This window comes from Billgrantia saliphila, assembly GCF_002930105.1.
In the GTDB taxonomy this organism is placed as follows: domain Bacteria; phylum Pseudomonadota; class Gammaproteobacteria; order Pseudomonadales; family Halomonadaceae; genus Halomonas; species Halomonas saliphila.
The window spans coordinates 55,757-145,838 of sequence record NZ_PJRN01000010.1 but is presented as its reverse complement, the minus strand read 5'-3'; the positions used below and the strand labels follow the sequence as shown (position 1 = coordinate 145,838).

The 90,082-nt window shown below is 61.7% G+C and carries 95 protein-coding genes and 1 pseudogene (1 of these 96 only partly in view); 42 read left to right on the top strand and 54 right to left on the bottom strand.

What is annotated here, in order from left to right:
- Positions 1-145 precede the first annotated feature (145 nt).
- Positions 146-1,708 (bottom strand): sigma-54-dependent transcriptional regulator, encoded by a 1,563-nt coding sequence (locus CYJ07_RS12990; RefSeq protein WP_104204128.1) that lies wholly within the window; start codon positions 1,706-1,708, stop codon positions 146-148.
- Positions 1,709-2,033: 325 nt separating this feature from the next.
- On the opposite strand from CYJ07_RS12990, the gene phhA reads away from it, so the two are divergent.
- The 3 genes from phhA to CYJ07_RS12975 all read left to right on the top strand — a co-directional run bounded on the left by phhA (position 2,034) and on the right by CYJ07_RS12975 (position 3,738).
- A complete protein-coding gene (gene phhA / locus CYJ07_RS12985) occupies positions 2,034-2,864 on the top strand; it encodes a phenylalanine 4-monooxygenase (protein WP_104204127.1) in 831 nt (276 codons plus the stop codon).
- Positions 2,865-2,910: 46 nt separating this feature from the next.
- Complete coding sequence (locus CYJ07_RS12980) at positions 2,911-3,258, top strand: 4a-hydroxytetrahydrobiopterin dehydratase (RefSeq protein WP_104204126.1); 348 nt, start codon at positions 2,911-2,913, stop codon at positions 3,256-3,258.
- A gap of 213 nt (positions 3,259-3,471) precedes the next feature.
- Positions 3,472-3,738, top strand: coding sequence for a ComEA family DNA-binding protein (locus CYJ07_RS12975; protein WP_104204125.1), 267 nt, complete (start codon positions 3,472-3,474; stop codon positions 3,736-3,738).
- An 80-nt stretch (positions 3,739-3,818) separates the two neighbouring features.
- Here CYJ07_RS12975 and CYJ07_RS12970 read toward each other — a convergent pair whose 3' ends face one another.
- Entirely contained in the window at positions 3,819-4,580 is a 762-nt protein-coding gene (locus CYJ07_RS12970; protein WP_104204124.1) for an SDR family oxidoreductase, read from the bottom strand.
- A 228-nt stretch (positions 4,581-4,808) separates the two neighbouring features.
- On the opposite strand from CYJ07_RS12970, the gene CYJ07_RS12965 reads away from it, so the two are divergent.
- The 4 genes from CYJ07_RS12965 to CYJ07_RS12950 all read left to right on the top strand — a co-directional run bounded on the left by CYJ07_RS12965 (position 4,809) and on the right by CYJ07_RS12950 (position 8,447).
- A complete protein-coding gene (locus tag CYJ07_RS12965) occupies positions 4,809-5,327 on the top strand; it encodes an FxsA family protein (RefSeq protein ID WP_104204138.1) in 519 nt (172 codons plus the stop codon).
- Between the two features lie 225 nt (positions 5,328-5,552).
- Positions 5,553-5,846, top strand: a complete 294-nt coding sequence (locus tag CYJ07_RS12960) for a co-chaperone GroES (protein WP_104204123.1) — start codon at positions 5,553-5,555, stop codon at positions 5,844-5,846.
- Positions 5,847-5,906: 60 nt separating this feature from the next.
- Positions 5,907-7,541 (top strand): chaperonin GroEL, encoded by a 1,635-nt coding sequence (gene groL / locus CYJ07_RS12955; protein WP_104204122.1) that lies wholly within the window; start codon positions 5,907-5,909, stop codon positions 7,539-7,541.
- Positions 7,542-7,712: 171 nt separating this feature from the next.
- The gene (locus tag CYJ07_RS12950; protein ID WP_104204137.1) at positions 7,713-8,447 is read left to right on the top strand and encodes an RNA methyltransferase; all 735 of its coding nucleotides are present in this window, start codon (positions 7,713-7,715) and stop codon (positions 8,445-8,447) included.
- A gap of 246 nt (positions 8,448-8,693) precedes the next feature.
- Here the strand turns inward: CYJ07_RS12950 and CYJ07_RS12945 are convergent, their stop codons facing one another.
- The 12 genes from CYJ07_RS12945 to CYJ07_RS12890 all read right to left on the bottom strand — a co-directional run bounded on the left by CYJ07_RS12945 (position 8,694) and on the right by CYJ07_RS12890 (position 19,031).
- Positions 8,694-9,731, bottom strand: a complete 1,038-nt coding sequence (locus CYJ07_RS12945; RefSeq protein ID WP_104204121.1) for an Lnb N-terminal periplasmic domain-containing protein — start codon at positions 9,729-9,731, stop codon at positions 8,694-8,696.
- Positions 9,732-9,833: 102 nt separating this feature from the next.
- Positions 9,834-10,802, bottom strand: coding sequence for a branched-chain amino acid transaminase (locus tag CYJ07_RS12940; protein ID WP_104204120.1), 969 nt, complete (start codon positions 10,800-10,802; stop codon positions 9,834-9,836).
- A gap of 25 nt (positions 10,803-10,827) precedes the next feature.
- Complete coding sequence (locus CYJ07_RS12935; RefSeq protein ID WP_104204119.1) at positions 10,828-11,943, bottom strand: class II histone deacetylase; 1,116 nt, start codon at positions 11,941-11,943, stop codon at positions 10,828-10,830.
- Positions 11,940-12,881 carry a bifunctional Delta(1)-pyrroline-2-carboxylate/Delta(1)-piperideine-2-carboxylate reductase gene (gene lhpI, locus CYJ07_RS12930; protein ID WP_104204118.1) on the bottom strand — a complete coding sequence of 314 codons (942 nt, stop codon included), beginning with the start codon at positions 12,879-12,881 and terminating at the stop codon, positions 11,940-11,942. Before lhpI ends, CYJ07_RS12935 begins: the two co-directional genes overlap by 4 nt.
- 1 nt (position 12,882) lies before the next feature.
- Positions 12,883-13,239, bottom strand: a complete 357-nt coding sequence (locus CYJ07_RS12925; RefSeq protein WP_104204117.1) for a RidA family protein — start codon at positions 13,237-13,239, stop codon at positions 12,883-12,885.
- Between the two features lie 108 nt (positions 13,240-13,347).
- A complete protein-coding gene (locus tag CYJ07_RS12920; protein ID WP_104204116.1) occupies positions 13,348-14,382 on the bottom strand; it encodes a histone deacetylase family protein in 1,035 nt (344 codons plus the stop codon).
- 28 nt (positions 14,383-14,410) lie between these two features.
- Complete coding sequence (locus CYJ07_RS12915; RefSeq protein ID WP_104204115.1) at positions 14,411-15,688, bottom strand: TRAP transporter large permease; 1,278 nt, start codon at positions 15,686-15,688, stop codon at positions 14,411-14,413.
- Positions 15,685-16,245: a TRAP transporter small permease gene (locus CYJ07_RS12910; protein ID WP_104204114.1), complete on the bottom strand. Its 561-nt coding sequence runs from the start codon at positions 16,243-16,245 to the stop codon at positions 15,685-15,687. Before CYJ07_RS12910 ends, CYJ07_RS12915 begins: the two co-directional genes overlap by 4 nt.
- Positions 16,246-16,322: 77 nt before the next feature.
- Positions 16,323-17,396 carry a TRAP transporter substrate-binding protein DctP gene (gene dctP, locus CYJ07_RS12905; RefSeq protein WP_104204113.1) on the bottom strand — a complete coding sequence of 358 codons (1,074 nt, stop codon included), beginning with the start codon at positions 17,394-17,396 and terminating at the stop codon, positions 16,323-16,325.
- A gap of 101 nt (positions 17,397-17,497) precedes the next feature.
- Positions 17,498-18,277 (bottom strand): AraC family transcriptional regulator, encoded by a 780-nt coding sequence (locus CYJ07_RS12900; protein ID WP_104204112.1) that lies wholly within the window; start codon positions 18,275-18,277, stop codon positions 17,498-17,500.
- A gap of 113 nt (positions 18,278-18,390) precedes the next feature.
- Positions 18,391-18,696: a YajG family lipoprotein gene (locus CYJ07_RS12895; RefSeq protein ID WP_104204111.1), complete on the bottom strand. Its 306-nt coding sequence runs from the start codon at positions 18,694-18,696 to the stop codon at positions 18,391-18,393.
- Between the two features lie 146 nt (positions 18,697-18,842).
- Positions 18,843-19,031 (bottom strand): hypothetical protein, encoded by a 189-nt coding sequence (locus CYJ07_RS12890; protein ID WP_104204110.1) that lies wholly within the window; start codon positions 19,029-19,031, stop codon positions 18,843-18,845.
- A gap of 162 nt (positions 19,032-19,193) precedes the next feature.
- Here CYJ07_RS12890 and CYJ07_RS12885 point away from each other — a divergent pair, with 162 nt between their 5' ends.
- Together CYJ07_RS12885 and CYJ07_RS20755 are read left to right on the top strand one after the other, a co-directional pair.
- Positions 19,194-20,402: an MFS transporter gene (locus CYJ07_RS12885; RefSeq protein ID WP_104204109.1), complete on the top strand. Its 1,209-nt coding sequence runs from the start codon at positions 19,194-19,196 to the stop codon at positions 20,400-20,402.
- Positions 20,399-20,524: a hypothetical protein gene (locus CYJ07_RS20755; protein ID WP_269320546.1), complete on the top strand. Its 126-nt coding sequence runs from the start codon at positions 20,399-20,401 to the stop codon at positions 20,522-20,524. Before CYJ07_RS12885 ends, CYJ07_RS20755 begins: the two co-directional genes overlap by 4 nt.
- 100 nt (positions 20,525-20,624) lie before the next feature.
- On the opposite strand, the gene CYJ07_RS20330 is transcribed toward CYJ07_RS20755, so the two are convergent.
- Entirely contained in the window at positions 20,625-20,801 is a 177-nt protein-coding gene (locus tag CYJ07_RS20330) for a hypothetical protein (protein WP_156085505.1), read from the bottom strand.
- 198 nt (positions 20,802-20,999) lie between these two features.
- Here CYJ07_RS20330 and CYJ07_RS12880 point away from each other — a divergent pair, with 198 nt between their 5' ends.
- Positions 21,000-22,085 carry a patatin-like phospholipase family protein gene (locus CYJ07_RS12880; RefSeq protein ID WP_104204108.1) on the top strand — a complete coding sequence of 362 codons (1,086 nt, stop codon included), beginning with the start codon at positions 21,000-21,002 and terminating at the stop codon, positions 22,083-22,085.
- Between the two features lie 37 nt (positions 22,086-22,122).
- On the opposite strand, the gene corA is transcribed toward CYJ07_RS12880, so the two are convergent.
- The gene (gene corA / locus CYJ07_RS12875) at positions 22,123-23,208 is read right to left on the bottom strand and encodes a magnesium/cobalt transporter CorA (RefSeq protein ID WP_104204107.1); all 1,086 of its coding nucleotides are present in this window, start codon (positions 23,206-23,208) and stop codon (positions 22,123-22,125) included.
- A gap of 181 nt (positions 23,209-23,389) precedes the next feature.
- Here corA and CYJ07_RS12870 point away from each other — a divergent pair, with 181 nt between their 5' ends.
- Positions 23,390-24,868 carry a sodium/glutamate symporter gene (locus tag CYJ07_RS12870; RefSeq protein ID WP_104204106.1) on the top strand — a complete coding sequence of 493 codons (1,479 nt, stop codon included), beginning with the start codon at positions 23,390-23,392 and terminating at the stop codon, positions 24,866-24,868.
- Between the two features lie 49 nt (positions 24,869-24,917).
- On the opposite strand, the gene CYJ07_RS12865 is transcribed toward CYJ07_RS12870, so the two are convergent.
- From CYJ07_RS12865 to CYJ07_RS12855, 3 genes are read right to left on the bottom strand one after another with little or no spacing between them, the layout of a single operon-like run.
- A complete protein-coding gene (locus CYJ07_RS12865) occupies positions 24,918-25,262 on the bottom strand; it encodes a TfoX/Sxy family protein (protein ID WP_104204105.1) in 345 nt (114 codons plus the stop codon).
- A 7-nt stretch (positions 25,263-25,269) separates the two neighbouring features.
- Positions 25,270-25,986 carry a lipoate--protein ligase family protein gene (locus CYJ07_RS12860; RefSeq protein WP_104204104.1) on the bottom strand — a complete coding sequence of 239 codons (717 nt, stop codon included), beginning with the start codon at positions 25,984-25,986 and terminating at the stop codon, positions 25,270-25,272.
- Positions 25,987-26,011: 25 nt separating this feature from the next.
- Positions 26,012-26,209, bottom strand: coding sequence for a hypothetical protein (locus tag CYJ07_RS12855; RefSeq protein WP_422666963.1), 198 nt, complete (start codon positions 26,207-26,209; stop codon positions 26,012-26,014).
- A gap of 453 nt (positions 26,210-26,662) precedes the next feature.
- Between CYJ07_RS12855 and CYJ07_RS12850 the strand changes: the two genes are divergently transcribed.
- Genes CYJ07_RS12850 through CYJ07_RS12825 form a run of 6 tightly spaced genes read left to right on the top strand, consistent with a single transcriptional unit; the run spans position 26,663 to position 32,426 of the window.
- A complete protein-coding gene (locus tag CYJ07_RS12850) occupies positions 26,663-29,455 on the top strand; it encodes a monovalent cation/H+ antiporter subunit A (protein WP_104204103.1) in 2,793 nt (930 codons plus the stop codon).
- The gene (locus CYJ07_RS12845) at positions 29,455-29,793 is read left to right on the top strand and encodes a Na+/H+ antiporter subunit C (protein ID WP_104204102.1); all 339 of its coding nucleotides are present in this window, start codon (positions 29,455-29,457) and stop codon (positions 29,791-29,793) included. The genes CYJ07_RS12850 and CYJ07_RS12845 overlap by 1 nt, the downstream gene beginning before the upstream one ends.
- A complete protein-coding gene (locus CYJ07_RS12840; RefSeq protein ID WP_104204101.1) occupies positions 29,790-31,313 on the top strand; it encodes a monovalent cation/H+ antiporter subunit D in 1,524 nt (507 codons plus the stop codon). Before CYJ07_RS12845 ends, CYJ07_RS12840 begins: the two co-directional genes overlap by 4 nt.
- Positions 31,310-31,819, top strand: coding sequence for a Na+/H+ antiporter subunit E (locus CYJ07_RS12835; protein ID WP_104204100.1), 510 nt, complete (start codon positions 31,310-31,312; stop codon positions 31,817-31,819). Before CYJ07_RS12840 ends, CYJ07_RS12835 begins: the two co-directional genes overlap by 4 nt.
- A complete protein-coding gene (locus CYJ07_RS12830) occupies positions 31,816-32,085 on the top strand; it encodes a K+/H+ antiporter subunit F (protein WP_104204099.1) in 270 nt (89 codons plus the stop codon). The genes CYJ07_RS12835 and CYJ07_RS12830 overlap by 4 nt, the downstream gene beginning before the upstream one ends.
- Positions 32,082-32,426: a Na+/H+ antiporter subunit G gene (locus tag CYJ07_RS12825; protein ID WP_231489631.1), complete on the top strand. Its 345-nt coding sequence runs from the start codon at positions 32,082-32,084 to the stop codon at positions 32,424-32,426. The genes CYJ07_RS12830 and CYJ07_RS12825 overlap by 4 nt, the downstream gene beginning before the upstream one ends.
- An 18-nt stretch (positions 32,427-32,444) precedes the next feature.
- Here the strand turns inward: CYJ07_RS12825 and CYJ07_RS12820 are convergent, their stop codons facing one another.
- A complete protein-coding gene (locus CYJ07_RS12820; RefSeq protein ID WP_104204098.1) occupies positions 32,445-33,407 on the bottom strand; it encodes a LysR family transcriptional regulator in 963 nt (320 codons plus the stop codon).
- A 132-nt stretch (positions 33,408-33,539) separates the two neighbouring features.
- Between CYJ07_RS12820 and CYJ07_RS12815 the strand changes: the two genes are divergently transcribed.
- From CYJ07_RS12815 to CYJ07_RS12790, 6 genes are all read left to right on the top strand, one after another.
- Positions 33,540-34,481, top strand: a complete 942-nt coding sequence (locus CYJ07_RS12815) for a sodium-dependent bicarbonate transport family permease (RefSeq protein WP_104204097.1) — start codon at positions 33,540-33,542, stop codon at positions 34,479-34,481.
- A gap of 318 nt (positions 34,482-34,799) precedes the next feature.
- Positions 34,800-35,969: an isovaleryl-CoA dehydrogenase gene (locus tag CYJ07_RS12810; protein ID WP_104204096.1), complete on the top strand. Its 1,170-nt coding sequence runs from the start codon at positions 34,800-34,802 to the stop codon at positions 35,967-35,969.
- A 97-nt stretch (positions 35,970-36,066) separates the two neighbouring features.
- Positions 36,067-37,674, top strand: coding sequence for a carboxyl transferase domain-containing protein (locus tag CYJ07_RS12805; RefSeq protein WP_104204095.1), 1,608 nt, complete (start codon positions 36,067-36,069; stop codon positions 37,672-37,674).
- Positions 37,675-37,855: 181 nt separating this feature from the next.
- The gene (locus CYJ07_RS12800; RefSeq protein ID WP_104204094.1) at positions 37,856-38,686 is read left to right on the top strand and encodes an enoyl-CoA hydratase-related protein; all 831 of its coding nucleotides are present in this window, start codon (positions 37,856-37,858) and stop codon (positions 38,684-38,686) included.
- Positions 38,683-40,743 carry an acetyl/propionyl/methylcrotonyl-CoA carboxylase subunit alpha gene (locus CYJ07_RS12795; RefSeq protein WP_104204093.1) on the top strand — a complete coding sequence of 687 codons (2,061 nt, stop codon included), beginning with the start codon at positions 38,683-38,685 and terminating at the stop codon, positions 40,741-40,743. Before CYJ07_RS12800 ends, CYJ07_RS12795 begins: the two co-directional genes overlap by 4 nt.
- 276 nt (positions 40,744-41,019) lie before the next feature.
- Positions 41,020-41,919: a hydroxymethylglutaryl-CoA lyase gene (locus CYJ07_RS12790; RefSeq protein WP_104204092.1), complete on the top strand. Its 900-nt coding sequence runs from the start codon at positions 41,020-41,022 to the stop codon at positions 41,917-41,919.
- A gap of 123 nt (positions 41,920-42,042) precedes the next feature.
- Here the strand turns inward: CYJ07_RS12790 and CYJ07_RS12785 are convergent, their stop codons facing one another.
- A complete protein-coding gene (locus CYJ07_RS12785; RefSeq protein WP_104204091.1) occupies positions 42,043-42,960 on the bottom strand; it encodes a LysR family transcriptional regulator in 918 nt (305 codons plus the stop codon).
- Between the two features lie 97 nt (positions 42,961-43,057).
- Between CYJ07_RS12785 and CYJ07_RS12780 the strand changes: the two genes are divergently transcribed.
- The 3 genes from CYJ07_RS12780 (at position 43,058) to CYJ07_RS12770 (ending at position 45,272) form a co-directional block, all read left to right on the top strand.
- Positions 43,058-43,504, top strand: coding sequence for an ester cyclase (locus CYJ07_RS12780; RefSeq protein WP_104204090.1), 447 nt, complete (start codon positions 43,058-43,060; stop codon positions 43,502-43,504).
- Positions 43,505-43,529: 25 nt separating this feature from the next.
- Entirely contained in the window at positions 43,530-44,450 is a 921-nt protein-coding gene (locus CYJ07_RS12775; RefSeq protein WP_104204089.1) for an NADP-dependent oxidoreductase, read from the top strand.
- Between the two features lie 81 nt (positions 44,451-44,531).
- Positions 44,532-45,272: an SDR family oxidoreductase gene (locus CYJ07_RS12770; protein WP_104204088.1), complete on the top strand. Its 741-nt coding sequence runs from the start codon at positions 44,532-44,534 to the stop codon at positions 45,270-45,272.
- Positions 45,273-45,365: 93 nt separating this feature from the next.
- Here the strand turns inward: CYJ07_RS12770 and CYJ07_RS12765 are convergent, their stop codons facing one another.
- The 7 genes from CYJ07_RS12765 to CYJ07_RS12735 form a co-directional block, all read right to left on the bottom strand.
- A complete protein-coding gene (locus tag CYJ07_RS12765) occupies positions 45,366-45,716 on the bottom strand; it encodes a helix-turn-helix transcriptional regulator (RefSeq protein ID WP_197038360.1) in 351 nt (116 codons plus the stop codon).
- Positions 45,717-45,825: 109 nt separating this feature from the next.
- The gene (locus tag CYJ07_RS12760; RefSeq protein ID WP_104204087.1) at positions 45,826-47,838 is read right to left on the bottom strand and encodes an ATP-binding protein; all 2,013 of its coding nucleotides are present in this window, start codon (positions 47,836-47,838) and stop codon (positions 45,826-45,828) included.
- Between the two features lie 591 nt (positions 47,839-48,429).
- A complete protein-coding gene (locus tag CYJ07_RS20325; RefSeq protein ID WP_156085504.1) occupies positions 48,430-49,593 on the bottom strand; it encodes a hypothetical protein in 1,164 nt (387 codons plus the stop codon).
- A 97-nt stretch (positions 49,594-49,690) separates the two neighbouring features.
- On the bottom strand, positions 49,691-50,455 hold the full coding sequence (locus CYJ07_RS12750) for a TIR domain-containing protein (RefSeq protein ID WP_104204085.1): 765 nt from the start codon (positions 50,453-50,455) through the stop codon (positions 49,691-49,693).
- Positions 50,456-50,714: 259 nt separating this feature from the next.
- Complete coding sequence (locus tag CYJ07_RS12745; RefSeq protein ID WP_104204084.1) at positions 50,715-51,329, bottom strand: DUF1294 domain-containing protein; 615 nt, start codon at positions 51,327-51,329, stop codon at positions 50,715-50,717.
- A 557-nt stretch (positions 51,330-51,886) separates the two neighbouring features.
- Positions 51,887-54,088, bottom strand: coding sequence for a catalase/peroxidase HPI (katG, locus tag CYJ07_RS12740; protein ID WP_104204083.1), 2,202 nt, complete (start codon positions 54,086-54,088; stop codon positions 51,887-51,889).
- Between the two features lie 333 nt (positions 54,089-54,421).
- Positions 54,422-55,318 (bottom strand): LysR family transcriptional regulator, encoded by an 897-nt coding sequence (locus CYJ07_RS12735; protein WP_104204082.1) that lies wholly within the window; start codon positions 55,316-55,318, stop codon positions 54,422-54,424.
- Positions 55,319-55,452: 134 nt separating this feature from the next.
- On the opposite strand from CYJ07_RS12735, the gene CYJ07_RS12730 reads away from it, so the two are divergent.
- Both CYJ07_RS12730 and CYJ07_RS20905 read left to right on the top strand, forming a co-directional pair.
- Positions 55,453-56,343, top strand: a complete 891-nt coding sequence (locus tag CYJ07_RS12730) for an SDR family oxidoreductase (protein WP_104204081.1) — start codon at positions 55,453-55,455, stop codon at positions 56,341-56,343.
- 69 nt (positions 56,344-56,412) lie between these two features.
- Positions 56,413-56,679 (top strand): DUF2798 domain-containing protein, encoded by a 267-nt coding sequence (locus tag CYJ07_RS20905; RefSeq protein ID WP_104204080.1) that lies wholly within the window; start codon positions 56,413-56,415, stop codon positions 56,677-56,679.
- A gap of 86 nt (positions 56,680-56,765) precedes the next feature.
- Here the strand turns inward: CYJ07_RS20905 and sigZ are convergent, their stop codons facing one another.
- The 6 genes and pseudogenes from sigZ to CYJ07_RS12700 all read right to left on the bottom strand — a co-directional run bounded on the left by sigZ (position 56,766) and on the right by CYJ07_RS12700 (position 60,342).
- Positions 56,766-57,335, bottom strand: a complete 570-nt coding sequence (gene sigZ, locus CYJ07_RS12720) for an RNA polymerase sigma factor SigZ (protein ID WP_197038358.1) — start codon at positions 57,333-57,335, stop codon at positions 56,766-56,768.
- 495 nt (positions 57,336-57,830) lie between these two features.
- A complete protein-coding gene (locus tag CYJ07_RS12715) occupies positions 57,831-58,544 on the bottom strand; it encodes a class I SAM-dependent methyltransferase (protein WP_104204078.1) in 714 nt (237 codons plus the stop codon).
- A gap of 45 nt (positions 58,545-58,589) precedes the next feature.
- Positions 58,590-59,003, bottom strand: coding sequence for an ester cyclase (locus CYJ07_RS12710; RefSeq protein ID WP_104204134.1), 414 nt, complete (start codon positions 59,001-59,003; stop codon positions 58,590-58,592).
- Between the two features lie 39 nt (positions 59,004-59,042).
- A complete protein-coding gene (locus CYJ07_RS20470; RefSeq protein WP_197038357.1) occupies positions 59,043-59,321 on the bottom strand; it encodes a hypothetical protein in 279 nt (92 codons plus the stop codon).
- Between the two features lie 129 nt (positions 59,322-59,450).
- A pseudogene (locus tag CYJ07_RS20950) lies at positions 59,451-59,549 on the bottom strand (GFA family protein); the annotation flags it as partial.
- Between the two features lie 130 nt (positions 59,550-59,679).
- Entirely contained in the window at positions 59,680-60,342 is a 663-nt protein-coding gene (locus CYJ07_RS12700; protein WP_104204076.1) for a TetR/AcrR family transcriptional regulator, read from the bottom strand.
- A gap of 88 nt (positions 60,343-60,430) precedes the next feature.
- Between CYJ07_RS12700 and fabF the strand changes: the two genes are divergently transcribed.
- Positions 60,431-61,696, top strand: coding sequence for a beta-ketoacyl-ACP synthase II (gene fabF, locus CYJ07_RS12695; RefSeq protein WP_104204075.1), 1,266 nt, complete (start codon positions 60,431-60,433; stop codon positions 61,694-61,696).
- A gap of 134 nt (positions 61,697-61,830) precedes the next feature.
- Here the strand turns inward: fabF and CYJ07_RS12690 are convergent, their stop codons facing one another.
- The 5 genes from CYJ07_RS12690 to CYJ07_RS12670 form a co-directional block, all read right to left on the bottom strand.
- Positions 61,831-62,250 (bottom strand): GNAT family acetyltransferase, encoded by a 420-nt coding sequence (locus CYJ07_RS12690; RefSeq protein ID WP_104204074.1) that lies wholly within the window; start codon positions 62,248-62,250, stop codon positions 61,831-61,833.
- A gap of 32 nt (positions 62,251-62,282) precedes the next feature.
- Positions 62,283-62,816 (bottom strand): AAA family ATPase, encoded by a 534-nt coding sequence (locus tag CYJ07_RS12685; protein ID WP_104204073.1) that lies wholly within the window; start codon positions 62,814-62,816, stop codon positions 62,283-62,285.
- A 1-nt stretch (position 62,817) separates the two neighbouring features.
- Positions 62,818-62,943 (bottom strand): hypothetical protein, encoded by a 126-nt coding sequence (locus tag CYJ07_RS20750; RefSeq protein ID WP_269320545.1) that lies wholly within the window; start codon positions 62,941-62,943, stop codon positions 62,818-62,820.
- Between the two features lie 121 nt (positions 62,944-63,064).
- Positions 63,065-63,634, bottom strand: coding sequence for a GNAT family N-acetyltransferase (locus tag CYJ07_RS20320; protein ID WP_156085503.1), 570 nt, complete (start codon positions 63,632-63,634; stop codon positions 63,065-63,067).
- 134 nt (positions 63,635-63,768) lie between these two features.
- Positions 63,769-64,419, bottom strand: coding sequence for a dihydrofolate reductase family protein (locus CYJ07_RS12670; protein WP_104204071.1), 651 nt, complete (start codon positions 64,417-64,419; stop codon positions 63,769-63,771).
- 343 nt (positions 64,420-64,762) lie between these two features.
- On the opposite strand from CYJ07_RS12670, the gene CYJ07_RS12665 reads away from it, so the two are divergent.
- The gene (locus CYJ07_RS12665; RefSeq protein ID WP_104204070.1) at positions 64,763-66,094 is read left to right on the top strand and encodes a sulfite oxidase; all 1,332 of its coding nucleotides are present in this window, start codon (positions 64,763-64,765) and stop codon (positions 66,092-66,094) included.
- 9 nt (positions 66,095-66,103) lie between these two features.
- Positions 66,104-66,484, top strand: a complete 381-nt coding sequence (locus CYJ07_RS12660; protein WP_104204069.1) for a hypothetical protein — start codon at positions 66,104-66,106, stop codon at positions 66,482-66,484.
- 107 nt (positions 66,485-66,591) lie between these two features.
- Here CYJ07_RS12660 and CYJ07_RS12655 read toward each other — a convergent pair whose 3' ends face one another.
- The 3 genes from CYJ07_RS12655 to CYJ07_RS12645 all read right to left on the bottom strand — a co-directional run bounded on the left by CYJ07_RS12655 (position 66,592) and on the right by CYJ07_RS12645 (position 70,810).
- Complete coding sequence (locus tag CYJ07_RS12655) at positions 66,592-67,068, bottom strand: LabA-like NYN domain-containing protein (protein WP_104204068.1); 477 nt, start codon at positions 67,066-67,068, stop codon at positions 66,592-66,594.
- Positions 67,069-67,187: 119 nt separating this feature from the next.
- Positions 67,188-69,380 (bottom strand): OsmC domain/YcaO domain-containing protein, encoded by a 2,193-nt coding sequence (locus tag CYJ07_RS12650; RefSeq protein WP_104204067.1) that lies wholly within the window; start codon positions 69,378-69,380, stop codon positions 67,188-67,190.
- Positions 69,381-69,886: 506 nt separating this feature from the next.
- The gene (locus CYJ07_RS12645; protein ID WP_197038356.1) at positions 69,887-70,810 is read right to left on the bottom strand and encodes an alpha/beta fold hydrolase; all 924 of its coding nucleotides are present in this window, start codon (positions 70,808-70,810) and stop codon (positions 69,887-69,889) included.
- Between the two features lie 112 nt (positions 70,811-70,922).
- Here CYJ07_RS12645 and CYJ07_RS12640 point away from each other — a divergent pair, with 112 nt between their 5' ends.
- Positions 70,923-71,879: a LysR family transcriptional regulator gene (locus CYJ07_RS12640; RefSeq protein ID WP_104204066.1), complete on the top strand. Its 957-nt coding sequence runs from the start codon at positions 70,923-70,925 to the stop codon at positions 71,877-71,879.
- Here CYJ07_RS12640 and CYJ07_RS12635 read toward each other — a convergent pair.
- The 4 genes from CYJ07_RS12635 to CYJ07_RS12620 form a co-directional block, all read right to left on the bottom strand.
- Positions 71,837-72,583, bottom strand: coding sequence for an SDR family oxidoreductase (locus CYJ07_RS12635; RefSeq protein WP_104204065.1), 747 nt, complete (start codon positions 72,581-72,583; stop codon positions 71,837-71,839). The genes CYJ07_RS12640 and CYJ07_RS12635 overlap by 43 nt on opposite strands.
- Positions 72,584-72,632: 49 nt before the next feature.
- Complete coding sequence (locus tag CYJ07_RS12630) at positions 72,633-73,016, bottom strand: nuclear transport factor 2 family protein (protein WP_104204064.1); 384 nt, start codon at positions 73,014-73,016, stop codon at positions 72,633-72,635.
- A gap of 40 nt (positions 73,017-73,056) precedes the next feature.
- Entirely contained in the window at positions 73,057-73,425 is a 369-nt protein-coding gene (locus CYJ07_RS12625) for a glyoxalase superfamily protein (protein WP_104204063.1), read from the bottom strand.
- 86 nt (positions 73,426-73,511) lie between these two features.
- Positions 73,512-73,853: a YbjQ family protein gene (locus CYJ07_RS12620; protein ID WP_104204062.1), complete on the bottom strand. Its 342-nt coding sequence runs from the start codon at positions 73,851-73,853 to the stop codon at positions 73,512-73,514.
- Between the two features lie 232 nt (positions 73,854-74,085).
- On the opposite strand from CYJ07_RS12620, the gene CYJ07_RS12615 reads away from it, so the two are divergent.
- Positions 74,086-74,490, top strand: coding sequence for a DCC1-like thiol-disulfide oxidoreductase family protein (locus CYJ07_RS12615; protein ID WP_104204061.1), 405 nt, complete (start codon positions 74,086-74,088; stop codon positions 74,488-74,490).
- 6 nt (positions 74,491-74,496) lie between these two features.
- On the opposite strand, the gene CYJ07_RS12610 is transcribed toward CYJ07_RS12615, so the two are convergent.
- Positions 74,497-74,706, bottom strand: a complete 210-nt coding sequence (locus CYJ07_RS12610) for a glycine zipper domain-containing protein (protein ID WP_197038355.1) — start codon at positions 74,704-74,706, stop codon at positions 74,497-74,499.
- A 164-nt stretch (positions 74,707-74,870) separates the two neighbouring features.
- Here CYJ07_RS12610 and CYJ07_RS12605 point away from each other — a divergent pair, with 164 nt between their 5' ends.
- The 4 genes from CYJ07_RS12605 (at position 74,871) to CYJ07_RS12590 (ending at position 77,922) form a co-directional block, all read left to right on the top strand.
- Positions 74,871-75,557: a type 1 glutamine amidotransferase domain-containing protein gene (locus tag CYJ07_RS12605; RefSeq protein WP_104204059.1), complete on the top strand. Its 687-nt coding sequence runs from the start codon at positions 74,871-74,873 to the stop codon at positions 75,555-75,557.
- Positions 75,558-75,706: 149 nt separating this feature from the next.
- Positions 75,707-76,300, top strand: a complete 594-nt coding sequence (locus CYJ07_RS12600; RefSeq protein WP_104204058.1) for a LysE family translocator — start codon at positions 75,707-75,709, stop codon at positions 76,298-76,300.
- Positions 76,301-76,399: 99 nt separating this feature from the next.
- Positions 76,400-77,395, top strand: coding sequence for a DUF2795 domain-containing protein (locus CYJ07_RS20635; RefSeq protein ID WP_231489630.1), 996 nt, complete (start codon positions 76,400-76,402; stop codon positions 77,393-77,395).
- On the top strand, positions 77,395-77,922 hold the full coding sequence (locus CYJ07_RS12590; RefSeq protein WP_104204057.1) for a DUF2795 domain-containing protein: 528 nt from the start codon (positions 77,395-77,397) through the stop codon (positions 77,920-77,922). The genes CYJ07_RS20635 and CYJ07_RS12590 overlap by 1 nt, the downstream gene beginning before the upstream one ends.
- 39 nt (positions 77,923-77,961) lie before the next feature.
- On the opposite strand, the gene CYJ07_RS12585 is transcribed toward CYJ07_RS12590, so the two are convergent.
- Positions 77,962-78,795, bottom strand: a complete 834-nt coding sequence (locus CYJ07_RS12585) for an AraC family transcriptional regulator (RefSeq protein ID WP_104204056.1) — start codon at positions 78,793-78,795, stop codon at positions 77,962-77,964.
- 280 nt (positions 78,796-79,075) lie between these two features.
- On the opposite strand from CYJ07_RS12585, the gene CYJ07_RS12580 reads away from it, so the two are divergent.
- On the top strand, positions 79,076-80,605 hold the full coding sequence (locus CYJ07_RS12580) for a sensor domain-containing diguanylate cyclase (protein ID WP_104204055.1): 1,530 nt from the start codon (positions 79,076-79,078) through the stop codon (positions 80,603-80,605).
- A 50-nt stretch (positions 80,606-80,655) separates the two neighbouring features.
- Here CYJ07_RS12580 and CYJ07_RS12575 read toward each other — a convergent pair whose 3' ends face one another.
- The 3 genes from CYJ07_RS12575 to CYJ07_RS12565 all read right to left on the bottom strand — a co-directional run bounded on the left by CYJ07_RS12575 (position 80,656) and on the right by CYJ07_RS12565 (position 82,447).
- Positions 80,656-80,949, bottom strand: coding sequence for a DUF6968 family protein (locus tag CYJ07_RS12575; protein ID WP_104204054.1), 294 nt, complete (start codon positions 80,947-80,949; stop codon positions 80,656-80,658).
- Between the two features lie 66 nt (positions 80,950-81,015).
- Entirely contained in the window at positions 81,016-81,702 is a 687-nt protein-coding gene (locus tag CYJ07_RS12570) for a TVP38/TMEM64 family protein (RefSeq protein WP_156085502.1), read from the bottom strand.
- Positions 81,703-81,709: 7 nt separating this feature from the next.
- On the bottom strand, positions 81,710-82,447 hold the full coding sequence (locus CYJ07_RS12565; protein ID WP_197038354.1) for an SDR family oxidoreductase: 738 nt from the start codon (positions 82,445-82,447) through the stop codon (positions 81,710-81,712).
- Positions 82,448-82,637: 190 nt separating this feature from the next.
- Between CYJ07_RS12565 and CYJ07_RS12560 the strand changes: the two genes are divergently transcribed.
- Positions 82,638-83,225: a Crp/Fnr family transcriptional regulator gene (locus tag CYJ07_RS12560; protein ID WP_104204052.1), complete on the top strand. Its 588-nt coding sequence runs from the start codon at positions 82,638-82,640 to the stop codon at positions 83,223-83,225.
- 18 nt (positions 83,226-83,243) lie between these two features.
- On the opposite strand, the gene CYJ07_RS12555 is transcribed toward CYJ07_RS12560, so the two are convergent.
- From CYJ07_RS12555 to CYJ07_RS12545, 3 genes are all read right to left on the bottom strand, one after another.
- The gene (locus CYJ07_RS12555) at positions 83,244-84,593 is read right to left on the bottom strand and encodes a cytochrome P450 (protein ID WP_104204051.1); all 1,350 of its coding nucleotides are present in this window, start codon (positions 84,591-84,593) and stop codon (positions 83,244-83,246) included.
- A gap of 314 nt (positions 84,594-84,907) precedes the next feature.
- Positions 84,908-86,629 (bottom strand): methyl-accepting chemotaxis protein, encoded by a 1,722-nt coding sequence (locus tag CYJ07_RS12550; RefSeq protein WP_104204050.1) that lies wholly within the window; start codon positions 86,627-86,629, stop codon positions 84,908-84,910.
- A 253-nt stretch (positions 86,630-86,882) separates the two neighbouring features.
- Entirely contained in the window at positions 86,883-88,127 is a 1,245-nt protein-coding gene (locus CYJ07_RS12545) for a methionine gamma-lyase (RefSeq protein ID WP_104204049.1), read from the bottom strand.
- Between the two features lie 126 nt (positions 88,128-88,253).
- Between CYJ07_RS12545 and CYJ07_RS12540 the strand changes: the two genes are divergently transcribed.
- From CYJ07_RS12540 to CYJ07_RS12530, 3 genes are all read left to right on the top strand, one after another.
- A complete protein-coding gene (locus CYJ07_RS12540) occupies positions 88,254-88,709 on the top strand; it encodes an Lrp/AsnC family transcriptional regulator (RefSeq protein ID WP_104204048.1) in 456 nt (151 codons plus the stop codon).
- 66 nt (positions 88,710-88,775) lie between these two features.
- Positions 88,776-89,681, top strand: a complete 906-nt coding sequence (locus tag CYJ07_RS12535; protein WP_104204047.1) for a cation diffusion facilitator family transporter — start codon at positions 88,776-88,778, stop codon at positions 89,679-89,681.
- 122 nt (positions 89,682-89,803) lie between these two features.
- On the top strand, positions 89,804-90,082 hold the 5' end (the start) of the coding sequence (locus CYJ07_RS12530; protein WP_104204046.1) for an exopolysaccharide biosynthesis protein. It continues 345 nt past the right edge of the window; the window shows 279 of its 624 coding nt (coding positions 1-279); the start codon lies at positions 89,804-89,806; its stop codon lies off the right edge, out of view.

Here is a 90,082-nt window from a genome sequence, read left to right as displayed (position 1 = left end):
TCGCGCGTTTTCTGTGCGGACTGACCGGCCCGCTGCTGACTCGCCTTAAGGCACGTCGCCTGAACGGGTTCGCCGCCCTCGAGACCTACCCCTACGCCGAGGTCCGGGCGCTCGCCGCGCGTGCGCGGCCGGCCGATGGCCCAAGCTAGGCGTCTCCCGAACCGATACCGTGCTGGCGCAGCTTGTTGGCGATGGTGGTATGCGACACGCCGAGACGCTTGGCCAGCTGCCGGCTGGAGGGATGCTGGGGATAGAGCGCGGCGAGCACGCGACGCTCCACCTCGCCGAGGATCTCGGTCAAGCTGCCGCCCATGTCGATGCCCGACAGCCCCGGCGCCTCGCCGACGTTGGGCAGGCGCAGATGGGACGGCTCGATGGTCTCGCCCTCGCATAGCGAAACCGCCTGGAACAAAACGTTCTCGAGCTGGCGCACGTTGCCCGGCCAATGATAGGCGGAGAGCCGCGCCAGCGCCGCCGGCGAGAGCCCGGGCATACGACAGCCGATCTGGCGCGCCGCGCGATCGATGAAGTGCAGCGCCATGGCCTCGATTCCGTCGAGGCAGTCGCGCAACGGCGGCACGGTCAGCGACAGCACGTTGAGCCGGTGATAGAGGTCGTGGCGGAACTGGCCCTCGGCGCACAGCCGTGGCAGATCCTGCTGGGTAGCGCAGATGACCCGCACGTCGAGGTAGGTCTCCTCGTCGCTGCCCACCCGGCGAAAGCCGCCGTCCTGCAGGAAGCGCAGCAGCTTGACCTGCAGCCTTGGGCTCATCTCGCCCACTTCGTCGAGAAAGATGGTGCCGCCGGCCGTCAACTCGAGCAGCCCCAGCTTGCCCTCGGGTCGGGCTCCCTCGAACGCGCCCGGCGCGTAGCCGAACAGCTCCGTCTCGGCCATCGACTCAGGCAGTCCCGCGCAGTTGAGCGCCATGAACGGCGCCTGGCCGCGGGCGCTGGCAAGGTGACAGGCACGGGCCAGTAGCTCCTTGCCGGTGCCGGTCTCGCCCTGGATCAGCAAGGGCGCATCGAGCGGCGCCATGCGCCTGGCCTCGTGAATCAGCGCGGCGAGCCGGGGGCTTGCCTGGAACAGCGCATCGAAGCCGCGCAGCTCCTGGCGCTGTACCTGGTAGATCCGCTCGCCCAGCCGATCGGCGCTGTGCAGGGTCACCACCGCCCCGGCCAGCGATGCCACATCGTCGGCGTGCTCGCGATGCAACGGCGCGATATCGGCGAGGAAGGTGGCATCGCGCAGCTTGATGCGCAAACCGTTGACCCGGGCGTTGTTGCGTCGAATCAGCGCCGGCAGGTCGAGATCGGGCAGGTAGCGGTCGAGGGAGAGACCCGGCACCTCGTCGATACGAACCCCCAGCAGCTGCCCGGCGGCGCGGTTGGCGGCCACGATGTGGCCCTCCATATCGATCGACATCACCGGATCGGAAAGCGACGACAGTAGCGCGTCGAGCTCGAGGTGGCGCCGCTCGCTGGGCATCAGGCTGACGCGACGCACCCCGAACACCCCGGGCACCGCTTCCAAAACCGGCTTGAGCGTGGCCAGCTGGGCGTTCAGCAAGTTGGGCACGTGCAGATAGATGGCATTGCCGTGCTCGCCGCCCACCTCGCCGCGGGCCACGTTGAGGCCGTAATCGACGAAGTGCGACACGATATCGCGCAGGATGCCGATACGGTTCTGACAGTGAAACCTCAATCTCATGTGGGCGCCTCGGAGCGGGAAGGCATGATGGGCAGCGGAGCGGTGCGTATGAGGCTCGTCAAGATAACGCAAAAAGTTCGTCAAGCCGTCGTGACCCACCTGTAAAGATAACGTGACAGTCGAGGCAGAACAAACCCCGCAGCACGCATTCTTCATTCACGCTCCTTCCCCTGCGTTCCAATCGTAAGCTTTTCTTTACGCCACAGCTGTCCGCAGGGTCTCGCACGCACGTTTCATCCCACCCCTACGCGCCCCCGGCTCCCTACACTCCGGAATAAAGGCTCCCCCTACGCACAAGACAAACACAACGACTACCGGAGACCCTATGACATCATCCAACCCGTACCTCAGCGACGTGGCCAGCAAGACCGGCTATCGCGCTCGTCTCCCTGACGAGAACGGAGTCATCGACTGGCCTGAGCAGGACAATGCCACCTGGCAGACCCTGATGCGGCGCCAGCTCGGCATGATCGAGGGGCGTGTTTGCAATGAATACCTCGACGGCCTGGAGCGACTGGCGCTGCCTGAGGACCGCATCCCTCAACTTGCCGATATCGACCGCGTGCTGCAGGCCACCACTGGTTGGCAAACCGCTCAGGTGCCGGCACTGATTCCCTTCGATACCTTTTTTGAGCTGCTGGCCAATCGACGCTTCCCGGTGGCCACCTTCATCCGTACCCCGGAGGAACTCGACTACCTGAAGGAGCCGGATATCTTCCACGAGATCTTCGGCCACTGCCCTATGCTCACCAACCCGGCCTTCGCCGAGTTCACCGCCACCTACGGGCGGCTGGGCCTGGCCGCCGAACCCAAGGAGCGGATCTACCTGGCGCGTCTCTACTGGATGACGGTGGAGTTCGGCCTCGTCGATACCCCAGCGGGGCGGAGAATCTACGGCGGCGGCATCATCTCGTCGCCCAAGGAAACCCTGCACGCCCTGTCGGACACGCCCGAGCATCTGCCGTTCGACCCCATCGAAGCGCTGCGCACACCGTATCGCATCGATATCCTGCAGCCGCTCTACTACGTACTGGACGATCTCTCGACACTGCACGACCTTTCACAGCAGGACATCATGGGCATGGTGCAGCGCGCCCGGGAGCTGGGCCTGCACGAGCCACGCTTCGAACCGGCGCCCAAGGCCGCCAAGGCGTGACTTCTTTCGAACGCCACACAACCACAACCCCAGACGAGGAGACACCATGAGCGAACTTTCCGAACAGCAGTGCGAAGCGTGCAGCTGGGATGCGCCCCATGTCAGCGAGGACGAGATGGCGACGCTCAAGCGCGACATTCCCGAGTGGAGCGTGGTCGAGCGCGATGGCATCAAGCAGCTCGAGCGTGTATTCAAGTTCCGTAACTTCCGGCAGGCGCTGGCTTTCACCAACCGGGTCGGCGAAATCGCCGAGGAAGCGGGACACCATCCCGCGTTGCTGACGGAATGGGGCAAGGTGACCGTGACCTGGTGGTCGCATGAAATGAAGGGGCTGCACAAGAACGACTTCATCCTCGCCGCCCGCACCGACAAGGTCGCTGCCGAGCAGGGCTAGCCTCCTGCTTCGACCCCCTGCGATTCGCCCGGCACCACACGTGCCGGGCGATCTGTTTTACAAAGTGATGAGGCGATGACAGCTTCATTACATCGGCAATCGCTTACAAAGCAAAAGGCAATATGACTCTCACTTTCCCACCCTGGCTCGATTAGGTTGGTACGCGACGTCAAACGGCGTCGCTAACCATCACCTGAAACAAGGAGAAAGGAGATGAAGGGAGTCTTTCAGGCCGCCTTGCTGTCTCTCGCCCTCAGCTTCACTTCACTGGCCATGGCCCAGGAAGTCGCACCGATCAACGTGAACACCGCCGATGCGGAGCTGCTCGCGGAATTGCCGGGCGTCGGCCCCAGCCGCGCCCAGGCGATCATCGAGGAGCGCGAAGCCAACGGCAACTTCGCGAGTGCCGAGGACCTGACCCGGGTCAGCGGCATCGGCCCGGCCACTGTCGAAGCCTTCCGCGATCAGGTGGCCTTCTGACCAGGCGGAACCGGCAACGCATGAGGCCGGCATATCGCCGGCCTCGTCGTTCCAAGCAAGTCGTCACTAACCCGCCGTGATCACAGGCGCAGGCCGCCGTCGCACTCGATCACGCGACCGGTGAAGTAATCGTTCTCGAAGATGAACGCCACGCTCTGGGCAATGTGGTCGGGATCGCCCAATCGCCTCAGCGGCACGCCGGCCGTGAGCTTGTCGAGCATGTCCTCGCGCATCGAGGCGGTCATATCGGTCTCGATGAAGCCCGGCGCCACCGCTCCCACGCGAATCCCGTAGCGTGCTAGCTCCCTGGCCCAGGTGGTCGTCAGCGACACGACAGCGGCCTTGGCCGCCGCATAGTTGCTCTGCCCCATGTTGCCGGCCCGAGAGATGCTCGAGATATTGACGATCACTCCATCGTGGCCCGCCTCGACCATCTGGGAAGCCGCCTCGCGCCCGCACAGGAACACGCCGGTGAGGTTGACGTCGATGACAGACTGCCACTGCTCCAGCGACATGGTCTTTTCCACCTTGCCGTCCTTCGCCTTCACCAGCAGCGCATCGCGCAGAATACCGGCGTTGTTGACCAGGCCGCCGACCGGGCCGAGCGAAGCGGCAATGTCGCCGAAGGCGCACTTGACCGATGCCTCGTCAGCCACGTTGACCCGAAAAGCCCCCGCTTCGACGCCTTCCTGATGCAGGATGGACACCGCCTTGTCCAACGCATCGTCATCTCTATCCATGAGTGCCAGCCTCGCACCCTGACGTCCCAGCCGACGGGCCATGGCGAAGCCCAGACCGCGAGCTCCCCCGGTAATCGCAATCACGCTCTTGTCCAGTTTCATTCGCCGTCCCCTGTGATTCGTCGACACCACACCCGCACGGAGTGGCCCGTTGGGCAAAAGCCGCCCTCTCGTACCTTCTCATCGGCACGGCACTCGGGTTTCTTGAGTACCGCACTCGCTTATTTTGCTTTGCAGCATAAGCTAGGCTGTCTCGAATCGCCACGCTCCGTGCTTGAACTCGACGTATTCGCCCCCATCTCATGACGAATTGCCATGTCCGGAGTCGCCATGCCCTTTCTCTTCCTCTTTTCTCTTTTCACATTGCTCGATTTTGTCGTGCTGTTCGCGGTTGGCAGCCGCATCGGCCTGCTCGTGACTCTTCTGCTGGTCTTGGCCACGGGCTTCATCGGGCTTTACTTGATTCGCCAGGAAGGCACGGCCACCCTGGCCCGCGCCCGGATGCGCCTGGCTCAGGGCGAGCTGCCCTCCGATGAACTGCTGACCGGCGCCGCCCTGATTTTCGGCGGCGCCCTGCTACTCGCCCCCGGCTTTCTCTCCGATGCCCTGGGCTTGCTGTGCGTCGTCCCCAGCGCCAGGCGTCTGCTCGCCAGGGGGCTGGCGCTGCTCAACCTGCGCCTGAGCGGCACGACGAGCCGTCCACCCGGACAGCATGGCGCCGACGATTGGAGCGAAGCCGGCAAGGGAGACCGGGCCCCACGCGACGAAGTCCACGACTCGCCTCGCGATGGGGCGGAGGGCGAGCCTCTCGAGGGCGATTTCATCAGCCGCGACGAGCCGCGACGCTAGGCGTAGCCCATCGCGACTCATCGCGTGAAAATTTTTTACTGTTGGCCCTTGAAAGGGATTTGCTCGGCCCCATTTCTCGGTCAGCACAAGGCTACGGTGCCGAGTGGAACTCGGCATCTTCAACAAGGAAGGCGTCCTCGCCCTCCACTTTCCGGTTCGGCCGGAAGGAAATGATGAACCGCCATGAATGTCATGGCACCACTGACCATCAGGAGAACGTGAGCAATGAACATCCGTCCCTTGCACGATCGCGTCGTCGTCCGTCGCGTAGAAGAAGAGCAGAAAACCGCTGGCGGCATCGTGCTTCCGGGCAATGCCCAGGAAAAGCCGACTCGTGGCGAAGTGCTCGCCGTCGGTAACGGCCGGATTCTCGACAACGGTGACGTTCGTCCGCTGGACGTCAAGGTCGGCGACACCGTGATTTTCAAGGAAGGCTTTGGCGTCGAGAAGCAGAAAATCGATGGCGAGGAAGTCCTGATCATGAGCGAGTCCGATATTCTCGCCGTGGTCGAAGGCTGAGCCGACGAACCCTACTCCGTTCCCATAAGACGTTCACGAACTCACAGGAAGTAACGAAAAATGGCAGCGAAACAAGTCAAGTTCTCCGATGACGCCCGTAAGCGCATGGCCCGTGGCGTAGACGTTCTGGCCAACGCCGTGAAGGCCACCCTGGGTCCGAAGGGCCGCAACGTGGTACTGGAGAAATCCTTCGGCGCCCCCACCGTCACCAAGGACGGCGTCTCCGTCGCCAAGGAAATCGAACTGAAGGACAAGTTCGAGAACATGGGCGCCCAGATGGTCAAGGAAGTCGCGTCCAAGACTTCCGACGTCGCCGGTGACGGTACCACCACCGCCACCGTGCTGGCCCAGTCCATCGTCACCGAGGGCATGAAGGGCGTGACCGCGGGCATGAACCCCATGGACCTCAAGCGCGGCATCGACCAAGCCGTCATCGCCGCGGTCAAGGAAATCGAAGCGCTGGCCGTGCCCTGCACCGATTCCAAGGCCATCGCCCAGGTCGGCACCATCTCCGCCAACGGCGACAAGCGCATCGGTGAGATCATCGCCGAAGCCATGCAGAAGGTCGGCAAGGAAGGCGTCATCACCGTCGACGAAGGCCGCGGCTTCGAGGACGAGCTTGAAGTCGTCGAAGGCATGCAGTTCGATCGCGGCTACCTGTCGCCCTACTTCGTGACCAACCAGGACACCATGGCGGTCGAGCTGGAAGACCCCTACCTGCTGCTGGTCGACAAGAAGATCTCCAACATCCGCGAACTCCTGCCGGTGCTGGAAGCCGTCGCCAAGTCAGGCAAGCCGCTGGCGATCATCGCCGAGGACATCGAAGGCGAAGCGCTGGCCACTCTGGTGGTCAACAACATGCGCGGCATCGTCAAGGTCGCGGCCGCCAAGGCACCCGGCTTCGGCGACCGTCGCAAGGCCATGCTGCAGGATATCGCCATCCTGACCAACGGCACCGTGATCTCCGAAGAAGTGGGTCTGACCCTGGAGCAGGCCAACCTGGATCACCTGGGCAGCGCCAAGCGCATCACCATGTCCAAGGAGAACACCACCATCATCGACGGCGCCGGTAACGAGGGCGACATCGAAGCCCGCGTCAACCAGATCCGCGCTCAGATCGAAGAAACTTCTTCCGACTACGATCGCGAGAAGCTGCAGGAGCGCGTCGCCAAGCTGGCCGGCGGTGTTGCCGTCATCCGCGTCGGTGCCGCCACCGAAGTGGAAATGAAGGAGAAGAAGGCTCGCGTCGAGGACGCCCTGCACTCCACCCGAGCCGCCGTCGAGGAAGGCGTGGTACCTGGCGGTGGTACCGCTCTGGTGCGCGTGCTGACCAAGATCAAGGACCTCAAGGGCGAGAACGAGGATCAGACCCACGGTATCGCCATCGCCCTGCGCGCCATGGAGTCGCCGCTGCGTCAGATCGTCACCAACGCCGGACAGGAAGCTTCCGTGATCCTCAACGAGGTGAAGGCTGGCGAAGGCAACTTCGGCTACAACGCCCAAACCGGCGAGTTCGGCGACCTGTTCGAAATGGGTGTGCTGGACCCGGCCAAGGTGACCCGTTCTGCCCTGCAGTCCGCCGGTTCCGTGGCTGGCCTGATGATCACCACCGAGTGCATGATCGCCGACGACCCGGAAGAGAAGGACGCAGGTCCTGACATGGGCGGCATGGGTGGCATGGGCGGCATGATGTAATCGCCCCCTAGCCAACCCAGGCGTCCGCCTGATCCAACCCCCGCCGGGACACCGGCGGGGGTTTTGTTTGGCTGGCAGCTTCGGCAGGAGGAAGAATTCAAGGCCGTGTAGAATGTGTTCTTCATGGCGCGAAGCGCCAATCTTCCTTCTTTACTCTTCCGTCTTGCTTACATGCTCACCAATATCCGCATCGTCCTCGTCCAGACCTACCATCCCGGCAACATCGGCGCCTCGGCCCGTGCCATGAAGACCATGGGCCTGACCGACCTAGTGCTGGTCAATCCGCGCTGTTTTCCCGATAGCGAGGCCTCGCGCCTGGCCGCCGGCGCCGAAGACGTCGTCGACGGTGCCCGTGTCGTCAAAACGCTGCAGGACGCGGTGTCCGACTGCGTACAGGTGGTGGGTGCCAGCGCCCGACTGCGCAGCCTGCCCCTGCCCCACTTCGACGAGCCCGAGGCGATGGCCCGCGAGCTGGTGGCCAACGCCGCGGACAACCCGGTGGCGCTGGTGTTCGGCCGCGAGCGCTTCGGTCTGACCAACGACGAGATCCGTTGCTGCAGTCACCAGGTCAGCATTCCCGCCAATCCCGACTACGGCATTCTCAACCTCTCCCAGGCGGTGCAGGTGCTGGCCTACGAGACCTTCAAGGCATGGCGTCAGCGCCCCGAAAGCGACTATCGCCCTGCCCGCCCCGCCGCCGATCGCCAGCCAACCCGCGAACAACTCGACCACTTCCACGCCCACTTGAGTCGGGTGATGCAGGCCAGCGGCTTCCTCACCCAGCCCCACGCTCGCACCGAGGCACAACTGCAGGCACTGTTCAGCCGCGCCCAGCCCAGCCGCAAGGAGCTGTCACTGCTGCGCGGCCTGCTCAGCTCGTTGGAAGAATCTCGCGATGGGAACTAGGCTGCGTTATACCCTTGTCACATGGCGTTCATCCAGTCGTTACGGTGCCGTCATCGACGCCATGTGATAAAGGGACTGGTCCCATGAGGGGGCCCGACAAGGGACACTGTCTTCAGTGCGACACGGACGCGAGCAGGCCAGGAAGCCTGAACAGGGAGAGTTGGCATAGAGACCATGCCCAGGGAGACATGCGCCACGGGACCCGCGCCCGTGGCGCTCTTTCGTTTTCAGCTCAGCAGCACTGCGTCAGGGAAATTCCCGCCCCGCCGGTCGACTCGACCGGTCACCGTCCCCCAACCCTTCCCAGCCCGGCACCCCCTGACGGATCCGCCTGGAAAAGTCCGGTGCATCGTTAGCCTGGCGAGCCCGCTCATCAATGCGGCCGCGCGCCTCCAGCTCGGCCAATGAGTGCCCGGGCCAGAGCCCGCCCACCTCGAACGCATAGGCCGGCAGTCGGCCGGTGACCAGCAGGCGATAGTCGAGGGGCAGCCCCTTCACAATGCTGCGTGTCATGGCGTAGACCAGCGTGGTGCAATTGGCCGTGATGGTGTTGTAGAAGCGTGGCGTATGGGCAAGCGCGTTGGCCTCGTCGACATAGGCGAGCAGCAACGAACGCATCGCGCTGCGCGCCATGGGGATGCGAAACAGCGAGACGCGCTCGCCGCGCACGTTGCTGCGCAGGCGGATCGCATCGCGTTCGTCGGCGGCGACGATGGCCAGTTCGTACTGGCGGAAGAAGCCTCCCACCTCGGAGAAGCGCTCGCCCGCGAGGCGCCGGACCTCCACCGAGAAAACCACGAACTCCTCCCCTTCGAAACCGAAGGAGACCATTACGTGTGCCACCCCCGGGCGCCCCCAGCTCGACACGACCATATCGACGGAGTCCAGCCGGTCGAGATCGTAGTCCCGCGTCTCCCAGCGCACCGTCGCCTCATCGCGGGTTCGCCAGTCGAAATCGCGTACGTGATGCAGCGTCAATCGATTACCCTCGATCTCACCGGTGGCGAGATGCACCACGTCCTCGGCCCACGGCCGATCATGGGTGGGGCGCAGCCGAAACCACCAAAACAACATGGCCGCCAGCAGGGCTAACTGGCCGACCAGGGCCATGCGGTAGCCCTGCAGTCCCAACAGCAGCAGCGCCAGGGTCATCAGCAGCCACAGGCCCACCGACAGCCGGCGCCAGCGGGTAGACCAGGGCAGCCGGAACCATAGCGCCGCCGCTCCCCAAAGCATGATCAATGTCAGTAGCGCGAGCGCGAACCCGGTGAATAGTTGAGGCATCTCGTTCCAAGCGATCGAAAGGCATGCAAAAAGTTGCGGCCCATATTATCAGTCTCTATGACCTGCTGCCTTTCGATAAAGGAATGATATCGCTTCGCTGTGTCAGGCTGAGGTCAGCCAATTACGGAAAGCTTGCAAATCCTCTCCCAGCTCACCGCGGGTGACGCGCCGATAGAGTCGCTGCAAGGTCGCGGTGACCGAATCCCCGGCGATCGGCGCATCGGGCTTGGGAGCGCCCGCCCGGGCCCCGATGTGGCGGCCGTCGAGTTCACGCAGCGGCAGGATCTCGGCGGCGGTTCCGGTGACAAAGGCCTCATCGGCGATATAGAGCTCGTCGCGGGTGATGCGACGCTCGCGCACCTCCAGCCCAAGCGCGTCGCGAGCCAGGCGGATCACGCTGTCGCGCGTGATGCCCTGCAGACAGGAGGTAACTTCCGGCGTGTGCAGCACCCCATCGCGCAGCAGGAAGACGTTGGCTGCGGAGGCTTCGGCCACGTAGCCCTCGGGATCGAGCATGATCGCCTCGTCGAAGCCCGCCTTGACCGCCGTGTTGAGTGCCAGCATGGAATTGACGTAGTGACCGTTGGTCTTGGCCCGACACAGGCTGATATTGACATGGTGGCGCGCCCAGGAGGAGGTCAGCGCCCGCAGGCCGATAGAGGCGGCCTCTGGCGAGATGTAGTCACCCAGGTCCCATGCAGCGATCAGCGTGTGAACGGTCAGCCCCTTGGCGCGCAGCCCCAGCCCCTCGGCGCCGAAGAACACGGTCGGCTTGAGGTAGGCGTTTCCCAGCCCGTTGCGGGTAAGACACTGTCGCTGCGCCTCGATCAAGGTCGCCTCGTCGAAGGGCATCGCCATGTCCAGAGCGTGGGTGCTGTCGAGCAACCGCCGGGTGTGCTCGGCGACGCGAAACAGGTAGGTACCGTCGGCGCCGGCATAGGCCCGAACGCCTTCGAAGCAGCCCATGCCATAGTGCAGCGTATGCGACAGCACGTGGACCCGGGCATCGCGCCATGGCAGCCATTCGCCATCGAGCCATAGCCAGCCATCGCGGTCATAGAGCGGAGTCATCGTCGTCCTCGTCGGTCAGGTCGCATCACAGAGGCGCCACGCGCAGCCAGCCTTGTCGCCAGCTGTCGATAAGCGCCCGCTGGTGCGGTTGCAGCGATTGGTAGGCCCAGGCGGCGATCTCGTCGTTCTGGGGATCGGGCACCGAAATCCGGCTTCCGGCCAGCGTCTGGATCACCGCATGGCCGCACAGCGGTACGTAGCCCTCGGAATAGCCGCCCTCGTGGATCATCACCAGCTTGCCGTCGCTGATGCGCTCGGCCAGCGCCTTGAGCTGGTGGGTCATGGCGGCGAAGGCCGCACTGTTGAGCATCATCTTGCCCAGCGGATCCTTGGCGCAGGCATCGAAGCCGCAGGCCACCACGATCATGTCCGGGGCGAAGCCGCCGATGGCGGGGACCACCAGTTCCTGCATCGCATAGCGGTAGGCGCCAATGCCGCAACCCGGCGGCATTGGCAAATTGAGGTTGGCGCCGAGTCCATCACCTTCGCCCAGTTCCTCGAAGAAGCCGGTTTCCAGCGGGTAGTTGCCGGCTTGATGGATCGAGACGGTCAGCACGTCGGGATCGTCGTAGAAGGCGGCCTGCTGACCGTTGCCGTGGTGGACGTCCCAGTCGAGAATAGCCACGCGCCGGACCAGCCCCTTGGCCCGGGCGCGCATGATCGCCACCGGGATATTGCCCAGCAGGCAGAAGCCGCGTCCCAGGTCGGCTTCGGCATGGTGCCCCGGTGGTCGGCACAGGGCATAGGCGTTGGCCAACTCACCGCTGGCCACCGCCTGCACCGCAGCGATCGCCAGGCCCGCCGACTGTCGGGCCGCGGCCAGGCTGCCCGGCCGGTAGGGCGCACAGTCGCCGGCGTCGCCACCCTGGCCCCGGTCGCCCTCTTCGAGCTCATCGAGGTAGCGGCCCGTATGGAAGCGCGCCAGGTCCTCGCGGCTGGCCGGGGGTGCCTTGCGCACGTCGAGCTCATCGATCAGCCCCGACACCTCCAGCAGGTTCTTCAAGCGCCGCTTGCTCTCGGGGCTCTCCGAAGCCGGCTGGGGCTGCAGGAACTCACCGTGCGAAGAGAACACGCCGATGGCCCCGGGATCATGCCAGAAACAGCGCTCGTGCCAGAAGAAACCGGTCTTGCCTTCGATCATGGCCGCGACTCCAACTGCTCCCACACCTCGATGGCCGCCGCCAGGTCTTCCAACGAGGCACCCACCGACTTGAATACCGTGATGGCTTCGTCGGAAGAGCGACCGGGTTTCTCGCCGCGCACCAGCTCGGCCAGATCGGCGCGGATATCGTCAAAGTTGAAGGTGCCCTCGTCGATGGCCCGCAGCAGGTCACCCGCCTCGCCCCGGGCACCGGCGTAGGTGTCGACGAAGACCTCACCTCGATCCAAGCACTCGGCGTCGCTCTCGCGCATGTTCGGGCGAAAAGCGCCGATGAGGTCGAGATGCGCGCCCGGAGCAAGCCACTCACCACGAATCAGCGGCTCGGTGGAGAGCGTCACGCAGCTGATCACGTCGGCAGCGCGTACCGCAGACTCGAGATCCTCCACCGCCTCGCAGTCGAAGCGATCGGCGTAATGATCCGCCAGCCGCCTCGCCTTCTCGGGGTTGCGGCCCCAGATTTTCACGTGCCGGATCGGACGCACCGCGGCATGCGCCTCGATCACCATCGGCGCCAGCTTGCCGGTGCCCACCACCAGCAGCGTCTCGGCGTCGGGACGCGCCAGCTCACGCGCGGCGAGCGCCGAGGCCGCGGCCGTGCGCCGCCGGGTCAGCTCGCTGCCGTCGAGGCAGGCCAGCGGCCGGCCGTGAGCACCCTCGCTGAGCAGATAGACCCCGGCGATAGCCGGCAGGCCGTGCTCGCTATTTTGGGGAAAGACGTTGACCATCTTCACGCCGATATAGCCGGCCCGCTCCCAGGCCGGCATCAATAGCATGGTGGCCTCGCCGTCGGGACGATGCATGGCATGATGATGGCGCGGCGGCGCTTCCACGCCTTCGCGAAACGTCGACGCCAGGCGGTCGACGAGGGACTGCCAGGGCAGCGCTGCCGCGACTTCATCGGCGGTGATGATACGCATGTCACGCCTCCGGCTGGGCCGCGACCACCATGATCTCGACCTTCCACTCGGGCTTGGCCAGCTTGGCCTCGGTGGCGGCTCGCACCGGCGGCCGCCCCGGTACCACCCAGGCGTCCCAGGCCTCGTTCATCTGGCCGAACTCGGCCATGTCGGTGATCCAGATCTGCGCCGACAGCAAGTTCTCCTTGGAGGTGCCGGCCTGCGCCAGCAACTCGTCGATGCGTGCCAGCACCTGCTCGGTCTGGCCGCGCATGTCGGCGGACGGATCGCTGGGTACCTGGCCGGCCAGGTAGACCGTGCCGTTGTGGATGGTGACCTGGCTCATGCGGGCGTTGCTGTCCTGATAGCGAATCGTCATGTCTCGTTCTCCCTTCGGTGTCGTGAAGTACGGGTGCCGCGTCGCCGGGTGGCGCTGCGTCGCGGCGCAGTTTCAGCGGTCGAGTGAGTCTTAGTGGTCGAGTGAGCCTCAGCGATCGAGGTAGCCGCCCATGAAGGCCGCCAGATTATTGCCCAGGTGCTCGGTGGGATAACCTCCCTCCTGCACCAGTACCGTGGGCAGGCCAAGCCGCGCCAGGCGTCGGCCCACCGCGATGAAATCCTCGGTCTCCAGGGTCATTCCCGCCAGCGGATCGTCGCGATGGGCGTCCAGCCCCAGCGCGACCACCACCGCCTCGGGGCGAAAGTCCGTCATGCGTGCAATCAGAGTCTCCAGCGCTTCGAGGAAGGCGGCGCCGTCGCTGCCCAACGGCAGCGGCAGGTTGACGTTGCACCCCAGGCCCTCGCCCATACCCTCCTCGTTCGCCCCGCCCCAGAAGAAGGGATAGAACTCGGCCGGGTCCACGTGCAACGACCCCGTCCAGACATCGCCACGGTAGTAGAAGATATCCTGGGTGCCGTTGCCGTGGTGCAGGTCCACGTCAAGGATCGCCACGCGCGAGAACTGCTCGCGCAGCACCGTGGCGGCCAGCGCCGAGTTGTTGAGGAAGCAGAACCCCCCTGCCCGATCCGGCCCCGCGTGGTGGCCCGGCGGGCGGCACAGGGCATAGGTGGTGCCGTGCCCACCGAGCAGCGCCTCGGCCGCCGCCTGAGCCGTGGCCGCACTGGCCAGAATGCCGCGGAAGCTGTCGGCGCCGATGGGACATGCCATGTCGTGCAGGTGCCAGCCGGCCTGCCCCACCGGATGACGCGGGTAATGGTGGCCGCCGCCGCACGGGTGAATGTTGGGCATCACCAGCTCGGACGCCCCAGGCAGCTCGTGCCAACGTGCGTGGATGGTCTCGAGAAAGTCCAGGTAGCGCGGCGTGTGGATCCTGGTCAGGCGGTCGCGCAGGCGCTGGCTGTCGACCTCCTCCGGCTCGCTCAGCCTCAGCCCGGCATTGGCAAGCCCCTGGCTCAGCAGCTCGGCCCGCACCGGGCCTTCGGGAGACGAGGTGAGCTGACCACGTACCAGGAAAGAGCCGGGCGCGTGATACTCCTGGTCGGGATGGTAGAAAAGCTTCATCGTTACGGATCCTTTCGTTCCTTGAACCTCAGTCGAGCAGTGAGGGAATCCAGGTGGAGAGCGCCGGGAAAGCCGCCAGCAGCACAATGACCACCAGGAACGCGACGTAGAACGGCAGCGAAGCGACGATCGCCCGCTCGTAGGGCACGTTGGCGATGCGTGCCGCCGTCATCAGGGTCATGCCCACCGGCGGTGTCACATTCGAGATATTGAGCACCACGATCATCAGAATGGCAAAGTGCAGCGGATCGAAGCCGAGCTGAATCATCGCCGGGACCAGCACCGGTGCCACCACCACCAGCGCCGGCAGCACGTCCATCACGGTGCCGATCAGGATCAGCAGCACGCAGACCAGCATCAGTTGCAGGAAGGCAGAATCGCTGAAGGTGGTGATCAGGCCCGCCGCATCGCGGGCGATCCCCGAGCGCGTCACGAACCAGCCGAGCACCGCCGACGTGGCGAGCAGGAAGAACACCACGCCCGAGAAGCGCACCGTCACCACCAGCGAGTTCCAGATCTTGCGCCAGCTGAGGTTACGGTACAGCAGTACCCCGATCAGGATGGCGTAGACGGCGGCGAAACCGGACGCCTCGGTGATGGTGGTCAACCCCGAGAGAATGCCCCCCAGAATGATCAGCGGCACGAACATCGCCGGTAGCGCCGCCAGGAACGATAGCACCGCCACCTTGAAGGGCGTCGGGGCCTGCTTGGGATACCCCCGCTTCCAGGCCAGAAAGAAGCTGACGCCGAGCAGCGCCAGCGCCATCAGCAGACCGGGAATGATGCCGCCGGCGAACAGGTCGATTACCGAGATGTCGCGCAGCAGCGTGGCGTAGACCACCATCACCACGCTGGGCGGAATGATGGGCCCAATGATCGACGAGCAGGCGGTAATCGCCGCCGCGTATTCCGCGTCGTAGCCCTGGCGCTTCATCTCGGGAATCATGATCTTGCCGATCGCCACGGTATCGGTGATTGCCGCCCCGGTCAGGCCGGCAAAGAACACCGACACCGAGACGTTGACGTGGGAGAGCGCTCCGCGCACGCGCCCGAACAAGGCATTGTTGAAGGCGATCAGCTTGTGGGTCAGCCCGCCCTGGTTCATCAACTCGGCGGTGAAGATGAAGTAAGGCACGGCGATGAGCAGAAACCCCGAAACGCCGGAGAACATGCGATCGGCGATGATCCCGAGCATGCGCTCCCCACCCATGGCGTAGCCGCCGGCCAGGCCGGAAAGCGCCATCACCACCGCCACCGGCGCACCGATCAGCAGCAGGACGACGAAGGTCGCGATCGCCGGTGTCATGCGCGCTTCTCCGTGTCGATGGTTTCGCTGTCGACTGTCTCGATCAGCTCGTCGATGGCCGTCTCGTCGTCGATGAAGTGCTCGAGCAGGGCGAAGCCCTGCACCAGGTGAAGCAGAATGATGATGCCGCTGATGGGCACCACGATGGTGGTGAACTTGCCCGGGATCTGAATTCGATCCGAGACCATGTAGACCTGGGAGGTACCGTGGAAGTAGTCCCAGCCGTACCAGAGCAGCAGCGCACCGAACAGGCCGATCACCGCCAGGCACAGGCCGGCGGCAAGCTGCAGCAGTGCGCGCGGCAGGCTACGCACCAGCAGCGTCATTGCCACGTGCTCGCCGTAGCGCAGCGAGATGGTCATGGAGAGAAAACCGATCCAGGGCAGGAAAAGCCTTGCCAGCGAGTAGGTCCAGCTCAGCGAACTGCCGGTGGCCAGCTTGTAGATGAATGCCGTGAAGGAGATGCCCAACATGACCAGCACGCAAGCCACGCAGACCACGATCGCCACCTGATTGACCGTATCGCTCAACCGGCGCAGGGATAGAAGGAGTTGCATCGAATGACCTCGCAGGAACCCTCGCCCGGCCGCGCCGGACGAGGGTTGACGTTATTGGCGCGATCGACGCCGGTGCGTCAGCGGGCGTAGGCGGCCACGTCCGACTCGACGACCTCCTCGCCCACGCGAGCGACCTCCTCGAGGAACGCATCCACCCGCTCGGCCTCGATGCCGAAGTCCCCGACGATCCACTCCTTCCACGCCGGGCGCGCGATCTCGGCCATCCGCTCACGCTCCTCCGAGGGCATGATGTAGCACGCCTCGAAGCGCTCGCAGGACTCTTCCCAACTGGCGGTGGCCAGTGCCCCCGACATGCCATGGGCAAGCTCGATGGCCTCACGCGCCGAGGTGACGATGGCGGTCTGCTGCTCCTCGCTCAGCTCCTGGAACCAGTCCTCGCTGATCAGCCAGGCGGCGCTGTTGTAGACGTGGCCGGTGAGCGTGGTGTAGTCGGTCACCTCGTCGAGATTGAACGTCGTATTGATCACCGGCGCATTGAACTGACCGTCGGCCAGGCCGGTCTCCAGCGCTGTGATCAGCTCGCCCCACGGCAGCGGCGTAGCCGATGCGCCCAGTGCCTTCATGGTCGCAACGTGCCCCGGGTTCTCCTCGGTGCGGATGTTGAGCCCTTCCAGGTCCTCCACCGTCTCGATCAAGCGCTCGTTGTTGGTGAACGCCACGAAGCCGCCACCATCGTCGAAGGTGCCCAGGTAACGCATGTTGGCTTCCTCGATGGTGCCGGACATGAAATCGGCGAACCACTCGCTATCGAAGAAGGCCCAGGCCTGGCGCCAGTTGTCGAACAGGAAGGGAGCGGTCATCAACTGGTAGTCGTCGTAGAAGGACGACATGGCACCAGTGGTTATGATGGTCGACTGCAGTGTGCGCCCGCTCTGCACTTCGGAGGCGGTCTCCACTTCGGAGCCGAGCTGGCCGCCGCCGAAGATCACTACCTCCACCTCGCCGTTGGTGCGGGTCTCGACCAGGTTCTTGAAGTGCACCAGCGCCGGATAGACCTCGTTGTTGCTCATGTCTTCGGGCAACAACGTGGCGATGGCCATTTCATGGGATTGCGCCTGAACGTTGGCGCTGGCGATGGCCAACGGCAGAGCGGCGAGCGCTGCCAGACGGGTCAGCGGCTTCGGAGTCATGATCCACCTCGTTATGATTGTGTTTTGTGGGTTTCTCTTATCAGACTAGAAGGGGGCGTGCCGCCCTGCTTGCCCGTGACTCACGTCTTCTTGCCCCAGACTCAGCGATCACGACGCTCCGTGGAGGGGGAAATCTCGAAGTGGCGCCGATAGGCGCGGCTGAAGCTGCCCTGGTCGCGGAAACCAACCAGGCTGGCGATATGGCCCAGGCTCAGGCGGCTATGCCGAACCAGCGCCCGGGCATGTTCGAGCCGGCGCTGCTGAACATAGGCCAAAGGCGTGAGGCCGGTCAGCTCGCGAAACAGGGCATGAAAGTGACCCGGGCTCAGGGCGCACAGCGCCGCCAGCTGGTCGACGCGGATCTCATCGGCGAGATGCCGGTCGAGCCAGGCATTGAGCCGCTCGAGGTCGATGCGCGCATTGTACAGGCGCGATGGGGGCAGAGGTGCCGCCGCAGCGGAACCAAGATCCTCGAGATGCAGGTAGAGCGCGCGCAGCAAGAGAGCGGCGATTTCACTATGCAGCGCCGGGAACTGTTCCAGCTGAAGCATCAGCGTGCCGGCGAGCCGATTGAGGCGGGTAGGAACGTCAAAGAAGCGCGGGCTCTCGAACAGACGCTGCATGCGGTCGCCATCGTGCAGCTGCGACAACGACGCCACGGAAATATCGAGCACCAGGGTGCGATTGCGTCCATCGCCTTCGTACTCATGGTGGCTCGTACAGGGAATCAGGCAGCCACGCCCACCGGTCACCTGATCGCCTACCCCTTCGATCTCAAGTTCGGTAGTGCCGCAGGTCGCCAGGATCAGCTGGTGATGCGAATGGGCGTGGGCCACATGCTCCTGCCCCAGGTTGGAGGCACGCAGTTCGAGGAGAGCCATGACGGTTTCTTGGGGTCCGTTCAGTCAGAGTAATCCCTACCCTACTCCGACCCGCGACATGACGAAACCGTCCGGCTCCGATTCGGCGGCAAGCGCGATCAACGGCAATGGGTTCAGCAATGCCCCTTCATGGCATGGCCCGGCGGGCAGAAGCGTCCGCGGCGACGGTCGTCGTATCGGCGGCGGTCATACCGATAGCCGTCGTACCGGCGGTGGTCGCGATAGTGGTGGTCGCGATAGCGATCGTCACGATCGTGGTGCCAGTGCCGATGACGGTGCTTGCCCTCGTGATAATGGTGATCGCCATCAACCACGATCAGCGGCTCGGGCCTGACACGCGCCGGTGAATAGCTGCAGCCGCTCAGCACCAGCGCAGTCACGGCAATGGCCAGGGTGAAACAACGGAGAGACGTTTTCATGATACACCTCGCAAGGAAGCGAATGACGTCCCCTTCGGTTCCCGTTCAGCGTCCTTGTGGCCCAACGACGCCTGTCATGACGCGTCCAAACAGCCATCGCCTCTTGGGGCAGGACTCTCGAAACGTGTTCCCTAGGTGGAACGGGGTCAGCAGCGCCCCTTCTTGGCCTGACCAGGCGGGCAGAAACCGCGACCGTGGTGACCGCCATGACCGCCGTGCCCGTCATCGAAAATGACCAATGGCTCGGACTTGACGCGTGCCGGCTGATAGCTGCAACCGGCCACCAGGATGGCCGACAGCAGGACGAGAAACGCGAGCATCAATTGCCGTGACATGAGCCTACCTCCATCGTTTGCGAACAGTGTTCATTGTAACGGAATATAGCGCTTGCAACATGTGGCGCATCGGCTACAAGCGAGTCGCAAAAAGCAGACAGTAGTCAGTCGGCAGGGAACGCGCGATAGTGCAGAATTCATTAGTCGGCAAACAGGAATCTCATGGACGCCCTTCGCCGCCACTCCCTGCTGTTGATCCTGACGGGCAGCCTGGTCATCTCGTTGGCCATGGGTTTGCGTCACGGTTTCGGCCTGTTCATGGAGCCGATGAGCAGCGAGCTGGGCTGGGGGCGTGGCGTGTTCGCCTTCGCGCTGGCCCTGCAGAATCTGGTTTGGGGGATATCCCAGCCGTTCACCGGCGCCTTGGCCGATCGTTTCGGCGCGGCACGCGTAGTGGTGGCCGGCGGTCTGCTCTATACCCTGGGGCTGGTCTTCATGGGACTATCGGAGTCGGCACTCGGCATGTCGCTCTCCGCGGGGCTGCTGATCGGCCTGGGGCTTTCGGGCACCACTTTTTCGGTGATCCTCGGTGCCGTGGGTCGCGCCGTGGCGCCCGAGAAGCGCAGCATGGCCATGGGCATCGTCAGCGCAGCGGGTTCGTTCGGTCAGTTCGCCATGCTGCCGGGTACCCTGGGGCTGCTCGGCTGGCTCGGTTGGTCCGTCGCACTGCTGGCCATGGGCACTCTAGCGGCTCTGATGGTGCCGCTCGGCGCCATGCTCAAAGATCGCCCCTCCGTGAGACAGGCGACAGACCTCTCGTTGCGTGAAGCGCTGGACGAAGCCGCCGGACACCGTGGCTTCTGGCTGCTGTGCCTGGGGTTCTTCGTCTGCGGCTTCCAGGTGGTATTCATCGGCGTACACCTCCCCGGCTACCTGTTCGACAACGGGCTTGCCGTCCAGGTGGGCAGCACCACGCTGGCGCTGGTCGGGCTGTTCAACATCTTCGGCACCTATGCCGCGGGCTGGCTGGGTGGGCTCTATTCCAAGTCTCGCCTGCTCAGCTGGCTCTACCTGACTCGCGGTGCGGTGATCACGGCCTTCGTGTTTCTGCCGCTGAGCCCCGCCAGCGCCTACCTGTTCGGCATCGCCATCGGCCTGCTGTGGCTCTCCACGGTTCCCCTGACCAACGGCATCGTGGCTTCGGTCTTCGGCGTACGCCACCTCTCCATGCTCGGCGGCATCGTCTTCCTGTTCCATCAGGTCGGCTCGTTCACCGGCGTGTGGCTGGGCGGCATGCTCTACGACCTGCACGGCGACTACGACGTGGTATGGAGAATCGCCATCCTGCTCTCCGTGGCGGCGGCCATGCTGCACTGGTTCATCAGTGAGACACCCATCGAGCGCCCCGCCGCTCAGCAGGCACAGGCATGAGCCGCTCCCGATTCACCCAGCTCGCCGCATTGCTGGGGTTAGCGGGGGCGTTGGCCCTGGTCTGGTGGGGCTGGCAGACCGCCGATGCCTCACTACTGCTGCTCGGTACACGGCTGTGCTGAGCCCAGGATGAATGGTTTCCCCTCGTCTGCGGTAGACACGCAAGAGCGCCCAATGCCGGCCGGCATTGGGCGCTCTCGTCTCGTTGGCGTCGCCGTTCGCTCAGATATAGAACTTGGGCAGCTTGCGCAGCGCACGATTGTGCCTGGCCCCGCTGGCAAGACGCGGCGCCGGGCGGTCCCAGATGGTCAGGAAACGCTCGCCGGTGGAAGCCGTCTTGTCGCCACGGATGCGAGCGGTGGAGACGTCCCAGATGGTGGAGAAGCGCAGTGTCGTCATGTTGGCTTCGCTACGGCGCTGGCGCCGTCCTCCTGAAAATGAACGTGGAAAGAATTTTCATCATTCTGCACCTTCTTAGACTTTAGTTCAATACACGTTGCTCACTTCCATTGCGGGCCCCTGAAGCGACAGAACGACGACAGTCAGCGATGTGGCACCTACACTGCGACGCAGCACCGACCGCATCGAGGAGACAAAATGGCCAAGGACGCTTGCAAGAAGATCGACCTCGCCCTGCAGGGCGGCGGTTCGCACGGCGCCCTGACCTGGGGCGTGCTCGACCGACTGCTGGAAGACGAGCGGCTCGAGATCGATGGCATAAGCGGCACCAGCGCGGGGGCCATGAATGCCGTGGTGCTCGCCGATGGCCTGCACCGCGGCGGCCGCGCTGGCGCGCGCGATGCGTTGCGGACCTTCTGGCGCGCGGTCAGCGGCGCCGCCCGCTTCTCGCCGATCCAGCGCAGCCCCTGGGACTGGTTGATGGGTAACGACAGCCTCGATTACTCGCCCAGCTATCTGATGTACGAGAGTCTCACTCAGCTCATCTCTCCGGCGAGGTTGAACCCGCTGCGCATCAACCCGCTGCGGGACCTAGTACTGGAGCTGGTGGATTTCGAGCGGGTCAACGCCTGCCGGCGGGCCAAGATCTACGTGACCGCCACCAACGTGCGTACCGGCCGGGCCAAGGTCTTCCGCCAACCGGAGCTCTCGGTGGACACGGTGATGGCCTCGGCCTGCCTGCCGTTCATGTTCCCCGCCGTGGAGATCGACGGCGAGGCCTACTGGGACGGCGGTTACAGCGGCAACCCCGCCCTCTTCCCACTGGTCGACGACATGGGTTGCCAGGACCTTTTGGTCGTCCAGGTCAACCCGCTCGTGCGCCAGACCCTGCCGGACAGCGCCCGCGACATCGTCAACCGCATCAACGAGATCACTTTCAACTCAAGCCTGATCAAGGAGCTGCGCAGCATTCAGCTGCTGCAACAACTGATCGACGTCGAGGACCTCGATGTCGAGCGTTATCGCTCGATGCGCCTGCATCTGATCCATGCCCAGCAGGAGGCGGAACAACTCAGCGCCTCGAGCAAGCTCAATGCGGAGTGGCCGTTCATCCAGCGCCTCCATCGCCTGGGACGAAACTGGGCCGACCTGTGGCTGGCCGAGAACTTCGATGCCATCGGCCACCACTCAACCTTCGATCTCAACGCTGTGTTCGGCGACACGTTCCGCCCCATCACCAGCGCCGAAATCGACGGCTCGCGGCGGCGAAGCCGCGGTAACTGAGCCCTGACAAGACCGCACGGCAGCGAGTCCGAAGCGATCAAAACCATTTCATCCGGCGGAACATCCAGATCATGCCCAGGGCCACCAGGATCATCACGCCCCATACCATCGGGTAACCCCAGTACCAACTCAATTCCGGCATGGCGAAGGGGCTGGTGGGGTGGGAGAAATTCATGCCGTACACGCCGGCGATGAACGTCAGCGGCATGAAGATGGTGGCGATGATGGTCAGCGTGCGCATGCTGGCGTTCAGCCGGTGGCTCATGCTGGAGAGATAGACGTCGAGCAGGCTCGCCGTCATCTCGCGGTAGCTCTCCACCAGATCCATGACCTGCACGGCGTGATCGTAGACGTCGCGCATCCACATGCGCGTATCGGGCGTGAACAGGTCGTTATGATCGCGCAGCAGCTGGTTGAGCACCTCGCGGGTGGGCCACAGATATCGGCGCAGCATGATCAATTCCCGCTTCAGCCCGTGCAACCGCTCCAGCGTAGTGCTTGTCGGGCAATCGAGGATTTCCGTTTCGACCTCCTCGAGGCGCTCGCCCACGCTGTCGAGCACAGGGAAGGCGTGATCGACGGCAGTGTCGAGCAGCCCGTAGAGCAGGTCGTCGGGTTCGCCCAGGGCACGGCCGCCGCGCTCCTCGAGCCGCCGACGCACTTCGGTGAAAGGATCCATGCCTTCGGCCATCACGCTGACCACGATGTTGAGACCCATGAACAGTGTCAGCTGGTAGAGCTTGAGCCCTTCCGTCTCGTCGATGTCCGGGATGCCCATGATCACCACCAGCGACGTGTCGAAGCGTTCCACCTTGGGCCGCTGGCCGCCGTTGAGAATGTCTTCCTGGGCCAACGGATGCAGGCCGACCCGCTCGCCGAGCAGCTCCAGCTCCTCCGGCGTGGGCATGCCCTGCACATGCAGCCAGCACAGTGGCCCCTCGGCCGAGTCGTGAGGAATCGCCTCGGCGACGATCTCGTCCATCTCGCCCCAGCGACCGCCGTCGCGTCGGGCCAGGTAGAACGTCGCCGGACCGTGCAGGGCCACCTGCTCAAGCGATACTTCGCGCAAGGTGCCCGGTGCGGTACCGGCCGGGTGGTAGTGCTTTTGAAACAGTCGGGTCATGTCGGAATCCTAGGCAATCGAGCCATGCGCAATACTGGCATGCGAATGCCTCGACGCGAAGCCGCGCTCACCGTCGCGACCTAAGTCCTTATCCTGAGCCGCATCGAACACGACGGGGTTTCAACTACCCTGACAAGTGAATCGAGCCATACCCGAGCGCAATCCAAGGAAGGAGCTGACCATGGCGATCACCGTAGGCGAGCTGTTCGTCGCGCTGATGTTGATAGCACTGGCACTACTGGCTAGCAATGCCCTGCTCGCAAGATCTTCGCGGCTGCGTAAGTTGTTTCTGCCCAGCTCGGTCATCGGCGGCTTGTTGCTGTTGCTGCTCGGTCCCGAGGGCCTGGGCCAGTTCGCCACCTTGCCCTACGACGACCCGGCGGGGCTGTTCCCCGCCTTCGCCTACGATAGCTGGGCGGCCCTGCCCGGCCTGCTGATCAATGTGGTCTTCGCCGCCCTGTTCATCGGCCGCCCCATCCCCGGCCTGCGTACCATCTGGTTTCGCGCCGGCCCGCAGGTCGTCGTCGGCCAGACCATGGCCTGGGGCCAGTACGTCGTGGGTCTGACACTGGCGCTCCTCGTTCTCGCGCCGCTGTTCGGCATGAATCCCATGGCCGGAGCCCTGATCGAGATCGGCTTCGAAGGCGGCCATGGCACGGCGGCAGGCATGGCCGGCACCTTTGCCGACCTCGGCTTCGAGGAGGGCGCCGACCTGGCCCTGGGCCTGGCCACGGTGGGGATCGTGTCGGGCGTGCTGATCGGCACGGTAATGATCAACCTGGCGGCTCGCCGCGGCGTGATCAAGCTGGAAAAGAAAGTGGAAAGGCCACAGAGTCAGCATGCGGCTCTGGCCGGCACGGACGAGCAGCAGAGCGACATGCCCTCGACCCAGGATTACGCCGAATTCAAGAAAGACCTGGCGCTCGAAGAGGATACGGCCGACCCATTGAGCCTGCACATCGGCCTGGTGGGGATCGCGATCGGCATCGGTTGGCTGATCCTGAACGCCCTGCAGTGGATCGAGCGGCAGACCTGGGCCAGCGACGGCGGGATCGAGATTCTCGCTCATGTGCCGCTGTTTCCCATTGCCATGATCGGTGGCGTGATCGTGCAGCTCTGTGTCACCCGCTTCGGCCTCGAGCCACACGTTTCCAGCCGCACCATGGCCCGCATCGCCGGCACCGCCCTCGATTTCACCATCGTCGCCGCCCTGGCGACGCTGTCGCTCACCGCGCTGGGTGCCTACTTCCTGCCTTTCCTGCTGCTATCGCTGGCGGGCATCGGCTGGTGCCTGTTCGTGCTGATCGTGATCGCACCGCGGGTGATTCCCGAAAACTGGTTCGAGCGCGGCATCGGCGACTTCGGCCAGTCGATGGGCGTCACCGTCACCGGTCTGCTGCTGATGCGCATGGCCGATCCCAAGAACCGCTCCGGTGCCTTCGAGAGCTTCGGCTACAAGCAGCTGATGTTCGAACCGGTGGTCGGCGGCGGCCTGTTCACCGCCGCCTCGCTCCCGCTGATCGCCCAATTCGGCGCACCCGCCATATTGGGTTTGACCCTGGTACTCACCGTGGCCTGGCTGGCCTTCGGGCTGCTCTACTTCGGCCGCATGGTGCCGGATCGCGGGCGCGGCAGGTGGGCCGGCGCGAACAAGGCGTAACGTGACAACTTTAATGGCATCGGCACGCGTGGTGCGCAGGGATCAAGCCTCAGTTTCTCGTTCTGCGTTTGCCCGCCTGGGCACGCAAGGCAGCTTCGAAGGAGCGGCGCGCCCAGGTCGCGGCCAGCTCGTCGTCCTCGAACACGGCTTCCGGCGCCTGGTAGTAGGAGAGTTGAACGAACTTGCCGCCCTTCTCGTATTCGAACGGCCCAAGCCCCTCTTGCACGAAGTCGCCGACGTTCTCGTTATCCGCCTTCAGATAGAGCATCTCGTCGGCGACCAGCGCAAACATCAGGCCATCGTGGTAGATACCGTAGCCGCCGAACATCCGTCGCGCCGTGATCGGGCCGAACCGTTCGAAGACATCGCGCAGGTGATCCGTGTAGTCACTCATGCCACCCTCACGGCGCGTTGGCCAGTCGCCTCAGCAGCTCGGGCAAGGTCGCTTCGATATCCAACCCGGGCAAGGCGTCGGCCAGGGCCACGTGGCTATCGGCCAGGAAACGCTGGGGATCGCCAATGGCATTCTGGAAAGCGTTGACCACCTCGACCAGTTCGGCCGGGTCGCCGCTCACCTGCATGGCGCCGTGGACCAGCATCGCCATGTCGCGACAGCCGCGTACCCGGCGCCAGCGCTGGGCCGTTCCCACCAGCTTGCGCCCACCGATACGCACGTTGAAGCGGCCGTCGCAGTACGCGCCCGGCGCCTCCCCCAGATCGACCGCCTCGACCCCGAGCGAAGCCAGCCAGTCGCACCAGGGGTCGCCCAGACGATGGTAGCCCCATTCGAGATGGGCCGCGGAGCTGCCCACCCGACAGCGCAGCGCCAACGCCACGTTGACCACCGAGGCGCACTGCGGCACCGGGGTGCCGCCTGTGGCGCGGAACAGGATCGGCCAGCCCCGCTCGCGCAGGGCCTGGCGCGCCGCTGGGAATCCCTCGGTTCTCTCGTGCCGTCGCGGCATCACCAGGGCCCGATCCAGCGGCGTCCAGGCCAACAGCTCCGCATGGCTCTCGCCCTGGCAGATCGCTTCCAGCCTCGCCTCCTCCGCAGCCAGGCCGGCTTCCACACTTAGCCGCTGCAGGCCGTTCTCGTCGATGGGCGGCACGGCGGTCATGGCAGGATTCCTCTCTTCAAGGGCTCTAAGGTTCGCTAAGGACTCGCCACGCCGAGTTCTTCACCGAAGGCGCACGGGGCCAGCGTCTCGATGCGTTCGCACAGCGCATCGAGAAAGGCCGCCGCCGGCGCACCGTTGACGGCACGATGGTGAACGTCAGCGACAGGCCGATGAACTGGGCCGCCCGCCAGCCCCTGGATAGTGGCACAGGGCACGGTTCGATCCCACCGATACCCAGGATGGCGACTTGGGGTACGTTGAGTACCGGCGCGAGGTGGTGAACTCGCTAGCGTTCCAGATTGGAATCGAAGCGAACCTGTAGCCGTCCACGCTCTCCATGCCGCGGCAAGGGGCGAACCTCACCCAGCGTTGACAGGCGCCACGGTACGGGCAGGAATGGCCCTCTATAGTAAAGCCAATCACTGCATCTTGCCGCAGGCAGCGCAACGCGTCACGACAACGGGCAACCTTATTCCCTGGCGGGCACAAGGCCCACCTCTGTCGAGGCCGCGGCGATGCGATGGAGACTCTTCATCTGCTCAGGGAGTCCACATGAGAGGAATCGCCAACGGAATGCTGGACCTGCTCGCCGGCAATCCAGCCGTACTAGGCCGGGGCCGGGGCTGGGTACGACCCAGTCGCCGGCACGCTTCCTGACGAAGCCGCCAACGAGCGCATGGCACTTGGTCTCGTCATTCTGCTGCCCCTGCTGGGCGCGTTGCTTCCCGCCTTTCCCCGTGGCGGCACGTCTCGGCAGCTCGCGTGCCTTGCCGCCCTGCCCGCCGTCTCGAGTTTCGCTCTGCTGCTGAGCTGGCTGCCTAGGGTCTCGGGCGGTGAAACGGTCATTCGCAAGCTGAGTTGGCTGCCCTCGCTGGGGCTAGACGTGGCGCTGCGCCTCGATGGCCTGAGCCTGTTGTTCGCCTTGCTGATCACCGGCATCGGCTGTTTGATCCTGCTCTATGCGCGCTACTACTTCGAAGGCAACGCCTCGGCCGCGCGGTTCTACATCCTGGTGCTGCTGTTCATGGCGGCCATGCTGGGCATCGTGCTTGCCGAGAATCTGCTGTTCATGCTGGTGTTTTGGGAGCTGACCAGCCTGGTCTCCTTCCTGCTGATCGGCTTCAACAGCGGCCGTCAGGCAGCCCGGCTGGGCGCGCGAATGACGCTGGTGATCACCGGCGGCGGCGGGCTGGCGCTGCTGGGCGGCATCGTGCTGCTGGGCCAGATCGCCGGCAGCTATGAACTCTCGGTGGTACTCGAGGCCGGCGATCGAATCCGCGCCCACGATCACTACGCCCTGATGCTCAACCTGCTCCTGCTCGGAGCCTTCACCAAGTCGGCCCAGTTTCCCTTCCACCTCTGGCTGCCCCACGCCATGACCGCGCCGACGCCGGTCTCGGCCTACCTGCACAGCGCCACCATGGTCAAGGCGGGGCTGTTCCTGCTCGCCCGGCTGCATCCGGCCCTGGCGGAGACCGAACTGTGGTTCCACCTCGTCACGCTAACCGGCATGGCGACGCTGATGGTGGGCGCCTTCGTCGCCATGTTCATGCACGACATGAAGGGGCTGCTGGCCTACTCCACGGTCTCTCACCTGGGGCTGATCATGCTGCTGCTGGGCCTGGGCACGCCCATGGCAGTGGCGGCGGCGCTCTTCCACCTGGTGTGTCACGCACTGTTCAAGGCGCCGCTGTTCATGATGGCGGGCTACGTCGACCGCGCCACCGGCACCCGCGACATGCGCCATATCAACGGTATGTGGCGCTTCATGCCGGTGTTGATGGTGCTGTCGGCGATTCCCGCCGCCGCCATGGCCGGCTTGCCGCTGATGAGCGGCTACCTGAGCAAGAAGATGCTGTTCGGCGAGAGCCTGCTGGTAACGACGCCCAGTTGGGCGACCGTAATTATTCCCGCCTGGGTGACAGTGGCCGGGCTGTTCTCGGTGGCCTACTCGATTCGCATCTTCCACAACGTTTACTTCAACGGCCGGCCCATCGACCTGCCCGTCTGGCCGCCCAGGGAACCGCGCCTGGCGGCCCTGACGCCCATCGCGCTGCTGGCCCTGGCCACGCTCTACGTGGGCCTGGCGCCGGCAGGGCTCAACACGCTACTGGTCCACCCCGCATTCCTGGCCTCTCGCCAGGCCGAGCTCGCCGCCTACGACTTCACGGCACTGGGCGGCACCCTGCCCATGCTCATGAGCCTCGTCGCGCTGGTGGGCGGCGCGCTCTTCTACCGGATGCGCGGTCCACTGTTCCGTCTCCATGCCCGCCTGCCGGAAGTGGATGCCACGGAAATCTTCGACTGGATCATGCTGCGTATCATCGCCCTCTCCCAGCAACGCGTCTTCCAGCTCGAGAACGGCTCGCAGCAGCGCTACCTGACCTTCATCATGGTCACCGTCGTGGTGCTGGTCGGCGTGGAACTGCTCGCCGTGGCGCGCTGGAACGGCGGCGTAGCGATGGCACCTCTCGATCCGCTGACCGTGCTGGCCGCCATCCTGCTCTGCCTGGCGGCCATCGGCGTGGTGGTCTTCCATCACGCTCGGCTGCCAGCCCTGTTGCTGCTCGGCGTCACCGGGCTCTTCGTCACCGTTGCCTTCGCCCGCTTCTCGGCACCGGACCTTGCCCTGACCCAGCTGATGGTGGAGGTGATGGCGGTGGTGATCATGATGCTGGCGCTCTCCTTCCTGCCCCAGCAATCCCCGAGGGAATCCTCGCGCAGGAGGATGGCACGCGACCTCGCCATCGCCGGCCTGATGGGCGGCGGCGTGGCCGCCTTCAGCTTCGCCATCCTCACCCGGCCGCAGCGGACAATCTCCGACTTCTTCCTCGCCAACAGCCTGCCCGGTGGCGGCGGCACCAACGTGGTCAACGTGATCCTGGTGGATTTCCGCGGCTTCGATACCCTGGGCGAGATCACCGTGCTGGGCATCGCGGCGGTGGCGGTGTTCGCCTTCACCCGCGACCTGCACCTCAAGGAGCGGGTGGTCGACACCAACCCCGCACACTGGGTCGCCGAACCGCACCCGATCATGCTCGGCACCGTGGCCAGGCTGGTGCTGCCGATCGCCCTGCTGGTCTCGGCCTATATCTTCCTGCGCGGCCACAACCTGCCGGGCGGCGGCTTCATCGCCGGGTTGATCACCGCCGTGGCGCTGACGCTGCAGTACATGGCGGGCGGGCTGGTGTGGGCCCAGGAGCGCATGCTGACCGCCTTCCGGCCGCTGATCGGCGCCGGCATCCTGATAGCCGTGTTCACCGGCATCGGCAGCTGGCTGTTCGGCTACCCGTTCCTCACCTCGGCCCACGGCCACATGCACTTGCCATTGATCGGCGACTTCGAGCTGGCCACCGCCATGCTCTTCGATCTCGGGGTCTACGCCACCGTGGTCGGGGCCACGCTGCTGATACTGGCCAACCTCGGCAAGCTGATGACCGTGGCGGGCCCCGGCAAGGAGATCGGCTGATGGAACTGCTCTATGCGATAACCCTGGGCGTGCTGACCACCTGCGGGATCTACCTGCTGCTGCGGGCGCGCACCTTCACGGTCATCCTGGGACTCACCCTGCTCTCCCATGCCGTCAATCTCTACCTGTTCGCCTCGGGCCGCCTGGTCGCCGGCGCTCCGGCCATCGTCGGCCTCACCGAACGCTCGGCGGACCCGCTGCCCCAGGCCCTGGTGCTGACCGCCATCGTCATCGGCTTCGCCATGACCGCCTTCGTGGTGGTGCTGGCCCTCAAGGCGGCGGTGGAGCTGCGCAACGACCACGTCGACGGCGAGAACCCGGACGAGGACCTTACATGAACCACGCCCTCATCCTGCCGATACTGCTGCCGCTGGTTACCGGGGCGAGCCAGCTGTTGCTGTATCGGCTGCCCTTCGGCGTGCAGCGCCTGGTGGGCATCGCCAGCACCCTGGGCCTGGTGCTGCTGGGGGCGTGGGGCCTGGCCATGGCCGGTACGGGGGAGCATTACCTCTACCACGCCGGCGACTGGCCCGCGCCCTTCGGCATCGTGCTGGTCCTCGATCGGCTCTCGGCCATCATGCTGGCGCTCACCGCCGTGCTGGGGTTCTGCTGCCTGCTCTACGCCAGCAGCGGCACCGACAAGCGCGGCCCCCACTTCCACGCCCTCTTTCAGTTCCAACTGGCCGGTCTCAACGGCGCCTTCCTGACCGGCGACCTGTTCAACCTCTTCGTGTTCTTCGAGATCCTGCTGATCGCCTCCTACGCCCTGCTGCTGCACGGGGGCGGCCGCGCTCGCAGCCGCGCCGGGCTGCACTACGTGGTCATCAATCTGGCAGGCTCCGCGCTGTTCCTGATCGCGCTGGGCACCCTCTACGGTCTTACCGGCACCCTCAACATGGCCGACCTGGCCTTGCGCGTGGCAGAGGCACCGCCGGAAGATGCGCCGCTGCTCGCCGCCGCCAGCCTGATTCTGCTGGTGGTTTTCGGCATCAAGGCCGCCATCCTGCCGCTGCTGTTCTGGCTCCCCCGCGCCTACTCGGCCTCCGCCGCGCCGGTGGCGGCGCTCTTCGCCATCATGACCAAGGTCGGCATCTACGCCATCCTGCGGGTCTTCCTGCTGGTCTTCGCGCTGGGCGAGGCGCCGGTCAACGCGACCGCCTGGGTCTGGCTGTGGCCGCTGGCGCTGCTGACCCTGGCGCTCGGCGGCGTCGGGGTACTGGGCTCTAACAGCCTGCGCACCCTGACCGCCTACCTGGTGGTCCTCTCGGTGGGCACCCTACTGGCCACCATCAGCTTCGTCACCCCGGCGGCGCTGGGCGCCGCGCTCTTCTACCTGATCCACAGTACCGGCATGACCGCCGTCTTCTTCCTGCTGGCCGACCTGCTCGGCCGGCAGCGCGAAGCGGGCTACGATCGCTTCTCGGCGATCGGCCCCATCGGGCATCGCTGGCTGTTGGGGTCCCTGTTCTTCATTGCGGGCATCGCCATGGTGGGCCTGCCTCCGTTCAGCGGCTTCGTCAGCAAGATATGGATCCTTCAGGCGAGCGCGCAGGAGCCTCAGGGGTTGTGGCTGTGGGGCGTGCTACTGGCCGCCGCGCTGCTGACCCTGATCGCCGTCAGCCGCACCGGCAGCAGCTGGTTCTGGCGCCCCGGCGACATGGCCAAGCCGTACCCGCTCGAGCGCGGCCCGCTGGCGCTGGTCTCCACCATGGTCGGCCTCAACGGGCTCTTGGCGGCCTTCGGCGAGCCGGTGATGGGCTATCTCGAACTCACCGCGGAGCAGCTGCTCGACCCGCAGGCCTATATTGCCGCCGTGCTGCCGGAGGCCAGCGCTTCGGCACAGGAGATCACACCATGACGCCGTCGCCGTTCCGCTCGCGGCAGTTCTGGCTGCCGCATCCACTGTTCTCGCTGTTCCTGGCGCTGCTGTGGCTATTGCTGGTCAACGACTTCAGCGTGGCCCATGCCCTGCTGGGGCTGGCCCTGGGCGTGGCCATTCCCTTCGTGACCCACGCCTTCTGGGCCGAGGAGGCGAAGATCAGGCGTCCCCTGCCGCTGCTGCGCTACCTGCTGGTGCTGCTGGTGGACATCCTGCGCTCCAACCTGGTGGTGGCCCTGCGCATCCTGCGCCCCGCCCGGCACCTGCAGCCTGGCTTCTTTCTCTATCCCCTCGCGCTGGACGACGACTTCGCCATCACCATCCTGGCCAGCACCATCTCGCTGACGCCCGGCACCGTCTCGATCCACCACGATGCGAAGGCCAATACCCTGCTGGTGCACGCCCTGCACCTGGAGGACGAGGCCGAAGCCATCGCCACCATTCGCGAACGCTACGAGCAGCCGCTCGAGGAGATCTTCCGATGATCGCCATCGTCATCACGATCGCCATGACGCTCTTCGCCGTTGCCGCCCTGCTCAATCTCTACCGCCTGGCCGTCGGCCCGGACATCGTCGACCGGATCCTGGCGCTGGATACCCTGATGATCAACAGCATCGCGCTGATCGTGCTGGCGGACATCCGGATGGGGCTGGGCGTGCTGTTCGAGCTGGCCCTGCTGATCGCGCTGATGGGCTTCGTCAGCACCGTCGCCATGAGCAAGTACCTGCTACGGGGGGATGTCATCGAATGACCAGCATCGACATGCCGTGGTACCTGCAGCTCATCGTCGCCGCCTTCCTGCTGTTCGGCGCCCTGGTGGCGCTGATCGGCTCCTGGGGGCTGGCCAAGCTGCCCGATTTCTACATGCGCCTGCACGGCCCCACCAAGGCCAGTACCCTGGGGGTCGGCTGCACCCTGATCGGCTCACTGATCTACTTCAGCCACCAGCAGGGCGGCGTCTCGTTCCAGGAGGCCCTGGTGACGATCTTCCTGTTCGCCACCGCCCCGGTCAGCGCCCATATGATGGGCAAGGCCGCCCTGCGCCGGCGGCTCCCGGGCGTGCCGCAGACACGCAACATGCCCGACCGGTAGCGGCTCGGCCCGGCATGGCTACTCCGCCCCCGCCTCCAATCGCTCCAGCATGGCGTGCAGCTCATTGGCCAGGAACCTGGGCTCCACGCACTCGTCGAGATGCCCCGCGGCGAAGCGCAGGAACCCCAACGCGGCATGCGCCAGGCGTCGGTCGCGGCGCACGATGAACTGCCAGTGGCTCTCGATGGGAAAATCGCGCACCGGCAGGATCACCAGATCGGGATGCTCGGGTGGCAGCACGTGCTCCGACAGCACCGCCAGGCCCATGCCCGCCGCCACGCCCACGCGAATCGCCTCGTTGCTGGCCATCTGCAGGGTCGGCCCCAGCGACAGCCCGTGCTCCTGCAGCCAGCTCTCGAACAGCATGCGTGTCGCCGAGCCGGGTTCGCGCAGCAGGAAACGCTCGTCCAGCAGATCGGCCATGGCGACCGACTCGCACCCGGCGAAACGATGGGTATGCGGCGCCACCACCACCAGCGGATTGCGCAGGAAACGTCCGGCCAGGGCATGGGCCAGCGAAGGCGGATGGCTGAACACGTAGAGATCGTCGTCCTGGCGCTCGAAGCGCGTCAGCATCTGACGGCGGTTGCCGATGTGCAGGGTCACGTCGACCTCCGGAAAGGCCTGGCTGTACGGGCCGAGCAGGCGCGGCAGCACGTACTGGGCGGTGTTGACCAGGGCGATGCTGAAGCGCCCCCGCTCGCCGCCGCGCAGGGCGGTGAGATAGTCCTCGAAGTCGTCGAAGCGACCGAGCACCTCGCGGCTGGCCCGATACAGCTCCCGCCCCGCCTCCGTGGTGGTCAGACGCCCATGGCCGCTGTGCAGCAGCGGTTCGCCCACCGCCTCGGTCAGGCGCTTGAGCTGCTGCGATACCGTCGGCTGGGTCAGGTGAAGCTGTCGCGCCGCCTCGCTGACCGAACCCGTGCGCACTACGGCGGTAAACACCTGGAGCAGCCGAAAGGTGAGATGACGAATGTTCATGGCGTGACCTCAGCGAACAAAACCATAGAGAATCATCGATTCTTACGGCGATAAGAATTTATTGGAATCAATATTAGACTCTCTCCACAATCCGCAGCTACCCTGCCATCGCATGACGACAAGAGAGTGCCCATGCCCGATATCGTGGTGATGTTCTTCCTGCTCGGCCTGTTGGCCGGCGTGGTGAAGTCCGACTTGACCATTCCCAAGGCCGCCTATGACACCTTGAGCCTGCTGCTGATGCTGACCATCGGCCTCAAGGGCGGCATGGCACTGTACGGCAACCTCGACTGGTCGATCGTGCCGGAGCTGCTCGCAGTGGCGGCGATTGGTGCACTGATTCCCCTGGCCTTGATGCCTGTCCTCAGGCGATTGGTACGGCTTTCGGCCGCCGACAGCGCCAGTATCGCCGCCCACTACGGCTCGGTCAGTGCCGGTACTTTCGCCGTGGCGCTTGCCTTCGCCGAGAGCCGCGCCCTGCCCATCGGCGCCGAGGTCACGCTCTACCTGGTAATGATGGAGCTGCCGGCGATCATGGTCGCCATTGCGCTCTACCGCCGCCATGCCGGCAAGAATTCCAGCGAAGCGCTGCAGGGCATCTGGCACGAGACGTTGACCAACCGCGGCGTGATCCTGCTCGCCGGCGGCGCGGTGATCGGCGCCATGTACGGCCCCGCGGATGGCGCCAACGTCACCGACCTGCTGATGGGCGCCTTCCATGCGGTACTCGCCCTCTTCCTGCTGCAGATGGGCCTGACCGCGGCGGAAACACTGCGTCCCATTCCCTGGTTCCACTGGCGCCTGCTCACCTTCGCCCTGGTCGCGCCGCTGCTGCTCTCCCTGGTGGGGATGACGGTCGGCCTGACGCTGGGCCTGCCCAGCGGCTCGGTGCTGATCCTCACGGCGCTTACCGCCAGCGCCTCCTACATCGCCGCGCCGGCGGCCATGCGCACCGCTATTCCCAAGGCCAGCATCGGCTTGGCGATGCTCGCCTCCCTCGGCTTCACCTTCCCGCTGAACGTCATCGTCGGCATCCCGCTCTATCATCATGTCATCCAGTGGATGGCCGGCTAGATCGAGAGCCGACGCAGCGAGCCTACGGCTAACACCGAGGGCTCGCTGCCTTCTCACCCATTAGCTCGGCGGCTATCCAATCGGATGTCCCGATCACTAGCTCACCGACTCTCACCAGACCGGCTCACCGACTATGCTGGCAATAGTCATGAGGACTGTGCTCTCTTCGACATTCGTAGAACGCCCCAAGGGTGCACTTTACGTTAACGTCAACCTCGCCTAGTCTTGTACCATCTTGAATACACTGCGAGCCGCCGCTGCGTGCCCGCAACGCAACCCGACAGCTGGTTACCACTGACATTAGGGAGTTCCGCCGCCATGTTCACGTCCTACAAGCCCCTCGACTTCGGCCTCGATGACGAACTCAACATGCTGCGCGACCACGTGAACGCCTTCGCCCGCGACGAGATCGCCCCGCGCGCCGCCGAGATCGACGAGAAGAACGAATTCCCCAACGACCTGTGGCGGAAGTTCGGTGACATGGGCCTGCTCGGCATCACCGTGCCGGAAGAGGACGGCGGCAGCGGCATGGGCTACCTGGCGCACTGTATCGCCATGGAGGAGATCTCGCGGGCCAGCGCCTCGGTGGGCCTCTCCTACGGCGCGCACTCCAACCTGTGCGTGAACCAGCTCAAGATCAACGCCAGTGCCGAGCAGAAAGCCAAGTACCTGCCCAAGCTGATCAGCGGCGAACATGTCGGCGCGCTGGCGATGTCCGAGCCGGGCGCCGGTTCCGACGTGGTCTCCATGAAGCTGCGCGCGCGCCAGGACGGCGACCGCTACATCCTCAACGGCAACAAGATGTGGATCACCAACGGCCCCGACGCCGACGTGCTGGTGGTCTACGCCAAGACCGATCCGGACGCCGGCTCCAAGGGCATTACCGCCTTCATCATCGAGAAGGGCATGCCCGGCTTCACCACCGCGCAGAAGCTCGACAAGCTGGGCATGCGCGGCTCCAACACCTGCGAACTGGTGTTCCAGGACTGCGAAGTGCCGGCCGAGAACGTGCTGGGCGAGGAAGGCAAGGGCGTACGCGTGTTGATGAGCGGCCTGGACTACGAGCGCACCGTGCTCGCCGCCGGCCCCATCGGCATCATGCAGGCGGCCATGGACGTGGTGGTGCCCTACATCCACGAGCGCAAGCAGTTCGACCAGTCCATCGGCGAGTTCCAGCTGGTGCAGGGCAAGATCGCCGACATGTACACCACGCTGAACGCCTGCCGCGCCTACCTCTACACCGTGGCCGCCGCCTGCGACCGCGGCCAGACCTCCAGGAAGGACGCCGCCGGCGTGATCCTGTACTGCGCCGAGAAAGCCACCCAGCTGGCGCTGGACGCCATCCAGCTGCTCGGCGGCAACGGCTACATCAACGAGTACCCCACCGGGCGCCTGCTGCGCGACGCCAAGCTCTACGAGATCGGCGCCGGCACCAGCGAAATCCGCCGGATGCTGATCGGTCGCGAAATCTACACTGAATCGGCATAACACCAGCCCCGAGCTACGGGCATCGGGCCGCGAGCAGCTCGAAGCTCGAAGCTCGAAGCTCGAAGCTCGAAGCTCGAAGCTCGTCTGAGGATATTCAATGGCAATTCTGACCACTCAAGTCAATCCGCGCAGCGATGGCTTCCAGGCCAACGAAAAGGCCATGCGCCACGAGGTGATGAAGCTGCGCGAGCTGACCGCGGCGATCAGCCAGGGCGGCGGCGAGAAGGCCCGCGCCCGCCACGAGAGCCGCGGCAAGCTCTTCGTGCGCGACCGCATCGACCACCTGATCGACGAGGGCTCGCCCTTCCTCGAGTTCTCGGCGCTGGCCGCGCATGAGGTCTACGAGAGCGACGTGCCCGCCGCCGGCATGGTCACCGGCATCGGCCGCGTTTCCGGCGTGGAGTGCGTGATCGTCGCCAACGACGCCACCGTCAAGGGCGGCACCTACTACCCGCTGACGGTGAAGAAGCACATCCGCGCCCAGGAGATCGCCCGCAAGCACCGCCTGCCGTGCATCTACCTGGTCGACTCCGGCGGCGCCTTCCTGCCCCGCCAGGACGAAGTGTTCCCCGACCGCGACCACTTCGGGCGCATCTTCTACAACCAGGCCACCCTCTCCGCCGAAGGCATTCCGCAGATCGCCGTAGTGATGGGCTCGTGCACCGCGGGCGGCGCCTACGTGCCGGCCATGGCCGACGAGTCGATCATCGTCAAGCAGCAGGGCACCATCTTCCTCGGCGGCCCGCCGCTGGTGAAGGCCGCCACCGGCGAGAGCATCAGCGCCGAGGACCTGGGCGGCGCCGACGTGCACGCCAAGGTGAGCGGCGTGGCCGACCACTACGCCGAGAACGACGCCCACGCCCTGCAGCTCGCGCGCGGCTGCGTGTCGCGGCTGAACTGGCAGAAGCGCGGCCAGCTCAAGATGCAGGAACCCAAGCCGCCCAAGCTCGACCCCAGCGAGCTCTACGGCATCGTCGGCACCGACCTCAAGAAGCCGTTCGACGTACGCGAAGTGATCGGCCGCATCGTCGACGACTCCGACTTCGACGAGTTCAAGCGCTACTACGGCGACACCCTGGTGACCGGCTTCGCCCACATCCACGGCTACCCGGTTGGCATCGTCGCCAACAACGGCGTGCTGTTCTCCGAATCCGCGGTGAAAGGCGCCCACTTCATCGAGCTGTGCGCCCAGCGAAAGATCCCGCTGGTCTTCCTGCAGAACATCACCGGCTTCATGGTCGGCTCCAAGTACGAGCACGAAGGGATCGCCAAGCACGGTGCCAAGCTGGTCACCGCCGTGGCCTGCGCCAAGGTGCCCAAGTTCACCGTGCTGATCGGCGGCAGCTTCGGCGCCGGCAACTACGGCATGTGCGGCCGCGCCTACGACCCCAACCTGCTGTTCATGTGGCCCAACGCGCGCATCTCGGTAATGGGCGGCGAACAGGCCGCCGGCGTACTGGCCCAGGTGAAGCGCGAGCAGTACGAGCGCGAAGGCCGCGAGTGGAGCAAGGAAGACGAAGAAGCCTTCAAGCAGCCCACCCGTGAGCAGTACGAGCGCCAAGGGCACCCCTACTACGCCAGCGCACGGCTGTGGGACGACGGCGTGATCGATCCGGCCCAGACCCGCGACGTGCTGGGGCTGTCGCTCGCCGCGGCGATGAACGCGGAAGTCCAGGAAACCAAGTTCGGCGTCTTCCGGATGTAACCGCGCGTTGCGCGAGAAGGAAGAGGTAAGAAGGAAGAGAGAAGATGTAAGAGTGAAGAACGCAGAAGAAGGAAGGCAAGATAGGGGTTCTTCCCTCTTCAAGGCGCGCAGCGCCGTTCTTCTCTCTTATTAGCGGCGCAGCCGCACTCTTCCTCGGGCTCGCAGCCATCAGGACAGTGACATGACCACACAGACTTATTCGAACCTGAACATCGATGACCGCGGCGTCGCCCGGCTGACGCTGAACCGTCCCGACGTACACAACGCCTTCGACGACAGCCTGATCGCCGAACTCAACGTGCATCTCGACAAGCTCCACGACGCCGCCCGCCACGGCGAGGTGCGCGTGGTGGTGTTGGGCTCCGAGGGCAAGAGCTTCTCCGCCGGCGCCGACCTGAACTGGATGAAGCGCATGGTGGAGTACGATTTCGAGGGCAACCTGGCCGACTCGCGCAAGCTCTCGCAGCTGATGCACGGCCTGGACACCCTGCCCTGCCCCACCGTGTGCCGCGTGCAGGGTGCCGCCTTCGGCGGCGCCGTGGGCCTGGCCGCCTGCTGCGACATCGTGATCGCCAGCGAGAAAGCCAAGTTCTGCCTTTCCGAGGTCAAGATCGGCCTCTCGCCGGCGGTGATCAGCCCCTACGTGCAACGCGCCCTGGGCTCGCGCCAGATGCGCCGCTACGCGCTGACCGCCGAAGTGATCGACGCCGACCAGGCGCTGGAGCTGGGCCTGGCCCACCAGATCGTCGGCCACGACGGCATCGACGAGGCGGTCGAGGCGATGATCGCGACCCTGCTGGCCGGCTCGCCCCAGGCCCAGCGCGCCACCAAGGCGCTGCTGGCCGAGGTCGCTCGCGACGGTGACAGCAAGGCCACCCGCGAGCACACCTGCCGCGTGATCAGCGAGCTGCGCGTGAGCGCCGAAGGTCAGGAAGGCCTGACCAGCTTCTTCGAGAAGCGCCGCCCCACCTGGGCCGACGACAACACGAATTCCTCGGAGCGCCGCTCATGAGCCAGACCGATTCACGCACCACCCCGTTCGATACCCTGCTGGTCGCCAACCGCGGCGAGATCGCCTGTCGCGTGATGCGCACCGCCCGCGCCATGGGCCTGCGCACCGTGGCCGTGTACTCGGATGCCGACGCCAACGCCCGCCACGTGCGCGAAGCCGACGAGGCCGTGCGCCTGGGCCCGGCCGCCGCACGCGAGAGCTACCTGAAAGTGGAAGCGGTGGTGGAAGCCGCCAAGCGCACCGGCGCCGGTGCCATTCACCCCGGCTACGGTTTCCTCTCCGAGAACGGCGCCTTCGTCGAAGCGCTGGACGCCGCCGGCATCACCTTCGTCGGCCCGCCCGCTTCGGCGATTGCCGCCATGGGCGACAAGTCCGCCGCCAAGGCGCGCATGGCCAACGCCGGCGTGCCGCTGGTGCCGGGCTACCACGGCGACGACCAGGACGACGCCCTACTGCGCCGCGAAGCCGATAATATCGGCTACCCGGTGCTGCTCAAGGCCAGCGCCGGCGGCGGCGGCAAGGGCATGCGCGTGGTGGAGAGCGGCGAGAACTTCCAGGCCGCGCTGGACGGCTGCCGCCGCGAATCCCAGGCCGCCTTCGGCGACACCCGCATGCTGATCGAGAAGTACCTGACCCAGCCGCGCCACGTCGAGGTTCAGGTGTTCTGCGACAGCCACGGCAACGGCGTCTACCTTTTCGAGCGCGACTGCTCCGTGCAACGGCGCCACCAGAAGGTGCTCGAGGAAGCCCCTGCCCCCGGCATGACCGCCGAACTGCGCCGCGAGATGGGCGACGCCGCCGTGCGTGCCGCCAAGGAGATCGGCTACGTGGGTGCCGGTACCGTCGAGTTCCTCTTGGACTTTTCACAAGGTCAGGACGGCTCGTTCTACTTCATGGAGATGAACACCCGCCTACAGGTGGAGCACCCCGTCACCGAGATGATCACCGGCCAGGACCTGGTCGAGTGGCAGCTGCGCGTGGCCATGGGCGAGCCGCTTCCGCTCCAGCAGGACGAGCTGACCATTACCGGCCACAGCTTCGAGGCGCGGCTCTACGCCGAGGACCCGGAGCAGGACTTCCTGCCCGCCACCGGCACGCTGACCCGCTTCGCCATGGACCTCAAGGGCGCCGGCCTCGACCCTCGCCAGGTGCGCCTGGACAGCGGTGTGGAAACCGGTGATGTGGTCTCCATGCACTACGACCCCATGCTCGCCAAGCTAATCGTCCACGGCGACGACCGCGACCAGGCGCTGGCCACCCTCAACCGGGCACTGGCCGCGCTGGACGTGCAGGGCGTGGTGACCAATCGAGCTTTCCTGCAGCGGCTGGCCACCCACCCCGCGTTCAAGGCCTGCGAGCTGGATACCCGCTTCATCGAGAAGAACGAAGCCACCCTCTTCGCACCCAAGCAGTACGGCATCGAGGAGTACGCCGGCGCCGCGCTGATCGGCCTCAACCAGCTCGCCCGCGAGTGCGAGAGCGACTCACCGTGGGACCGTCACGACGGCTTCCGCCTCAACGCCCCGCACACCATTCGCATCTCGCTGTGCGATCCGGCCCACGTGCAGGATGACGAGACCTCGGAAAACGTGGTGATCGTGGAAGGCACCCGTGCCAGCGGCGCCGACCCGTGGGACCTGACCATCGGCGGCGAGACCCTCACCGCCCGCCTGCAGCACCTGGAGGGCGACGCCGTGGCGGTCACTCTCAACGGCCACCGCCGCCGTCTGCAGGCGCGCCGCGACGGTAACGTCGTCGTCATGGTCGACCCGCGTGGCGAAACCCGCTTGTTCTGGCGCCGCATCGACGCCATCGACCACGGCCACCACGAAGCGGAATCGACCCTCACCGCGCCGATGCACGGCACCGTAGTCGCGCTGCTGGTGGAAGCCGGTCAGAAGGTGGAGAAAGGCATGCCGCTGATGGTCATGGAAGCCATGAAGATGGAACACACCATGACCGCCCCCGCCGACGGCCACGTGGAGAGCTTCCACTTCAACGCCGGCGATACGGTGGGACAAGGCGACGTGCTGCTCGAGTTCGCTCCCGCAGAGTAAGCTGGGAACGAAACCGTGAGAGCCAAGGTGAAAAGCACCAAGGTAAGCGGCGTCGGGGACAAGGCGAAGCGGAGGTCATTTGCCATGGGTGAGGAGCATTGCTCCGAACGGGCTGGCCATGGATGGCCAGCACCGGCCCTGCAAGCGGAGCAGGATGCGAGAGCGCCGCAGGGCAAATGTAGCGTCCAGGAAGGATTCACAGCGCCTCCGCGTAGGCTTGGCGCCGGATCAGCCGCGGTTCATAACCTCGGCCGAGAACAGGAAGGAGTGTAGAACATGGCATTTCCCAAGCGCGTGCGCCTGGTCGAGGTCGGCCCCCGCGACGGGCTGCAGAACGAACCCAACCCGATCGACACAGCCACCAAGCTGGAACTGATCGACCGCCTGGGCGCCGCCGGCCTCAAGTACATAGAAGCTGCCAGCTTCGTCTCGCCCAAGTGGGTGCCGCAAATGGCCGACCACCGCGACGTGATGACTGGCCTAAAGCGCCGCCAAGGCATCACCTACGCCGCCCTCACCCCCAACCTCAAGGGGCTGGAAGCGGCATTGGAGTGCGGCGTGGAGGAAGTGGCGGTATTCGGTGCGGCGAGTGAGGCCTTCTCGCAGAAGAACATCAACTGCTCCGTCGCCGAATCCCTCGAGCGCTTCGCCCCCGTGCTGGAGCGGGCGAAAGCGGCCAACGTACGCGTACGCGGTTACGTATCCTGCGTACTCGGCTGCCCCTACGAAGGCGAGATCGCCCCAGCCAAAGTCGCCGAGGTTTCAAAAGCTCTCTATGACATGGGCTGCTACGAAATCTCGCTGGGCGACACTATCGGCACGGGCACCCCGCTCGCCGCCAAGCGCATGATCGAAGCCGTGAGCGACGAGGTGCCCATGGCCCATCTCGCCGCCCACTTCCACGACACCTACGGCCAAGCCCTTGCCAATCTCTACGCCGTGCTGGAAGAAGGCATCAGCGTGGTGGACAGCTCCGTCGCCGGCCTCGGCGGCTGCCCCTACGCCAAGGGCGCCTCCGGCAACGTCGCGAGTGAAGACGTCGTCTACCTGCTCAACGGCCTCGGCATCGAAAGCGGCATCGACCTGAACAGACTCGCCGAGACCGGAACCTGGATCACCCAGACCATCGGACGGCCGAACCGCTCGAAGGTGGGCGTGGCGCTAGCGGCGAAGTAAGAACGTGCCAGAAACGGAAAGCCCCTGAGCCAGGTGACTGGCTCAGGGGCTTTGCAATTGTCATGAGTTAAAGCAGCTTTAATTGAGGCTACGTTCTCATAACAAGCACGGCCCCTCCATTCGCTAGCGTCGCGACAACTCAGCCTGCTCTGTAATGAGCCCTCTAAGCCATTCCTGAGCAGAGTGAGAATCGCTGCGGCGATGCCAGATGAGATCGAATACGACTTCAGGCAGCGTGACCGGAGGCGGAAACAGTACCAAGCGGTGGCTTGCTGGCGAATTCAGGGCGACCCGTTTCAAAACCGTGGCCGCCATGTTGGTTCGCGCGACGATATCGGGTACGGCAAACATCTGCGGAAGCGTCAGCGCGAGCTTGCGCTTATTGCGCTGCTGCGCAAGCGCCTGGTCCACGACTCCATACATTTCGCCTTCTGGAGAGATGAGGACATGGCGCAACTCCAGATAAGTTTTCATGGTCATCCCACGCCTGGCTGCCGGGTGGTCCGTGGCGACGATCGTGACGAACTCATCTCGAAGCACAGGGCGTGTCAGTATCCGGCCGTCGGCATGGGTGGGCGGAACGCCGATGGCTGCGTCGATTACACCAGCATCCAACAGATCGACGGCGTGGTCCCGATCGTTGAACGCATGCACGTTCAACGACACGCCCGGTGCCTCCTTTTCAAGCGCTTGCAGTAGCGAGGGCAACAGCACAAAGGCCGGGTAGTCCGATACGCCAAGCTTGAACGTCAGCGATGTCTCTTCAGGCACGAACTCGGGCTTCTTCACGAGCGCCGATTCGATCTGTCGCAGGGCTTGCGAGACGGGGCCAGCCAAGTCCCTCGCGCGCGGCGTGGGTATCAGACCGTCCGCGCTGCGCAAGAATAGCGGGTCGCCGCAAAGTTTGCGCAACCTGGACAGCGCCGCACTCATCGCCGGTTGGCTGACGCCAACCTGTGTCGCCGCGCGGGTCACATTCCGCTCGTTCATCAGGGCGTCGAAGGCCGCGAGAAGGTTCAAGTCGATGCCATGAAAATCCACAGGACAAATAAATATCCATACAAGTTATTTGTTGGACGGATCTTACGGCCTTTCGCAGACTCTCGCCATAGTCATCAAACGGAACGAGAGCAACCCCATGAGCACACCCAGCATTGCACTGGCTGACCGGCTTCGCGCTGAACGCCAGGCCGTAGAGACGTTCTACCGGGCGTTCAGCGACAAGAACCCCGACCTTGTCGATGAAGTCCTCGCTACCACCTGGGACGACATTCCGCTGGCACCCGGCCAGGATGCCGGGTCGGAAGGCATCAAGCCCATCATCCATAGCGTCATGCAGGCTTTCCCCGACGTTCAGATAACCGTCCACGACATGATCCAGGAGCCCGGCAGGATCGGTGTTCGCGCTGAGATCAGCGGCACTCATCAGGGCGAGCTTTTCGGCATCGCCCCTACCGGAAAAAAGGTGAGCTTCCGTCTCCACGAGTTCCATTCACTGGATGGCAAGCGAATCACCACGACGTGGCACATGGAGGACTGGTTCGGCCTCTTCCTCCAGCTTGGCCAGTTCCCGCAGCAGGCTTGACCAACCCATATCATTGGAGACGCTCATGAAAGCAGCCCTTCTCAACGCCTTCGGTGGCGCAGAGTTCATCACGATTGGCGAAGCCACCCTGCGCGATTTACAGCCAAACGAAGCCGTTGTCAGCGTCGAAGTGTCGGGCGCCAATCCCCTGGACCTGAAGATCATCGCCGGGTACATGCAGCAGGTTTTTCCCGTCGAGTTCCCGTATGTGCCGGGCACCGACTTCAGCGGCGTAGTCGATGCAGTCGGTGCGGAGGTGGAGAACCTGAGGCCGGGCGATCGCGTATTCGGTCGGACTGCGCCGAACTCAGGAGGCGCGTTCGGTAGAAACGTGGTGATCACCGCAGCGGACCTCTGCGTGATCCCCGCGGAGATGAGCTTCGAGCAGGCGGCCGCCCTGCCGACCACCTTCGGCACGGCAAGGCAGGCTCTCTTCGAGGTCGGTCATCTTCAACGCGGGCAACGGGTCCTAATTCATGCGGCGGCGGGAGGCGTCGGCAGCCTGGCAATCCAGCAGGCCCACCATGCGGGTGCCCATGTCATCGCCACGGCGTCGGCCAGGAACATCGAGCTAGTGAAGAGCTTGGGCGCGGACGAGGTTATCGACTACCGCACCGAGGATTTCAACCGACTGCGCGACATCGATCTAGTGCTAGACACCATCGGCGGCGAGACCCTCGAGAAGTCGTGGTCCGTGCTGCGTCCCGGGGGGCGCATCGCAAGCCTCGTGGAATTCGGCATCAAGTCCAGAAGCGGGCAAACCGGAGAGTTCGTTTTTTTCGCGAGCGCAACGCCCTTCCTGCCAGAGGCAACCCGTCAGCTCCAGGCCGGACACCTACAGATCATCACCGACTCGATCTTCCCCCTGGAGGAGACGCGCTCGGCGCTGGAGAAGCTGGCCACCGGGCATGCGCGCGGCAAGGTCCTCGTACGCGTGAGCAACTAATTCTCATAACGCCGTGAGGAAGGAAATCGCGGCAGTCGCAGCCCCAATTGGTCTCACGGGTACAGCTCAGGAATCGAAACCATGAATAACGCGGAACATAGAGTTGCCATCGTGACCGGCGCATCACGCGGCATCGGCAAGGAGATCGCACTGCGCTTGGCGGATGATGGCTTTGCCGTTGTCGTCGGCTATGCGGGACAGCAGGCCCAGGCGGAAGATACGGTCGCGGCAATCCAGGCCCAAGGTGGGCTCGCCGTCGCCGTCCAGGGCGACGTTGCCGATGCCGACGATGTCGCCAAGCTGTTCAAGGTTACTCAGCAGAGCTACGAGCGTGTGGATGCGGTAATCTGCAACGCAGGCACCATGGAGCTTGCACCGATCAAGATGGACAACGCGGAGGCGCTGGACCGGATGATGACGACGAACGTTCGGGGCACCTTCCTCGTTCTGGCCAAGGCCGCGGAAGTCCTGGGCGATGGTGGGCGCATCGTAGCCCTCTCCAGCAGTGCTATCGCCAAGGCGATGCCGGGCTATGGACCGTACATCGCTTCCAAGGCTGCCGTCGAAGGTTTGGTCCACGTGCTCGCCAACGAGCTGCGTGGCCGCAACATCACGGTGAATGCGGTCGCCCCGGGACCGGTCGCCACCGAGTTGTTCTTCAAAGGCAAGACCGAGGAGCAGATCGCAACGCTTTCGGACATGGCGCCTTTGGAGCGCCTGGGCCAGACGGTGGACATCGCCAACGCGGTTTCCTTCCTGGTGGGCAAGGATGGGGGTTGGGTCAATGCACAAATCGTCCGAGTGAATGGCGGTTTTGCTTGACCCTCGCAACGCTACGTCAAGAGGATCGAAAGTCTTTAAGTTGACGTGGAAAATGGTTAGCCCGAAGCCGACACCGCGATACACGCTGGCGTTTCAGGGCTCTTTGCTCGCCAGGGCCGACGGATCGGCCGCCACGGCGTGCAGCTGGATCAACACGCGGGCGCTCTCCATCTCCTCCACATCAGCAGCGGACACAGCGGAAGCCTCTTCGGCCTCCACCGATAATGCCTCTACCTCGACCTTGTAGATCTCGGCCAGGTGGCGAGCGGTACGATAAAGCACCGCCTTGCCACTCTCGGCCCGCTTGATGGAAGCGATGGAGACGCACAGGCGTCTATCAAAACAGTATTCAGCCAGCGCCTCCTGACTCAGGCCCAGCCGCTTGCGATGCTGTTTCAAGCGCTCGCGATCCAGCCGCAAGCGCCCGTCTTGGGGGATGATCACTGGTGGGGTCCTTTGCCGCGTGGGTGAGGCATGAAGGGGGTTGGTTGGTTAACGCTAGCGGCAGGGGCGCGACGTCAGGTGCGTCCCTTGACCGCACTTGTTAAATTTCTTAGGCCGGACTCTTAAGATCATCAACCAGCTGATCTGATGTCTTTGTTTCTAAGGATTTTCTCTTCGTTTTAAGCCGTTCAAGCAAATAGTGATTCGACAAGTCAAATTCAGCGAAAATCGTACCCCATGTCTTAACATAGCCTTTGATGCGATCATTTTTTGTACTAAAAACTAATCCAGGCTCGTTCTTCGCTTCTGCAGTTTCTAGAGCCGAATTAATATCAAAATCTCTTTCAGATATTTTCCTGCCAACTAGAATGATTTCGAAACGCATTTTCTCCATAGAGAAGCCCGTATGCTCAGATATAACCCTTGCGTAATCTTTTATTTGCTTAAGATGCTTTTCATTTAAGGCAATTGCAGGCTTCTTGATTTCGATGATCGTACACTGAAAATAGGACTCTCCCCTAGAATTAAAATTCAACTTCTTTCTAGCCAAGAATAGATCCACTTGTCGCCTGACACCATCTATATTTAGACCATCATCTAAGTCTGCCGATTCAAAATCATTTTGATCTATTATCTCTATACCCTTAACTGACCCTCTCAAGTTTAATGCAACTCTTTGAAAATCATCTTCTTCAGCGCCAAGAATTGTATATTGGTTGCCGAAGAGCCACGTATTACTTTCTATAATACCTTGCAGGTCAGGCGTTTCAAGAACTTCCTTGTAATGCTTTAACATTATTTCACGCAATTTATGTACCGCAAGCTCTCGCTTCTGCAGTATTTCAATTGTGCTAACTATGTTTTCTAGCGAAGAGTTACTAATTTGATCCGATAGCAATTCAATTTGGCTTTCGCTTAGGTCAAGAATCTCCCCAATAACATCAAAAATGGTATCGTTTTCGTTTGAGACAAGAATCTTATCAATTAATGCAATAAGTATCTTTAATGGCTTCTCTTTAGTGTTGTTAAATATAGAAGGGTCTGTAATATACAATTTTTTTACAAAAGACTTAGTATTCCTTCTCCGCCAAATAGATTCTTCTTGGCTGATGAATTTATGGTCAGGAAAATACCCTTTGGACTCATACTCTTCAATTTTTTCGTCCACAAACTCACGAAGAAATTCTTCATAGATCTCACTGCTAAGATTATTTATTATTTTTTTTAGCTCCTTAAACTCAGGAGAACTTTCATTTACTTGCGCATTACCTGAAAAGTTTAACGGTGTATTGTGCTTGTCAAAATTATCAAACCAGTCGGATCGAGCGTAGGTGCTAAGATAAAACAAAGGTTTATTATTAAAACTACTCAAAGCCCTATGAAGAATTCTACCCTCATTATTTACTACATAATTGTACGATTTTTCATCTCCGGGTTTATTTATCCAACGAATAAAGTCAATCTTAAAAGTTACATTATCAACGGATACTTCCTTTTCTATAACCCTGCATTCCGGGATTTCAACTTTCGCCCCATTAATGGTTAATTCTCGATCAGGGTTTAGAGCTAATCGCCAGCCAAAATAGGTCTCAAGACGTCTTTTGATCGCCTCCTCTTCAGGAAGGTTCTCACTAAAATACTTAAGAACTACACATGTTCCTGAATCCATGCGACTTAATAGCGCATGTTGATCACTGCGATCTATCTCTTCCGCAGTAAAATTTCGAAGCCTCTGACTTTCTATTTTTATTATTGAGTTCGTTTTTTGACATTTTGTGAACCATGAGGCGCTAGAGCACAGCAAATGAAAAGCAAGCCTCCCTTTACCATGCGCACCTTGCGCGTCATCATCTCCATGCTTAGATGATTCGTTGAATTTAGAGAAATGCAAGTCACATTTATTAATATCAATTCCTGATCCATTGTCTAGCACAGTTACGGATTCAAGACCGTGTATTTCATTATGGTCAACGATGACATCAACACGTTTTGCACCAGCATCGAAGCCGTTAGCTATTAGCTCGATAATTGCCTGAAATGGATCTTTCTTCCATTTAGTAAAATGTTTCTTTATGCCTTCGTGAGTGATGTCCGCTGTACCACTTATTTTCATGTTACCCATATTAAAACTCACTTTCTGGCTTCACTGGTATGAAACGAATATGAATTAGTATAAATCAATATTTAACACTGACAATATATGTGGCTTCGGAATTAAGGCGAAGCTGTGATCGCACACTGAAGAAACGCTCTCCACAATCTTTTCAGGAAGATGTGGAAATGTTGGTGGTTTCAATTTATCCATGTTGTGTCGATAGTTCTCAACTTTCTGGACCAATTTTTTACCTTGAAGATTGCTGTGGCAGTAGTAAGAAACCACTGACTACAAAGCACTTTCCATTGCCATTCGCAAGTCGATAAAGCATTTCATTCGGCGAGATTTCAGAGACGAAAAGTCAGGGAATTCGCTTTCGATACAGTGCTCATATCGCTTAAGCAGAGCAATCGAATCGTGATAGAAATGGTCTGCCACCTCTATGTGTGTAGGACGAGTTGTCTGCATACTTCTCCCAAAGTTTAACGCTCTGTTATGGTGTGAGCGACGCAATACCTGCGCCTCTGCAAACGCCCTTAAACACTAAACGCAACGAATAATGAAAGTGCCACGCGTTGCGAATCAACCTTAACAGTTTGTTAGCTGAGCGCTTAACTATCAGCCTGATAACTTTTTAGTTGTAGCTTGTTCTACCTGTAGCAAAAATGAAAGCCCCTGAGCTTTGGTATAAGAAATGTCATCTATAGCATCAAAAACGGAGCTTGAGTCAGCCCCCATTTTTCTTGCAACTGACAATAGGTTATCGGGAGTAGGCATAGCATAAGCCTTTGCAACATAAGGGATCCAGCTTAAAACCTTACCAAAAACCTTATTTATCAATTTAGAATTACTCTTTTCTATACTTTTCTGTAATTCGTATACTGCCGGTTGTATTTGACTTTCTACAATAAACTTAGCTTCTCCTTTAACGTCCTCTATTGCCATGTCTTCATCTAGAGAATTCCGCAAGTCACCTGACAACTTTTGCAATGACATTCTAAATGGTATTAACGCATCTTTTAACTTTTCTCTAATTTCAAAAATTTCTTCAGGGTTAGCTGAGCTACAGTCAGGTATGGTGATCTTTATGCACTCTTCTGCCAAAATACTGGTTAACAATTTGACATTTTTAACCTTATTAGACAATAAAGGGACAGGTATATCTGAACTGTCACTTATTAGTATTAATTCTTTTTCTTTTGCAAGACTCAATGCTGTAGGAACTGTTGCCCACAGGGTTTCAGTTTTCACCTCTGGAAACTCATTTTGAAACTTATCGAACTCAATAATAGCGGGGTCCTGCCTCAGCAAGACTTGTATCAAATCAGAGGCAGGAAGACCTGCTCCAGTTATTTGATCAGTCATCCTTGATAATAGACTTGCTATCATATTAGGATGAAAATGAATGGAGTCTCCGATAAATCTTTTATACCGCTGTATAAATTGATAAAACTCTACTACCTGTCTAGTCTGTTCATCAAGTCTTCCGCTAAGATTAGATTTCACTTCGTTACTCGTAACCCAAAAATTTCTCTTACCTTTTTTTGTTATTGACGATATCTCCGTATGGTCAGGTATGTTTTTAAAATACTCCGTAGGATTTCTTGAATCAGTGGAAAAAGTAACAAAATGTAACTCATCATAAATAAAAAGATACGCCATTAATGATCTTTGGTCTTGGATATAGCTATTAGGATAATAAACTGCTGAATAAACACTTCTCACCCAACCCTCCTCTTTTTCTAATGTAAGCTTAACCTGGAATACTATTTCAATTTGCAACTAGCTTCCGCCATTTCTGCGCTAGTTAACGCCGGACATGAGCGGCGTACGAAAAGCGTCAGCTTTTTTCACGTCCGTTCGATGGACTTGTTATGCACTAGCTAGAGGCACGCGTGATCGCTTCCGGATTGAGCACGAACCCCGCTTCGCGAAGTCTGTCTGCCAGCCTAGGTACAGTCTCCTTCACATGGTCATTGAAGGGGATATAAAGAATGCCCTGCGCGTCAGACGGCGCCTCAAGATGCCCCTTCTTCAGGATAGCCATGTTTGGGCGACCAAGTGCGGAGATCAGCATACCCATCTCAAGCACAACATTCTGACGGGCACGCGGCTGGACACTCTCGGAACCGGCGCTTTTTGCGTACCCCATATCATCAGGTGTCATCAGAACAATGCCAAATCGCGCTTGATTGCTGCGCGGCCCTATTTCTGCCTCCAATGCTTCAATAATCGTTAGACCGCCACCCCCGGTATTGGCAAGCACAAAGGGATCAAGCCCAAGCTTATGCAGAACGAGCTCTAGCTGCTCACGCGCTGCCGTATCGTGTCCATGTACGACGAAAACTTTCTTATTTGCGGTCGCTGGGTTCGCAGGAGCTGTGGGGTGGGCAATCGGTTCAGGGTTCGTCTGTGGCGCGGATGCTGCGCTTCCTGTGTAAGTAGTCCAGGCGGCCTGCAACTTCTCCTTTGGTGCGCGTGGCCCCTGAAAAACTACAGTTCCCTTGGATGGGTACCAGTTAGCTATTGCTCCTTCACTGGTACGGACCTGGTGGCTGTGCTCATGATCAAGCACCTGCTCAACCGTAAACCCACAACCCTTTATCGTGGTAACCAGATCTTCCAGAGTACCTGTATGTTTCACTCGACACTTCTCCTAAACGCATAACAGTGATGGGGCCGCACTTCCTGATATTGCATGAATACAGCTGCACGTTCAACAATATTATATAATGCTCCCTCTCTTTCAACTTATTGATTTCACTAACCCCTAAGCATAGCTAGGCCACCTATGCAGAATTCGCGTGCCCACACGTTTTGTCAGAATAAATAATACTGTCTGCAAGGTATAGCTAATAGACGGAGAGTCAACCAGGCGCTTCAACCTCTACACACCACATCAGTTAACCAACCCCAAAACCAGCCCAAAGCCGCGCCGCCTCCCCCGCATAAACAAGCCACCCAAGCACCCCACAATTCACCACCACCCCACACCAAAATATGCCCTGAAACGGCTGCTTCCTGGTTTTGTGCCGGAATAGCCGCTGCGCTACCAGCGCGCCGGGCCAGCCGTCGATCAAGCCTGCGAACAGAAGCGTGGTTTCTGATATGCGCCTTCTGCCCTTCCCTGCTGCGGCTTTGTCGATGCCGTACATGCCGAAGGTGATCACGCTCAGCAGTGCGTATGCCCCCAGGAGCTGCCATGGCATGTGGCCCAGAGCGCTCAAAGTGGTCAGGAGTGCGAAGAACGCAGCGGCCACACCGCATGCCACCATCAGCCCTCTGGAACGTGGGACTACAAGGCGTGCTGTTTTCAGGTAGCCCGCCTTCTGCGCCCTTAGTCTGTTCTGGCTATCTCGGGTCAGGTGGTAGGTGATTGGCTCGTTCACTTGCGGCCGGCGACCACCGCGGGGAAAGGCGCTGATATGGACGAACACTCGAGGACCGCCTTCGGTCGGCGTGATGAAGCCGAAGCCCTTGTCGTCGTTCCACTGTGTGAGCTTGCCTTCCTGCCGCATCGCGTTATCTCTGTGTCATAAGTATTCGTCGGAGAATACCACGCGGCGAAATCGACTTTTAAATCCAATAAGTTAATGAGAATTTCAGGTAAGGCTGGGTTTTGTCAGGCGGGAGGGGAATTGGGAGTCGGGGCACGCTACCGCCCCTGCTGGCAGAATGGATGATAATGAGCATCATCCTTAGTGCGGCAGTCCCTGCGTATTCCTGATTATCTAGCCGTCTACTGCGGCTTTTTACCAACCGTAACCAACAGAAACGTTGAGGGCAACGCCAACGAAAGCATGAGGCGCGATAGTGCCGCTTCTCTTGATCTGCATCTGTCCTCGCTTGCGAGGCGAGGCGCTGCCGGAAAATCGGCGAGCGATGGCCAGACAAGGCAAAAATTATCGAAAAGACGGAGTTTACGAGCTGTAAATGAGTATTTTGAGATGATTTTTAACGCCGTATGGCCGAGCGCAGGCATTTTTCCGACAGTGCCTAAAAACCCCGAAGGCGGGTTTTCCACCTTCGGGGTCGGTTTTGAGCCAGGTCCGCGTTACTGCCGCGGACCCGTCATTCAGCGGTGCAGGTCGAAGCGGTCGTTCTCCATGACCTTGACCCACCCTTTCACGAAGCGGTCAATCATTCTCTCCTCGCCACCGTCTGCCGCGTACTCCTCCGCGATGGCGCGTAGCTGGGAATTGGAGCCGTAGATGAGGTCGACGCGAGTGGCGGTCCACTTCTTCTCGCCCGTGGCGCGGTTGCGGCCTTCGAAGCGTTCCTCGTTCTCGTCGAGCGGTTCCCAAACGTTACCCATGTCGATGAGGTTGGCGAAGAAGTCGTTGGTCAGCTGGCCGGGGCGGTCGGTGAGGACGCCATCATTGCTGTTGTCACCGACATTGAGGCCGATGGCCCGCATGCCGCCGAGGAGCGCCGCCATCTGCGGCACGCTGAGGTTGAGCATGAACGCGCGGTCGATCATCAGGTGCTCGGCCGGGATGGACGTCGCCTGCGGTTGCATGTAGTTGCGGAAGGCATCGTGCCTCGGCTCGAGGTAGGCATGGGCATCGATCTCGGTCATCTCCTGGCTCGCGTCGGTGCGGCCCGGGGAGAACGGTACCGTGATGTGGTGGCCGGCTGCCTTCGCCGCCATCTCGACGCCCACGTTGCCGCCCAGCACGATCATGTCCGCCAGCGAGATGTTGGCGTCGGAGGCGCTCCTGATCTGCTCGAGCCGGTCGAGCACCTCGGGCACGCCGGAGCGCACGTTGATGTCCCAGCCGATCTGCGGCTCGAGTCGGATGCGCGCGCCGTTGGCGCCACCGCGGTGGTCGGTCTGGCGGTAGGTGCAGGCCGCGGCCCAGGCGGTACCCACCAGTTGCTTGGCGGTTAGGCCGGAGTCGGCGATCTGCTGCTTGAGCGTGGCGATCTGCTGTTCGTTGACCAGCGGCCCCTCGTGCTTGGGTACCGGGTCCTGCCAGACCAGCACTTCGTTGGGCACCTGCGGGCCAAGGTAGCGAGCTTGCGGGCCCATGTCGCGATGCAGCAGCTTGTACCAGGCACGGGCGAACTCGTCGGCAAGCACGTCCGGGTTACGGTGGTACTCGTCGGCGATCTCGAGGTAAGCGGGGTCGGTGATCATCGCCATGTCGGCGGTGTTCATCACCGGCGGGTTCTTCTTGCCTTCCACGTGGGCGTCGGGCACCCAGTACCCCTCCTTGACCTCGACCGGCTCCCACTGGTTGGCACCCGCGGGCGACTTCTTCACTTCCCACTGGTGGGCGAATATGGTGTTGAGGTAGGTGTTGTCCCACTTGGTCGGCGTCGGTGTCCAGGCGCCTTCGAGCCCGGAGGTTACCGTGTACTCGCCGAGGCCGGTCTCGTGCTTGTTGGCCCAGCCGATGCCCTGCTCGTGAATCTTCGCGGCCTCGGGCGCATCGCCGACGGCGTCGGCGGGCCCGTTGCCGTGCATCTTGCCGAAGGTATGGCCGCCGACGGTCAGCGCGACGGTCTCGCGGTCGTTCATCCCCATGCGGGCGAAGGTCTCACGCACGTCCTGCGCGGACTTCATTGCATCGGGCACGCCGTTGGGGCCCTCGGGGTTGACGTAGATCAGCCCCATCTGCACCGCGGCGAGCGGGTTGTCGAGCGTACGGCTGCCGTCTTCCCAGCTGCCGGTATAACGCTCGTCGTTGGTGGAGAGCCACTCGGTCTCGGGGCCCCAGTAGACGTCATCCTCGGGCGCCCAGATGTCTGAGCGACCGAAGCCAAAACCGAAGGTGCGAAAGCCCATGGTTTCGAGGGCGCGATTGCCGGCGAAGACCAGCAGGTCGGCCCAGGAGATCTTCTCGCCATACTTCTTCTTGATCGGCCAGAGCAGCCGGCGCGCCTTGTCCAGGTTGCCGTTGTCGGGCCAGCTATTGAGCGGCGCGAAACGCTGGGCACCGGTGCCGCCGCCACCGCGGCCGTCGAGCGCCCGATAGGTGCCGGCCGCGTGCCACGACATCCTGATGAAGAACGGGCCGTAGTGGCCCCAGTCGGCGGGCCACCAATCCTGCGAGTCGGTCATCAGCGCATCGACATCGGCGGTCAGTTCGTCGACGTCGAGCTGCGAGAACGCCTCGGCATAGCTGAAATCGGCCCCGAACGGGCTGGCGTCGGGGTGCTTCTGGTGCAGTACATTGAGGGTGAGCTGGTCGGGCCACCAGTGCTCATTACCCTGCAGGCGGGGCGTGGTGCGCGCAGCCCACTCCGGGCGTGTAGGCTTTTGTTCGGACACGGTCTTCTCCTCGACTGGATAGTGGCCTACAGGGCATTGAGCCGACAGCGCCGCATCGCCTCATTTTTTATAAACACCTTCCGACCCTATGCCGAAGGCATTGAGAATTCCTATAAGCCGTCAAATACAGTGAAGGATTCAGCACTGAAGCCGTCAAGCTGAGCGGAGGCTTTCGCTTCGATAGGGGCAGGCTATGAGAGAAGTTCTAACGGCATGCGAAGACGCTCATCCCTTGATGTGGCGGAAGCCAACTTCAGGAAGCCGGCGTGCTGTCGCCTCACCTTGGTCTGCCTTATCTCTGCAGAAAAGCTGTTGGGTTAGTAGGATTTGTCGCTATTCGAGGGGGTCTTTCCGCAGCCGCTCGGTGAGTACCTCGATGAATAAGCGTGTTTTCGCCACAGGCAGCTTTGACGATGGCCACACCACCTGCACCGGCGTGGGCGGCTCTTCGTACTCGGCCAGGATCAGCTCGACCTCTCCGCGCATCAGCAAGTCGCGGATCTGCCAGAGCGGCGTAAAACCGATCCCGAGGTCTTGGGTGACGGCGGCGTATAGGGCCGTTGTACTGTCGGTACGGAAACGTCCTGACACACTGACCAGCTTTCGCTTTCCATCGATGCGGAACGGCCACTTCGCAGGGTTGCCGTCGATGGTTCGCGTCACGCATTGGTGTGCCGCGAGTTCGGTGGGATGCGAGGGGCGCCCATGCTTGGCGAAGTACTCCGGCGTTCCGAACACGACCCGCCGCAAGCTACCTAGCCGCTTGGCTTTCAGGTCGGAATCGGGAAGCTTACCGATACGGACGGCGAGGTCGATGGTGTCTTCCGCGAAATTCATGAATTTGTCGGAAAGTGTGAGTTCCACGTCCACCTTCGGATGGCGCCGCATGAAGTCCGCGACTGCAGGCACCACGTAGGTCGGCGCAAAAAGCACTGGCGCGCTGATCCGCAGGCGGCCCGAGGGTTCGGCCCTCTGTTCCGAGAGCTCGCGGCCGGCGTCGATGATCTCACCCAGGGCAGGCTGAACCCGCCGGTAGAATTCCGCTCCTGCATCCGTCGGGGTGGAACGGCGCGTTGTGCGGCGGACCAGTTCCATGCCGACGCTTCTTTCCAGTGCCATGAGGGATCGGCTCACCGACTGCAGCGAGCGCCCCAGCGCACGAGCGGCGCCGGATAGGCTGCCATGCTCGACAATCGCGACGAATGCTTGAAGATCCTCGATGCGCCCCATCCACTCTCTCGCTTTTCGTTATAGTAAGTCTCAGGTTTCGCTTATTATATCGCTATGTGTTGATCTTTATACTGCTCTCCATGTTCGACGGCCCCGCGGGGTTCTTGCTCAACCACAGACATGATGGAGCAAACATGGTGACGAACGGTTCAACAATCCTTCTTGGCGGCGCATCCGGGCGCTTTGCCGGCATGGTTCTACCGGAACTGGTGGCGCGCGGCGCACGCGTAAGAGCGCTGGTACGAAACGAGGCACAGGCCGCCAGTGCCTACCGCCTAGGAGCGTCAGAGGTCGTTTTCGCGGACCTACGGGATGTGGGCAGCCTTGCCAAAGCGGTCGACGGTGTCGAGGGCGTTTTTCACATCGGGCCGGCTTTCGTACCGGATGAGGCGCAGCTCGGGATCAACATGGTTCATGCGGCCTATCAGGCCGGCGTACGTCGCTTCGTATTCTCTTCGGTGATTCAGCCGACAAATACCGCGTTGGCAAACCATGCCAGCAAGATACCTGTCGAGAATGCCCTCTACAGTTCGGGCATGGCCTATACCATTCTTCACCCGACGAATTTCTTCCAGAACATTCGCATAGGCTGGGAAAAGGTAGTTCGCGACAGTCTGTTCGCTGAGCCTTTTCCTTCTACCGTCCGGATCGGAAGAGTGGATTACCGAGACGTTGCGGAGGTGGCAGCCATTGCGCTTACCACCGACACGGTCGCCTATGGGAGCTTCGAACTGTGTGGCGAAGCGGCTCTCAGCCGGGAAGATATCGCAGCAGTCATGGGCGAGGTGCTGGAGCGGCCGGTCGCTCCCGCCGCGCCGGAATTCAACGAATGGGCCGCCATGGTCGGGCTTACGAACGATCGGCAATATCGGCAATCGCTGGCGGCGGTGTATCGCCACTATGCCGACCATGGCGCCCCCGCCAACACTCGGGTCTTGCGCGCGCTCCTCGGACGCGAACCTCGTTCGCTGAGGCATTACCTCGAGGAGCTGGCAGCCGAACTGCCGGCTCGGCGCGAAGCGTAATCAGTCGGTCTGTAGCCTGGGCCAACTTATGCGTTTGACTCCATCATTCGATGTTTCAAGGATTCTTCAATGTCAGTCACGCCGACATCGCCCATCCGTTTTCGTAGGCTCCCCGCACGCTTCTATGGCTTCATGCTGTCCTTGGTTCTGTCAGTGCTCATGTCCGGAGTCGTCTCGCTCACCGTGACCCTTCGCACCGGCGGACTGACCTCCGTTGCCATCTCGCACTGGCCCGGCGCATGGGCCGCATCCTGGTTAGTAGCGTTTCCCGCGCTGCTGATGGTGGCGCCGCTGGCTCGGCGGTTGGTCGCAATGCTGGTTCGAAGCCCCACATAAAGGTCCGCATTGCGGAGGCATCGTGACAGAGGAAACCGAGCTCCAGTTAGTGAAGAGAACTATCACGGCGAAGGAGCGGCCTTGTGCTAGCGACATTGGCATCCTTCATCGAGATCGTAGTTCAACACCTCTCCGCGCTGGTTCATTTCGACTCGGCAGCACTGCATCAGCGCTTCGCGCAGCAAGCTGCGGCCACGCTGCACGCGGGATTTGGCTGCTGAGATCGATAGCCCCTTTTGGGATGCGTACTGCTTCTGAGTCAAGCCGGTCTCCGTGGTGGTGAGCAGCGCTTCCCGGTACTTTTCCGGCAGCTTGCCCATGAGCGGGCGCAGGCACAGGGCCAGCTCCGCTTCCGCTCGCTCATCTGCCTCTGCCTGTTCCTCCGGCTCCGCCGGCAGCGGTTCGAGCGGCCTGTGCGCCCGGTAGTGATCCACCAGGGCATTGCGGGTGATCTGGTAGAGCCATGCGCGCAGCCGGGAGCCGTCCCTCAGCTCATCACGGTGTGAGAAGGCCTTGATGAGGACGTCGTGCACGATGTCCTCCGCCACGCTCTCGTCCGTCACCCGCTTGCTCACGAAGCGCAGAAGTTCGGTGCGAAACGCCTGCCATAGCAGGCGTTGGTCCTGTTCGTCGTTCGCACTTACCGACACCCGCATGCAGCCTCCTCCGTGGGTGGGCCGCAGCATTCGGCCTTGGCCTGTGGCAGGCAGCAGGTGGCCTGCTCGCTTGGCTCGCAGCATGAATGCGATGCGCTGGCCTGCCCGGCCGCCTCTGCCGCGGGGCGCACGGTCTCGATCGCCTTTTCAGTGTTATCGAGGGTGCCGACGCATCGTGCACAGCTCGTAGGGTCGAGGGCCAATGGTTCGATGTCGATATCGGGAGTCGTGCGGCTCGATTCCGTCGACACGGCTGATTGCATTTTCTGTGGCATGGCATGTTCCTCTTGTAAAGATTCCTCGCCCCTTGCGAGGCTTTCACAACAGGAGACGGACCAGGCGGCAGAAGGACGCAAAATTCTGCGCGAAAATCTCCTGCCCGACAGGGACCGGCACATGTCAGCCACCATGATGCTTCACCGCCTCGTGGCGCGGCCTGCCATTGCGCATCATCAGGTACAGATGACATGGGATCGATCATTTAGTATGCATTGCTTAGTCAGGCGACCGGGTTTGAGCTCGCTTAGATAGCCAAGCATGAATCAAGCCAGCCTGAAAGAACCGCACAGGAAGCTCAAAGCCCCCTGCCTCAATGATCGACGCAACCCTGGCCGGCGGAAGGACACCCACATCGTTGGCGTAGGCTCTACGCATGCGCTCCACAGCATCCGGGGAAATATCCGCAGCAGACATCATGTTCATCCAGGCATGAAGGAGTACTTCGTACTCAAGCGAATCAACATCCGACGCCAGATCGGAACTCGCGAGGATTCCTCCCGGCTTGAGCCTTTCTGCCATTTCGCTGAAAAACCGGGAACGTTCCACCTGGTCCAAAATGAACTGAGATACCAGGAAGCAGGTGGCAGCGTCGTGCCATTCCATGGCTGGAAGAGAATCAAGGTAGCCTTCGTGGAAAACACAACGAGACGCGACACCTTCTTTTTCAGCCCTCTGACGGCAGATGTCCAGCATCGGGCCCGATGGCTCCACCGCGGTAAAACGCCACCCGGGATGCTTCGAGGCGAGATAGAGCAGCTCCTCGCCGGTTCCCACTCCTACACAGAGGATCTGCGCATTCGCAGGCAGCTCAGCAAACAGCGACCCAAGGAGCATGTGCAAACAATTTCGAATCGGTGCCGTTTTCGCCCACTGCGCATCGTAGCTTGCAGCCTGCTGGTCGAATAGCGCCTTGATTTCGTCTTGGTGCATCTGACTCTCCGTGTTGATGCCTAACGCTCGATGGAGGGGATGGGGTCAGGCGTGACTCGGGTCGACAGGGGGCGGTAGCTGCGCCTCGATAGCCGCTTTGTCGATGACGGACCACACCTGCACGATCTTTTCGTCCCGGAACTCATAGAAGACGTTCTCGGCAAATGACACCCTTCTTCCGCAAACAGCCAGACCAAGAAAGCTCCCCTGTGGTGTGCAGTTGAAGAGGAGTCGGCTGGATATGTAGGGCGGGTCCGAAACTAGCAACTCAATATGGAAGGATAGATCGGGGATCTCGGAGAAGTCTCTCTCCAGCATTCGCCGATAGCCTGATACCCCGAGTCGCTCGCCGTTATGCTTGACGTCTTCATGAACGAAACGCTCCAACGCTGGCCAATCCTGCCTGTTCAAGCAGGCGATGTAGCCTCGATAGATGTTCGATAATTCGGAGTTGGTCATCGACAACATCCTCGGTTCTATGCGCCTCTTTTCTGCGCTTCAACGACCGATCAGCATCGCCACTCTGGCAGCCATGAGCTTCGCGACGAACTTGAACGGATATGTCCTATAGCTGGGAACGTCGTTCGGAATGTCGCAGTTCTCGGGCTTGAACTTGGTTTGGACACGCAACTGCAACGGTGGCGCATTGCCAGCGAACCTTGCTCGGTACACCGAGAACCAGTGCCCCTTCTGAAAGTCGAGAAACATGGCTGAATTGCAGCATGTCGCGACGACCCTTTTCGTAGGAGACTCAGTCTTGATCTTGTAGTCCAGCATGAGATCGCTCCCCTTTGAGCATCTCATGCGGTCCTTTCGGTAGAGCAGATATTCTGTCCCGCCATCCGGCCCCTGAACCGGACGCGCGTTCGGGAGCCCTTCGATCTGACGAGCACCTTCCTGACAATCGTCGCAATAACAAGCTGCGCCCAAAATCGGTGATCCGGTTACTTCAAGTTCAACGCTTCCACAAGCGCACCGAGCAATCGATTGATCCGCGGTCGTCATGAACTACACCTCTCTGGTGGCGTATAACACCGTAATCACGCACTTGTTGCGTGCAACCAGCTTGCAAACTGCATCGGAAGCTCGAAACCTCCTGATTCAATGACTGACGCAACCTATTGCTCAGGTGATGCTACGCGGGACCCGGCTCCTGCCCCGTCGCATCCAGCATGCTTTCCAGCTCGCTCTCGTCGACACCAAGCATCTGCAGGATGTTGCGCTGGGCGGCGTTGAGGATGTGCTGGCGTTCCTGCTCGCCGGGCAGGCTCTTGGCGATGGCCACGGCGCCCACCAGGGAGGCGAGAATGACGCGGGATTTGTTGGCGATGACCTCGCGGTCGGGCTCGAAGGGGAGTTTCTTGAGGCGACTCAGGGCGATGAGGCGGGTTTCCAGCATCTTCTTCATGCGCAGGTAGGAGGCTTCGAAGAGCGTGCGGATCTCGGCGTTCTCGTTGCCGATCTCGTTGAACAACACCGTTTCGGGGCCCGGCTTGCGCTTGCGTTCCAGCTCCTGGAGGTTCCAGCAGTTGGCGACCAGCTCCGTCAGGTGCTTCACCGAGAGCGGTCCCTTGACCAGCCTGGCCGCACGGCTGCTCTCCAGGGTTTCCCGCACCGAGGCGTGATAGAGCGCTTCCTTCGAGGCGAAGTGCGCGTAGAAGGCGCCATGGGTCATCTTGGCCAGCTTCATGATCTGGCCGATGGAGACCTTCTCGAAGCCTTGGCGGCTGAACAGCTCGATAGCGGACTTGAGGATACGCTCCCGCGATTTGGCCTTGTGGTTCGTCGAGTAGGGCATGGCGACCTCTCACTCCGCTGAATATTACCTTGATCATATCAAGTCCGGTGTTAGCGTGGCACAACCCCAAGCTGTTCAGGAAATTACCATGCAATCACCGCTCGTCATCACCGGCATGGGCATGATCAGCCCGCTTGGTTGCGGCGTCAAGGCAAGCTGGGAGCGCCTGCTTGCCGGCCGCTCCGGCCTCTCCTCGATCACCCGCTTCGATACCGGCGACCTGCCGATCAAGGTCGCGGGCTCAGTGCCTAGCATTGAAGACGACCCGGAAGCCGGCCTCGACCCGGACCGCGTGCTTGATGCCAAGGAGCGTCGCAAGCTGGAGCTGTTCAGCCTCTACGCCATGGCCGCCGCCGAAGAGGCACTGACCCAGGCCAACTGGTTCCCCGAAAGCGATGCGGATCGCCTGGCCACCGCCACCATCGTGGGCTCCGGCATCGGCGGTTTCCCCACCATCACCCAGGCGCAGAACACCCTCTCGACGCGCGGCCATCGCCGGCTCTCACCCTTCACCGTGCCTGCCTTCCTGGCCAACCTGGCGGCGGGCAACGTCTCGATTCGCTATGGCTTCCGCGGGCCGATCGGCTGCCCCGTGACCGCCTGTGCGGCTGGCGTTCAGGCCATCGGCGACGGCATGCGCATGATACGCAGCGGCGAGGCAGACGTGGCCTTGGTGGGCGGCGCCGAAGCCTGTATCGATCCGCTGTCGCTGGCCAGCTTTCACGCCATGAAGGCGCTCTCTACCGAACAGGATGCCCCGGCCAAGGCATCGCGCCCCTTCGACCAGGCACGCAACGGCTTCGTCATGGGGGAAGGCGCGGGGCTGCTGGTGATCGAAACCCTGGCCCACGCCGAGGCGCGCGGGGCAACGCCGCTGGCCATCCTCAGCGGCTACGGCACCAGTGCGGATGCACACCACATCACCGCTGGCCCGGAAGACGGCGCCGGTGCCGCGGCGGCCATTCGGGCGGCGCTGCGCATGGCGGGACTCTCTCCCGCTGACATCGACCATATCAACGCCCACGCCACCTCGACGCCAGTCGGCGACCGGGCCGAGGTCGCATCCCTGCGCAACGCCTTAGGCGACGCCCTCGCCGGCATTCCGATTTCCGCGACCAAGTCAGCCACCGGCCACCTGCTCGGTGCGGCCGGCGGCGTGGAGAGCATCTTCTCCGCTCTCTCGGCAATGCATAACCATCTGCCCCCTACCCTGAACCTGGAGAACCGCGACGAGGATCTGCACGACCTGGATATCGTCTCGGGCTCGGCACGTGAACACGCCACCAAGCACGTGCTCTGCAACGGCTTCGGCTTCGGTGGGGTGAACGCCGCGCTGATCGTGAGCAAGGTGTAGCGGCACGCTCAGAGACTCGCCAGGCGCCATAAACGACTTACCCCGAACCAGTTCTCTGGTTCGGGGTTTGGAGTGTCGCGAGGATTGTTTTATGCGTTCTACCAGCCACCATCGAGCCCTGATGACTGCCCTGTTCAAACGTCCGGGATCAGCCGCTTGCCGATGCAGACCACATCGTCGGTCGAATAGCCAAGGCGACCGTAGAAGGCCGACACTTCCTCATTCGACGAGCGAACGATAACGTTCAACTTCGGGCAGCCCATGGCTTGAAGCATTTTTTCAACTCTGGCCATCAGGGTGAGCCCGTAGCCCTTGTGTTGGTGGCGTGGGTCGACGGCAAGGTAGTAGATGGAGCCTCGGTGGCCATCGAATCCCGCCATGGCCGAGGCGATGAGCCGCCCCTCCAACTCCCCTACCAAGAACAGCTCCGGCTGAACCGTAAGCTTTCGGTCGATATCTTTATTCGGATCGTTCCAGGGGCGGGTCAGGCCGCAGTCCTGCCAGAGCGTAATGACCGCTTGTCGGTCGGCTTCGCTGAATTCGCGTATTTGCATTGGATCTCTGCCTTTGAGTGGGCATGTTTATTTCAGTTTACCGATGCCAAAACAAAATTTACACGTTCCAGTACCGAAGCCTTGGGTACCTCAACTAACGAGTAGCCAAATTTCTTGTACGCGCCAATCATTGCTTGATAGGTTGCAATTGCCTCGCTAAAATTCTGTTTACGCTCAGCATCATTCAAGAAGATGGATTCCCAGGGAGGGAAAATAAAAACCTGCGAACTGTATTCAAGAACGCTACAGTACTCCAGCAGCTCGTCAGAAATGGGAATGCCTTCCAGTTCGGAATAGCCATATGCATCGATGATGCCTCTATCGAAAAACACAAACTCTTCGGCATCTATATGACGTCTAAAATTTTCAATTTCTTCGCGGACCATTTCATCACGAAATGCGACCTTATCCCACCAAGGTAAAGCATTACCTCCCTTGTCCACTTGCTCCTGAATTTTTTTACGTCCCACTTCATTGGTACATCGATAGCCCTGTTCCCTCAAACAATCGATCACCGTGGTCTTTCCAGAGCCGGGGCCACCTGTAAAAACCACCCGCTTCTTCACCTTAACCTCTCTCCATGTCGACGCTATAGGCTAACCCGGCCTCTTCCCAGCGCACCCGCAGGCCACGCACGAAGCCCCGCGGCAGTTCGGGAACCCAATCGAAGATGGTGAGGATCAGGTCGGCCATCGAGTGCCTCCTTTTTGAGAACGACATGGGTAGCCCCAACGCATTGGATTTCAATATCGGCACCTACCACAAGACGTCATAGGGCTATCGCAAAAGGGGTCTATGTGGCCACAAGGCTTTGCTATGAGGTTTGAATCTCCTTACGCATGATGGGCCGATCTTTCTTCCGGCGAGCCACTTCATGAAAACCAGCCTCTTCAAAAGCTTGCGCCAAGCCGACAAGCGAGGTGGAGGAATCGAGGCGTCGCTCCCCCGGTTCAACAGGATAACCCTCAACTACTTCGTACCCTTGCTGCTTAGCGAAACGCAAAATCTCATGGAGAAGTTCGAGCTGGATATTATTTCCCCGGGCCTGACGGTCGACGAAGAAACAGTTAACCGATAGCACCTCCTGATCGTCTACCGGTTTGGCAACTTGCGATTTGTTCAGTCGTGGATACCATTCGCGAGGCCCACACCCACACCAAGCGACAGGACGCCCCTCTGAATAAGCGAGGATACCCGGCACGTCTCCGGCATCCACGTAAGCCTTCATTGCCCGGCGATTGCCCTCACCTTGTTGCTTCTTCCAGTCAGAAAATGACAGACGCCAGTGCATGCACCAGCACCCCTTGCAACCCTCATAGGCGCCTAAAAGCGCATCGAAGTCGTGCCAAGTTGCTGTGGTTAGTGGTTTGAACGACAAGACCATCGGTACCTCCTTGCCTATATCTTGGTATTACTTTGGGTAAAGTCTAAACCCACCTAAAAGCAGACTAACTTCCCCAATCCGGTGATACTGAGATTACAAGACACTCCAGCTCACCGTAACCTTCGCTGTACGACTCAACGCCTCCTTTGGATGACGACATGGGTGGCCCTGTCGGTAGCCGATCTCTCCACACACTGATAGCCGAGAGCGCGCATGTCGATATCGGCGAACAAGCGCTCCCCGGCGCCGAGCAGAACAGGCGTGGTGGCAAGGTGGAGTTCGTCGACCAATTGCCCCCTTAGATACTGTTGAAGCGTAGCCACGCCTCCACCGAGGCGCACATCCATACCGTTGGCAGCCTCCCTGGCGTGCGTCAGGGCCGCGTGGATGCCTTCCGTGACGAAGTAAAACGTGGTGCCGCCTGCCATCTCGATGGGGTCGCGAGCGTGACGCGTCAGCACGAAGACAGGCGTATGAAAAGGCGGGCTGTCTCCCCACCAGCCCTTCCACTCTTCGTTCTGCCAGGGGCCGCGCACCGGGCCGAACATGTTGCGGCCCAGGATCCAGGCACCAACGTTCTCGAAGCCGCGCACCACGAAGTCATCGTCGGTTCCGGTCTCCCCGCCCTGCGTGCCCAGCACCCTTTGCTGAAACGTCGCGGTCGGGAACACCCAGTCATGGATCTCCATGCCATTGAGGCCCATTGGGTTCTCCAGGCTCTGCTCGGGGCCGGCGGCAAACCCGTCCAGCGAAATGCTGAAGCATGATACGCGCAGCTGAGTCATCGTTATCTCCTCGGGGGGCACTACACATGGTCAGTAGTCGAACGGCCCGCTTGGATTTCGACATCCAAGCTGACCGGACTCGAGCCTGAGTGTGATCCGATAGGACCGGTGCGTCCCGCCGCCAACACATCGACAGCGCAATGATCGACTGTACGCACGGGCTCCGGTCGACTTCGGGAGAGCCGCACCTGCGTCACCGAGGGAGCACCACGATTCCCTGCTACTCTGGAATATCGTAAGCCATGAAGTGAGGGACCGCTTCGACAAGACAATTACAACACCGGCCCGGCGCGTGCACAGGACGTCTCGACCACGCAAGCCAGAGGCTGCCAGGAGTCCAGCCATGACAAGACACCCCAACGATGCCAAGACACGCGGCATCCATGAGCTCTATGCCGAGAATCCCGAGGCCGCGGATCGCAAGCTCTGGGGTCGCGCAGTTGACCCCGTTAGCCGTCGCGGCTTCCTGAAACGCTCCAGCCTGCTCGCCATGGCGGCCGCCGTAGGTGGCTCCATCCCCTTCGCCGACCGCATGCCCGGTGGCTTGATCCCCGCCGCACTGGCCCAGAGCGACGAGCCCTTCACCCTGGAGGGCAAGGAGGGCCTGACCGTCCTCAACGACAGGCCCATCAATGCCGAGACCCCGGCCCACCTGCTGGATGACGATATCACTCCGGCCCAGCACATGTTCGTACGTAACAACGGTATTCCCCCCGAGGTTGAGGGTATCGATGCCGATACCTGGGAGTTGGAGATCGCCGGTGAGTCCTGCGAGAACCCGCAGAGCTTCACCATTGCCAATCTCAAGGAGCGCTTCGAGCATCACACCCTGCAGCTTCAAGTGGAGTGCGGCGGCAACGGGCGCAGCGAGTACGTGCCCTCGGCCAGCGGCAACCAGTGGACCGTCGGCGCGGTGGCCTGCCCGACCTTCACCGGCGTGCGCCTGCGCGATGTGCTGGAGGCCTGCGGGATCAAGGAGGATGCCGTCTACATCGGCTACTACGGCGCCGACCGCCACGCCAGCGGCGACCCCAACAAGGAAGCCATTTCGCGCGGTGTCCCCATGGAGAAGGCGCTGGAGGACGAGTCGCTGATCGCCTGGGCCATGAACGGCGAGGACATTCCCTATCTGAACGGCTATCCCCTGCGCGTCGTCTGCGCCGGCTGGCCGGGGTCGGTTTCGGGCAAATGGCTGAGAAAAATCGTCATCCGCAACCAGAAGCACGATGGCGCCAAGATGGCTCCCCCTTCCTATAGCGTGCCCGAGCATCCGGTGGCACCGGGCAGCGTCGTGCCCGACGAGGACTTCGTCACCATCGAGTCGATGCCGGTGAAGTCGCTGGTGACCTACCCCCGCTCGGGCATCGACCACACCCTCGGCGAGGCCCTGACGGTACGTGGCCACGCTTGGGCCGGCGACCTGGCGGTCGAGGAGGTGCATGTCTCGATCGATTTCGGCGCCACCTGGCAGAAAGCCGACCTGGAGCCGCCGCCCAACCGCCTGGCCTGGCAGCGCTGGACCACCACAGTGGGGTTCCCCGAGCCCGGCTACTACGAGGTGTGGGCCAAGGCCACCGACACGGAGGGAAAATCCCAGCCCATGGTGGTGCCGGGCTGGAATCCCAAGGGCTATCTCAACAACGCCTGCCACCGCATTGCGGTGCAGGTGGCTTAGGAGATGCCAATGAAGCGCTTCAATAGGTTCGCCGTCCCGCTGCTCGGCGCAGCCATGCTCGGTGTGCCGCTTATCGTGACGGCCCAAGAGACCGACCCCGATACCGGTCTGGTCATGGCCGAAGGATGGGAGACGGTGCGCGACAACTGCACCGCCTGCCATTCGGCCAACCTGGTGACCCAGAACAGCGGCACCCGCAATCACTGGCTGAGTCTGATCCGCTGGATGCAGGAAACCCAGGGGCTTTGGGAGTTCCAGCCCGAGACGGAGGAGACCATCCTCGATTATCTCGCGGAGTATTACGGACCCAAGGAGGACACCCGACGCCCGCCGCTGCCGCGTACGCTGATGCCGGACAATCCCTATCCCACGGTCGCCGATTCCGGTTGACTACCGCCAGGCCCCTCGCGAGGGGTCTGTTCCGTTCTGGCTCGAAGCTCATTTACCGACCGGCAAATGAGCTTCGAACCATACCGTCATGCGCCCAACAAGCCAGTTCAACCCAGCAAAAGATCTTTATCGATAGGAATAAATTCACTGGCCGCGCTCATCAGTGAATTGGCCGTCAGCTGAGGAACGCCATAGACTTCGACCTTCTTTCCATGCACACCACGGATTTTATCGACCAGAAGATCAAAATCTCCATCACCCGACACCAACACGATGACATCGGCCTGCTCGGCGTATTCGATGGCATCGAGCGTGATGCCAACGTCCCAATCGCCCTTGGCAGAGCCGTCCGCTCTTTGGATGTAAGGCTTGAGCTTTACCTCAAAGCCGATAGCGCGGAGGATATTTTGAAACTCCCGCTGCTTTTGATCGCCTCTATCTATTGCATAGGCAATCGCTTTCACGACGTCTTTACCCGAGGTGGCCGCAGCCCAGAACTCGTTGTAATCGAAGTTGCGCTTATACGCCTGCCGCACAGTGTAATAGACATTTTGGACGTCAACGAAAATCGCAACTTTTACCATGCTATGGACTCGTTCTCTGCAGGGCTTCGCCGGAGTGCGCAGCCCATCTTAATGCTACGCCCCGAACCAGTAAGCTGGCTCGGGGCGTCTCGTGGCAGGAGCGGTATCGCCTGTACGGCCTACACCGCCACGCCTGCCCGCTTGGCACGATGGGCGTGCAGCTTCTTGTAGCTCTCGATCAGGCGCTGGTGCTTCTCCAGGCCTTCGAGCCGCATGCTAGTGGGCGTCAGCCCATGGAAGCGCACTTCGCCGTTCACCGAACCGACAACGGCTGTCATGGTCTTCTCGCCGAACATGCGCGTGAGGTTGTAGATATAGTCGTCGAGCTCCAGCTCGTCGTCGAGCACGATCTCCAGCACCGCGGCCATGGCCTGATAGAACAGCCCGCGTTCCACGGTGTTGTCATTGTACTGCTGGAACATCTCGACCCGCTCCAGGGCCTCTTCGTGCTGCCCAAGGGCGAGGTTGATCAGCAGCTTCAGCTCGAGGATGGTGAGCTGGCCCCACACGGTATTCTCGTCGAACTCGATGCCGATCAGGGTGATGATATCCATGTGCTCGTCGAGCTGGCTCTCTTCCAGGCGCTCCAGCAGCACGGCTAGCTGGTCATCGTCCAGGGCGTGGAGATTGAGGATGTCCTCGCGGTAATCCAGCGCCATGTTGGTGTTGTCCCAGACCAGATCGTCCACCGGATACACCTCGGAGTAGCCCGGCACCAGGATGCGGCACACCGGCGCGCCCAGGTCCTCGTGAACGGCGACGTACACTTCCTTGCCCATCTCCTCGAGGATGCCGAACAGGGTTGCCGCTTCCTCTTCATTGCTACCCGAGAAGTCCCAGTCGGCGAATTCGACGTCGCTCTTCGCACTGAAGAAGCGCCACGAGACCAGCCCCGAGGAGTCGATGAAGTGCTCGACGAAGTTGTTCGGCTCGGCGACGGCCTGGGAGTTGAAGGTCGGCGGCAGGAAGTCGTTCAGGCCCTCGAAGCTGCGGCCCTGCAGCAGCTCGGTGAGGCTGCGCTCCAGCGCTACCTCGAAGCTGGGGTGGGCGCCGAAGGAGGCAAACACGCCGCCGGTGCGCGTGTTCATCAGGGTCACGCACATCACCGGGAACTGACCGCCGAGGGAGGCGTCCTTAACCAGCACCGGATAGCCCTGGGCCTCCAGCGCCTGGATGCCTTCGAGAATGGCCGGGTAGCGCTCGAGTACCTCCATCGGCACGTCCGGCAGCGCCAGCTCCTGCTCGAGGATCTCCCGCTTCACGGCCCGCTCGAAAATTTCCGAGAGGCACTGCACCTGCGCCTCCTGCAGCGTGTTGCCGGCGCTCATGCCATTGCTGAGATAGAGGTTCTCGATCAGGTTCGAGGGGAAGTAGACCGTCTCGCCATCCGACTGACGCACGAAGGGCAAGGCGACGATGCCGCGCCCCGCCTTGCCGGAGTTGGTGTCGATCAGGTTCGAGCCGGCAAGCTCCCCCTCGGGGTCGTAGATAGCACGGGTGTATTCGTCGAGGATGCCTTCAGGCAGCTCGTCGTCGGGCCCCGGCTGGAACCACTCCTCGTCGGGATAGTGCACGAAGGCACTATTGGCGATCTCTTCGCCGAAGAACTGGTCGTTGTAGAAGAAGTTGCAGCTCAGGCGCTCGATGAACTCGCCCAGCGCCGAGCACAGCGCGCTCTCCTTGGTGGCGCCCTTGCCGTTGGTGAAGCACATCGGCGAGGCGGCATCGCGGATATGCAACGACCACACGTGCGGCACGATGTTGCGCCACGAGGCGATTTCGATCTTCATGCTCAGGTCCGCCAGGATGCCGGACATGTTGGCGATGGTCTGCTCCAGCGGCAGGTCCTTGCCCTCGATCCAGGTGTAGGCTTCCTCGTTGGGCTGCACCATCAAGAGCGCCTGGGCGTCCTCGTCTAGGTTCTCCACCGTCTCGATCTGGAAGTCCGGCCCGGTCTGCACCACCTTCTTCACCGTGCAACGGTCGATCGAGCGCAGGATGCCCTCGCGATCCTTCTCGGAGATGTCCTCGGGCAGCTCGACCTGGATCTTGAAGATCTGGTTGTAGCGATTTTCCGGGTCGACGATGTTGTTCTGCGAGAGGCGGATGTTCTCGGTGGGAATATCACGCGCCTTGCAGTACACCCGCACGAAGTAGGCCGCGCACAGCGCGGAAGACGCCAGGAAGTAGTCGAAGGGGCTGGGTGCCGAGCCGTCGCCCTTGTAGCGAATGGGCTGATCGGTGATGACGGTAAAATCATCAAACTTGGCTTCAAGCCTGAGATTCTCGAGAAAATTGACTTTGATTTCCATGACGGGTTACCGGTGGGGAAGTGTTGCGGGCGCAGGCCGAGGCGCGCAGTCTACCACACGGGCAAGGCCCTTTCGGCCATCCACGATGCGACCCCCGGTAACAATCGGTTGCTCATGTCACGGCGTGAGGGAGTGGCACCAACCTTATCACCGCTACCGGAAATGAACTGTAGTCACCACCGCTACGGAGCCGTCTTGGGTGGGAGTCCGAAAGGAGCTAGGAGGATGAGCAATGAAAACAAATCTACCCGGCAAACAACAAGGTAGCTTTCGCATCCTTCTTGTTTGCCGGGTAGTTCCCTGCGTACTTATGTCTGCTGCAAGCGAGCCGTCTCAGCGGCTTTCGTTACTCAATTTAACGAAACGTAACGCAGAATGCAACATAGACAAAGGGCTAAGACGGATAGCCATGGCCGCGAGGCCCGGCAGTCGGGGAATGCCACCAAGCGTTGAATCTTCGGTACCGCTGGCCCTCGCGGCATCTCTGAGTACGGTTCCCGTGCCTTCTAGCTGCGCAAAAAATTTAGTACTACCTCCATGAATTCCGACGGGAACTCGATGTGGGTCATGTGAGCCGCGGGCATGACCAGCAGACGGGCACCGGGAATGGTCTCGGCCATGGTTTCGCTATGGCTGACGGTGGTCACCGGATCGTGCTCGCCGGCGATAACGAGTGTCGGGCTCGTGATGAGCACAATGGTGCGCCGCATGTCGGTGTCGCGGACAACCGCGTAGGACCCCGCCAGTCCCTGCCGATCCATGGCCAGCAGCGTGGTACGAAACGGCTCCACAACGGCGCTCCCCTCCTCCAGCAGACGTGTCGGAAACCAGTTGCGCAGGAACCTTTCGGCGGTTTCCTGCATGCCCTCCGCCTTGAACACGGAGTTGATGGCTTCGTCCCACTGCGCGGCCGGTCCCAGGTACGAGGCGGTGTTGCTGAGGATCAGGCGGCCAATTCGCTCCGGCGCATGAATGCCCAGCCACTGGCCAACGAACCCGCCTAGCGAGAGCCCCAGGAAGTGGGCACGCTCGATGCCCAGGCCGTCCAGCAGCTCCAGCACATCCCGGCCAAGTCGGTCGAGGGAATAGGCCCCGGCAGGCACTTCGGACTCGCCGTGCCCGCGCATGTCGTAGCGCACCACGTGGAAATGCTCGGCCAGCTCGGGCACTTGTCGGTCCCACATGCCCAGGTCGGTGGCGATGGAGTTGGAAAGCACAAGCACGGGTTTGTCGGCAGCACCATCGACATGGTAGGCGATGCGGACTCCGTCGCCCGTGGTGAAGTGCCGACGAAGGTGGTCGGCAGCGGTTGAGGAGCCGGCCTGCCCTTCGGAAGCACCAGGGTGTTGGCCGTCCAGGCGCTCCTGAAGTCGGGCAGATGAGGTGAATGGCGCCAGGCCGGAAAGATGGGTTGCCAGCATGCGGGACATTATCGAACTCCTCGGCAATTTGCGTCGGTGTGGTTGGTAAGTTCGATACTAGTTGCGCGGCTTATCAGCAGATATTACAAAGATTGAAACGTCTCTGTTGTTCGAGCTGACAATGCAACGATTCACTCTGCACGAGTTGCACTGCTTCGTCGCTGTGGTCGAAGAAGGTGGCTTCCAGGCAGCCGCGGCGGTGCTGCATCGCTCGCATGCCGCCGTCTTCGCTGCGCTGGCAAAGCTTGAGCGGCAGTTCGGCATCGACCTGCTGGACCGGAGCGGCTATCGGGTGCGCCCCACCGAAGCGGGCCTATCCCTTTATCGCCGTGCGCACTCGCTGCTGCGGGACGCTGAGTCATTGACCCTGCATGCTCAGCAAATGGCCATGGGCGAAGAGACTGAACTCAACGTCGTGATCGGCGACCTGTGTCCGCGTTCGAAGGTGCTTGGGCTATTGAGCCGCTTTTTTGCCGAATTGCCCAATACGCGCCTGCAGCTCCATTATGAGGCCGTGACCGGACCCTGGGAGCGGCTGCTGAGCGGCGAAGCCGACCTGATCCTGCATCGAATCGACAAGAGCGACTTGCAGCTGGAGTGGATCGATCTCGGCAGTGTGCCGCTGATACCTGTCGTCGCGCCGGGTTTCCTGCCCTTCCCTATCTCGGACGCGATTACGCCGGAGCAGATGCGCGAACTGACCCAGTGCGTGCTGCGCGACACGGCGCAGCACGCCGAGCGTCCCGATTACTACGTAGTGGGCGGCCTCTCTCAGTGCAGCGTGGCCGATCACGAGATGAAGAAAGATTTCATCCTGCAGGGTATGGCCTGGGGGCACCTGCCGCGCTTCATGATCGAAGAGGAGCTGCGCGACGGTCGCCTGCTCTCCATTGCCGGGCGCCACTTCCCCGGCGTTACCGAGGAACTGGTCGCGGGGCGTCGGCGCGACCGCCCCCATGGGCCCATTGCCAACCGTCTGTGGCAGTTTCTGGAAACCCAGGCATTAGCATTGAGACGCGATATCGAAGCGGGCGACTACCGCCCGCCCGTCACGTCCAGCAGCGCGCCGCTCGAGTAGGAGGCTTCGTCGGAGAGCAGCCAGAGGATCGCCCGCGCCACCTCTTCGGCCTTGCCGCCGCGCTGCATGGGCACCGAGGCCTTCACTCGCTCGACGCGGTCGGGTTCGCCGCCGCTGGCATGGATTTCGGTATATATCACGCCCGGGCGCACGGCGTTGACGCGAATGCCTTCCGCCGCGACCTCCTTGGACAGTCCGAGGGTGAAGCTGTCGATGGCGCCCTTGGCCGCCGCGTAGTCGACATATTCGTTGGGTGCGCCGAGCCGCGAGGCGATGGAGGAGACGTTGACGATCGCCCCACCCTGGCCACCGTGCCGGGTCGACATGCGCCGCACGGCCTCGCGGGCGCAGAGGAAGCTGCCGATCACGTTGGCTGTGAGTACGCGGCTCAAGCGCGCTGCATCCATGTCTTCGACGCGCATCTGCGTTTCCAGGATGCCGGCGTTGTTGACCAGTGCCGTAACCGGGCCGAGCTTCTCGTCGACCGCTTCGAAGAGCCGCACCACATCGGCTTCATTGCCGACGTCACCCGCCACGGCGATCGCCTCGCCGCCGGCACGGGCAATCTCCTCGACCACGGCGAGCGCGGCGGCTTCGTTGTGCCGGTAGTTGATACACACGGCGTAGCCGCTAGCGGCGCCCAGGCGCGCCGTTGCCGCGCCGATACCTCGGCTCCCGCCTGTAATCACCAGGACTTTTTTCACTGAGATTCCTCTCTGCTGTCATCTCCAAGCCGAGCGCAGCCATGGCACGTCAGCTTCGATCAACGATCTTGGAAATCCGTTCGCTGCCGAACGTGAACTCCGTTTCGCCATTCAATTCGAGGATGCTCCCCGCCTTCAGCCCGCCGGGAATATCCTCCGCCAGGCGGCCGTGATAGTCGATCTCAGCCGTGGCGCCGTTCTGGCTGAAGGTCAGGCTGGTAATACGCTGCACACGTTCAGAGAAGAATCCCTTGGCATGCTCGGCGAGTTGGCGAAACTCGTCGATGCCGATAGCCGAGGTGGTGAGCTCACCGCCCGAGTAGTTCTCGAAGACGACGTCTGGGTCAAGCACGGCCAGCATTCCCTCGACGTCGAAGTGGTTGTAAGCGGCGATGTATCGCTCTATCAGATCACGCTTCATCGCTTCGTCCATGAATTGCTCCTTTCGATACAACGGCGATGGAGTACCGCATTCAGGTACTGATCGCATTGGTGAAGGTCAGCCGATTGCCGAACGGGTCGGTTATCGTCATGTCCTGGCTGCCCCAAGGCATCACTTCCAGGCTCGGCTTGGCGTACATGTAATCGGCAATATGCAGCTGCTGGTGAAACGCCTCGAGCTCGTCGGACTCGATCCGAAGCGCCGCACCGGGACTGCAGTCGCCGTAGTGTTCGGAGAGGTGCAGCACACAATCATCCTTGGAGACCTGCATATACAGTGGCATGCCTTCCGCGAAGCGATGCTCCCAATCCACCTGGAAACCCAGGAAATCGAGGTAGAACTCCCTGGCCTTGGCTTCATCGAAAATGCGCAAAATAGGTGTGGTCTTACCGAAGCTCATGGGACACTCCGCGAGTAACGAAGAGCACAAGATAGCCAAGGGCTAAAACGAACGGCCTCGGCATGCACAGTGGATAGTGGCGCAACTCAAGCCTTGGCGACCTTCACCGCGGTACCGGTGGCCACCAGGAACAGCATCGACTTGCCGCCGCCCGATATCTCGCTGTAGTCGAGATCGATGCCGATCACCGCATTGGCGCCCATTTCCTCCGCCTCCCGGCGCAGCTCGTTGAGGCAGGTGACGCGAGCATCGCGCAGTGCGTTCTGGGACGCCTTGTTGCGCCCGCCGAAGAAGTCCCGGAAGCCGGCGAACATGTCCTTGAGAATGTTCATGCCGAACACGCACTCCGCCGACACGATGTCGATGTGTTCGGTGATGCGGTAGCCCTCGAGATGCGATGAGGTGGTAAGGATCACTCGCTCGGACATGGGGGTCCCTCCGTTCCGTGGTTGCGTTTTGGATGACGAGGCCGAGGAGCCACACAGCCCGTCGGTGGGGTCTGAACGACATCATGCACTGTTCACCCTGCGGTGGGAACGACCCTCCAGGCAGCGATAACGGCTTGAAGAGACGGCCTGGGCATAGCGCACTATTGAAGCCATGCTGTGCGAAAGGAAACTCCAGGAGCGGTCGCAGTACACACCCGAGGAGCGAGTTGCCATGCAAGAGGACACTGCGCCGAACCGCCAGCTTCGCCTGGTCTATGACGGCGAATGCCCGATGTGCCGGCGCTACGTGCGCTGGCATCGCATACGCCAGGAAGTCGGCGAACTCGAGCTGATCGACGCCAGGCAGCACAGCGAAGCGCGCCAGGAACTCACCGCCATGGGCATCGACCTTGACCAAGGCTTCGCCCTGCAGATCGGCCAACGCTGGTACCACGGCAGCGACGCCCTGCACCGCCTGACCCTGCTCGGTACCCGCAGCGGCGTGTTCAACCGACTGATGTATCGGCTGTTTGCGAGCCCTGAGCGCACAGCACGGCTCTACCCGTTGCTCAGGGCTTGTCGGAATGGCCTGTTGAGAATGCTAGGCAAGCGGCCCATCGAGAATGTGAGGCGCTGACGCTCGCTAGTCACCAGATGCCCCGTCATCGTCCCTTTTGCCTTTTGTTCGGGTCTTCTCACCCGCCATGGTTTGCCCGAGCACGACTCCCAGCGCAAGGCCAAGGCCGATTCCCAGAGCCAGATTGTCAAATGCGACGCCCAGCGCTGCGCCAATCGCAACCCCCAGGGCGATGCCGATCCCCAGGGAGCTCCGTTGCTTGTTGTCACCAGACAAATTTCTCTCCTTTACGCCAGGAATTGGTCAGTAGCTAACGACTTGAACCCGAGGCTGACCGAACCGTTCATTTCTCGAATGCTGTCCACCCGCTATCTTGATGGCTGACGCCATTCACCTGTTCATTGATAGCACTGATGAACAGCACACTATAGGAGTGTTCCATGAGTTCGCGCATTCTGATGGTCCTCACCTCCCACGACCGCCTAGGCGATACCGGTGAGCCCACCGGTTTCTGGCTGGAAGAGCTGGCGGCACCCTACTACGCCTGCCTGGACGCCGGTGCCGAAGTGGTACTGGCTTCCCCCATGGGCGGCAAGCCCCCGCTGGACCCCAAGAGCGACGCCGAAGAGAGCCAGACCGAAGCGACCCGCCGTTTCCAGCAGGATGACGAGGCCCAGCAAGCGCTGGCCAATACCCGCCGACTGAGCGAGGTCAGCGCCGACGATTTCGACGCCGTTTTCTATCCGGGCGGCCACGGCCCGCTATGGGACCTGGTGGACGACAAGGATTCCGTCCGCCTGATCGAAGCCTTCTGGGCGCAGCAAAAGCCGGTGGCCGCTGTCTGTCACGCGCCCATCGCGCTGATCCATGCCCGCGATACCAACGGCGAGCCGATCATTCGCGGCCGCGAAGTCACCGGATTCACCAACGGCGAGGAAGCCGCCGTGGGGCTCACCGAGGTCGTACCGCATCTTGTCGAGGACGCGCTGATCGACGGCGGCGCCCGCTACTCCAAGGGCGACGACTTCACCCCCTACACGCGTCGCGACGGCCAGCTGATCACCGGCCAGAACCCGCCCTCTTCCGAGCCGACGGCCCGGCTGCTGCTGGAGGCGCTTGGCCAGTAGGCTCCTCAGTAAGTTTCGCAAGCAAACTCCACCACTACCGGCCTGCCCCAGGCCGGTAGTCGATAGTACTGCGTCTCCACCTCAATTTTGTTCAATACCTCACACCACCGTCGCAGCACTCTTGGGCCACTGCCCCCAGGAGGATGACGATGAGCCTTGCCATGATTCTGCCGATGTCGGCGTTCGCCCTTGCGGCCTCGATCTCACCGGGGCCGGTGAACCTGGTGTGCCTGAGTAGCGGGACGCGCTACCCCCTCTCCCAGGGGCTGACGTTCGTGACGGGCGCCACGCTGGGTTTCGTCGTGCTATTCGTTGCCGTGGGACTGGGGCTCTACTCGGTGCTGGCGGTGGTGCCGGGACTGCAGGAAATCCTGCGCTGGGCCGGCGTGACGTTCTTGCTCTACCTGAGCGTTCGGCTGTTTCGCGACGATGGCCGCATTCCGGAAGGCGAGTCTCATCGGGCGCCGGGGTTCATGACGGGCGCGCTGATGCAGTGGCTCAACCCCAAGGCGTGGCTGGCGTCGGCCTCGGGTATCGGGGCCTACACCAGCGGCGGCGACCTGGCGCAGATCCTACTCTTCGCTGGGCTCTACCTGCCGATCTGCTGGCTGTCGCTGGGCAGTTGGGTCTATGCCGGGGCCTTTCTGCGCCGCTACGTTCATCGCCCGGCAGTACTGGTGGCGGTCAACCGCACCCTGGCTGTGCTGCTCGCCGCCAGTTGCATGTATCTACTGCTCGGGTGAAGCCAACCCGTCTCCTTTGCACCGCAGGCCCCCCTCTGCTAACCAAGGGATAGAGTTTGTCTCACCCCGACACGCCCGATTCGGCGCAGGAGGTGCCAGATGACGGAGCAAGTGGAGAAAGGCGACATCTATTTCTTCTACCGTCCCAAGGTCAACGCGCAGAGGGTAGAAAACCTCGACGACGTTCAGAGACTGCACGTGGTGCTGGTGCCGGACGGTGCCGATAACGCGCGGCTGTTCCTGGTGGGCAAGAAGCGCATGCCGGAAATCGCCAAGGGCAAGCCGAAGTCCACCGCGCGCGAGTGGATGATGATCGACATGACGGGCAAACCGAAGGAGATCGGCGAGGCTCTGGCGCCGCTGGAGTACGAGACCAAGACCCGCGGGGAGCAGGAACAGGGCGAGGCCATTCCCGCCGGCGAGGGCCGCTATGCGATCTTCGAGCGCGACAACAGCTCGCGCCTGGCCTACCGCCTCGACAATCCAAATAAGCCCGGCAAGGCGCAGCAGGAGCTCAAGATCCTGACCGAGGCGAGCTATATCATCTCGGTGCGCAACCCCTCCCTCGATGTGCCCGGTTTCCCTCACTCCAAGCCGGACTACCCCAAGCGCCTGCAGGACAAGTTCGCCGACAAGCGCTGGATCGATGTCGACGACAGCCGGCTGCTCGATTACGAGAACGCTCAGCTGCTGCTCATCGGCGCGCATGACGACCTCAGCGAGGAAAACGTAAGCATCAGCGGCAAGGCGGCGCTGTTCAAGACGCTGGGGTTGAACGCACGGGAGTGGCCGACCGAGGCGCTGGAGGGCGGCCGGCTTGCCGAGCCACAGATGAAGCCCGACACCCAAGAGCCCAAAGGAGATCGCAGCAAGGGTGGTAAACGTGGCGGCAAGGCGGCCAGCGGTACGGCTTCGGCGGCCGGCATCGCTCAGGCGCTCAAGGGGGTGGACTTCCCCTGCGGGAAGTCCGACCTGATCAAACAGGCCAAGGCCAACCATGCTGCCGATGAGGTTGTCGACGTGCTGAACGAATTTCCGGACCGGCAGTACGAGACGATGGCGGACATTCAGAAAGCGGTGGGCGAGGTGCGCTGATGGCACAGTACGTATGCGAGATCTGTGGCGCCGGCTTCGATCAGAAATCCCGCTATGAGCGGCACATGCTGACGTCTCACCCCAGGCAGGCCGTATCCGCCGCCGACATCGAGAAGGCACTGAAGGGGGTGGGCTTCCCCAAGACCCACAGCGAGCTGTTCGATGCCGTGAGTGACGAGAACCGGGATGTGCGCGAAATCATCGCGCGCCTGCCCGAACGTGAGTATCGCGATGCCGCCGAGGTCGCACGGGCATTCAGCGAACTGCGCTCCCATGAGAAGGCGCCCGACAACCAGCCGAGCAAGACCGGTGGCGAGCTCGCCGTGCAAACGAGTGCTTCAGCCCCCTCCGCAGCACGCTTTGCCAGTCTGTTTGCCGGCATGAAATTTCCCGCCCGCCGCGACGAGCTCGAGCGGCATGCCCGCTCGAAGGCAAGCGCGGAGGAAAGGGAGATTCTGCGCAAATTCGGCGACCACCCTTATCGCAGCATGGCGGACGTCACCCGGGAGTTGGAGCGGGTGACCTGATTCGCCTGCCAAGCGCCGCCCGCCAGCGGCCGGACGAGCCTAAGTTTCGGCCGAGCCCTGACGATACTGGTTCGGCGTGGCGGCCACCAGGCGCTTGAAGGTGCGCTGGAAGTGCGGCTGATCGCTGAAGCCGGCGTTCAACGCCGCCTCGGCGATAGGCGTACCGCCTTTCAGTTCGCGCTGCCCCAGCTGGATGCGGCGATTGATCAGGTAGGCATGGGGTGTGAAGCCGAAGTGCTGCTTGAAGGCGCGGATTAGGTGACCGGGGCTGTATCCAGTGCGCTCGCACAAGTCGTCTAGGGAGAGCTCTTCCGTTGCGTACTTATCCAGATAGGCGGTCAGTTCCTGCAGGATCGCCGGCGCTTTGGACAACGGCTGGGCCGGCTGGCCAGCCAGCGCGTGCATCAGTGCACCGAGGTACTCGACCACTTGGGTCTGCTTGTCCAGCAGGTCTCGCTGCGGGTCCATCAGGCACGCCGCCAGGCGACAGTACCCTGCGTACCATTCACGCTCCCGGATCACCGCCGTCGCGATATCCTCCCAGTGTGGCGCTTCCAGCAGCCCGGCCTGATAGCGCAGTGTGGTCAACCAGGCGGTGTCGACGTACAGCATCAGGTAGGACCATGGCCGGTCGTCGATGGGGTTGCAGGCGTGGACCCAATTCGGGTTCATCAGCACCAGGCTACCGGCCTCGATCCGGTAACGATCGTTCCGGTAGCGAAAGGTACTCTCACCAGAGGTAATGGCGCCCAGCGACCAGTGGGTGTGGCTATGGGGCGCGTAGCAGACCTTGCGGCCATCCTCGACCTTACGCAACTCCACGTGGGGAATACGCGAATCGCGCCAGAAGATGGGTTTGGCTAGGTCGGTCATACTCGGCTCCCCGATCGGCAATGCTGACAGTCTAGCGTGCCGCCCATTCGCATGCTGCGTTTGATTCGATACCTGCCGCTCGGCCATTTCTTCGCGCGCTCCGTCGATAACCGTAGGCGCCAAGAGCCACTCGCAGCGCCTCACACCGCATGACTCAGGTTAAAGCCTCGCGGTTCCTGCCGGTGCTAGTCTTCAGGCAAGACCGTTTTAAACGTCCCTTCAACCGAAGTGAACCAACGTTGCCTTGCCTGAGATAGGCAAACGGGGCGACCCTGGCGGCATGCTAGATAACAGACCATACCAAACTCGGGCGTCATCCGGACTCAAACGCCCCCATCGTCTCGCCCTGGTGACGCTGCCCCCACGCGCGTTTGCTTTTTGCCATACCTTCGGGCTCACGGTCTGGATCGCCTTGGTGGAGAGCAGCGGTTGGTCGCTGATTCTGCCGGGCCTGATCCTGCTGCTATGGCCGGCGGTAGCATATGGCCACGCTGCCCTGGCTCACGATTCGAAACGTGCCGAGTTTCGGAACTTGTATTTCGACAGCCTGCTGTTCGGCATCTGGTGCGGCGTGCTGGATTACTATGTCTGGGCCACCCTGACCATTGGCCTTGCCTGCTTCATGAACAACATGGTCGTCGGTGGCCTGCGCCGTTTTGCCGTCTCGTTCGCCCTGTTTGCCGTCGGCGCCCTGGGTTGGGGGGCATTGACGGGATTCGAGTTTCGACCTTACGTCAGCATCGGGTTGGACATTTACCAAGGCACCGGCGCGGTGATCTACTTTCTCGCGCTTGCCTATGTGATGAACGGCCAGAATCGCAAGATCGGGCGCAACATTGCCGAGATCAAATACAAGAACCGGGTCTTTCATGCACTGCTCGAACTCGGTGTCGTCGCCAACCGCGCATCTGACATCAACACCTTGCTCGCCGACTCCTTGAAGCATCTACATGCAGACTTCCCCGAATACGGGTTTGCCGTGTTCTTCCAGGAGCGCCAACGCCCCGAGGTAACACGCTACGCGGCAGTCGCCGGCCTTCGCCTGCATCCGCAGGACGAGTGTCGCTTGGGCAGCCTACTGGCCACACTGCATGAACCACACGCCAACACCGTCAAGCTCAGTGAGAGAGCCGACGGTGAGCAGCTGTATGCCACTCCCATGACAGGACGCCTCAGCATGTACGAAGGCTGGCTGATCGTGCGTGCACCCAAGTTGGACGGCGCGCTGGAGCGCATGCTGACCCTGTTCGTCGACCAGTTGGCGGCGGCCACCGAGAACAAGCTGCTTCACTTGGCGCTGAAGAAGACGGCAGAGCGCGATGGGCTGACCGGACTCTACAACCGGGGCTTCTTCGAATCGGCGCTTCAGTTGAGCATCCAAGGCAAGATCCAGCCGCCGGGGGTGGATTTCGCCGTGCTGATGATGGATGTCGACGGGCTCAAGGAGGTGAACGATCGATATGGCCACATGGCGGGTGACCAGCTCATTACCACGGTCGCTGAACGCCTGAAAGTGCTCTGCCGGGAGGACGACATTCTCGCTCGCTATGGCGGTGACGAATTCGTCATTCTGTTTCCTTCCGCAGACCTATCGGCACCGAATCGCATCGCCGATTCGATCCGATCGCATCTCGAAGGGCAACGATGCGTCATCCCCACCATAGACGGTCGAAATGTGGAGGTGGAGCTGCGCTTGAGCTTGGGAAGCGCCAGTTCCACCGAAGTAGCCGCTCAGGACGTGCTTAGCCTGGCGGACGATCGCATGTACGACGACAAGACCCAGCGTCGCCGGGAAAGAGCCCTCGGCTGAGCCTGGTCTCCGTTGTGATTGTGGTCACGACGCGCCGCGATGCCGAAGGACTAGGCCTCCAACGGTAACGCTTCGCCCCTATCGAAGCTGAGCAAGCCGTCGTCATCCCTGAATTCGGCCAGCACCTGCTGGGCCAGCGACATGGCCAGGCAGTGAGCCTGGATCGAATTGTCGCCATGAGTATCACGCAGCTGCTCGTGTAGTGGATGTACCGCAACGGGACAGGCCCACTCTTCCGGATCGGTACCGAATTGGTACGGAGTGCCGATCTCGACCGTGTTCGCGAAACGGGATTCGCCTGGGCGTTGGTCGTACAGGGAGGCGGAAGCGATGATGGTGCTCATCCGTTACGTCCCAACTAGGGGGATTGTCTCTCGATAGTGCGGGAACCCACACATACAATCAATCGCTCAGTTAATGTCGAACGTCTTTCCGCCATTGGCACTCATGACTCGACGATGCCGCCTCAGAAACAGCAACCAGGCGATCCAGAGAGAGAGTGTCATTGCGATAGCCGCCCCAATGGCCGGCGTGGGATCTTCCAAGCTGCTCCTGGCGCCGGCATAGGCTGCGATGCAGGCGTATGGGAGTGTGGCAACCATGTAGTAAAGGACAAACCTTCCGATCGGCATACGGCTTGCTCCGGCCATGCAACAAGCGACTTCGGGAAGTATGGGCATGGCCCGGCACATGAGAAGAACCACGGCGCCATGTGTATTGAACAGTTTTTGCACTTCCTCGAGCTTGGAAGGGTTCCGGTAGATGCTGGCCAGCAGGCCGGGCCCGTAGAAGCGGCAAAAGCCGTAACCCGTCAATCCGGCTATGGTCATGCCAACAGCCGCGCTGGCAGCCCCTAAGAGTGACCCCAGAAAATAACCCGCCATGATCGCAAGCGTGAGGGTTGGCATTGCAATGACGATATCCAACGCTAACAGTGCCACGATAGCCAAGGCCACATAGACCACGCTGATCTCCGACGCCGACCGCACGGCCCACTCTATCCCTTCAGCTGTTACAAGGCCGGTTATGCGGGTTAATACGAAGGTTGACGCGAACAATGCAGCCAAGGTGAGAGCTGTAATTATCAAATGTTTCATAAAATTCTTAGCCGCGCTTCATGAGGTTTGCCATCAAACCAGGACTGAGCCGGGAAAGAATCGGCATGAACCGGGCCTTACCCACGTAAATAACGTCCCTATTTTTTTCCACACCGCTTACGATTTCCGTCGCAGCTTGAGCTGCAGATATCTTGCTTCTCCCCCGGCCTTCCGACATCGGGGTGTCTACCAATGGCAAGATAGCTGCATGAACGTGCACAGAAGTACTTTCCAATTGGTAGCTCAAGCTGCGCGAAAAATTCAAAAGACCAGCTTTTGTTGCACAGTAGACGGCGGAGCTTCTCTTTGGGTACAGGGCAAGAGCCGAGGTTAAATTGATGTAAGCCGAGGAAAAACCCAGAGCAAGGAAATGATTTATCAATAACGAACAGATCCAGATGGGAGCGGTGAGATTTACGGTTATCTCTTTCCCGATACTATCGAAACTGAACTGAGGATCTCGTAGCAAAGGCTGTACCTGTATCCCCGCAGAGTTGATGGCGACGGAAACGTCCGGATGCCGCTCTAGAATCGTGGCAATAGTGCTCTCCACTTCTTGTCTGTCCGCGAGGCAACACGGGTAGCTGAAGACGTTATCGTATGCCGTGCTTAATGAGCTAAGCTTTTCACGATTGGAAGCTATCACTATGACTGCATGATTCTTATGAGCTAATTGCTCCACCAGCGCCCTGCCGATCCCGGAGGTGCCGCCCGTGATGAGTATTGTCCTTTCCTTGAGTTGCATGACCCCTCGTTCCATCCCACTATGACTCACAGGTGACGCCATACTACGCCCGGTTTGGACAACGAAGTGTTAACCGTGGTTAACGCCATGTCGAATCCTCCTCCTTCATTCCGGCCTGTCCCACCCCTGCGGCGGAGCAATGAAAATGGCCCGCCGAACCAAGCCCCAAGCTCACATAAGGTAAAGACAAATGACAACGAAGGAAAAACAGCAAAAGCAGGATGCCTTGTGGCAGTTGCTTGCCACTCTGGGTGAGAGACGCTGTGCGCCCAAGGGCACCATGCTGATTCGACAGGGAGCGGTTGAGCGTACTTTTTTCTTCTTAGAGCAAGGCTTGGCTAAAGCGTATTACGAGTCCGTTGATGGCCGGATTCTAATAAAGTCATTCATTCGCGAGGGTGAAATTATCGCCAGCATGCAGGCTATCATGGCAGGCCAACCGAGCCTATTCAATCTCGTTACTTTAGAAAATTCGCAATTCTTAGCGGCTCCTGGTGGTGCGCTCATGGAACACTTTGAACGCAACCCTGCGATACATGTTCCGCTAAATAAACTGTTAGCTCATGTTGCCATGAAAAAAGAGCGCCGAGAGTATGAATTTTTATGTCTTTCGGCGGAGCAGCGTTATTTGGATTTCTGTCAGAACGAACCTGAACTGATCGAACGTATCTCTCAGGCCGATGTGGCTCGCTATCTAGGCATTACCCCTGTGGCGCTGAGTCGTATCCGGAGACGCAGGCGGGACGCTATTTCGTATAACGCGCTGGGCCGGCCCTAGGCCGACCCAGTAACTACGTCAGTACGCGTCGAGCTTGAACTTGAGGTCGTAGTTGTTGAGCAGTGGCGGCATCGGCTTGCTGCTGAGCAACCGCGTGGGCGGGTCCAGGCGGAACTCTCGCTGGGCCAAAAGCCTCGCCAGTGCCGTACTGGTCACCAGCAATACTAGTCGCCGACCGGGACAGATGCCTGGGCCGCCGCTGAACGGAATGAGAGGCCACTCCACCGCCCCTTCCGGCTGCAGCCACAGGTCCGGGTCGAAGCGGTTGGCCGAGGCGAGATAACGGTCGTCGCGATGGAAATAAGGCGCCAAGATCAACAGCGAGGTATCCGCCGGCATGGCGCCGTTTTCCCACAGCGTCGTCTCGGTGCTTTGACGCAGCACCATCGGCGTGGTGGGCCACAGGCGCAGCGATTCCAGTACGCAAGCGCGCAGGTAGGAAAGCTCGGGTCTTGGCTGCTGCTCAAGGCTGGCAGCCTCCTCCTGTGCAAGCCGGGCGTGTTCGGGATGTGCGGCCAGCAGCGCCAGAGTGCGGAAGGTGGCCATGCCCGCTGGGTCGAAGGCAAACAGCCACTGGGTAACCTGCTGTTCGGGCTGAGTGGTTTCGTTGGTGGGAACGCGGGCGACTTCGGCGGCCAGGCTGCCCGGCTCCGCCCGCCTGAGATAGAGGCGTAACCGTTCATGCAGGGCATCACGCAGGCTGTCGCGACCAGGATGCATGAATCCCCAGTTGCCGGCGGCACGCAGCTTGCCCAGCGTTTCCGTCAGGGCATGGTCGTCGCGGGCGGTGTCGCCCAGCACCACGCGACGCACCACGCGTGCCCAGGTCTCGAAGAAGGTGCCCCAATCCAGCGAATCACCTCGCTGGCGCGTGTCATGAAGCAGCTCATCGACTTCCTGCTTGACCACCTCGACGAAACGTTCACCCAGGCCGTGCACGGGACATTCGGTCTGCAGCACGGCTTCATTGAAGCGGCGACGCTCGTCACGCTCGGGGCCGTGGGAAATCAGCGCCATGTCAGGCTCGAAGTGCGCCAGCGCGCTGCGCTTGGCCTGCTCTGCGGTAGCAAACGGTTCCGGCGACTGATCGAGTACCCTGTTGGCGTGTTCGGGATCGAGCACCAGCGCCATCGTTTTCTCGCCCGGCACCTGTAGCATCAACGGCCCGCTGCCGTATTTCTCATTGAGCTGCTGCAGGCGATGCACGGCGCGCCGGTCCAGCCCGAGACGCTCCGCTATGCCCACCACCTTGGGGCGCCGAATGAGCACCCCCTTCGCTACATTGGGAATGAACACGTCATTCAATACGGCGAGCGATTCCGCCACGCTCGCCTTCGGCAACTCCCGCTGAACCGTATCCCTAGTCATCTTGCGCTCCTTTGATTGCCTTCCTAGCGGCAGTCTAGTCGCGTAATTGACCGTAAACCCTTGTTTCAAACAAAACTTTACAAGTGATGTCGCTTCATGCAATGCCCCTTTGGTTCGGCAGCGCTAGGCCACCTCTGCGGGCAGGAACGTCTCGACAATGGCCTCGTAGGCGGTATCCGCGCGCTCTGTCTCATTTTATCGCCCCTTGCCAAGCCTTCAGCATGGATTCAAACGATAGGCACCGCCGTTTCCACTTTCCATTCGTCCAAAAAAAGAGCCGCAATTTGCGGCTCATGACAAAGCGCATGTCGGCGCTAGAACTCGCTCCAGTCGTCCTCGTCGACGCCGCCGTGCGAACGGGCTTTCTCCGGCTTCGGCGATTCAAGCTTGACCAACTGATGCGATGCGGGACGCTTTCCGGTCGGGGCTTCGGTCGGTGCTTCGCGGCGAACATGTTCTGCCTGCGTGAGCTGCGCCGGCGCTGCCTGGGCGTTATTGTCGATGCGGAAGGTGGCGATCAGCGCGGCGAGGCGCTGGGCCTGCTCTTCCAGCGAGGCGGCAGCGGCGCTGGTCTGTTGCACCAGCGAGGCGTTCTGCTGAGTCACCGAGTCCATTTCGGTCAGCGCGGTGTTGATCTGTTCGATACCGCTGTTCTGCTCCCGCGTGGCCGTGGAAATCTCGCCCATCAGGGCACTGACCTGGCGAATCGATTCGACGGTTTCGTTGATCGTCTCGCCGCTGCGCTCGGCCTGCTCGGCACCGCTGGCCACTCGAGTCGTGGTGTCCTGGATCAGCTTGCGGATCTCCTTGGCCGACTCCGCACTGCGGCTGGCCAGGGAGCGCACTTCGCTTGCCACCACGGCGAAACCACGTCCCTGCTCCCCTGCCCTGGCCGCCTCGACCGAGGCGTTCAGTGCCAGGATGTTGGTCTGGAAGGCGATGGAGTCGATCACGCCGATAATGTCGTTGATGCGCCGGGCACTGTCGGCAATCTCGCGCATCAGCTGCACGGTGCGCTCGACTTCCTGCCCACCGGCCTCGGCGGTCTTCGACGCCGCGGCGGAGAGCCGGTCGGCCTCGATCGCGGTATCGGTGTTCTTGCTGACGGTGGAGGCCATCTCCTCCATGCTGGAGGCAGTCTCCTGCAGAGCCGACGCCTGCTGCTCGGTACGCGAGGAGAGGTCCTGGCTGCCCGTAGCGATCTCGCCGGCACCGATAAAAACGTTATCGCTGCTGTCCCGCAGCGAGATCACCAGTGCCTTGAGCTTCTCCTGCATGCGCCCGAGCGCGCTGTACAGCTGGCCGATCTCGTTGCGCCCGCGGTCTTCGATGCGGGCGGTCAGGTCGCCCTCGGCGATACGCTCGAAGTGCTCGATCGCTTCGCGCAGCGGGGTAACCACCACCCGCATCAGGGCAACACGAATAAGGAAGGCGGAGACCAGCGCCACTACCAGCATCACTGTGGCAGTGATCGCCACGCGCCGATCCAGAGTCTCGATCACCTCGATGTCGTCAATGGCACGCTGTTCGATATAGTCGATGAAGGCTTCCATGACCTCGTCGAGCTCCGCGCCCAGTTCGTCCAGCTGCTCCTGGTTGCGCATTACCTGGAACGGCGCGGCATCCAGCAGCGGCACCAGGCCCTCGTTGACGAGTGCCTCGTAGGCCTCGGTGATGGCAACCACGTGAGGTGTGCGGGTGTCGGCCGGATCGAGAGACACTTCACGGAATTCAGCGAAGTGGTGTTGTGCCGTTTCGATCGCGGCCGCTGCCAATTGCTGCTTTTCCTTGCCCTTGTCCGGATTGCCCTGGGTACTCAAGCTGGCATAGCGGTCCAGAAATGTCTGCGCACGCAACACATCTACCTGCGCGCGGTTGGCCATGTCGGCCAGCTTCATGTTGACTTCGGCCAGCTCGTGCAAGGCCGCCTCGCCCTTGGCATTGGAGTAGAACCCCAACCCGCTGATTAAGCCGATCATCAGCACCAGCGCCGCCAGTGCTGCCGAAAGGCTCCACTTGATGGATATATTTTTCATCGTTAGCCCCTTGCCTGATGTTTTTGACGCTAGTGTTACGGTTTTTTTCTTTTTCTTTTCTTTTTCATCGGCAGATGGGGGAAGAAGTTGAGCAAAAGAGTCGGTATGAATGCGACTTTTGGCTAACGGCGAAGATTTCTCGTCAACGCAACAACCAACGGAAGCGGCTTGCGGCGCGACATGCACGATACCGACCTGTACCGGGGGCACGGCCGATGGAGAAGCGATGATCAGTCCGAGCCGCCCCGAACGCTCAAAATGACGCTGACGAGGTAGCGTTTCGCTCCACCTGGGGATCGCCCGAGCCGGCGAGTGCCTGGGCCAGGTCGGCGAGAATGTCCGCCGGGGTCTCAAGGCCTATGGAAAGGCGAACCAGATCGTCGGAGATACCGTGCTCTGCACGCTCCTCCGGGGAAAGGATGGAATGCGTCATGCTGGCCGGATGCTGGATGAGACTTTCGGCATCGCCCAGGGAAACGGCGCGATGGATCATCTGGAGGCGGTTCATCAGTTCCCGCCCTGCTGCCAGACCGCCCTTGAGTTCGAAGGCAATCACACCGCTGTAATCGCTCATCTGCCGTCTGGCCAACGCATGCTGGGGAAAACTCTCCAGCCCCGGGTAATGCACCCGCTGTATCCTCGGCTGCTTCTCTAGCCAGCGTGCCACTTCCAGCGCCGTGGCGGACTGGCGTTGCATGCGGATCTCCAGGGTCTTGAGGCCGCGCATGACGAGAAACGCGGTGAAAGGAGACATGACCGCACCGGTGAAATCCTTCAAGCCCGTGAGACGCACATGCCTGATGGCATCCTCGCTTCCCACCAGGACGCCGGCGACGAGATCGCCATGTCCACCGAGATACTTGGTGGCGGAATGCACGACGAAGTCGGCGCCCCATTCGATCGGGCGGGTAATGACCGGCGTGGCATAGGTATTGTCCACGGCCACCTGCGCCCCGTTCCGATGCGCGATCTGGCAGATCGCCGAGATATCGACCAAGCGCATGGTGGGGTTGGCCGGCGTCTCGAAGAAGACCATCCGGGTCCGACTGCCGATGATCGCCTCCAGGTTGGCCGGTTGTGAAAGATCGGCGTGGCGAACCCGGATACCGAACTCGGCCAGGCCGTGATGGAAGAAAGCATGCGTGCAGCCATAGAGGGTGCTGTCGGTGATCAGCTCGTCACCCGGGCGTAGCAGGCTCCACATCAGCGCGCTGATCGCCCCCATGCCGGAGGCGGTGGCAAGCCCGGCTTCGGCGCCTTCCAGGCTCGCCATACGGCGTTCGAGAATCTCTACGGTGGGATTGGAGATGCGGGAGTAAAAGTGCCCCGGTGCTTCGCCGGCGAAACGGGCGGCACCCTGCTCTGCGCTATCGAAGGCAAAGGTCGAGGTCACGTGCATGGGCGGTGTCAACGCGCCCTGCTCCTCCAGCGGGTCGTAGGCTGCATGAATGGCTCGCGTGGCGAAACCTTGGCTTTGCTTACGCTTGCTTTCCGACATGACTCGCCCCCTGCGTTGATTCGCTCCGCTCTTGCTTTAGCCTAGGCGCATATCGTTGGAATTGGCTTTCCTTTCACGGCGCCGATACCGCAAGATTGGCAATATTCTGCCAATGTGGAGCCTCACATGGACAAGATCGACCGAAAGATACTCCATGAGCTGCAATTGAATGGCCGCTTGAGCAACCAAGAACTGGCCCAGCGAGTGAATCTCTCTCCGTCCCCTTGCCTGCGACGGGTGCGTCGACTCGAACAGGAAGGACTGATACGCGGCTATACCGCTCTCGTGGATCAGAAAGCCTACGGATACCCGATCACGGTATTCACGCGCATCACCCTGGAGAGGCACGACACCGAGACCGTGCAGAAATTCGAGAGTCGGGTAAAGGAGATCGATGAGATCGTCGACTGCTTCCTGATGACCGGCCAGCGCGATTACCTGTTGCGCGTGGTCGCGACCAGCCTCGAAGGCTACGAGCGCTTCGTCCGCGATACGCTGCACACCATTCCCGGCATCGGTTCCATCGATACGAGTTTCGCTTATGGCGTGGTCAAGCATGCACCAGCGCTGCCGTCCCACTGAGGCGCTGGCCCTCCCCCGCCATGCAGACCTGAGCTAGTATCGGAGGTTTCCGTCTGGAGCATCGACATGCAGGCCTCTCTCGAGCAGCGCGCGCTGAAGATTTCCATCATGATGACGCTGGTGGTATCCGGTATGGGCGTCGCCTTCGGCCTGATGGCGGGCTCCCAGTCGATCCTATTCGATGGCGTGTTCTCCACCATCGATGCCGCCATGTCGGCACTGGCGCTGCTGGTGGCACGCCTTGCAGTGCGCGAGGCCAGCCAGCGCTTTCAGCACGGCTACTGGCACTTGGAGCCGCTGGTGGCGGCGCTCAACGGCAGCATCCTGGTCTTGCTGTGCTTCTATGCCTTTCTCAATGCCTTACAGGGCTTGCTGGAGGGCGGCCAGACATTGTCCTTTGGCGTGGCCATGGCCTATGCCGTGGTGGTAGCGACGATCTGCTACGTCATGGCGGCTTACCAGCGGCGCATCAATCGTCGTGCGCAGTCGGAGTTCGTACGCATCGACATGCATGGCTGGCTGATGGCTGCGCTGATTACCACATCGCTGTTCGTGGCTTTCAGCCTCGGGCTGCTGCTCCAGGGCACCGCGTTGGAACCTTGGGCGCGCTATATCGATGCACTGCTGCTGATGCTGCTGACGGCAGGCTTCATGCCGGTGCCGGTGGGTATCGTACGCCGCGCCTTGAAGGAAATCCTGCTGATCGCTCCCAGCAATATCGATCGTGAGGTTCATGCTGCCATGGAGCCGGTGATGCAGCGCGACGGATTGATCGAATACTTCAGTCATGTGGCGAAGGCCGGGCGCGGCCACTATATCGAGATCCATGTCGTCACCGCCCCCGATTTCGCGTCGGACCATGGCATCGCCGTGCTCGACGAAATACGCGAACAGATCGCCGCGGGGCTGAGTCCGCCGCCGGAGCGGCGCTGGTTCACAGTGGCGTTTACCGCCGACCCGCGCTGGGCCTGACGCCGATTGCAGTGCACGGCCCGGTTCAGTCACCAGTCAGCGAGGCGTGACTATGCTTGTAGCCAAGCCAGCCCTATTGGAACGGATTCCGCTCAGCGAGTAAAAAAAGGAAGGGAGAAAGGATGCCGACATCACGGAACGAAGATCGCGACGATTCCCGCCAGGAGGAGCCGCATAACATCGTCGAGTTGATGCAGGCCATCGAGTCGATCGAAACGCCTTCGGGGCGAATTCGCTTCGACGAGGTGCTCGACGCCATCGGCCGGCGTGCCTTTGGCCCCCTGCTGCTGTTGGCAGGCCTGGTCACGCTGGCGCCGATCATCAGTGGCATTCCCGGCGTGCCTACGTTGATGGCCCTGTTCACGCTGCTGGTATGCGTGCAGCTGTTGATCGGGCGACGT

What these genes read in the sequence shown, in the direction of transcription:
- CYJ07_RS12990 (WP_104204128.1), bottom strand. Translation starts at nt 1,708, where the DNA reads ATGAGATTGAGGTTTCACTGTCAGAACCGTATCGGCATCCTGCGCGAT.
- phhA (WP_104204127.1), top strand. Translation starts at nt 2,034, where the DNA reads ATGACATCATCCAACCCGTACCTCAGCGACGTGGCCAGCAAGACCGGC.
- CYJ07_RS12980 (WP_104204126.1), top strand. Translation starts at nt 2,911, where the DNA reads ATGAGCGAACTTTCCGAACAGCAGTGCGAAGCGTGCAGCTGGGATGCG.
- CYJ07_RS12975 (WP_104204125.1), top strand. Translation starts at nt 3,472, where the DNA reads ATGAAGGGAGTCTTTCAGGCCGCCTTGCTGTCTCTCGCCCTCAGCTTC.
- CYJ07_RS12970 (WP_104204124.1), bottom strand. Translation starts at nt 4,580, where the DNA reads ATGAAACTGGACAAGAGCGTGATTGCGATTACCGGGGGAGCTCGCGGT.
- CYJ07_RS12965 (WP_104204138.1), top strand. Translation starts at nt 4,809, where the DNA reads ATGCCCTTTCTCTTCCTCTTTTCTCTTTTCACATTGCTCGATTTTGTC.
- CYJ07_RS12960 (WP_104204123.1), top strand. Translation starts at nt 5,553, where the DNA reads ATGAACATCCGTCCCTTGCACGATCGCGTCGTCGTCCGTCGCGTAGAA.
- groL (WP_104204122.1), top strand. Translation starts at nt 5,907, where the DNA reads ATGGCAGCGAAACAAGTCAAGTTCTCCGATGACGCCCGTAAGCGCATG.
- CYJ07_RS12950 (WP_104204137.1), top strand. Translation starts at nt 7,713, where the DNA reads ATGCTCACCAATATCCGCATCGTCCTCGTCCAGACCTACCATCCCGGC.
- CYJ07_RS12945 (WP_104204121.1), bottom strand. Translation starts at nt 9,731, where the DNA reads ATGCCTCAACTATTCACCGGGTTCGCGCTCGCGCTACTGACATTGATC.
- CYJ07_RS12940 (WP_104204120.1), bottom strand. Translation starts at nt 10,802, where the DNA reads ATGACTCCGCTCTATGACCGCGATGGCTGGCTATGGCTCGATGGCGAA.
- CYJ07_RS12935 (WP_104204119.1), bottom strand. Translation starts at nt 11,943, where the DNA reads ATGATCGAAGGCAAGACCGGTTTCTTCTGGCACGAGCGCTGTTTCTGG.
- lhpI (WP_104204118.1), bottom strand. Translation starts at nt 12,881, where the DNA reads ATGCGTATCATCACCGCCGATGAAGTCGCGGCAGCGCTGCCCTGGCAG.
- CYJ07_RS12925 (WP_104204117.1), bottom strand. Translation starts at nt 13,239, where the DNA reads ATGACGATTCGCTATCAGGACAGCAACGCCCGCATGAGCCAGGTCACC.
- CYJ07_RS12920 (WP_104204116.1), bottom strand. Translation starts at nt 14,382, where the DNA reads ATGAAGCTTTTCTACCATCCCGACCAGGAGTATCACGCGCCCGGCTCT.
- CYJ07_RS12915 (WP_104204115.1), bottom strand. Translation starts at nt 15,688, where the DNA reads ATGACACCGGCGATCGCGACCTTCGTCGTCCTGCTGCTGATCGGTGCG.
- CYJ07_RS12910 (WP_104204114.1), bottom strand. Translation starts at nt 16,245, where the DNA reads ATGCAACTCCTTCTATCCCTGCGCCGGTTGAGCGATACGGTCAATCAG.
- dctP (WP_104204113.1), bottom strand. Translation starts at nt 17,396, where the DNA reads ATGACTCCGAAGCCGCTGACCCGTCTGGCAGCGCTCGCCGCTCTGCCG.
- CYJ07_RS12900 (WP_104204112.1), bottom strand. Translation starts at nt 18,277, where the DNA reads ATGGCTCTCCTCGAACTGCGTGCCTCCAACCTGGGGCAGGAGCATGTG.
- CYJ07_RS12895 (WP_104204111.1), bottom strand. Translation starts at nt 18,696, where the DNA reads ATGAAAACGTCTCTCCGTTGTTTCACCCTGGCCATTGCCGTGACTGCG.
- CYJ07_RS12890 (WP_104204110.1), bottom strand. Translation starts at nt 19,031, where the DNA reads ATGTCACGGCAATTGATGCTCGCGTTTCTCGTCCTGCTGTCGGCCATC.
- CYJ07_RS12885 (WP_104204109.1), top strand. Translation starts at nt 19,194, where the DNA reads ATGGACGCCCTTCGCCGCCACTCCCTGCTGTTGATCCTGACGGGCAGC.
- CYJ07_RS20755 (WP_269320546.1), top strand. Translation starts at nt 20,399, where the DNA reads ATGAGCCGCTCCCGATTCACCCAGCTCGCCGCATTGCTGGGGTTAGCG.
- CYJ07_RS20330 (WP_156085505.1), bottom strand. Translation starts at nt 20,801, where the DNA reads ATGACGACACTGCGCTTCTCCACCATCTGGGACGTCTCCACCGCTCGC.
- CYJ07_RS12880 (WP_104204108.1), top strand. Translation starts at nt 21,000, where the DNA reads ATGGCCAAGGACGCTTGCAAGAAGATCGACCTCGCCCTGCAGGGCGGC.
- corA (WP_104204107.1), bottom strand. Translation starts at nt 23,208, where the DNA reads ATGACCCGACTGTTTCAAAAGCACTACCACCCGGCCGGTACCGCACCG.
- CYJ07_RS12870 (WP_104204106.1), top strand. Translation starts at nt 23,390, where the DNA reads ATGGCGATCACCGTAGGCGAGCTGTTCGTCGCGCTGATGTTGATAGCA.
- CYJ07_RS12865 (WP_104204105.1), bottom strand. Translation starts at nt 25,262, where the DNA reads ATGAGTGACTACACGGATCACCTGCGCGATGTCTTCGAACGGTTCGGC.
- CYJ07_RS12860 (WP_104204104.1), bottom strand. Translation starts at nt 25,986, where the DNA reads ATGACCGCCGTGCCGCCCATCGACGAGAACGGCCTGCAGCGGCTAAGT.
- CYJ07_RS12850 (WP_104204103.1), top strand. Translation starts at nt 26,663, where the DNA reads ATGGCACTTGGTCTCGTCATTCTGCTGCCCCTGCTGGGCGCGTTGCTT.
- CYJ07_RS12845 (WP_104204102.1), top strand. Translation starts at nt 29,455, where the DNA reads ATGGAACTGCTCTATGCGATAACCCTGGGCGTGCTGACCACCTGCGGG.
- CYJ07_RS12840 (WP_104204101.1), top strand. Translation starts at nt 29,790, where the DNA reads ATGAACCACGCCCTCATCCTGCCGATACTGCTGCCGCTGGTTACCGGG.
- CYJ07_RS12835 (WP_104204100.1), top strand. Translation starts at nt 31,310, where the DNA reads ATGACGCCGTCGCCGTTCCGCTCGCGGCAGTTCTGGCTGCCGCATCCA.
- CYJ07_RS12830 (WP_104204099.1), top strand. Translation starts at nt 31,816, where the DNA reads ATGATCGCCATCGTCATCACGATCGCCATGACGCTCTTCGCCGTTGCC.
- CYJ07_RS12825 (WP_231489631.1), top strand. Translation starts at nt 32,082, where the DNA reads ATGACCAGCATCGACATGCCGTGGTACCTGCAGCTCATCGTCGCCGCC.
- CYJ07_RS12820 (WP_104204098.1), bottom strand. Translation starts at nt 33,407, where the DNA reads ATGAACATTCGTCATCTCACCTTTCGGCTGCTCCAGGTGTTTACCGCC.
- CYJ07_RS12815 (WP_104204097.1), top strand. Translation starts at nt 33,540, where the DNA reads ATGCCCGATATCGTGGTGATGTTCTTCCTGCTCGGCCTGTTGGCCGGC.
- CYJ07_RS12810 (WP_104204096.1), top strand. Translation starts at nt 34,800, where the DNA reads ATGTTCACGTCCTACAAGCCCCTCGACTTCGGCCTCGATGACGAACTC.
- CYJ07_RS12805 (WP_104204095.1), top strand. Translation starts at nt 36,067, where the DNA reads ATGGCAATTCTGACCACTCAAGTCAATCCGCGCAGCGATGGCTTCCAG.
- CYJ07_RS12800 (WP_104204094.1), top strand. Translation starts at nt 37,856, where the DNA reads ATGACCACACAGACTTATTCGAACCTGAACATCGATGACCGCGGCGTC.
- CYJ07_RS12795 (WP_104204093.1), top strand. Translation starts at nt 38,683, where the DNA reads ATGAGCCAGACCGATTCACGCACCACCCCGTTCGATACCCTGCTGGTC.
- CYJ07_RS12790 (WP_104204092.1), top strand. Translation starts at nt 41,020, where the DNA reads ATGGCATTTCCCAAGCGCGTGCGCCTGGTCGAGGTCGGCCCCCGCGAC.
- CYJ07_RS12780 (WP_104204090.1), top strand. Translation starts at nt 43,058, where the DNA reads ATGAGCACACCCAGCATTGCACTGGCTGACCGGCTTCGCGCTGAACGC.
- CYJ07_RS12775 (WP_104204089.1), top strand. Translation starts at nt 43,530, where the DNA reads ATGAAAGCAGCCCTTCTCAACGCCTTCGGTGGCGCAGAGTTCATCACG.
- CYJ07_RS12770 (WP_104204088.1), top strand. Translation starts at nt 44,532, where the DNA reads ATGAATAACGCGGAACATAGAGTTGCCATCGTGACCGGCGCATCACGC.
- CYJ07_RS12760 (WP_104204087.1), bottom strand. Translation starts at nt 47,838, where the DNA reads ATGGGTAACATGAAAATAAGTGGTACAGCGGACATCACTCACGAAGGC.
- CYJ07_RS12745 (WP_104204084.1), bottom strand. Translation starts at nt 51,329, where the DNA reads ATGCGGCAGGAAGGCAAGCTCACACAGTGGAACGACGACAAGGGCTTC.
- CYJ07_RS12735 (WP_104204082.1), bottom strand. Translation starts at nt 55,318, where the DNA reads ATGGGGCGCATCGAGGATCTTCAAGCATTCGTCGCGATTGTCGAGCAT.
- CYJ07_RS12730 (WP_104204081.1), top strand. Translation starts at nt 55,453, where the DNA reads ATGGTGACGAACGGTTCAACAATCCTTCTTGGCGGCGCATCCGGGCGC.
- CYJ07_RS20905 (WP_104204080.1), top strand. Translation starts at nt 56,413, where the DNA reads ATGTCAGTCACGCCGACATCGCCCATCCGTTTTCGTAGGCTCCCCGCA.
- sigZ (WP_197038358.1), bottom strand. Translation starts at nt 57,335, where the DNA reads ATGCGGGTGTCGGTAAGTGCGAACGACGAACAGGACCAACGCCTGCTA.
- CYJ07_RS12715 (WP_104204078.1), bottom strand. Translation starts at nt 58,544, where the DNA reads ATGCACCAAGACGAAATCAAGGCGCTATTCGACCAGCAGGCTGCAAGC.
- CYJ07_RS12710 (WP_104204134.1), bottom strand. Translation starts at nt 59,003, where the DNA reads ATGACCAACTCCGAATTATCGAACATCTATCGAGGCTACATCGCCTGC.
- CYJ07_RS20470 (WP_197038357.1), bottom strand. Translation starts at nt 59,321, where the DNA reads ATGCTGGACTACAAGATCAAGACTGAGTCTCCTACGAAAAGGGTCGTC.
- CYJ07_RS12700 (WP_104204076.1), bottom strand. Translation starts at nt 60,342, where the DNA reads ATGCCCTACTCGACGAACCACAAGGCCAAATCGCGGGAGCGTATCCTC.
- fabF (WP_104204075.1), top strand. Translation starts at nt 60,431, where the DNA reads ATGCAATCACCGCTCGTCATCACCGGCATGGGCATGATCAGCCCGCTT.
- CYJ07_RS12690 (WP_104204074.1), bottom strand. Translation starts at nt 62,250, where the DNA reads ATGCAAATACGCGAATTCAGCGAAGCCGACCGACAAGCGGTCATTACG.
- CYJ07_RS20750 (WP_269320545.1), bottom strand. Translation starts at nt 62,943, where the DNA reads ATGGCCGACCTGATCCTCACCATCTTCGATTGGGTTCCCGAACTGCCG.
- CYJ07_RS20320 (WP_156085503.1), bottom strand. Translation starts at nt 63,634, where the DNA reads ATGGTCTTGTCGTTCAAACCACTAACCACAGCAACTTGGCACGACTTC.
- CYJ07_RS12670 (WP_104204071.1), bottom strand. Translation starts at nt 64,419, where the DNA reads ATGACTCAGCTGCGCGTATCATGCTTCAGCATTTCGCTGGACGGGTTT.
- CYJ07_RS12665 (WP_104204070.1), top strand. Translation starts at nt 64,763, where the DNA reads ATGACAAGACACCCCAACGATGCCAAGACACGCGGCATCCATGAGCTC.
- CYJ07_RS12660 (WP_104204069.1), top strand. Translation starts at nt 66,104, where the DNA reads ATGAAGCGCTTCAATAGGTTCGCCGTCCCGCTGCTCGGCGCAGCCATG.
- CYJ07_RS12655 (WP_104204068.1), bottom strand. Translation starts at nt 67,068, where the DNA reads ATGGTAAAAGTTGCGATTTTCGTTGACGTCCAAAATGTCTATTACACT.
- CYJ07_RS12650 (WP_104204067.1), bottom strand. Translation starts at nt 69,380, where the DNA reads ATGGAAATCAAAGTCAATTTTCTCGAGAATCTCAGGCTTGAAGCCAAG.
- CYJ07_RS12645 (WP_197038356.1), bottom strand. Translation starts at nt 70,810, where the DNA reads ATGTCCCGCATGCTGGCAACCCATCTTTCCGGCCTGGCGCCATTCACC.
- CYJ07_RS12640 (WP_104204066.1), top strand. Translation starts at nt 70,923, where the DNA reads ATGCAACGATTCACTCTGCACGAGTTGCACTGCTTCGTCGCTGTGGTC.
- CYJ07_RS12630 (WP_104204064.1), bottom strand. Translation starts at nt 73,016, where the DNA reads ATGGACGAAGCGATGAAGCGTGATCTGATAGAGCGATACATCGCCGCT.
- CYJ07_RS12625 (WP_104204063.1), bottom strand. Translation starts at nt 73,425, where the DNA reads ATGAGCTTCGGTAAGACCACACCTATTTTGCGCATTTTCGATGAAGCC.
- CYJ07_RS12620 (WP_104204062.1), bottom strand. Translation starts at nt 73,853, where the DNA reads ATGTCCGAGCGAGTGATCCTTACCACCTCATCGCATCTCGAGGGCTAC.
- CYJ07_RS12615 (WP_104204061.1), top strand. Translation starts at nt 74,086, where the DNA reads ATGCAAGAGGACACTGCGCCGAACCGCCAGCTTCGCCTGGTCTATGAC.
- CYJ07_RS12605 (WP_104204059.1), top strand. Translation starts at nt 74,871, where the DNA reads ATGAGTTCGCGCATTCTGATGGTCCTCACCTCCCACGACCGCCTAGGC.
- CYJ07_RS12600 (WP_104204058.1), top strand. Translation starts at nt 75,707, where the DNA reads ATGAGCCTTGCCATGATTCTGCCGATGTCGGCGTTCGCCCTTGCGGCC.
- CYJ07_RS20635 (WP_231489630.1), top strand. Translation starts at nt 76,400, where the DNA reads ATGACGGAGCAAGTGGAGAAAGGCGACATCTATTTCTTCTACCGTCCC.
- CYJ07_RS12590 (WP_104204057.1), top strand. Translation starts at nt 77,395, where the DNA reads ATGGCACAGTACGTATGCGAGATCTGTGGCGCCGGCTTCGATCAGAAA.
- CYJ07_RS12585 (WP_104204056.1), bottom strand. Translation starts at nt 78,795, where the DNA reads ATGACCGACCTAGCCAAACCCATCTTCTGGCGCGATTCGCGTATTCCC.
- CYJ07_RS12580 (WP_104204055.1), top strand. Translation starts at nt 79,076, where the DNA reads ATGCTAGATAACAGACCATACCAAACTCGGGCGTCATCCGGACTCAAA.
- CYJ07_RS12575 (WP_104204054.1), bottom strand. Translation starts at nt 80,949, where the DNA reads ATGAGCACCATCATCGCTTCCGCCTCCCTGTACGACCAACGCCCAGGC.
- CYJ07_RS12570 (WP_156085502.1), bottom strand. Translation starts at nt 81,702, where the DNA reads ATGAAACATTTGATAATTACAGCTCTCACCTTGGCTGCATTGTTCGCG.
- CYJ07_RS12565 (WP_197038354.1), bottom strand. Translation starts at nt 82,447, where the DNA reads ATGCAACTCAAGGAAAGGACAATACTCATCACGGGCGGCACCTCCGGG.
- CYJ07_RS12560 (WP_104204052.1), top strand. Translation starts at nt 82,638, where the DNA reads ATGACAACGAAGGAAAAACAGCAAAAGCAGGATGCCTTGTGGCAGTTG.
- CYJ07_RS12555 (WP_104204051.1), bottom strand. Translation starts at nt 84,593, where the DNA reads ATGACTAGGGATACGGTTCAGCGGGAGTTGCCGAAGGCGAGCGTGGCG.
- CYJ07_RS12550 (WP_104204050.1), bottom strand. Translation starts at nt 86,629, where the DNA reads ATGAAAAATATATCCATCAAGTGGAGCCTTTCGGCAGCACTGGCGGCG.
- CYJ07_RS12545 (WP_104204049.1), bottom strand. Translation starts at nt 88,127, where the DNA reads ATGTCGGAAAGCAAGCGTAAGCAAAGCCAAGGTTTCGCCACGCGAGCC.
- CYJ07_RS12540 (WP_104204048.1), top strand. Translation starts at nt 88,254, where the DNA reads ATGGACAAGATCGACCGAAAGATACTCCATGAGCTGCAATTGAATGGC.
- CYJ07_RS12535 (WP_104204047.1), top strand. Translation starts at nt 88,776, where the DNA reads ATGCAGGCCTCTCTCGAGCAGCGCGCGCTGAAGATTTCCATCATGATG.